Annotated in this window: 109 protein-coding genes, 1 pseudogene and 2 riboswitches (2 of these 112 running past the window's edge); of the genes and pseudogenes, 51 read left to right on the top strand and 59 right to left on the bottom strand. The window is 49.2% G+C overall.

Going from position 1 to position 115,343, the window contains the following annotated elements; all coding sequences use genetic code 11:
- Positions 1-385, top strand: partial view of a homoserine O-succinyltransferase MetA gene (gene metA / locus ACTNE6_RS03420; protein WP_442498602.1) — the 3' end only. Its footprint begins 680 nt before the window's first position; the window shows 385 of its 1,065 coding nt (coding positions 681-1,065); the start codon falls outside the window, past its left edge; the stop codon is at positions 383-385.
- Positions 386-853 (top strand): nucleoside deaminase, encoded by a 468-nt coding sequence (locus ACTNE6_RS03415; protein ID WP_442498601.1) that lies wholly within the window; start codon positions 386-388, stop codon positions 851-853.
- Between the two features lie 62 nt (positions 854-915).
- Here the strand turns inward: ACTNE6_RS03415 and ACTNE6_RS03410 are convergent, their stop codons facing one another.
- Entirely contained in the window at positions 916-1,323 is a 408-nt protein-coding gene (locus ACTNE6_RS03410) for a hypothetical protein (protein WP_194969790.1), read from the bottom strand.
- 283 nt (positions 1,324-1,606) lie between these two features.
- Here ACTNE6_RS03410 and purM point away from each other — a divergent pair, with 283 nt between their 5' ends.
- Positions 1,607-2,650, top strand: coding sequence for a phosphoribosylformylglycinamidine cyclo-ligase (gene purM, locus ACTNE6_RS03405; RefSeq protein WP_442498600.1), 1,044 nt, complete (start codon positions 1,607-1,609; stop codon positions 2,648-2,650).
- Between the two features lie 151 nt (positions 2,651-2,801).
- Here the strand turns inward: purM and ACTNE6_RS03400 are convergent, their stop codons facing one another.
- Positions 2,802-3,857 (bottom strand): AI-2E family transporter, encoded by a 1,056-nt coding sequence (locus ACTNE6_RS03400; protein ID WP_442498599.1) that lies wholly within the window; start codon positions 3,855-3,857, stop codon positions 2,802-2,804.
- Positions 3,858-4,278: 421 nt separating this feature from the next.
- Here ACTNE6_RS03400 and ACTNE6_RS03395 point away from each other — a divergent pair, with 421 nt between their 5' ends.
- Together ACTNE6_RS03395 and ACTNE6_RS03390 are read left to right on the top strand one after the other, a co-directional pair.
- Complete coding sequence (locus ACTNE6_RS03395) at positions 4,279-5,493, top strand: beta-galactosidase (protein WP_442498598.1); 1,215 nt, start codon at positions 4,279-4,281, stop codon at positions 5,491-5,493.
- Positions 5,494-5,501: 8 nt separating this feature from the next.
- Entirely contained in the window at positions 5,502-8,159 is a 2,658-nt protein-coding gene (locus ACTNE6_RS03390; RefSeq protein WP_442498597.1) for an FAD-dependent oxidoreductase, read from the top strand.
- A 166-nt stretch (positions 8,160-8,325) separates the two neighbouring features.
- Here the strand turns inward: ACTNE6_RS03390 and ACTNE6_RS03385 are convergent, their stop codons facing one another.
- Both ACTNE6_RS03385 and cobO read right to left on the bottom strand, forming a co-directional pair.
- Entirely contained in the window at positions 8,326-8,688 is a 363-nt protein-coding gene (locus ACTNE6_RS03385; RefSeq protein ID WP_442498596.1) for a hypothetical protein, read from the bottom strand.
- Positions 8,689-8,818: 130 nt separating this feature from the next.
- Entirely contained in the window at positions 8,819-9,355 is a 537-nt protein-coding gene (gene cobO / locus ACTNE6_RS03380) for a cob(I)yrinic acid a,c-diamide adenosyltransferase (RefSeq protein WP_442498595.1), read from the bottom strand.
- A 511-nt stretch (positions 9,356-9,866) separates the two neighbouring features.
- On the opposite strand from cobO, the gene ACTNE6_RS03375 reads away from it, so the two are divergent.
- The 5 genes from ACTNE6_RS03375 to ACTNE6_RS03355 all read left to right on the top strand — a co-directional run bounded on the left by ACTNE6_RS03375 (position 9,867) and on the right by ACTNE6_RS03355 (position 16,249).
- Complete coding sequence (locus ACTNE6_RS03375; RefSeq protein ID WP_442498594.1) at positions 9,867-11,603, top strand: glycoside hydrolase family 2 protein; 1,737 nt, start codon at positions 9,867-9,869, stop codon at positions 11,601-11,603.
- Positions 11,604-11,611: 8 nt separating this feature from the next.
- Entirely contained in the window at positions 11,612-12,706 is a 1,095-nt protein-coding gene (galT, locus tag ACTNE6_RS03370; protein ID WP_442498593.1) for a galactose-1-phosphate uridylyltransferase, read from the top strand.
- Positions 12,703-13,776 (top strand): galactokinase, encoded by a 1,074-nt coding sequence (gene galK, locus ACTNE6_RS03365; protein WP_442498592.1) that lies wholly within the window; start codon positions 12,703-12,705, stop codon positions 13,774-13,776. The genes galT and galK overlap by 4 nt, the downstream gene beginning before the upstream one ends.
- 4 nt (positions 13,777-13,780) lie before the next feature.
- A complete protein-coding gene (locus tag ACTNE6_RS03360; RefSeq protein WP_442498591.1) occupies positions 13,781-14,845 on the top strand; it encodes an aldose epimerase family protein in 1,065 nt (354 codons plus the stop codon).
- 384 nt (positions 14,846-15,229) lie between these two features.
- The gene (locus ACTNE6_RS03355; RefSeq protein ID WP_194969800.1) at positions 15,230-16,249 is read left to right on the top strand and encodes a sterol desaturase family protein; all 1,020 of its coding nucleotides are present in this window, start codon (positions 15,230-15,232) and stop codon (positions 16,247-16,249) included.
- 58 nt (positions 16,250-16,307) lie between these two features.
- Here the strand turns inward: ACTNE6_RS03355 and ACTNE6_RS03350 are convergent, their stop codons facing one another.
- From ACTNE6_RS03350 to ACTNE6_RS03270, 17 genes are all read right to left on the bottom strand, one after another.
- Positions 16,308-17,684, bottom strand: coding sequence for an O-antigen ligase family protein (locus ACTNE6_RS03350; RefSeq protein WP_442498590.1), 1,377 nt, complete (start codon positions 17,682-17,684; stop codon positions 16,308-16,310).
- 10 nt (positions 17,685-17,694) lie between these two features.
- Positions 17,695-19,443, bottom strand: coding sequence for a hypothetical protein (locus ACTNE6_RS03345; RefSeq protein ID WP_442498589.1), 1,749 nt, complete (start codon positions 19,441-19,443; stop codon positions 17,695-17,697).
- A gap of 350 nt (positions 19,444-19,793) precedes the next feature.
- Entirely contained in the window at positions 19,794-21,059 is a 1,266-nt protein-coding gene (locus tag ACTNE6_RS03340) for a glycosyltransferase family 4 protein (RefSeq protein WP_442498588.1), read from the bottom strand.
- Positions 21,060-21,917, bottom strand: a complete 858-nt coding sequence (locus ACTNE6_RS03335; protein WP_442498587.1) for a dTDP-4-dehydrorhamnose reductase family protein — start codon at positions 21,915-21,917, stop codon at positions 21,060-21,062.
- 1 nt (position 21,918) lies between these two features.
- Positions 21,919-23,046, bottom strand: coding sequence for a non-hydrolyzing UDP-N-acetylglucosamine 2-epimerase (gene wecB, locus ACTNE6_RS03330; protein ID WP_442498586.1), 1,128 nt, complete (start codon positions 23,044-23,046; stop codon positions 21,919-21,921).
- Positions 23,047-23,048: 2 nt separating this feature from the next.
- Entirely contained in the window at positions 23,049-24,068 is a 1,020-nt protein-coding gene (locus ACTNE6_RS03325) for a polysaccharide biosynthesis protein (protein WP_434482685.1), read from the bottom strand.
- 387 nt (positions 24,069-24,455) lie between these two features.
- Positions 24,456-24,893 carry a helix-turn-helix domain-containing protein gene (locus tag ACTNE6_RS03320; RefSeq protein ID WP_194969806.1) on the bottom strand — a complete coding sequence of 146 codons (438 nt, stop codon included), beginning with the start codon at positions 24,891-24,893 and terminating at the stop codon, positions 24,456-24,458.
- Between the two features lie 824 nt (positions 24,894-25,717).
- Positions 25,718-26,809, bottom strand: coding sequence for an acyltransferase family protein (locus tag ACTNE6_RS03315; RefSeq protein WP_442498585.1), 1,092 nt, complete (start codon positions 26,807-26,809; stop codon positions 25,718-25,720).
- A 493-nt stretch (positions 26,810-27,302) separates the two neighbouring features.
- Positions 27,303-28,469, bottom strand: a complete 1,167-nt coding sequence (locus ACTNE6_RS03310; protein WP_442498584.1) for a glycosyltransferase family 4 protein — start codon at positions 28,467-28,469, stop codon at positions 27,303-27,305.
- Positions 28,438-29,502: a glycosyltransferase family 4 protein gene (locus tag ACTNE6_RS03305; RefSeq protein ID WP_442498583.1), complete on the bottom strand. Its 1,065-nt coding sequence runs from the start codon at positions 29,500-29,502 to the stop codon at positions 28,438-28,440. The genes ACTNE6_RS03310 and ACTNE6_RS03305 overlap by 32 nt, the downstream gene beginning before the upstream one ends.
- Entirely contained in the window at positions 29,495-30,889 is a 1,395-nt protein-coding gene (wzy, locus tag ACTNE6_RS03300; protein WP_442498582.1) for an O-antigen polysaccharide polymerase Wzy, read from the bottom strand. Before wzy ends, ACTNE6_RS03305 begins: the two co-directional genes overlap by 8 nt.
- 513 nt (positions 30,890-31,402) lie before the next feature.
- Positions 31,403-31,921 (bottom strand): acyltransferase, encoded by a 519-nt coding sequence (locus ACTNE6_RS03295; RefSeq protein WP_442498581.1) that lies wholly within the window; start codon positions 31,919-31,921, stop codon positions 31,403-31,405.
- A 38-nt stretch (positions 31,922-31,959) separates the two neighbouring features.
- On the bottom strand, positions 31,960-33,246 hold the full coding sequence (locus tag ACTNE6_RS03290; RefSeq protein ID WP_442498580.1) for a hypothetical protein: 1,287 nt from the start codon (positions 33,244-33,246) through the stop codon (positions 31,960-31,962).
- 491 nt (positions 33,247-33,737) lie between these two features.
- Positions 33,738-34,754 carry an NAD-dependent epimerase gene (locus tag ACTNE6_RS03285; RefSeq protein ID WP_442498579.1) on the bottom strand — a complete coding sequence of 339 codons (1,017 nt, stop codon included), beginning with the start codon at positions 34,752-34,754 and terminating at the stop codon, positions 33,738-33,740.
- 3 nt (positions 34,755-34,757) lie between these two features.
- Positions 34,758-36,035 (bottom strand): Vi polysaccharide biosynthesis UDP-N-acetylglucosamine C-6 dehydrogenase TviB, encoded by a 1,278-nt coding sequence (gene tviB, locus ACTNE6_RS03280; RefSeq protein ID WP_442498578.1) that lies wholly within the window; start codon positions 36,033-36,035, stop codon positions 34,758-34,760.
- A 178-nt stretch (positions 36,036-36,213) separates the two neighbouring features.
- The gene (locus tag ACTNE6_RS03275) at positions 36,214-37,479 is read right to left on the bottom strand and encodes an outer membrane beta-barrel protein (RefSeq protein ID WP_442498577.1); all 1,266 of its coding nucleotides are present in this window, start codon (positions 37,477-37,479) and stop codon (positions 36,214-36,216) included.
- 173 nt (positions 37,480-37,652) lie between these two features.
- Positions 37,653-38,039, bottom strand: coding sequence for a hypothetical protein (locus ACTNE6_RS03270; RefSeq protein WP_442498576.1), 387 nt, complete (start codon positions 38,037-38,039; stop codon positions 37,653-37,655).
- A gap of 1,039 nt (positions 38,040-39,078) precedes the next feature.
- On the opposite strand from ACTNE6_RS03270, the gene ACTNE6_RS03265 reads away from it, so the two are divergent.
- The 12 genes from ACTNE6_RS03265 (at position 39,079) to ACTNE6_RS03210 (ending at position 53,131) form a co-directional block, all read left to right on the top strand.
- The gene (locus ACTNE6_RS03265; RefSeq protein ID WP_442498575.1) at positions 39,079-39,630 is read left to right on the top strand and encodes a polysaccharide biosynthesis/export family protein; all 552 of its coding nucleotides are present in this window, start codon (positions 39,079-39,081) and stop codon (positions 39,628-39,630) included.
- Between the two features lie 97 nt (positions 39,631-39,727).
- Positions 39,728-41,965 carry a GumC family protein gene (locus ACTNE6_RS03260; protein WP_442498574.1) on the top strand — a complete coding sequence of 746 codons (2,238 nt, stop codon included), beginning with the start codon at positions 39,728-39,730 and terminating at the stop codon, positions 41,963-41,965.
- A 125-nt stretch (positions 41,966-42,090) separates the two neighbouring features.
- Positions 42,091-42,777, top strand: a complete 687-nt coding sequence (locus ACTNE6_RS03255) for a hypothetical protein (protein WP_442498573.1) — start codon at positions 42,091-42,093, stop codon at positions 42,775-42,777.
- Complete coding sequence (locus ACTNE6_RS03250; RefSeq protein ID WP_442498572.1) at positions 42,761-43,561, top strand: metallophosphoesterase family protein; 801 nt, start codon at positions 42,761-42,763, stop codon at positions 43,559-43,561. Before ACTNE6_RS03255 ends, ACTNE6_RS03250 begins: the two co-directional genes overlap by 17 nt.
- 63 nt (positions 43,562-43,624) lie before the next feature.
- Complete coding sequence (locus ACTNE6_RS03245) at positions 43,625-45,913, top strand: Tex family protein (RefSeq protein ID WP_442498571.1); 2,289 nt, start codon at positions 43,625-43,627, stop codon at positions 45,911-45,913.
- A gap of 57 nt (positions 45,914-45,970) precedes the next feature.
- Complete coding sequence (locus tag ACTNE6_RS03240) at positions 45,971-46,564, top strand: exosortase system-associated protein, TIGR04073 family (protein ID WP_442498570.1); 594 nt, start codon at positions 45,971-45,973, stop codon at positions 46,562-46,564.
- A gap of 231 nt (positions 46,565-46,795) precedes the next feature.
- Positions 46,796-46,945 (top strand): hypothetical protein, encoded by a 150-nt coding sequence (locus ACTNE6_RS03235; RefSeq protein ID WP_331815114.1) that lies wholly within the window; start codon positions 46,796-46,798, stop codon positions 46,943-46,945.
- Positions 46,945-47,790 (top strand): 5-bromo-4-chloroindolyl phosphate hydrolysis family protein, encoded by an 846-nt coding sequence (locus tag ACTNE6_RS03230; protein WP_442498569.1) that lies wholly within the window; start codon positions 46,945-46,947, stop codon positions 47,788-47,790. Before ACTNE6_RS03235 ends, ACTNE6_RS03230 begins: the two co-directional genes overlap by 1 nt.
- A gap of 27 nt (positions 47,791-47,817) precedes the next feature.
- The gene (locus ACTNE6_RS03225) at positions 47,818-48,972 is read left to right on the top strand and encodes a toxic anion resistance protein (protein WP_442498568.1); all 1,155 of its coding nucleotides are present in this window, start codon (positions 47,818-47,820) and stop codon (positions 48,970-48,972) included.
- A gap of 171 nt (positions 48,973-49,143) precedes the next feature.
- Positions 49,144-50,235, top strand: coding sequence for an SPFH domain-containing protein (locus ACTNE6_RS03220; RefSeq protein ID WP_442498567.1), 1,092 nt, complete (start codon positions 49,144-49,146; stop codon positions 50,233-50,235).
- Between the two features lie 11 nt (positions 50,236-50,246).
- The gene (locus ACTNE6_RS03215; RefSeq protein ID WP_442498566.1) at positions 50,247-51,422 is read left to right on the top strand and encodes a primosomal protein N' (replication factor Y) - superfamily II helicase; all 1,176 of its coding nucleotides are present in this window, start codon (positions 50,247-50,249) and stop codon (positions 51,420-51,422) included.
- Between the two features lie 359 nt (positions 51,423-51,781).
- Positions 51,782-53,131, top strand: coding sequence for a cytochrome-c peroxidase (locus ACTNE6_RS03210; RefSeq protein ID WP_442498565.1), 1,350 nt, complete (start codon positions 51,782-51,784; stop codon positions 53,129-53,131).
- A 186-nt stretch (positions 53,132-53,317) separates the two neighbouring features.
- Here ACTNE6_RS03210 and ACTNE6_RS03205 read toward each other — a convergent pair whose 3' ends face one another.
- From ACTNE6_RS03205 to hslO, 8 genes are all read right to left on the bottom strand, one after another.
- Positions 53,318-53,680: a roadblock/LC7 domain-containing protein gene (locus tag ACTNE6_RS03205; protein WP_194971728.1), complete on the bottom strand. Its 363-nt coding sequence runs from the start codon at positions 53,678-53,680 to the stop codon at positions 53,318-53,320.
- A 9-nt stretch (positions 53,681-53,689) separates the two neighbouring features.
- Positions 53,690-54,253 carry a protoglobin domain-containing protein gene (locus ACTNE6_RS03200; RefSeq protein ID WP_442498564.1) on the bottom strand — a complete coding sequence of 188 codons (564 nt, stop codon included), beginning with the start codon at positions 54,251-54,253 and terminating at the stop codon, positions 53,690-53,692.
- A gap of 463 nt (positions 54,254-54,716) precedes the next feature.
- Positions 54,717-55,508, bottom strand: a complete 792-nt coding sequence (locus ACTNE6_RS03195) for a hypothetical protein (protein ID WP_442498563.1) — start codon at positions 55,506-55,508, stop codon at positions 54,717-54,719.
- Between the two features lie 25 nt (positions 55,509-55,533).
- Positions 55,534-56,868, bottom strand: coding sequence for a hypothetical protein (locus ACTNE6_RS03190; protein ID WP_442498562.1), 1,335 nt, complete (start codon positions 56,866-56,868; stop codon positions 55,534-55,536).
- A 556-nt stretch (positions 56,869-57,424) separates the two neighbouring features.
- A riboswitch (cyclic di-GMP riboswitch) is annotated at positions 57,425-57,502 on the bottom strand.
- Positions 57,503-58,033: 531 nt separating this feature from the next.
- Positions 58,034-58,630: a DedA family protein gene (locus tag ACTNE6_RS03185; protein ID WP_442498561.1), complete on the bottom strand. Its 597-nt coding sequence runs from the start codon at positions 58,628-58,630 to the stop codon at positions 58,034-58,036.
- A gap of 289 nt (positions 58,631-58,919) precedes the next feature.
- A protein-coding gene (locus ACTNE6_RS03180) for an IS3 family transposase (RefSeq protein ID WP_442498560.1) occupies positions 58,920-60,076 on the bottom strand; the annotation gives its coding sequence in 2 pieces (ribosomal slippage) (positions 58,920-59,845 and positions 59,845-60,076; 1,158 coding nt in all).
- Between the two features lie 510 nt (positions 60,077-60,586).
- A complete protein-coding gene (locus ACTNE6_RS03175) occupies positions 60,587-61,384 on the bottom strand; it encodes a hypothetical protein (RefSeq protein WP_442498559.1) in 798 nt (265 codons plus the stop codon).
- Positions 61,362-62,231: an Hsp33 family molecular chaperone HslO gene (gene hslO / locus ACTNE6_RS03170; protein WP_442498558.1), complete on the bottom strand. Its 870-nt coding sequence runs from the start codon at positions 62,229-62,231 to the stop codon at positions 61,362-61,364. The genes ACTNE6_RS03175 and hslO overlap by 23 nt, the downstream gene beginning before the upstream one ends.
- 95 nt (positions 62,232-62,326) lie before the next feature.
- On the opposite strand from hslO, the gene msrA reads away from it, so the two are divergent.
- The 6 genes from msrA to ACTNE6_RS03140 all read left to right on the top strand — a co-directional run bounded on the left by msrA (position 62,327) and on the right by ACTNE6_RS03140 (position 69,836).
- Positions 62,327-62,974 (top strand): peptide-methionine (S)-S-oxide reductase MsrA, encoded by a 648-nt coding sequence (gene msrA / locus ACTNE6_RS03165; RefSeq protein WP_442498557.1) that lies wholly within the window; start codon positions 62,327-62,329, stop codon positions 62,972-62,974.
- A gap of 176 nt (positions 62,975-63,150) precedes the next feature.
- The gene (gene pssA / locus ACTNE6_RS03160; RefSeq protein WP_194971540.1) at positions 63,151-63,894 is read left to right on the top strand and encodes a CDP-diacylglycerol--serine O-phosphatidyltransferase; all 744 of its coding nucleotides are present in this window, start codon (positions 63,151-63,153) and stop codon (positions 63,892-63,894) included.
- Positions 63,895-64,138: 244 nt separating this feature from the next.
- The gene (locus tag ACTNE6_RS03155; RefSeq protein WP_442498556.1) at positions 64,139-65,683 is read left to right on the top strand and encodes a 2-isopropylmalate synthase; all 1,545 of its coding nucleotides are present in this window, start codon (positions 64,139-64,141) and stop codon (positions 65,681-65,683) included.
- Between the two features lie 17 nt (positions 65,684-65,700).
- Complete coding sequence (locus ACTNE6_RS03150; protein WP_442498555.1) at positions 65,701-66,417, top strand: uracil-DNA glycosylase; 717 nt, start codon at positions 65,701-65,703, stop codon at positions 66,415-66,417.
- Positions 66,418-66,419: 2 nt separating this feature from the next.
- Complete coding sequence (gene rimI / locus ACTNE6_RS03145; RefSeq protein WP_194971537.1) at positions 66,420-66,959, top strand: ribosomal protein S18-alanine N-acetyltransferase; 540 nt, start codon at positions 66,420-66,422, stop codon at positions 66,957-66,959.
- A gap of 615 nt (positions 66,960-67,574) precedes the next feature.
- Positions 67,575-69,836 carry a TonB-dependent receptor domain-containing protein gene (locus tag ACTNE6_RS03140; RefSeq protein ID WP_442498554.1) on the top strand — a complete coding sequence of 754 codons (2,262 nt, stop codon included), beginning with the start codon at positions 67,575-67,577 and terminating at the stop codon, positions 69,834-69,836.
- 118 nt (positions 69,837-69,954) lie between these two features.
- Here ACTNE6_RS03140 and ACTNE6_RS03135 read toward each other — a convergent pair whose 3' ends face one another.
- On the bottom strand, positions 69,955-70,746 hold the full coding sequence (locus ACTNE6_RS03135; RefSeq protein ID WP_442498553.1) for an inositol monophosphatase family protein: 792 nt from the start codon (positions 70,744-70,746) through the stop codon (positions 69,955-69,957).
- A 92-nt stretch (positions 70,747-70,838) separates the two neighbouring features.
- Here ACTNE6_RS03135 and ACTNE6_RS03130 point away from each other — a divergent pair, with 92 nt between their 5' ends.
- The 5 genes from ACTNE6_RS03130 to ACTNE6_RS03110 all read left to right on the top strand — a co-directional run bounded on the left by ACTNE6_RS03130 (position 70,839) and on the right by ACTNE6_RS03110 (position 74,548).
- On the top strand, positions 70,839-71,567 hold the full coding sequence (locus ACTNE6_RS03130) for an RNA methyltransferase (protein ID WP_442498552.1): 729 nt from the start codon (positions 70,839-70,841) through the stop codon (positions 71,565-71,567).
- Position 71,568: 1 nt separating this feature from the next.
- The gene (cysE, locus tag ACTNE6_RS03125; protein ID WP_194971533.1) at positions 71,569-72,345 is read left to right on the top strand and encodes a serine O-acetyltransferase; all 777 of its coding nucleotides are present in this window, start codon (positions 71,569-71,571) and stop codon (positions 72,343-72,345) included.
- A 266-nt stretch (positions 72,346-72,611) separates the two neighbouring features.
- A complete protein-coding gene (locus ACTNE6_RS03120) occupies positions 72,612-73,094 on the top strand; it encodes an Rrf2 family transcriptional regulator (RefSeq protein WP_194971532.1) in 483 nt (160 codons plus the stop codon).
- Between the two features lie 5 nt (positions 73,095-73,099).
- Positions 73,100-74,200, top strand: a complete 1,101-nt coding sequence (locus ACTNE6_RS03115; RefSeq protein ID WP_442498551.1) for a cysteine desulfurase family protein — start codon at positions 73,100-73,102, stop codon at positions 74,198-74,200.
- 24 nt (positions 74,201-74,224) lie between these two features.
- Positions 74,225-74,548 (top strand): HesB/IscA family protein, encoded by a 324-nt coding sequence (locus ACTNE6_RS03110; RefSeq protein WP_442498550.1) that lies wholly within the window; start codon positions 74,225-74,227, stop codon positions 74,546-74,548.
- 97 nt (positions 74,549-74,645) lie between these two features.
- Here the strand turns inward: ACTNE6_RS03110 and ACTNE6_RS03105 are convergent, their stop codons facing one another.
- Both ACTNE6_RS03105 and ACTNE6_RS03100 read right to left on the bottom strand, forming a co-directional pair.
- Positions 74,646-77,723 (bottom strand): efflux RND transporter permease subunit, encoded by a 3,078-nt coding sequence (locus ACTNE6_RS03105; protein ID WP_442498549.1) that lies wholly within the window; start codon positions 77,721-77,723, stop codon positions 74,646-74,648.
- 83 nt (positions 77,724-77,806) lie between these two features.
- Positions 77,807-78,826, bottom strand: a complete 1,020-nt coding sequence (locus ACTNE6_RS03100; RefSeq protein WP_442498548.1) for an efflux RND transporter periplasmic adaptor subunit — start codon at positions 78,824-78,826, stop codon at positions 77,807-77,809.
- Positions 78,827-78,970: 144 nt separating this feature from the next.
- Here ACTNE6_RS03100 and gcvH point away from each other — a divergent pair, with 144 nt between their 5' ends.
- The 4 genes from gcvH to mazG all read left to right on the top strand — a co-directional run bounded on the left by gcvH (position 78,971) and on the right by mazG (position 81,666).
- Entirely contained in the window at positions 78,971-79,354 is a 384-nt protein-coding gene (gene gcvH, locus ACTNE6_RS03095; protein ID WP_194971529.1) for a glycine cleavage system protein GcvH, read from the top strand.
- 193 nt (positions 79,355-79,547) lie between these two features.
- On the top strand, positions 79,548-79,907 hold the full coding sequence (locus tag ACTNE6_RS03090) for a diacylglycerol kinase (protein ID WP_194971528.1): 360 nt from the start codon (positions 79,548-79,550) through the stop codon (positions 79,905-79,907).
- A gap of 10 nt (positions 79,908-79,917) precedes the next feature.
- Positions 79,918-80,850 carry a carbohydrate kinase family protein gene (locus tag ACTNE6_RS03085; RefSeq protein ID WP_442498547.1) on the top strand — a complete coding sequence of 311 codons (933 nt, stop codon included), beginning with the start codon at positions 79,918-79,920 and terminating at the stop codon, positions 80,848-80,850.
- 9 nt (positions 80,851-80,859) lie between these two features.
- On the top strand, positions 80,860-81,666 hold the full coding sequence (gene mazG, locus ACTNE6_RS03080; RefSeq protein ID WP_442498546.1) for a nucleoside triphosphate pyrophosphohydrolase: 807 nt from the start codon (positions 80,860-80,862) through the stop codon (positions 81,664-81,666).
- 2 nt (positions 81,667-81,668) lie between these two features.
- On the opposite strand, the gene ACTNE6_RS03075 is transcribed toward mazG, so the two are convergent.
- The 7 genes from ACTNE6_RS03075 to ACTNE6_RS03045 all read right to left on the bottom strand — a co-directional run bounded on the left by ACTNE6_RS03075 (position 81,669) and on the right by ACTNE6_RS03045 (position 85,857).
- Positions 81,669-82,217 carry a response regulator transcription factor gene (locus tag ACTNE6_RS03075; RefSeq protein WP_442498545.1) on the bottom strand — a complete coding sequence of 183 codons (549 nt, stop codon included), beginning with the start codon at positions 82,215-82,217 and terminating at the stop codon, positions 81,669-81,671.
- Positions 82,198-83,577, bottom strand: a complete 1,380-nt coding sequence (locus ACTNE6_RS03070) for an ATP-binding protein (protein ID WP_442499667.1) — start codon at positions 83,575-83,577, stop codon at positions 82,198-82,200. Before ACTNE6_RS03070 ends, ACTNE6_RS03075 begins: the two co-directional genes overlap by 20 nt.
- Before the next feature lie 431 nt (positions 83,578-84,008).
- The gene (locus tag ACTNE6_RS03065; RefSeq protein ID WP_442498544.1) at positions 84,009-84,242 is read right to left on the bottom strand and encodes a hypothetical protein; all 234 of its coding nucleotides are present in this window, start codon (positions 84,240-84,242) and stop codon (positions 84,009-84,011) included.
- Positions 84,239-84,676, bottom strand: a complete 438-nt coding sequence (locus ACTNE6_RS03060; RefSeq protein ID WP_442498543.1) for a hypothetical protein — start codon at positions 84,674-84,676, stop codon at positions 84,239-84,241. The genes ACTNE6_RS03065 and ACTNE6_RS03060 overlap by 4 nt, the downstream gene beginning before the upstream one ends.
- Positions 84,677-84,700: 24 nt before the next feature.
- Positions 84,701-84,841 (bottom strand): hypothetical protein, encoded by a 141-nt coding sequence (locus ACTNE6_RS03055; protein WP_442498542.1) that lies wholly within the window; start codon positions 84,839-84,841, stop codon positions 84,701-84,703.
- The gene (locus ACTNE6_RS03050; protein ID WP_442498541.1) at positions 84,828-84,962 is read right to left on the bottom strand and encodes a hypothetical protein; all 135 of its coding nucleotides are present in this window, start codon (positions 84,960-84,962) and stop codon (positions 84,828-84,830) included. Before ACTNE6_RS03050 ends, ACTNE6_RS03055 begins: the two co-directional genes overlap by 14 nt.
- A gap of 148 nt (positions 84,963-85,110) precedes the next feature.
- A complete protein-coding gene (locus ACTNE6_RS03045) occupies positions 85,111-85,857 on the bottom strand; it encodes a hypothetical protein (RefSeq protein WP_442498540.1) in 747 nt (248 codons plus the stop codon).
- Positions 85,858-86,139: 282 nt separating this feature from the next.
- Here ACTNE6_RS03045 and ACTNE6_RS03040 point away from each other — a divergent pair, with 282 nt between their 5' ends.
- Complete coding sequence (locus tag ACTNE6_RS03040; RefSeq protein ID WP_442499666.1) at positions 86,140-86,589, top strand: REP-associated tyrosine transposase; 450 nt, start codon at positions 86,140-86,142, stop codon at positions 86,587-86,589.
- Positions 86,590-86,675: 86 nt separating this feature from the next.
- Here ACTNE6_RS03040 and ACTNE6_RS03035 read toward each other — a convergent pair whose 3' ends face one another.
- Positions 86,676-87,158, bottom strand: a complete 483-nt coding sequence (locus ACTNE6_RS03035) for a DUF2924 domain-containing protein (RefSeq protein ID WP_442498539.1) — start codon at positions 87,156-87,158, stop codon at positions 86,676-86,678.
- A 287-nt stretch (positions 87,159-87,445) separates the two neighbouring features.
- Here ACTNE6_RS03035 and ACTNE6_RS03030 point away from each other — a divergent pair, with 287 nt between their 5' ends.
- Together ACTNE6_RS03030 and ACTNE6_RS03025 are read left to right on the top strand one after the other, a co-directional pair.
- Positions 87,446-87,679: a hypothetical protein gene (locus tag ACTNE6_RS03030; RefSeq protein WP_442499730.1), complete on the top strand. Its 234-nt coding sequence runs from the start codon at positions 87,446-87,448 to the stop codon at positions 87,677-87,679.
- A gap of 212 nt (positions 87,680-87,891) precedes the next feature.
- Positions 87,892-88,147 (top strand): annotated as a pseudogene (locus ACTNE6_RS03025) (RtcB family protein).
- 33 nt (positions 88,148-88,180) lie between these two features.
- On the opposite strand, the gene ilvC reads toward ACTNE6_RS03025, so the two are convergent.
- The 3 genes from ilvC to ACTNE6_RS03010 form a co-directional block, all read right to left on the bottom strand.
- The gene (gene ilvC / locus ACTNE6_RS03020) at positions 88,181-89,197 is read right to left on the bottom strand and encodes a ketol-acid reductoisomerase (RefSeq protein ID WP_442498538.1); all 1,017 of its coding nucleotides are present in this window, start codon (positions 89,195-89,197) and stop codon (positions 88,181-88,183) included.
- 76 nt (positions 89,198-89,273) lie between these two features.
- Positions 89,274-89,765 carry an acetolactate synthase small subunit gene (gene ilvN / locus ACTNE6_RS03015; protein ID WP_194969665.1) on the bottom strand — a complete coding sequence of 164 codons (492 nt, stop codon included), beginning with the start codon at positions 89,763-89,765 and terminating at the stop codon, positions 89,274-89,276.
- Positions 89,765-91,501: an acetolactate synthase 3 large subunit gene (locus tag ACTNE6_RS03010; RefSeq protein WP_442498537.1), complete on the bottom strand. Its 1,737-nt coding sequence runs from the start codon at positions 91,499-91,501 to the stop codon at positions 89,765-89,767. The genes ilvN and ACTNE6_RS03010 overlap by 1 nt, the downstream gene beginning before the upstream one ends.
- A gap of 454 nt (positions 91,502-91,955) precedes the next feature.
- Between ACTNE6_RS03010 and ACTNE6_RS03005 the strand changes: the two genes are divergently transcribed.
- Entirely contained in the window at positions 91,956-93,215 is a 1,260-nt protein-coding gene (locus ACTNE6_RS03005) for a 6-phosphofructokinase (RefSeq protein ID WP_331817275.1), read from the top strand.
- A gap of 338 nt (positions 93,216-93,553) precedes the next feature.
- Here the strand turns inward: ACTNE6_RS03005 and ACTNE6_RS03000 are convergent, their stop codons facing one another.
- Positions 93,554-94,372, bottom strand: a complete 819-nt coding sequence (locus ACTNE6_RS03000) for a DUF2797 domain-containing protein (RefSeq protein ID WP_442498536.1) — start codon at positions 94,370-94,372, stop codon at positions 93,554-93,556.
- A gap of 75 nt (positions 94,373-94,447) precedes the next feature.
- On the opposite strand from ACTNE6_RS03000, the gene ppa reads away from it, so the two are divergent.
- A complete protein-coding gene (ppa, locus tag ACTNE6_RS02995; protein ID WP_194969669.1) occupies positions 94,448-94,996 on the top strand; it encodes an inorganic diphosphatase in 549 nt (182 codons plus the stop codon).
- Positions 94,997-95,059: 63 nt separating this feature from the next.
- Here ppa and ACTNE6_RS02990 read toward each other — a convergent pair whose 3' ends face one another.
- Both ACTNE6_RS02990 and ACTNE6_RS02985 read right to left on the bottom strand, forming a co-directional pair.
- Entirely contained in the window at positions 95,060-95,509 is a 450-nt protein-coding gene (locus ACTNE6_RS02990) for a molybdenum cofactor biosynthesis protein MoaE (protein WP_442498535.1), read from the bottom strand.
- 2 nt (positions 95,510-95,511) lie between these two features.
- A complete protein-coding gene (locus ACTNE6_RS02985; RefSeq protein ID WP_442499665.1) occupies positions 95,512-95,745 on the bottom strand; it encodes a MoaD/ThiS family protein in 234 nt (77 codons plus the stop codon).
- A gap of 174 nt (positions 95,746-95,919) precedes the next feature.
- Here ACTNE6_RS02985 and moaC point away from each other — a divergent pair, with 174 nt between their 5' ends.
- Positions 95,920-96,396 carry a cyclic pyranopterin monophosphate synthase MoaC gene (gene moaC, locus ACTNE6_RS02980; protein WP_434483839.1) on the top strand — a complete coding sequence of 159 codons (477 nt, stop codon included), beginning with the start codon at positions 95,920-95,922 and terminating at the stop codon, positions 96,394-96,396.
- A gap of 281 nt (positions 96,397-96,677) precedes the next feature.
- On the opposite strand, the gene ACTNE6_RS02975 is transcribed toward moaC, so the two are convergent.
- Together ACTNE6_RS02975 and thiC are read right to left on the bottom strand one after the other, a co-directional pair.
- Complete coding sequence (locus ACTNE6_RS02975; protein ID WP_194969672.1) at positions 96,678-97,508, bottom strand: hypothetical protein; 831 nt, start codon at positions 97,506-97,508, stop codon at positions 96,678-96,680.
- A 90-nt stretch (positions 97,509-97,598) separates the two neighbouring features.
- Positions 97,599-99,464 (bottom strand): phosphomethylpyrimidine synthase ThiC, encoded by a 1,866-nt coding sequence (gene thiC, locus ACTNE6_RS02970; protein WP_194969673.1) that lies wholly within the window; start codon positions 99,462-99,464, stop codon positions 97,599-97,601.
- A gap of 30 nt (positions 99,465-99,494) precedes the next feature.
- Positions 99,495-99,596, bottom strand: a riboswitch (TPP riboswitch).
- Between the two features lie 451 nt (positions 99,597-100,047).
- On the opposite strand from thiC, the gene minC reads away from it, so the two are divergent.
- Genes minC through ACTNE6_RS02950 form a run of 4 tightly spaced genes read left to right on the top strand, consistent with a single transcriptional unit; the run spans position 100,048 to position 102,126 of the window.
- Entirely contained in the window at positions 100,048-100,785 is a 738-nt protein-coding gene (gene minC / locus ACTNE6_RS02965; RefSeq protein WP_442498534.1) for a septum site-determining protein MinC, read from the top strand.
- Positions 100,786-100,814: 29 nt separating this feature from the next.
- Positions 100,815-101,624, top strand: coding sequence for a septum site-determining protein MinD (gene minD, locus ACTNE6_RS02960; RefSeq protein WP_194969675.1), 810 nt, complete (start codon positions 100,815-100,817; stop codon positions 101,622-101,624).
- Complete coding sequence (minE, locus tag ACTNE6_RS02955) at positions 101,624-101,893, top strand: cell division topological specificity factor MinE (RefSeq protein WP_194969676.1); 270 nt, start codon at positions 101,624-101,626, stop codon at positions 101,891-101,893. The genes minD and minE overlap by 1 nt, the downstream gene beginning before the upstream one ends.
- Positions 101,894-101,928: 35 nt before the next feature.
- Positions 101,929-102,126 carry a winged helix-turn-helix domain-containing protein gene (locus ACTNE6_RS02950; protein ID WP_442498533.1) on the top strand — a complete coding sequence of 66 codons (198 nt, stop codon included), beginning with the start codon at positions 101,929-101,931 and terminating at the stop codon, positions 102,124-102,126.
- A gap of 55 nt (positions 102,127-102,181) precedes the next feature.
- On the opposite strand, the gene mgtE is transcribed toward ACTNE6_RS02950, so the two are convergent.
- The 11 genes from mgtE to ACTNE6_RS02895 all read right to left on the bottom strand — a co-directional run bounded on the left by mgtE (position 102,182) and on the right by ACTNE6_RS02895 (position 111,287).
- Complete coding sequence (mgtE, locus tag ACTNE6_RS02945; protein WP_442498532.1) at positions 102,182-103,540, bottom strand: magnesium transporter; 1,359 nt, start codon at positions 103,538-103,540, stop codon at positions 102,182-102,184.
- Between the two features lie 74 nt (positions 103,541-103,614).
- Complete coding sequence (gene rapZ, locus ACTNE6_RS02940; protein ID WP_194969679.1) at positions 103,615-104,472, bottom strand: RNase adapter RapZ; 858 nt, start codon at positions 104,470-104,472, stop codon at positions 103,615-103,617.
- A gap of 50 nt (positions 104,473-104,522) precedes the next feature.
- Positions 104,523-104,813, bottom strand: coding sequence for a ribosome hibernation-promoting factor, HPF/YfiA family (hpf, locus tag ACTNE6_RS02935; protein ID WP_194969680.1), 291 nt, complete (start codon positions 104,811-104,813; stop codon positions 104,523-104,525).
- Between the two features lie 51 nt (positions 104,814-104,864).
- Entirely contained in the window at positions 104,865-106,313 is a 1,449-nt protein-coding gene (locus ACTNE6_RS02930) for an RNA polymerase factor sigma-54 (protein ID WP_442498531.1), read from the bottom strand.
- Between the two features lie 30 nt (positions 106,314-106,343).
- Positions 106,344-107,069 (bottom strand): LPS export ABC transporter ATP-binding protein, encoded by a 726-nt coding sequence (lptB, locus tag ACTNE6_RS02925; protein ID WP_194969682.1) that lies wholly within the window; start codon positions 107,067-107,069, stop codon positions 106,344-106,346.
- A gap of 2 nt (positions 107,070-107,071) precedes the next feature.
- Positions 107,072-107,518, bottom strand: coding sequence for a lipopolysaccharide transport periplasmic protein LptA (gene lptA, locus ACTNE6_RS02920; protein WP_331817245.1), 447 nt, complete (start codon positions 107,516-107,518; stop codon positions 107,072-107,074).
- Between the two features lie 58 nt (positions 107,519-107,576).
- A complete protein-coding gene (gene lptC / locus ACTNE6_RS02915; protein ID WP_442498530.1) occupies positions 107,577-108,143 on the bottom strand; it encodes an LPS export ABC transporter periplasmic protein LptC in 567 nt (188 codons plus the stop codon).
- Entirely contained in the window at positions 108,140-108,682 is a 543-nt protein-coding gene (gene kdsC / locus ACTNE6_RS02910) for a 3-deoxy-manno-octulosonate-8-phosphatase KdsC (RefSeq protein ID WP_434483845.1), read from the bottom strand. The genes lptC and kdsC overlap by 4 nt, the downstream gene beginning before the upstream one ends.
- Positions 108,682-109,659: a KpsF/GutQ family sugar-phosphate isomerase gene (locus ACTNE6_RS02905; protein ID WP_442498529.1), complete on the bottom strand. Its 978-nt coding sequence runs from the start codon at positions 109,657-109,659 to the stop codon at positions 108,682-108,684. The genes kdsC and ACTNE6_RS02905 overlap by 1 nt, the downstream gene beginning before the upstream one ends.
- A 15-nt stretch (positions 109,660-109,674) precedes the next feature.
- A complete protein-coding gene (locus ACTNE6_RS02900) occupies positions 109,675-110,643 on the bottom strand; it encodes a calcium/sodium antiporter (protein ID WP_442498528.1) in 969 nt (322 codons plus the stop codon).
- Between the two features lie 506 nt (positions 110,644-111,149).
- Positions 111,150-111,287 carry a hypothetical protein gene (locus tag ACTNE6_RS02895; RefSeq protein WP_442498527.1) on the bottom strand — a complete coding sequence of 46 codons (138 nt, stop codon included), beginning with the start codon at positions 111,285-111,287 and terminating at the stop codon, positions 111,150-111,152.
- A 177-nt stretch (positions 111,288-111,464) separates the two neighbouring features.
- On the opposite strand from ACTNE6_RS02895, the gene ACTNE6_RS02890 reads away from it, so the two are divergent.
- The 4 genes from ACTNE6_RS02890 to mlaD all read left to right on the top strand — a co-directional run.
- Positions 111,465-112,730, top strand: coding sequence for a cobyrinate a,c-diamide synthase (locus ACTNE6_RS02890; protein WP_442498526.1), 1,266 nt, complete (start codon positions 111,465-111,467; stop codon positions 112,728-112,730).
- Between the two features lie 571 nt (positions 112,731-113,301).
- Positions 113,302-114,159: an ABC transporter ATP-binding protein gene (locus ACTNE6_RS02885; RefSeq protein WP_434483849.1), complete on the top strand. Its 858-nt coding sequence runs from the start codon at positions 113,302-113,304 to the stop codon at positions 114,157-114,159.
- 2 nt (positions 114,160-114,161) lie between these two features.
- Positions 114,162-114,941 carry a lipid asymmetry maintenance ABC transporter permease subunit MlaE gene (gene mlaE / locus ACTNE6_RS02880; RefSeq protein WP_194969690.1) on the top strand — a complete coding sequence of 260 codons (780 nt, stop codon included), beginning with the start codon at positions 114,162-114,164 and terminating at the stop codon, positions 114,939-114,941.
- A 5-nt stretch (positions 114,942-114,946) separates the two neighbouring features.
- On the top strand, positions 114,947-115,343 hold the 5' portion of the coding sequence (mlaD, locus tag ACTNE6_RS02875; RefSeq protein WP_442498525.1) for an outer membrane lipid asymmetry maintenance protein MlaD. It continues 83 nt past the right edge of the window; the window shows 397 of its 480 coding nt (coding positions 1-397); the start codon lies at positions 114,947-114,949; its stop codon lies beyond the right edge, outside the window.

Below are 115,343 nucleotides of genomic sequence, written 5' to 3'. Positions count from 1 at the left end.
CCCGGACGGCTTTCGCATCGTTTATTTTCAGGGCCATCCTGAATACGACGACATCAGCCTGCTGAAAGAATACAAGCGGGAAGTCATGCGTTTTTATCGGGCCGAAATCGATGAATACCCGCCTTTCCCCGAGAATTATTTCAATACTTATGTCCGGCAGGTATTTACCGACTACGAGCAACATGTCAGATCCGCCAGAAAAACCGGCCGATCGCTGGATGTCTTTCCCGAAGCGTTGGTTCTGGAACATATCGACAACACCTGGCGCGACACGGCCAAAGCCGTATTCAACAACTGGCTGGGAAAAGTTTATCAATTGACCAACCAGGATCGGCGCCTACCCTTTATGGACGGCATCGATCCTGAAAATCCTTTAGGGCTCTAAATGCACGAGGAATTTTTGCAGCAAGCCATTGATCTGGCCGTCAACAATGCAATTACCGGCGCAGGCGGTCCCTACGGCGCAGTCGTCGTAAAAGACGATCAGGTGATTGCGGCCAGCGCCAACGGCGTTACCCACACCTTGGACCCAACGGCGCACGCCGAGATCATGGCCATCCGCATGGCCTGCAAAAAATTGAATGACTTTCAGTTGCGCGGCTGCATTCTGTACACCAGTTGCGAGCCCTGCCCTATGTGTCTGGGCGCCATTTACTGGGCCAGGATGGAAAGAGTGTATTTCGGTTGCACGCGCCATGAGGCCGCTGCCGCCAATTTTGACGACAGCTTCATTTATGATGAGATTGCCGTGTCGCCGTCCGAGCGTAAAATCGCCATGCTGCATTTAGACCTGCCCAATGCCCGGCAACCGTTTGACATCTGGATGAAAAACAACCTCAAGGTGCCTTATTAAGCACTCTTGGACAAAGGCTTGGAAAGGACGACCGGCTCGGACGCCCTTATCTTTTACCTTAGCTATTTCTGAGCAACTTTTACCAGCCAGCCCATCTGATCATCACACCCCAGCACAGCCTTGACGCTGGCATTGATTCTGACAAAGCTGCCATTGAACGCCGCCGGGAGCTTGGCCTTTATACGGTGAAAACTGGAAGTGGTCTCCACAGTGAATGGCAATTTTTGATTCTTGGCGGTCAGTTTGAGCGTCTTTGGGTCCGACCATGGCGATATCATGAAAGTGAGTTCCGATTCAGGCGCGACTTCAGTCTTTTCAGGCGCCTTATATACCGGCAGACTAAAGTTCATGAACTTGGGTTTTTTGCAGATTTCTTCGGTTTCGCCCTCGCTGCTGTAAGCGAATGCCGCACCATTAGATAGAATCGCGGCTATCAATAACCCCGCTTTTAATACTTTTATTGTTCTCATATATCTTCCTCAACACGAATTTTTATTTTTAATTATCTTATATTTACCAGAATTCACTTTAATTATTTTTTTACTGAAATTCAACCGAGCTAAATGCTTAATTATCGTTACAGTAACAATTGATTTCCAGCCCATTTGCGCCTGTATCATCAGCGCGATGCGAATTTGATCCTGGTCAGCGATTTCAAATAATCGCGCTGTGCCGCCTCATATCCTTCGCACAAAACCGGCAATGTTTAGTACAATATTGCTCATCAATCATTACTTTAAAGAGAACATCACATTGAGCGAACAAAATCAAGACAGCTTGAATTATAAAAGTGCCGGCGTCGATATCGAAGCCGGGAATGCACTCGTTGAACGCATCAAGCCTATTGCAGCCCGAACACGTACTGCAGGCGTGCTGGCGGGACTGGGCGGTTTCGGCTCAATGTTCGAACTGCCGCTGGACCGTTATAAAAACCCGATCCTGGTTTCCGGTACCGATGGCGTCGGCACCAAACTGAAACTGGCTATTGAAGCCGGCATCCATGATACGGTCGGCATCGACCTGGTCGCCATGTGCGTCAACGACATCATCGTCCAGGGCGCCGAGCCATTGTTCTTCCTCGATTATTTCGCAACCGGCAAGCTCGACGTGGACACTGCCGCCGTGGTCATCGCCGGCATCGGCAAAGGCTGCGAACTGGCCGGCGCGGCGCTGGTCGGCGGCGAGACGGCCGAAATGCCCGGCATGTATGCCGACGGCGAATATGACCTAGCCGGTTTTTGCGTCGGCATCGTCGAGAAAAGCAAAGTGCTGGACGGCAGTAAAGTTAAAGTCGGCGATAAACTGATCGGCATTGCTTCGTCCGGACCGCATTCCAACGGTTACTCACTGATCCGCAAAATCATCGACCGCAGCCAGGCTTCATTGGCCGATGATTTCCAAGGCATACCGCTGGGCACGGCCCTGCTGGAACCGACCCGCATCTATGTCAAGTCCTTGCTGTCGCTGCTGGAAAAGATTGATGTCCATGCGCTTGCGCACATTACCGGCGGCGGCCTGACCGAAAATCTGCCGCGCGTGCTGCCGGAAGGGCTCGATGCGCGGATTGACCTGTCTGCCTGGCAATTCCCGGCCATCTTCCAATGGCTGCAAACACAGGGCAACGTCTCTCAAGCCGATATGCTGACAACCTTCAACTGCGGCATCGGCATGATTGTCTGCGTCGCACCGGAGGATGAAGACTCGGCGCTGGAAACGCTGACCAGCCTGGGCGAAACCGTTTTCGCCATCGGGGAACTGGTGGCATCCGAAGGCAAGCCGAAAGTCGCCTATATCTAAACCGCGGGACCATCCCGAAAAAACCATGACTCCTGCAGGGCCGGATTCATCCGGCCCGAAACCCCGCCCAGTCGATCATGACTTGCCTGACGATCGCTTCATCGTCTTTGCCTATAGACCACAACATGAGCAATGAGGTCCGTAATTCCCTTTACTGTTTGCTGTAAAAAACACTGTCTCTGTAGATATCATGCGCATGCCGCAACAGCACCATAATCACTGAGGCCACGGGCAAGGCCAGCAGTATTCCCAGAAAACCGAACAACTGTCCGCCAGCCAAGACCGCAAAAATAACAGCCACCGGATGCAGGCCGATTTTATCGCCGACCAGCAGCGGCGTCAGCACCATGCCTTCCAGAGCCTGCCCAACCATGAACACAATGGCGACCGGAATCAGATACACCGCATCCTGAAATTGCACTAAGGCGGCCAGACAGGCCATGACGATGCCGACAATAGCCCCCAGATAGGGCACAAAACTGACCAGTCCCGCCACCATGCCTATCAATAAAGCCAGATCCAGCCCTGTTATCCACAGCCCGATGCTGTAGATTCCGCCCAGAGCCAGCATGACATAAAACTGGCCGCGCACAAACGCAGCCAGCACTGAATTGACTTCGGTAGCCAGTTTAACTGCCGTCGGCGCAATGCGGCGCGGCAACAAATCATAGATATTGGCGACCAGCTTGTCCCAATCGCGCAGCAGATAAAATGTCACAACCGGAATCAACAGCAAATTCATGAGCCACGCCGCGATGACGGCGCCAGAATGCGTCAGCGAATTCATGACCGTAGCGGCAATACCGCCGGCTTTCTGCCAATGGCTTTTGAATACATCGATCAGCTCGTTGATCTCGATTGGCTTGATATCCAGACCAAGCTGCTGTTGAGCCCAAGGAATAACGGTCTGATTCAGCCAGGCTGCGTAAGCCGGCAGGTTGCTGATGAAGCGCGTGACCTGATATTCCAGTTGCGGGACCAATAGCAGCAAAATCAGAACCAATATCAGTGTCATGACTGAAAACACGACAATGACCGAGCTGGTTCTCGACAAGTGGTAGGTTTCGAGCCTATCAGCCAGCGGATCGCCAAGATAGGCCAGCATCGCGGCAAAGGCAAACGGCATCAATACCGGCGCCAGCAAATAAATCAGCCAGGCGCCAACCGCGATAAAAGCAAAAATCAGCCATTTTTGTGAATCAGTCATTAAGAACTCCATTTATATAATTATCAGCTTGCTGCGATTACTGGTCATCCGGCTGTGCTTAGAGTACGGATGAACATAAGCAAGCACAGGATTTCAGCCGCCGCACCAGACTCATGTTCAGGCTTTCCTATGTTCGATAGGGCACAGACTTTACTAGGAATAAAACTTAACGTTTAGGCATCTCCAGTAATCATATGAGGTGGCAATAGAGATCTATAAACACTCAAGTTTGCATCTTAAGAAGGACTCTGAACATGAATATTATAAAGAATAGTCTGGAATGCATGACTTCTTTTCCTCGCAGAGGAATCCTTATTGCGCGCTCCATATCAAGAACTTCAAAGGCCATTAGCGCGGCATCTATCCGCATCATGTCTTTCAAGCCCATGCTGAAAAATAGTTTGAGTGAGGCCGTAGTACCATGAATAAAAACGAAAACCTATTCTACAGCTTTTGGCAGGGAGGCTATGAAGGCGCGGATCATATCAACAGTTGCGCGCATCCGCTCGATATGAATGCCAGCAATCAGCACAGAACGCACGTGCGCGAGGATTATATGCTGCTGCAGCCTTTCGGCCTTCGCACCATACGTGAGAGCATCGGCTGGCGCCTGGCTGAGCCGACCCCCAATCACTACGATTTCAGCTTTCTGGAGCCCGTGATCGAAGCCGCTCAGGAGTTCGATCTACAGATTTTGTGGACGCTTTGCCATTATGGCTGGCCGCAGGACATAGACATTTTTTCTCCCGAATTTGTCGAACGTTATGCCCGTTACGCAGCCGCCGCCGCGGAATTTCTGGCACCGTTCAGTAAGGGTGAACCGATTTACACGCCGATCAACGAAATCTCGTTCCTAGCTTATGCCACTTGCGAAACGACGCTGATCTATCCTTACGGGACTCACTTGCGCGCGCGCAGCGTGGAATTCAAACGCCAGCTCGTACGTGCCGCGATTGCAGGCATGGAGGCCATCTGGAAAGTCGACCCGCGCGCCCGGTTTCTGCATGTGGACCCGCTCATTCATGTGATTGCGCCCCGGGGCCGCCCCGACCAGGTAGAGATAGCCGAAACCGTGCGTCTTTCACAGTATCAGGCTTGGGATATGCTGTCCGGCTCGATAGAACCGGAACTGGGCGGGGCATCCAAATACCTCGACATCATCGGCGTCAATTATTACCACAGCAATCAGTGGGAGTGGGAAACGTTCAACACTCTGTTCTGGCATTTGAAAGACCCGCGCCGTCGGCGATTCAAGGATATGCTCCTGGAAATCAATGAGCGCTACGGCCGCGGCCGGCCGCTGGTCATCGCCGAAACCAGCCACGTCGGATCGGGCCGCGGCGAATGGATTACCGATATTACCGAGGAAATCATACAGGCCGCGCATGAAGGCTTAGTCCTGCAGGGCATCTGCCTCTATCCGATACTGGACAGACACGGCTGGGAAAATCTTGATCACTGGCATCGAAGCGGTATGTGGGACGTGCATCCCGATGCCAAAGGCAACCTCGTGCGCGTTATGGACAAGCCCTATGCCAAAAGCCTGATCGAAGCCCAATGGAAACTCGCGAAAACGCCTTATTATCAAGCGTTTCAGCCTCATGATGATCAGTACATCTTCTGTCAAAATCTCTAGGAGGTAGCATGACGACAATTATTGTTTTTTCGCATCTACGCTGGGATTTCGTATTTCAGCGCCCGCAGCAGCTCATGAGCCGGCTGGCCAAAAAATATCAGATTGTGTTTCTGGAAGAACCTATCTTTCATAAAGGCAAAGCGCACTGTGTTCACTACGAAGCGGCACCGAACATCCTGGTCGTACAGCCGCATACGCCGATATCGTCGCCAGGTTTTCACGATGACCAGCTCGCCGCATTGACACCATTGGTACCTGAACTGATCTCTGAATTGAAAATCGAGGATTACATTGTCTGGTTGTATACGCCTATGGCGCTACCTTTGATTAATCAGTTGCAGCCCAAAGCCATAGCCTACGATTGCATGGATGAGCTGACCGGCTTCCTGAATGCGCCGCGGCAATTGGTACAGCGTGAGCATGCCTTGCTTAAAGCGGCCAATGTTGTGTTCACAGGCGGTATCAGCCTCTACAATGCGCGGCGCGACAAGCATCCGGCCATTCACTGTCTGCCGAGCAGCGTTGATGCAGAGCATTTCTCGCGCGCCATTGACCGCGACATTACCCATCCGGCGCAGCAACATCTCGGCGGTCCACGCCTGGGTTTTTTTGGTGTGATCGATGAGCGCCTCGATTTGAGCCTGATTGCCGCACTTGCCGATAGTCATCCCGAATGGCAGATTGCCATGGTTGGCCCCGTGGTCAAAATCCCCGAAAGTTCGCTGCCGCAGCGGCCTAATATTCATTATTTCGGGCAACAGGCCTATGCGCAACTGCCTCATTTCCTGGCCGGCTGGGATGTCTGCCTGTTGCCTTTCGCGCTGAACGATGCGACCCGTTATATCAGCCCGACCAAAACTCTGGAATACATGGCGGCTGAGCTGCCCATCGTCAGCACGCCGATCAAGGACGTCGAAGAACCTTACGGCCATCTGGTCCATATCGCTGCTGACGCTGAAGCCTTCATCGCCGCATGCGAGACAGCACTTAATGAAAGCCCTGATCGGCGACAGGAACGACTGGCCGGCTACCGTAAAGTGCTGAGCGAGACATCTTGGGATCGCACTGCTGATACGGTCGCTCGCCATCTCGAGGCAGCCTGTCGGCAGGGCCTGAATGAAACGGCGCGCCTGATGCTAACGCCGTCGACCAGCAAGCTCCAGCCCCAACACTTCGACAATGTCATTCTCGGCGCCGGACCGACCGGGCTCGCAGCCGCGTATTATCTGCCAGAGAATACGCTGCTGGTAGAAAAAAACGCGCATGTTGGCGGCTGCTGCCGTTCCATCAATGAAGCGGGATTCACGTTCGATCATGCCGGCCACATCATGTTCTCCAATGACAACACGGTGCTGGAACTCTATGACAAACTGCTTGGCGCTAACATGCACTGGCAGAACCGAGAAGCCTGGGTGTACAGCAAAAATGTCCATACCCGTTACCCGTTTCAGGGCGCACTTTACGGACTGCCCGTCGACGTAATCAAGGAATGCATCATCGGTGCCGTTGAAGCCCGGTTCGGCAAGCTCGATACCAGTGTGGCCGATACGCCTCCTAAACAAGCCTCATCGTGCAAGACGACGCAACTGAATGACTGCTGCGCGGACGGCATCCAGGAAGCGACAGCGCCGCTGGCCTTTGTGCCTACATTGAAATCAACGCAACCTGCCGCGCAAAATTTCGAGGACTTTATCTATCAGACCTGGGGCGCCGGTATCGCCAAGCATTTTGCCATTCCCTACAATCGCAAGCTCTGGGCGGTGCCGCTCAAGGAAATGGAAACCTCGTGGCTGGGCGGGCGAGTACCGCTGCCGAACCTGGAAGAGATGATCGAAGGCGCGCTGCAGCCGGTCGCCAAGCCCATGGGACCTAATGCGCGCTTCGGCTATCCGTTGCGTGGCGGCTTCCAGGCGCTCATGGAAGGTTTTCTGCCGCATCTCAAGGGAAAACTCCAGTTGAATACGCAGGTCACCGCAGTGTCGCCTTCGCGCAAGACCGTGACCTTTAACAATGGCCGTACCGTCGGCTATGATCAGCTCATCAGCACCATGCCACTGCCGGCGCTGGTCCGTGCCATAGGCGATGAAGCGCCCGACCCTATCAAAGCGGCCGCCAAACGGCTGCGCCATGTCTCGGTCCGTTGCGTCAACCTAGGGATAGGCCGCGAAGCACTGACTGAAAAGCACTGGATCTATTATCCCGAGGACACAGTATTCCATCGCATTTTCGTCCAGGGCAATGCCAGCCCGCATTGCAATCCCGAAGGCGGCTTCGGGCTTACTTGCGAGATCACCTATTCGCCCAGCAAGCCGTTGCCTTGCGATGGTGATGAGCTGATCAAACGCTGCATCGAAGACTGCATTGCCGTGGGCATGATCCAGCGTGATGACCCGGTCATCGTCGCCAATCAGGTGGATATTCCGTATGCCTATGTCGTCTATGACCATGCCCGGGCCGAAGCGGTGGCGACTATTCGGGAATGGCTGACGCCGTACGATATCTTGTTGGCGGGACGGTACAGTGAGTGGGAATACTACAATTCCGACCACGCCTTCCTGGCCGGCAAGCGTGCGGCAGAAGCGGTGCAGAGAAAACAGCTTGCCTCGGCAGCGTTAAAAAAGCGGGCGAAAGCCGGCGATTCAGTCATGCGTGAGCGGCACCTATGATGACTGGCACGTATGCGGCGTTACATTAAGGAAAGAGGGATTGATTAATTTTGTATAACCACGAAGAACACGCATTTCTTATTTTTTTGTTCGTGTTCTTCGTGCCTGTCAATCTGCTTAAGCTGAGCAGAGCATCTGTCAGCCAATGATGGCGCCTACAGGCGGCTTAGATTTTTTTCTTGATAATGACTTTATCGTCAATGATGAGTTCTGAGATGCCGCCCAGATTCAGGCTCAATGTGCAGGATGCTGTTTTAAACCCACCCTTGTTTTCGCCGACCCACTTCAGCGTAATATAGCTGTCTTTGTCGCTCTCGGTTTCGGAAGGGAAAAATACCTGTTCGCCGGTATGCTGTTTGATCGCCAGCGGGCACTTGGTATTTGCCATCGACTGCATAGCGGCATAGGTTCTGATCTGTGAGGCGGCCTCCATTTGCTCCGGAGACTGGCTTTTATTGGCGCCGACCATGATAAAGCCGATGACGAAGAAGCCCACTACGGCTGCTATTAATTTAGTTGTTTCACTCATTTGCGTTCTCTTGCTGTTTTAATAATGACGCGCCATTAATGGCGTTACTGGGTATTACCATACGGATTCTATGCGAATTGCCATTCCTCGGCAATGGAAAGAATAAACGCTGAAGGGATCTGTTTTCGCCTTAAAATTCAATCCCCTGCTCGGCCTTAATGCCTTGTTCATAGGCGTGTTTGATCTTGATCATTTCAGTAACCGTATCGGCACAGGCGATGACTTCAGGCGCGGCATTACGGCCGGTCAGGATCAAATGCATCCAGGCCGGCTTGTGCTGCCGGATGAAGTCGGCGATTTCCTGACCCGAAATCCAGCCATAGCCGCTGCAGTAATTGATCTCATCGAGCAAGACCACATCGTACTCGCCGGAAGCGATTTTCTGCTTGCTGAATTCCCATATCGATCGGCTGGTTTTGATGTCCTGCTCCGGGTTCTTGGTATCCCAAGTAAAGCCGTCCCCCAAGGCGTGCCATTCGATGTTGTCGAAGCGCTCGGCGGCCTTTTGCTCGCCCGTTTGCCATTGTCCTTTGATGTACTGGATCACGCAGACTTTCATGCCCCAGCCCGCGGCACGAAACACCATGCCCAGCGCACTGGATGACTTGCCCTTGCCTTCGCCAGTATTGACCACGACCAGCCCGTGCCGCCTGTCTCTTGCTTTCATAAAAACCATTCCATAATCTAATCACTAATTTTAAAAAACCATACACATACGAAGTCAGGAAGCCGCACATTTCTATAAGGCGCGCCGCTCACCCGATGCACAATCAAAACATTTTCTAAGAGCGTTATCCTGCTCGCGTCTGGGAAAATGAAACTCATGCCGTCGAACCCTCCGGTTACAGTTTTTTCTCAGCCGGAATGCATACCAACCAATATGCTGCTGTTTTTATGCATTTTTCCTGGTTAATAGTTTACTCCTTACCGAGTTGTCCTTGAAATTTGTAATTCAGACTCGGTTCGTCATATTCCTTGACAACTGTAATGATTGATCTTCTGGACTCTAAGTGAACTTACTGACCATTTAGGGCATCGATAAAAAACATTTCGCCGAACTGTGTTCTATACAGACGGTCTACAAGGTATATGCAAAGTTGATCAACTATTCTAATTTTAATAGGGAGATCGCTGTGACTTGCCCTTACCCCCGCCCTCAATTGGTACGTAAGCATTGGATGTCACTGAATGGTCCTTGGCGATTTATATTTGATGAAGAGCGCAAATTCCGGCAACCATCAGATATCTCCGAATGGCCACTGGAGATTCTGGTGCCGTTCCCGCCGGAATCGAAAACCAGCGGTATTGGTGATCGCGGTTTTCACCCCGCCTGTTGGTATCAACGTGATTTCCATATCAAAACCGAAGACGGCCGCGTTCTGCTACACTTCGGCGCTGTCGACTATTTCTCCAAGGTGTGGGTCAACGGATGCCTGGTCGTCAGCCATGAAGGTGGCCATACGCCTTTTTTTGCCGACATCACGTTTGCATTAAATGAATCCGGCGATCAGACAGTGACCGTCTTTGTAGATGATGATCCGCATGAGCTGGCTAAACCGCGCGGCAAGCAGGATTGGCAACTGGAGCCACATTCCATCTGGTATCCACGCACGACCGGCATCTGGCAGACCGTATGGCTAGAGCGCGTAGGCCGCAGTTATGTCAGCAAGATCCGCTGGACACCTCACATGGAAGAATTCTCGATCGGCTTCGAAGCGCGCGTCATAGGTGGCAATACGACTGGCCTGTCGGTAGAGGTCAAGTTACAGCATCAGGACCGCATACTGGCTTGGGATAGTTATCATGTCATAGATGGCGATGCGGATCGGCGTATTGTCCTGTCTGACCCCGGCATTGATGATTTTCGTAATGAGTTGCTGTGGAGTCCGGAGCGACCGACACTGCTCGATGCCGAAATCCGCCTGAAGCGTGGCAACGAGGTACTGGACGAATTTACCTCCTACACGGCATTGCGCTCAGTCAATATCCTGCGTGATCGCTTCATGTTGAACGGACGGCCATACTTTTTAAGGCTGGTGCTGGACCAAGGCTACTGGCCTGATACTTTGCTGACGGCACCTAATGACGATGCCTTACGGGCCGATATCGAATTGACCAAAGCAATGGGCTTCAATGGCGTGCGCAAACACCAGAAGATCGAAGACCCGCGCTATCTGTATTGGGCCGACAGGCTGGGCCTGCTGGTCTGGGAAGAAATGCCTTCGGCTTATCAATTCACGCGCACAGCCATCAAGCGTTTGGTCCAGGAATGGACTGAGGTTATCGAACGCGACTTCAGCCACCCCTGCGTCATCGTATGGGTCCCATTCAATGAATCCTGGGGCGTGCCGGAACTGACTACGCTACAGGAACATCGCAGTGCCGTCGTCGCGCTTTATCATCTGACCAAAACCTTGGATGTAACCCGACCGGTTATCGGTAATGACGGTTGGGAAAGCAGCGCGACCGATATTCTCGGCATTCACGATTATGATTTCCGTCCGGATCATCTCAGAGTGCGCTATGGTGTCGAAGCAAACCCCGAAATGCTGTTCGACCGCCGGCGTCCTGGCGGACGCATTCTGACACTGGACGGCTACCCGCATCGCGGTCAGCCGATTATGTTGACTGAATTTGGTGGTGTCGCCTATGCCAAATGTCCTCAACCCGGAGTGGAGCAGACCTGGGGCTACTCGGTCGCCCATAGCGACGAGGAGTTTATTCGAATGTATAAAGGTCTCATCGAAGTCATTACTGAGACATCATTGTTCAGCGGCTTCTGCTACACACAATTTACCGATACCTTTCAGGAAGCGAATGGTTTGCTGTGCGCGGATCGCACGCCTAAGCTGCCGCTGGAAACTATTGCTGATATCACACGGATGTCCAGCACACATGTTCATGGAGGCGTCTGATCATGTATATGCACGAACTAACTAAGCCGGATGGCCGGCATCTCTGGCTGTACAGCCAGCATCCGATGGATGAACCGCCTACAAGCGCTCCCAGCCCATTCCCGGAATCGCTGCAGGCTAATCCGCATCTGCGCTGGCACCCGCTGCGCGCCGAATGGGTGACTTATGCCGCCTATCGGCAAGGGCGCACGTTCTTGCCACCGCCTGAATATAACCCGCTGGCCGTCACTGTAACGGCCGATAACCCGACTGAACTGCCGCCAGGCAAATGGCAAATCGCCGTCTTTGATAATCGCTTTCCGTCCCTGAGTCTAGAAGCGCATTCAGCGCCTGACTTAGTCGTGCCGACACGCCCTGCAACCGGCAAATGTGAAGTCGTCGTGTTTACGCAAGACGCCCATTCCTCACTGGCTAAGCTGCCGCTCGCGCATATTGAGCTGTTGTTTCAGGTCTGGGCAGAGCGCACACAGCAATTGGGACAACATCCTGATACTGCTTACGTGCTGCCGTTCGAGAACAGAGGCGCCGAAGTCGGAGTCACGCTGCATCATCCACATGGACAAATCTATGCCTATCCGATCGTACCTCCCGTACCTGCTCGCATGCTGCATGAAGAGCTCAGCCACTACCGGCTGCATGGCCGCAGCCTATTGTTCTCGTTGATCCAACAGGAATTGCATGAAGCGAGACGCATCCTGTACCAAGGCGAGCACGCGGTCGCTTTCGTACCGGTTTGCGCGCGTTACCCATATGAAGTCTGGATTGCACCGATCGAGCCTGTGCCCAGTTTTGCCAAGCTGAGTGATGTCCAAGGTGCCGATCTCGCACGTGCATTGAAAACCGTACTGATGAAGTATGATGCCTTATGGCATCGGCCTTTTCCCTACATGATGGCCTGGTACCAAGCTCCGACCGATGATCAAGCCCACCCTGAAGCGCATCTGCACGCCGAGTTTTATCCCCCTTATCGCACGGCGGATAGATTGAAATACTTGGCCGGTACCGAATTGGCAGCCGGTCTGTTTGCCATGGATGTCCTGCCTGAAGATAAAGCGCGCGAACTTCAGAATATCGCCGTCGATATTGAGTGCGTGCAACCATGAAGACATTCGCCGCCATATTTGGCACACATCCTACGGCCAGCGCCGAAGCGCCGGGACGCGTCAATTTGCTCGGCGAACATACTGATTACAACGACGGTTATGTGCTGCCAACGGCGATCCCTCAATCCACGCACGTCCTACTGCGCCCTAACGAGGGCAATATTTTCAGGGTTTATGCGGCTAATTTGAACCAGTTTATAGAATTTAATATGGTTGCGATGCCGGAGGAGCATTTTGGCCATTACATTTACGGCTGTCTGCGCCAAATCGAAGAACTCGGGATCGATATACCGAAATTGGATATTTATATCTCATCCAATGTCCCTATCGGCCTGGGCCTGTCTTCTAGTGCGGCTCTCGAGGTGGCAATGCTACGAGCTCTACGCGTGCTGCTTTCACTTTCACTGGACGATGTTCAGATTGCCCAACTCGCTCAACGTGCCGAAATAGACTATGCGGGCGTCAATTGCGGTCTGATGGATCAGATGGCGTCCAGTCTGGCCAGCGTGGGTCACATGCTATTCCTCGATATCCGCACATTGGAGCGCCAAAAGCTGCCACTACCGGCTGGCGCGGAAATTCTGGTCCTCGATTCAGGCATCATACGCATGTTGGCGGGCAGCAAATACAACGAACGCCGCGCTGAATGCGAAGAGGCGGCAAGGTTATTGGGTGTACCCGCATTGCGCGACGTGCAGGACCCGAGCCTGACCGATCCCTTGCCAGAGCCGTTATGCCGACGGGCCCGCCATGTCATCAACGAGAACAACCGCGTGCTGCGTGCACGTGAAAACATCAGTGCCGAAAAATTTGGACAACTGATGAATGACTCACATGAAAGCTTGCGCGACGATTACGAAGTTTCGATACCCGAGCTCGACGAGCTGGTGTCGATTCTGCGGTCCCAGGATGGCGTATATGGCGCACGGCTCACGGGTGCCGGCTTCGGCGGCGCCTGTGTTGCTTTATGCGAGCAAGGCGCTGCGCTGCATATTGGACTGGAAACCCTGAGGCTTTACAACCAGGCCGGCCACAGCGGGCGAATGCTGGTTCCAAGACCGCCAACATAAACATATGCCCGCTACGAAACAGCGTATCGGTTCTACTCATGACGGCCACACTGTTGATTGCTACACGTTGACTAATGAGACCGGCATGACTGCAAAGATCATGACCTATGGCGGCATTCTGTTATCGCTGCACGTACCCGACCGGCAAGGCCGCCTCGAAGATGTTGTGCTAGGCTTCGATACACTGGAACCTTATCTGGGCGATCATCCTTATTTCGGCGCACTTATCGGCCGCTATGCCAACCGCATTGCACGGGGACATTTTCGCCTGAACAACGTGGACTATCAATTGGCCTGCAACAATGGCCTTAATCATTTACATGGTGGTCTGATGGGATTCGACCGGCGCATATGGCATGCGCGACTATCTGGGCCAGAGGCAGAACCGCAACTGGTATTGAGCTACCTGAGTACGGAAGGCGAAGAAGGCTATCCCGGCAATCTGCAGGTCGAAGTGACTTATATGCTGACTGTGAGCGATGAGTTGCGGCTCGACTACCGGGCCAAAACTGATATGCCCACCCTCATCAATCTGACCAATCACACTTACTTTAATCTGGCAGGATACGGTACGGTGCTGAACCATCAGCTGCGCCTGTTGGCTGATCGCTTTCTGCCGGTCGATGACACGCTGATTCCTACCGGCGAGCAGGCCTCTGTAGCCGGTACTGCAATGGATTTCCGGCAATTAACGCCCATAGGCTCGCGCCTGCAATCAGGCGATGAACAATTGCGTCGAGCAGAAGGCGGTTACGACCATAACTGGATAGTGGCGAGAGAATCTGAAGGCTGCGAACTTGCCGCTGAAGTTGTGGAACCGTTGAATGGCCGGCACATGAGTGTTTACACCACGCAGCCCGGTATTCAGTTTTACAGTGGCAATTTTCTTGATGGCCGACTGCGGGGCAAAGGCGGCCGGTTTTATGAAAAACATGCCGGCTTCTGTCTTGAAACCCAACATTTTCCTGACTCGCCCAATCATCCTGCATTTCCCTCGACACAGTTGCAGCCGGCCGATAACTACCATCACTCAACCATCTACCGGTTTGATGCCGGTCTGCGGCCATAGTGTTTTTCCGTCAACACGATGGCGCCTTATCAGCACGGGCCGGTTTCTATATTAACGGTGGATAAGCTCTAAAATAAGATCAAGCCTGGCGCTGACAGACCTTATTGGTGCAAGAACAGAGACATTGCGCCTTACTGATGCACTCTATTCGCTGCTGTCCATCCGCCCGAAAAAGGCATTTATACCTTTCTTATTGCTTGCGGGGACTTGCCTGACAAGACTTGGGGCAATTTTCATGACTATGATCCAGTTTATGGCATGCCTATTGCAGAGATATCAATGTCTAGACAAAAACTCGGAACCTACCGTCATTAAAGGTTAATAAATTTTATTTAAGCTGCTGGCTGTAGATTGTTATATCCCTTAAATCACAAGGTGAAGTCGATGTCACATTTAAACGCATTTTTTGAACCCATCATAACGCGGGCTGCGCTGACATCCGGAGAACTGGCTGTAACGGCGCTGCTTGTGTTTTTCGTCGTGCTGGCAACAGTTGAAGCACGCATTCCTAAAATCCAAAACCCTGCGTCAGGTAAACGCCGGTCTATTAAGGCCAATGTCAATTTGTTCTTTTTTAACAGCATCGCGCTTTCGCTGTTGCCGGTTTCGTCCCTGTTGCTGCTGGCCGAACAATACTCAGGCAATGGGCTGCTGAGCTATATTGCCGATCCCATATGGAAAGCCATCGTGTCATTTTTAGCGTTCGACCTGATGTATTATCTCTGGCATAAAGCCAGCCACAATTTTGATTGTCTGTGGATATTCCACAGAGTCCATCACAGCGACCCCTATTTAAATGTCTCGACGGCATTTCGCGTGCACTTTGTGGAACTATTGATCATTACGGCACTGAAAGCAGTTTACATCGTGATGCTGGGCGCGGACAAAACCATCGTGCTGATTAATGAGACTATCGCGGCGCTGTTCGTCATGTTCCATCATACGAATATTGCATTCCCGGGCGAAAAACTGCTGGGCCGAATTATTGTCGTGCCCTGCCTGCACCGGGTTCATCATTCAACCGAGCGCCATGAGCATGACCGCAACTACGGCTCAGTGCTGTCGGTGTGGGACCGCCTGTTCGGCACTTGTGCGGAATTGGAACCTGTCAAGGTCGGCATCAAAAACAGTGCGCCAGAAGACCTGCTGGGCCTTTTGAAGCTGGGCTTTACTGATGCCTCTGTCCCGGCAGCGCCTGTCCCTGAACATATCAAACCGATGATCGCCGAGGCAGCCTATTTCAAGGCCAAAAAACGCGGCTTTTCTCCCGGTCATGAGCTTCGTGACTGGCTGGAAGCGGAAAGAGAAATCATCAGGTTCATTTGTAAGGGCCGTCTTCAGAGAAAGGCGATGCCTAAACAGAAAATACTCAATCCCAGACTGATACTATCGCGCTATGTTTGAGCATCAGATTTGGCATAATTCTCTCCGGCCGGGCTTGCGGAAGCGTAGCGGACCCGGCCTACCTTCTGATCACGGTACGGGGCTGAGCGGAAGAACTAAAAGACTGCGCGCAAGCCACTCCCATTAATAATGCATAAACATAAGGAACGGCTGGAACTTGCATGCTGAAGTCAACCAATGAATGCACCCCAATCAAAACCGTGGCAGCAACACCGATTGCCGAATAAATCATATCTCTCTTTCTCATCAGAAAGCCTTTAAGGCAGAGCCACGTGATTTTTAAAAAACCATAAAACAACGCCAGCGCTGCCGGGAAACCGAGTTCGAAAACGGTTTCCAGATACGTGTTATGGGCATAGTCATGAATCAGCGGAGCCGCCTCGATCCCGCCGATATCCATGCTCTGGTACAATTGAAAAGCCTCCTCATAACTGCCCAATCCGAAACCCGCCCAGGGATTGCCGGTAATAGCATTCCAGGTCAAACCGTAAACAGTCGTTCTGATTTTACTTTCTTCATCCAGACGTCCGAAACGATCAAGCAAGGCATCGCTGCTGACGAAAAAAGCAAGCGCTCCCAACACGACCAGAGAACCAAAGATAATCAATGTGTTTTTATTACGGGTACGGGGATTGATATAAAACAGTATCAAAAAAACTGACAAGGCCAGACTGAAACTTAAGAAACCGCCACGCGAATGCGACAGGATTAATGCCGAACTGATGGTGAAAAAAGCCAGTAAAGGCAACCATGCCCGTGTAATCAGATCCTCAATAAAGCGCTGCCTGTCGAAATTACTGGCCAGATTATAGTCCGCCAATGTTTCCATACGTTCACTCAGTAAGGCCAGCGAGCAAAGCAGCGTTAACCCCGCAAAGGTCGCAAAATGGTTTCTATTGATAAAAGTCGAGGATACAGAATCGGCATAGGGCCTTTCGTGCCAGAGAACCACTTTGAAATCGCCCAACTGAACGATCAAGCCATATGCCGAGTAAACAAAACCGGCTGCCATCAAGCCATAAAAAGCGGATTTGGCCTTCTGTCGATCCTGGCCGTAGCATAATGCCAACCAAAACACTAACGCGTAGCTTAACAGGCGCATAACTGAAGTTATCGTATCAGCCGGATTCAAAGAAATGGCTCCGGAAGAAAAGTTCAACAGTTCATTTCGCACCTGCCATAGCGGATGAAGCCACTCACCGGTTGTTTGTATCCAAGCCCAGCATAGTGCGGCAAAAAACAATATTGCCGCATCGCCGACCGAACCCCAATGCTGAAAAAAAGGAGTTTGCCGCTTCCTGACAAAAAACTGTACAGCCCAGGCCATGGCCAACAGCGCTATCAACAGTGAGCATAAACTCCATGACCAGGGTCGATTGGCTCCGTAAGGCAGAGGAGACAAAAATACAACAGCCAGCAAACTATAAAAGATCATTGTTGCTCACCTAGTGAACACCGACGGTATAAGCGCGCCATTCCATCAATTTGATCTTATGCTGATCAGCAATTTGTTTTAATTTGGATAATTTATCGGTTGAGATAGGCGTCGTCAGTACGACTTCATCGATATTATGTTTTGAAACCAGTTCCTTGAAATCGTTTAACTCACCCAATACGGCTTTTCCGTAAATATATTTTTCCTTTAACAGGCTATTGTCATCGATAAAACCGATCACATTAACAGAGCCCAGCTCAACGCCATGATTTAAGTGACGCTCACGCATGTACAAGCCGCCATGCGTACCGGCGCCATAAACCAATACATTGCGTTTATCATGTTTATGGCTGGCAACACACCATTCCCTGATGATTTGATGGAGAGTCCGTATGCCGATCACGCCTAGCAAGGAAAACAAGCAAAACAACAACAGTTGATTAAATGTAGAAATGCTTGCATTGCTGGTCAGCAAACAAATCAATGACCAACTGATGCTGCAACCGACAACTATGGCCAGCATCAAGGTCAAATAATCCCTGAAGAAACTGTTCCGCCAAATCTTGATATAAGCCTTGGATATAAACAGCGATAAAAGAACGGGCAGCACCCATAAAGGCAAACGAAACGCCCACTCGCTTACGTTATGAAAAGGCTGCTGACCCGATAGCGCAATGACGCCTGCCAGCCAGGCGGAAAACGATATCCACGACAAATCGAACAACGGATAAAAAACCAGCATGAAGCGTGTGAGTTGAGGTTTGTCGTTGGATCGGGCCAATAATTTGCTCGTCTCCCATAACTCGATCTGCAGCACATATTTAACAAGCAGATAAGCAGCGGAGATAAAAACAATCAAAAACAATCCGCTGGCAACTTCTTGAGCGATGACATAGAACAACCCCAAACCGACGATCAGCATATTAACCGCGTATAAAACCAGCGCGACATGGTGCTGCTTAAGGCCGTAATCGAGCAGCCTGTGATGCAAATGCTCTTTATCGGGCTGCATGATCTTAACGCCAGGCTGGCCGTCTCGATCAGCCAGTATTTTACGGATTGAACGCCGCCAGATGGCCAGCAACGTATCGGTAATGGGAATGCCGGCAATAAAAAAAGGCACGGCTAAAATGACAAAGAAAGAGCCCTTGCCGCCCGCATGCAAACTGACACTGGCCAAAGCAAAGCCCAGGAACATGCTGCCGGTATCGCCCAGGAAAACCTTGGCCGGAAAAAAGTTGTAACGAAGAAATCCTACGCAGCCTCCAGCCAAAGCCAGGCAAATCATTGCATCCCCTGGCACTCCCCGGAACAGAAAAACAGCCGCCAGCCCTACGCTGGAAATCATCGCCAGACCTGAGCATAAGCCGTCTAATCCATCTATTAAATTAAATGCGTTGACTATGCCCAGCGTCCAGATCAAAACAAAAATCAAACCGCCCCAAAATCCAAAATCAAAGCCCAACAAGTTAAATTGGTAGCCCGATAATAGATAAAGTGAAACAGTCGCCAGCGCCTGTCCTGCCAGCTTGCTTACAGGCGACATGCCCTGGTAGTCATCGACCAAACCGACAACCAGTAAAATAGCCGAGGAGATAAAAAAAGCGTGCCACCAATTGATGCCCAGCCGGCCGGCAAAGTCCGGCCAGAGATAATGATACAGCGCGTAACAAGCAAGATTGAATCCAATAAATACTACAACCCCACCGCCTAAGGGTGTGACTTTTTTATGAATACAACGCTCATTGGGAACATCCATTAAGCCGACATGCGGAGCCAACTTTATAAAGAGCGGAGTCAGCAAGATGACAACTGCGGCAGATATACCAAATACTGCCCAATATTCGAACAAATAATCAGATAGCATTTATGTGTAATCCTTTAAGTCAAAAAGTACGATGAGTATATGAACACCAATATCTACATAAAAAGTCAGCCGGATCACCGATTGAGAATGGTTTCGCTTTTATCTTTTAAGGCAAGCCCTCTTCTTTGCATTTATCGAATTCAACTTAAATTTTTTGAGATTGAATGCCGTAGCGCTCTTCCCTGACTGTTGCGGTTTATTTGCAATGACATGAACTCAGGCAACTCATCCATTCTTAGCAATTAGTTAGAACGCAGCGCAATGGGCTCGAGTTTTTCTGATTCCGCTTCCCTATCGTTTATAGCGCTAATACCATGGCCGACAGCAAAGGCTATGATTTTGTCGACTGCAGATGCAACGGAGAATTGCTCATTCAGTAGCTTGTTCGCATTTTCTCCCATTTGAGTCCTCAATGTTTCATCATGCAGCAGCTCCAAGGCATTTTTTAACAGCCCTTCGTCATCGCCATTGCTAGTAATCAGCCCGGCACCCGCATCTTCTACAACAGGCTTTAGATCATTGTCCGAATTGATGCTCCCCAGTATGGGCATACGCTGAACCATATAGCCCAATAACTTGCCGGGAAAATTATGGGTCGTATGGTCGCGATGAAGCGTAAACAGCCCGATATCAAACTCGGCCAGCATTTTTTTGAATTCACCTTGAGAAACAGCGGGCAAGAGAGAGATATTTTTCAATCCTTCTGTTTCAATGCTGTTGCGAACAAGCCCAACCTCATCGCCCTCACCGACCAAAACAAAATGTGCCTTATTTTCTGCCTGCATATTTTTAGCCAAACGCACAATATTCATCATGTCCTGCGCATGACCAATATTGCCGCCATAAAAATAAACAACTTTATCTTTAAGCCCCAACGTCTCTCGATAATGGCCGCCATGTAAAGGAACGGGATCATTTGCTGCCCAGTTATAAAGCACATCCAAAGGCTTGCCGGTTCTCGCCGTCTTAGCAAACCATTCCCTGTTTTTAGGCGATTGAATTGCTATTGTGTCTGCTGCCTGGTAACTGAGCCATTCGAAAAGTCTGAAATATTTTGTGATTGGCGAGCGAGCCTTCAAAATACCGTTGTCAATGACCCACTGCGGGAAAAAATCCCGTAAAATGAGATAGCTTGGCGCTCCCCAAAGCTTTTTGAGCTTTCTGACCAATCCGCCCCAAAAAATCGACGGCGAATAATAAATAATCAGATCATGCTTGTTGTTTTTAAAATACTTTTTATGGTCCTTCCAGGCATTGTATGAAAGCAGCGTCTCATTAATGGCCCTTTTGACTTTTGAAACGTTTTTGATTTTGCCGGAACGAAAACGGCAGACTGTAACGCCATCCAAGGTCGCAATTTTGGGCCGGTTGGCAGTTCTGTGATCAGGGGTGATAACAGTGACCTGATTTCCGCGCGCTACAAACTCAACGGCCAGTTCATGCATCATCTTGGCTCCGACCTTGATGCTGGCCGGCAGATAATCATCAATAATTAACAGTACTTTCATTTATTTCAGCCGATAATGAGAGTAATAGTCAGCATGCGTATCCATCCACTCGCGAGCTTCAATCAGCATGGCTTCATAGTCCGGTTTTGGATAATTAAAGTCAGCTCTCGTGCTCACTAAGCTTTTATCAACCGCATAGTTTTCATAAGGCAATATGGAAACATCCTTTTCCCATACCTTGGCGATAAGTTTTAGCAGCTCGTATTTCGATATTTTTTCGCAGGGGCATAATTGGTAAAGCCCTGTAATGCCCTGTTTGATCATTTCATGGGCGGCTTTTGCCAGTTCCAATGTGGTCACGCCTGACCAGTAGGCTTTGGAATAGCCTTTGATCTCGCCACGCTGTTTAAAGAACCAATCCAGCAAGCCTGTGCCATTAAGTTTCAGCTCAGGGCCGATGATTGAAGTGCGGATGGTCAGATCACGATCGTTAATGACCTCACCCAGTGCTTTTGTTCTGGCATAGTTATCGTTGCCGTCCCTGAAGGCATCTTCATGGTACTGTCCGTCCTTGCCCGAGAACACGCAATCCGTGCTGATATGGACCAGCTTGAAGCCAAGCTGTTTACCCAGACGGGAAAGAAAATGCGGCAGATAACTGTTGATTTGTATAGCGGTGCACATATCATCGGCAGACTTGCCGACCAGTACACCGATGCAGTTGATCACCAAATCTGGATTAACTTCTTTGAGATAGCCTTGCAAGCCTGAAAAATCAAGCACATCCAGTTTTTTATCGACATAGCGGCCATCCTCGCGCGCTATGCCGAATACATGATAATCGCCAGTAGCATGCAGGTATTCAGTCATAATATGGCCTGCCATGCCGACACTGCCTAATACCACCACTTTTTTCATATCAATACCGCTTCCACACTGTTCTGTTAATGTAATCCATATAACTGACAATGATTCTGACGACCTTCTGGGACACATTGTCTACGTCATAATCTCTTACCAGATGAATGCCATTCGGATTTTCGCGCCACTGATCGGTGACGATATCAATCGCATTGATGATGTCTTCGGATCTAAGCCCCGACATGATCAATGTGCCTTCATCCATGCCTTCAGGCCGTTCATGGGCCTGGCGGACAGTAATGGCGGGAAATCCCAGTATGGAGGATTCCTCGGTAATAGTGCCGCTGTCGGAAATAGCGCAAAAAGCGTGCTTTTGCAGGCAGATGTAATCGAAGAAGCCGAGCGGCTTCATAAACTCGATCAGAGCGTTGAATTGTTTGCCCCGGAAGGATTCCAGTTTTTTTCGGGTGCGGGGATGCGTTGATACAATGATTCTTTTGCCGTATTTCTCGGCAATTGCGTTTAGCGAAGTCAGAAGATCATTAAAGTTTTCTTCTGAGTCGACATTTTCTTCCCTGTGAGCACTGACAACAAAGAAATCCCGTGACGCTAATCCAAGCCGTTCCAATACGTTCGATTTATCAATATCAGCCTGATAATGATTCAGTACTTCCAGCATTGAGGAGCCGGTTTTGATAATTGTTTCCGGATTAACCCCCTCGGACACCAGATAGCGTCTAGCATGTTCGGTCAGCGTCATATTGATGTCGCTGAGATGATCGACTATTTTCCGGTTAATTTCCTCAGGCACGCGCTGGTCGAAACAACGGTTGCCTGCTTCCATGTGAAAAACAGGTATCTTTCTGCGCTTGGCAGAAATTACGGACAGGCAACTATTAGTGTCGCCGTAAACCAAAAGTGCGTCAGGACGCACTTCAGCTAAAAGCTGGTCGGATTTTATGATGACATTACCGATGGTTTCAGCGGCATTATTGCCGGCCGCGTTCAAAAAATAATCGGGCTTTCTGATCCCCAATTCATTGAAGAAGACTTCATTGAGCTCAAAATCATAATTCTGGCCGGTATGAACCAATACATGTTCCGTATATTTTTCAAGTTGGGCAATCACGCGGCTCAGCTTGATAATCTCCGGGCGCGTGCCCACGATGGTCATAATTTTTTTCATGGCTATCTATAATCTGACTTGAGTTCGTCTTTGATATAGTCAAGCTTCATTAACAACTCGATCATACCTTCTACATCCAAACGTTCGGTATTCTCAGAGGTATAATCCTGTCCTTGAGATAAGACCTGCTCGCCTTCTTCAAAATACTTGGCATAGTTAAGATCCCTGGTATCCGCGGGAATTCTGAAATACCCGCCCAAGTCTTCGGCGTTCAGATACTCTTCCCTGCATAGCAATGCTTCATGCTTTTTCTCGCCGTGCCGCGTACCCAAAATACGAATTTCATTTTTTGCATTGAATATTTTCTTTAACGCTTTGGCTAACGTCAAAACTGTTGCCGCCGGTGCCTTTTGAACAAACGTATCCCCTTGCACGCCATGCTCAAAGGCAAATAAAACCAAGTTGACTGCATCAGGTAATGACATCATAAAACGTGTCATATCAGGGTCAGTAATGGTCAAAGGCATGCCCGATTTGATCTGCTCGATAAACAAAGGGATCACGGAACCGCGTGACGCCATGACATTGCCATAACGGGTGTTGCATATGACTGGTCCGTCATCAGGTACGCTACGGGATGTTGCAACAGACACCTTCTCCATCAAGGCTTTGCTCATCCCCATCGCGTTAATCGGATAAACGGCTTTATCGGTACTTAATACAATGGCATTTTTCACCTGATTTTTAATAGCGGCTTTCAAGGTATTTTCCGTGCCCAAGATATTCGTCTTAACAGCTTCGATGGGATAAAACTCGCAAGAAGGGACTTGTTTTAAAGCCGCCGCGCTAAAAACATAATCAACACCACGCATCGCCGCATCAATGCTATCGAATGAGCGGACATCGCCAATGTGGAACTTTATCTTGTCATTGTTATACTGAAGTCGCATGTCGTGCTGCTTTTTTTCATCACGGCTAAATATGCGAATTTCCTGAATGTCGGTATCGAGAAACCTATCCAGCACAGCGTTACCGAAAGAGCCAGTGCCACCCGTAATCAATAGCGTTTTATTAGCAAACATTATTTACCCGATATAATTATCGTTAAGAAAAAATCTACAGTTTTTAAGTGGTAATCTAGCGCAGCCAGATTGTGAAACTCGCTTGCAAGCTATCAGCCGTATTAATCAACCAGCCAGCAAAAAGCAGCGCATACTGTGAATGCTAAATTAGCCCTAATTTCATCAATGAATTTTTCTGCTCATCCGATGGCGGTTGACCAGATATTATTCAAAACAACTTTAACGGCTAAAAGGAGTCGATTTTAGTCATTACTTCCTCCCGCTTTATCACCCTGCAGAACGATCCGGCAGATATGAAAAAACCGGCCTCGTGAATATAGTCCAACTAGAATGCTCTATTCAGAGCCAGCTTGACCCAAACAGGAATCTCTATTTGGGCCAGCATCATCACGCTTTTTTTAAACTGTACCGCGTACGCCTCCAGACAAAACCCAGACGCTTCAGTTCTGTTCGCAAGGTAGTATTGCCGATCTGAACGCCGTATGTATTTTCCAATCTGCTCAATAATGCTCGAGCTGTTAACGGTTCTGCTTCAATCCAGCTTCGAAGCTGATCACGATGCTCATCCCTAAGCTTGTTTGGTGCACCGCTGCGAGGTTTATCCGGCAAACTCGCAAAGCCAGCCTTCAACCATTTCCTTCGTCGTTCGCGAATCGCTTCCCTGGTCAGCCCCTGCTTTTCGGCAGTTTCCTTGACTGTGTATCCTTCTGCTAGCATCAGGATCGTCTCCGCCCGCTCTCTCTCCCGCCAATCGCTGCCTTTTTTAATAAGATGCTGAAGCAGTTCCCGATCAGTTTCGAGCAATTCTATTGGTTTAACCCCCATTTTATATTTGATCCTTTATATCTAGAAAACGGGAACTTTAATATATATTAATTCTTTTAAAAATTAATATATATTAAAAGTTATTTTAATATATATTTACGCCTATAAAAACTATAATTTATAAAGTTTGTGACAACAATCACTTTTATTATTTACACCTATAAAACTAGCATCATTAATATAACAACCCTCCAAACCCATTGACAACCCTATATTAAAACTTATAACTATAACCATATTTTTTATACTATATTTCTTATAAAAAATAAGGTTAAAATACATACAAATTTATTGTTAATAAGCTCATATGCGATTTAGTTTGTTGACAGAGAGTTTATTATATTTTTACGTTATAAATCTGATAATTTATAAACTTTGTGATGAAAATCACCTTTATTTTGCAGCATGGTTATAATGCTTGCGAGTTTTCAGCCCTAGCAGAATATAGACAGGTATTTTTGGATTAAACTAATTTTTTATATGAATGATTTGATCGGAATATACGTTAATTTATTTTTTAATACTTGTTTACTTTAAGTAATTAATTTTTTTAATATTCATGATTTACAACTCACAAGTCCAAAATGGCATACAACCCAGAATTGTATGCTATCGGCTTGACTAAAGGATTGCGATTAAACATCCCTGCCGCTTAATTTAGACTCCAAACCCGAATTAACGGAAAAAGTCAGGCAACCAATACCGGAACCCAAGCGTCCTGCTTCTGCATTAATACCGAGCAAATACACAACTGCACACATAATGGCTCTATGCAACTTTGCTATACTTCCATTCCAATATACGCTGAAAACAAATACCGAGATCTATCGCTTCTGTAAACCACGCACGCCCTGCACTGCATTGATTGTCAAACAATGTATAGAATTGAGAGAGTTGTTAATAGCATTCTTAAGTGGCAATGAAAACTTCTTCTCAATAAAAATATGCACAGCATAAGCTGCTACGAGTGCACCCACTATAGTGCCCCAAAGAAGTAGATGTGGATTGATTGCAGGATAGCCAATGTTGAAAATCATATACCCGATATTCTGGTGAATAAGATAAAGCGGATAGGTAAGCGAACCAGCCATCAACCAGTTGTAGCGACCCATAAAACCTGTGCGTTTTAAAGAAACCAGAAGCATCACAAAAAAGAACATAGTAATAATTCCGGCAACTATGTTGCCACTCATTGCTGTATCGTAATGCTTCTCAAAAGTTGGCAGGCGGTTGATTGTCTGAAATACTGCAAGCCCCCACGACAAAATAATCATACCAACTCTTGTTAGAGAAACACCTTGGGACCAGATTAAAAAATAGGTTGCACCGGCAATAAAATAAGCCGAGAACTCAACTATCAGAAGCGATCGTAATGCGCTTATAGGCTTGACTTCGAGGGCCACCGAAAGGACTAGCCATAAAACTAGGAATAGCTGTGCCTGGTGAATTCTGCCAATTGCCAAGATAACGGCAACCAAGGCATAAAACTTCATTTCTACCAGTAAGGTTCCATAAACGCCATCAATAGAAGGCACACCGACAAAACCGTTCAGCATGGTCATATTAATAAGATATTGGCTTATCGATGCCGAAAAGCGAGATCCGCCAATGACCATAATCATTGCGAATGTAATAGTGCAACAAACCCAAAAAGCAGGATAGAGCCGAACGACCCTTGAAACAAAAAAGCGCCTCAAACTGCCACTGGCAGCAGTCATCAGTATGACAAATCCACTGATAATGAAGAATAGCTCGACGCCAAGATAACCATACTTAGAAAAAGGGGCCAACAATGGGTACGGCATGACCGACATCGTATCTGCAGCGTAACCTCTAAACGAGTAGTGAAAAAACACGACTGATAATGCCGCAAAGAATCTCAATAAATCGATCTCATTGACTCTGGTGTTTGTCATATACAATTACCGCCTGACTATAATTAAATGCTTCAAAAGGACACATTGCATTACATCTGCTTGAGCTTATTTAAAACATGAGATCACGTTTATTAAGTGAAAACGAGATGCTTCAGATATAACCCAATCCATTGATCAAAACTAACTCTGCCCATTCACAATGATTGGTATCCATTTTTATAGGATACGAAGCAATCCTTGATCAGTTACAAGTAATTTTTTCACTTAAACGTCTTATTCTTACGCCCTATTACATACTAATAATGAGAATTTGGCATATAAAAATTAACCAAATATATAAAATATACTTTTTAGTAAATTTATTATAAGCCTGATTTATTATAAGGTTTGTGACGAAAATCACCTTTATTTGCGGTATAGCTTACGACTGTGGATTTTAAGTATTAGCAAAATATTGATAGGTATATTTTAATCCTTTCATACAACTGACCGAATTGCCTACACTCTTAATATTAACATCCAATCATATGATTTAATTAATATTAACAAGAAAATCTATTGTTTTTTGTGCAGTATTGGTCCAGTCAAATTTTAAAGCCTGCTTATAAGCCTTATCACCCATCTCATTCATCACCGAAGAATGCATTTCCATATTCATGACTTTTTCGTATAAATCATCTGGCGCATAAGGATCAAAATAGACTGCCGCATCTCCACCAAACTCAGGCATTGGATCTATATTTGAACAAAGTACCAGTTTCCCTGCCGCGAGTTTTTCAAGCAGGATATTCGGACAACATTCGCAGGACGAAGCAAACAATAAGGCCCTAGCAGACTTATAAAGACTTGGTAATTTTTCATAATCGACTTTTCCCAAATAAATCACCTTATCCTGAAGCCCCAACTGATCAATCAATGCCATGACTTCTTCACCATACTGATTGTATTTCGGCCCAACCAAAACCAGTGGATATGCAAAATTACTATCCAGCAACTTTCTCCAGGCTTTTACAATTTCTTTTTGCGCCTTATAAACATCTAGTATCGAGACATACAGATAAAACTGATTTACCTTAAGAGTGTCCGGCAGATCATAAGAATCTTCTGCATTCAAAAACTGACTGTTAAGCCCATGAGGAATAACGACACCTTTACTCTTTATATTCGGCATGTATTGCTTAACAACCGCCATTGAATACTCGGATATAAACACGACCTTATCTGATTTTTGATAGGACTTCAAAAACACAAATCGCAACAGCCACAGCTTGAATCGAATAATTGAAATAAACGGAAAACGCTTCCGCTCCCTATCATCAAACGGCAGCATGTTTCTTAAGGCAGTAGCGCTGAGACATCCTTTGGGAGGAGTGGTAATCATGACACCGCCAGGCGCATAATAGATTGCCGCTTGCCATTCTTTTAACTTGTGAGGCAGAGCGATCCTTTCCCACAAAGTCCGGTGCAGAATGCTTTTTGATGCCCATATCGCTTCAAAGATCTCTACACGATCCGAGCCGTATTGTGAAAACAACTGCTTGTTTTTACTGTTTACCAAAAGCAAAACCTTAAAATCTCCTTTTGGCAAAGAATTCAGTAAATTAATCAGATAAGTCTGACCGCCGCCCCGAAGAGCGCTTAATGCATTAATTACAATAGTTTTCATTTTATTGCCCCATGCAGAACGCCAGATAGTCATCAGATATCTTTTCTACACCAAAGTCATTAACTATCTTGGCCGCTTCTTTGGATAGCCGCGTTCTGATTGCAGCGTTATTGATTAAGGTTTCTAATCGGCTCGCAAAAACCTCAACATCCCGCACAGGCACCAAGTAGCCATTTTTACCATCAATGATGATATCTCTTGGTCCAGCATCACAATCAAAACTGACACAGGGAAGCCCGGCAGCCATTGCCTCTACAAGAGCGTTGGGAAAACCTTCGGAAATGGATGGAAAAGCAAATACAGATGCTTTCGTTAGCCAGTGGTCTATTTCATTAACGACACCAGGCATTATTACTCGGTCACTTAAACCTAACTTTTCTGCCTGTTCTTTTAACTGATCATATAATGGCCCATCACCTAATATAGCTATTTTCCATTCTGTATCTTTTATTTTTGTGAGTGCCTCTAAAAGATATTTTTGGCCTTTTTCTTCAACCAAACGGCCTACATTCAATATAATTTTATCTTTCTCAATATTTTCACAAACAGAAACAGCCTTTAAGGGGTTTGGAATAACCACTATATTTCTATTGCCTGTATTTTCCTCAAGAACTGATTTAGCCAAGCTGGTTTGAGCGACAATTCCATGAGCAAATCTGTATGTGATTTTTCTTAGAAATGAGATAAGAAATGGCAACTGTTTTTTAGGGTTGCTTCGGTCTGATACAAATACTTTCAAATTCAGATTTGAAGCAGCGAGAATAGTCAATATATTGTACTTACTCATAAAGCTAAGTACAAAATCAGGATTTTGCTCTTTTAATATTTTTCTTAATTTAAAGAAAACTTTCAATTCATTAAAAATCTTATTCAATAGCTGCGAGTGACTAAATCCTAAATTATGAATAATTACATTGTCATTAATATAATAAAAGCTCTTGGATTTAGCTAATAGCACAAGATGTATTTCATGCTGTTGAGCACTCCAAGCATTTGCCAACTCTGACATGACACGCTCAGCTCCCCCTTGATGCATTGTAGGAATAACCAGAACCACTTTAGACACTCATTCTTCTCCGTTTGACAAAAAAATAAGATAATCCAAGACCCCAAACCATGTATCTGAAAGGCTCAAATAGACTGCCACGTCCTAAATAAAATGCCAGACTACCTAATAAAGCTGCTATTACTGTCCAATAATAGTTTTGCTGCAGCTTAAGCTCATTTTCTACTTTCTTGAAAAACATTCCCAAAAGAAATAAAAAAAACAATACGCCGACCAAACCAAAGTTAATGAATGTGTCAGCAATTAGAGAAGTGCCTTCGCCTGAGGTAGGATTTAGCCCAAACTTTAGATAAGTGATATATCCAGAAGAACTCATTTCATACGCGACATCTTCTGAGATTTGTAAATAAATATTTTGCGCAAAAGGGATAATACTCAATGTTTTATCAAGCCACAGCTTGCCATAGAAATAATCATGATATTCCGGCACAGCAGCTAATGTGGCATATAATGTTCTAATACTATTAGCCAATTCTAAGGTAATGTCATATCCTGATGTCATTTCAAAGCTATCTAATCCTGAAGATAATATATTACCGCCATCTAATGAACTTCTTCCCAATCCTATTAATGTTAGTATAATTGCGCCTATAATAGTCATTAAAATTAGCTCAATAAGTGTTATATCTCTAATTATGCTGCCAAACAAAATAAGGAAAGCAAAAACAACTTGAATACCAGAACCTCTATCACCAATAGATAAAAACAATAAAATATAGCTTAAAGTCATAAATAAATATTTTTTATCTAATTTCAATAACCAAAATATACTATTATGATTAAAGTTATTTTTATTATTTAATACAATAACAGCAGTTATAACCAATATCGCAATTGCAAGGAGTAATTGAAAATATGCCGCAATACCCTCACCGGCAGCCGATCCTCCTGAGCCTTTATACACACCACCCGTTAAATAGTCAGTTCCTGCTGTAGATAAAAATAAACCACTCAATACGATAATTAATCCAAATAACTTTTTATAGTCAAAAGAGTATTTCACTATATTTGGTACAGTTTTTATTGCCAGAAGAGAATGCCCAAAAAACCAAGAAACAATACCTACAACCGCGAGCCAGGTTCCGTAATTTACATAGAAGGAACTCATAGAAACCTTTGCAAACTTCTCTGGGTAGATTCCACTGATAGCAAACATAATTGGCCATTGAAAATGAACTATTCCATATCCAAGAAGAAACATAACATCCAAACGAAACCAGTTTTTGTTATCTCTTTTGCTTAATAAGTGAATAAAAGTCGCAGTAAAAAAGAAAGAAATATAAATTACTAGAAGTTCTGGATCAGTTACACTTTCAAACTCAGGCCTTACAAAAAATAGCGCAAACAATAAAAGAATAAAAGTTAATCTAATGTGTATTACATTCATTTTTATCAAGCTATAAATTTCTAACAGAAAATTAGCATCAATCCTGAGTCAATTTAACTAGTGAGTTTCAGCCATCTGTTCAATTGATTGGAAATAAATATTCTGAACGATAGCCATAATTATTTAGCATTAATTTTTTCAAACGAACTGGACCGTCGAATTACTAAATCGATTACCATGATTAATCCTGGCATACTGCTAGAGCTTTCATCAGCAATAAACCTGAGACAGCATTATGTCAAGATTGCATTTTTTCAACGCTGTGTACGTGCATAAGGTCTTTTTCAATCTTAACAAGACGATTCATCATCTGAGGAACGCTTTCAGCCCGTCCATACAGGCTAGCCTGATTCCCTGACTTTTAAATATGAGCCACACCATAATTTAATTCATAGATTCAGTTAGACTAGTTTTCAAACGCACTAACTGCAATTGTGAAACTTGCTTTTTTATACATCTTTATAATTTGAAAAATCTTTTCCTGAGCTTGATCTTGTGTTGGTTACAGAAGGCTTAAGGATTAGATTCGAGGAAAAACCCTCTTAGAATTTCTTCTTTTTTAACTGGCTCGATTGAAAATGTATTTAAGAAAAAACGACTATTTTTCTCTTTATAACTATCAATTGAACAAATATATTTAGCCGGGACTCCAGCATAAACACTATTTGACATTAATTCGCCTTTAACGACACTACCGGCGCCGACAATAACATTGTCCCCTATCTTAGTGCCTAATAATATAGTTACATTAAAGCCAATAAATACATTATTTCCAATAATAATCCTTTTAATTAAATCAGTTTTTTTAAGGTCTTTGTATAAATTTCTTAAAACACCCACACCACCATCATGATTGATGAAATAAACATTTGAAGATGTTTGAACATTATCTCCAACTTCTATCAGATAAGGCTCTGTGCCAAAGTATTTTGTCCGGAATTTGCAATTAGAGCCGAATTTCACCCCAATAAATTTGGCATAACTATTCGGACTAAGAAATTTATAAGCCAATAACTTCAATATTTTATTCATTATGTTTTTATATTTAATTATTTACAGCAGTAAGTATTTTACGAAGTAAACTTATCTAAACAAATATTTAACGCTTCCTTTCTTTTTAAAAAAAGCCTGTTTTTAATTGCATATAAAACCAAACTTATAAACTGTGCCAAAGAAAATAACAATAACATATCAATATAGTTTAATTTGTATACCCTAAAGATCAGATAAGATAAACAAATTAAACTAAAGAATATAAAATTTACAAACAAGTTGTAATTAAATAACTTAAATATAGATATGGCTCTGGAATAAGGATTGTTTATCGCTACCACGAAATAGAACACAGCCATATAGCTAAAAATATGCTGTATCTCTTTAATTTCTTCTAAAGAAAATTTGCCTTTAAAAAACAAGCCTAGAACATAAGGTAAAACAAAATATAATACTGTGAACCCTATCACGAGCAAGATCATTGTTTGAACTAAAACACCTCTCCTTAATCCTTTAACTTCATAAAATTTTTTATTTGCGACAACTTCATTGAGTTTAGCCACGTATATATTCACTATTGGGGCATTTGTTATCTGAAACAAAGCCACCGAAAATTTATTGGCATAATTAAATAACGAATAGATTCCATTGCCAAAGCTAGTGAAAACAGAAATCAAAATAATATCCTTGACTCCATATAACAACAAGCCAATATTCATTTTTATTGAATTTCTATAGATACCAGGCATTTCCTTTTGAGAAAGAGATAATTTATATTTATAATTTAATTTAAAAAACACAAGATAGAGTTGCCACATGACAGCCAATATAGCGGCAATGATAGTAGAGTACGCTATAATTATTATATTACCTTTTGAAAAGAACAATAAAACTATTAAATTAACGCTTGTTATAAAAATATCAACTAAGTAAAAAACAGCAAAGTGCTTCTCAAGATTTAATAAAGATTTATTAAACAAAATAACACTTTGAAGAACCAAATAGTAAATAAATATATCTAAAAACTCTTTTTTTTCTGGCGAAATCACACGAAATTTATTAGTAATCAAAAAATACAGCAGGATCTCTATAAAAGATATGATAATCACATTATTGAGCAATACCGAATATAATTTGGAAGCCAGATGTAAATTTTCTACCTTTAATTTTGAATAATAAGGGCTCATAGCCCCCCATACACATTGAGCCAGAATACCCAGATAACCCACTATTGCGATAGATACAAAGTAAACATCGGTATCAGAACCCGCGCCGAATTTGCGTCCCAAAAAAATAATAAAAACAAATGAAATAGCTATATTTATAAGTGACAATAAATTATATTGTAAACTTTTACTAAACATTACATTGCCAATTTGAAATTAAAAATTGCAGGTTTTATATATTATTTTTGCGCTTTATGCATGCTTACTGGGCATAAATCAAAAATAACTATTTGCATTGATATTCCATGAGATTGGATAGTCTTTCATCGTCCTTAATTGATTTTGATAATAATTTGATCAAAAAATTGTTTTTAAACTCTCGCCGCTAAACGGATATCACACCCTTTTGAATTTATATTGTCATGCGCCAGTTAGTGGAAATACAGATCTGCTATTGACTGACCTGTTGCTTTTTCAGGGGCATTTTTATACTTTCTCTTGAACAAAGATCAGAGGTAATGACACATCTCAGCAGCTCTAACGCACTGACTAAGGATATCGATTCCTCTTGATCTTTTTCATGTTGTAATCACATTACTTGAAACAAGCATTTTTCAGTATGCTCATTGCCAATAATGCCTGGGTATCCGCCCTTGCCGCAGCTTGCAAGAACTTCCAAAAAATAATGATTAATTGGCAGTTATGTTGTTGTACATCAGGTACCAGTCCACAAATTTTCCAATGCCTTTCTCAATGGGCGTATTCGGTTTATACCCCACATCTTCTACCAAGGCTTCCACATCGGCATAGGTATCCGGCACATCCCCGGGCTGCAATGGCAACAGCTGTTTTTCTGCTGTTTTGCCTAAGGCTTTTTCCAGGGTTTCTATGTAAGCCGATAACTCGACCGGGTTCTGGTTGCCGATATTGTAGACCCGCCACGGCGCTTTGCTGGAGCCCGGATCAGGCCGTTTGCCGGTCCAGTCCGGGTTGGGCTGGGCGGGATGGTCCAGGGTTCTGATGATGCCCTCGACGATGTCGTCAATATAGGTGAAATCCCGCCGATGCTTGCCGTAGTTGAACACCTGGATCGGCTCGCCGGCCAGAATGGCTTTGGTAAACAAAAACAGCGCCATGTCCGGCCTGCCCCACGGACCATAAACGGTAAAGAACCTTAATCCGGTAGTCGGCAGTTGATATAAGTTGCTGTAGGTATGCGCCATCAGTTCATTGGCTTTTTTAGAGGCCGCATACAGGCTGAGCGGATGATCGACATTGTCGTGCACGGAGAACGGCATGGTTTCATTGGCGCCATAAACCGAACTGCTGGAGGCATAAACCAGGTGCTCTATTTTGTGATGCCGGCAGCCTTCCAGGATATTGATAAAGCCAACGATATTGCTGTCGATATACGCATGCGGGTTCTCTATGGAATAGCGAACCCCGGCCTGTGCCGCCAGATTGACCACCCTTTGCGGCTGATGCTGTCTAAAAAGCCGCTCCATCGCTTCCCGGTCGGCGATATCGGCGCGTACGTCGGTGTAATGCTTATGATCGAGAATACGGGCCAGGCGGGCTTTTTTCAGGTTGACATCGTAGTAATCATTGAGATTATCCACGCCGATGACTTCATCGCCCCGTTCCAGTAATTTGATGGCTACGTGATTGCCGATAAAGCCCGCTGTGCCGGTGACTAATACTTTCATCGGTTAGAGCCTGTCATCAGTTTGGTTAGCTGGGAAAAGATATTTAAGATCATATATCACAGAATCCGGCTTGGTGTAACTTTTGATCTGCTCAATGGGCATTTGCCTGAATTGCTCATGTGCAACAGCCAGAATAACTGCGTCATATTTTTGGGCTTCAGGTTTTTCAATCACGGCGATGCCGTATTCATGCATGGCTTCTTCCGGGCTGACCCAAGGATCGTAGACATGGGTATTGACTTCATACTCCTGCAGTTCCTTGATGATATCCACCACTCGGGTATTGCGTAGATCGGGACAGTTTTCCTTAAACGTCAGCCCCATGATCAAAACTTCAGCCTGCTGAATATGGATGCGTTTTTTCAACAGGTTTTTGATGAGCTGTGATACCACATATTCGCCCATACGGTCATTGATGCGCCGTCCTGACAAGATAACTTCAGGATTATAGCCGACGGCCTGAGCTTTGTGAGTGAGGTAGTAAGGATCCACGCCAATGCAGTGCCCGCCTACCAATCCGGGCCTGAACGGCAGGAAATTCCACTTGGTTCCGGCAGCCAGCAAAACTTCTTCAGTATCAATATCCAGACGGTTGAACAGGAGGGCCAGTTCATTGATCAAGGCGATATTGACATCGCGCTGAGTGTTTTCGATGACCTTGGCCGCTTCGGCCACTTTAATGCTGCTGGCTTTATGCGTCCCGGCGGTAATGATGCTTTTATAGAGACAGTCCACATAGTTCGCGATTTGCTCGGTAGACCCTGAAGTCACTTTGAGGATATTGGTGACGCGGTGTTCTTTATCGCCCGGATTGATACGCTCCGGGCTGTAACCGGCATAAAATTGCTCGTTGAATTTCAGGCCTGAATGCTGCTCTAGAAGCGGCACACACACTTCTTCGGTAGCGCCGGGATAAACGGTTGATTCATAAACAACCACGTCACCGGGCTTAAGAATTGATCCAACAGCTTCACTGGCTTTAATCAACGGCGTCAAATCCGGCTGTTTGTGCTCATTGATGGGCGTAGGCACAGTAATAATGTAAACATTGCAGTTTTTAATGTCTTTTAATGAGGCGGTATAGCTTAAAAGCTCTGCCTGGCTGAGTTCTTCACTGCTGACTTCCAGCGTTAAATCCTGACCTGACTGCAATTCCTGTATGCGCTTTTGGTTTATATCAAATCCGATGGTCGGATACTTTTTGCCGAATTCTACAGCAAGCGGCAGTCCTACATAGCCTAATCCAACTATTGCTATTTTTGTTTGTTCTAGTGTTTTCAAAATATATCTCCTAAATATCATGAATAATGAATAAGCTAACCATCTGGCCTGGTTAAACAACACAAGCCGCCTTCCCAAACATTCCAATATGCCCTAGAAAGCTGATATTTTCTGTATCCGAAGGACCATTCTCGATTAAAAGCTACTGTTTTCTTCAGCCTTTTGATTTCAAACTGACTTACAACTGCGCGCCCAATGAAAAATATACGCTGTTAATATCGTAGTCAGCATTGCTCACGTTGACTGTTGATCTGGTTCTAAAGTTGTAGCCGCTTGTAAGGAAGAAATTGCGGTTGAGCAGATATTTTGCCGATACCCCGACATAGTAAGTATCTTCCTGGCGCTCTTGCCCGCCCTTGTAATCATTATAGATGTAACCGGCACTGGCATTTAGCAATACGTTGCGCAATAATTCATGATCGATACTTACCGTTGATGCAGTACTGAAAAAGCCGGATGAGAGCCCTTGAGTCGTCTCGTTAATGGTTCTATCAATCCGGGCTGAGATCGTGGTCAGCCCCGTCGGCATCCATTTCAGGCCAAAACCGCCTGTTATGTCACTGATTGTTTGTAATTGGGCATCATCATATTTTTGGGTTGCATACCCAATATAAGCATCGCCCACTAATTTTCCGGTAAGATCCAGGGCGATACCGACAACCGCTTCGTAGCCATCTGACGAACGCTGAAGGCCATAATCATCAAATTTTTGATCGTAATCAATAAAGTTATAACTGCCTCTGACAAACGCTTCGTAGCCCGGCATAATCTCGTAGCCAATACGCCCGGTCGACGTATTTTTCTGACGATCACGGTCATCATTATTAATAAAAGTGCTGTTGCGGCTTATGCTATTTTCGTAATCCAGATGTTGAGTATCATTTAGAACATTCAATCGAATGCGATTGATCTTATGCTCATAACCGATCGCCCCCCCAGTTGTATCGTACTGAACTGGTTCTAAAGCACTACTGGGCGAGTCGGGTGAACCTCTGTCTTCGTATTGATGGGCATGATAGAACTTTGCCGTAGCAAAGCTATCTTGCAGCACATCCAGCCTGCCATTCAAATCGAAAGTATAATTTTCTTTATCCTCGGTATTGTGCGAGGCATAAAGCTGCACATCCGTGCTGACATTGGCTTCTAATGCATGGCGATTCCAATTGCTTCTTGCATTGACGCCTGGCTGCAAGTGAAAAATAAAATCATCTCGCGTGTTATTTTGCTGAGAATAAATATTGTCCTTGTATTCATTCTGGTTTTCAAAAAAGGGATGAATCATGAAACTGCCGGCTCTGATTCCTACCGGACTATAATCTCTATTTGTCCGTTCCTTGACACCCACTCCTCTTTGCACGTCCGCGCCCCATACAGCTGTCGAGCAAATTAAAGCCAACGGCGAAATAACATGCTTAATAATTCTTATTTTTTGATTACTGATCATGCAAAAATCTAACAACAACACTAAGGCGCTTTCTGTGCCTTTGTAAAAAGGGCTTTAGTCACGGCAATCGCGACTAAAGCCCCATCAAAAGATACTCATCATTTTTAAGCCAAAAGACTCTTAATGATGCAATTATCTTTTTAATCACCTAATAAAAACGCCAACTGCTCAGATCAGCTAGGTGATACTGGGTTTTGACCGCCTTTGCTAAGCGCAATTTCAAGCCCGTTTAAAGCATTTGAACCTTCTAATCGAGTGATAAGACCTTTAAGTACAGCGTCCCGAACACTAGCTTTTAATTCCTTAACAGCCTGTGCAGTTTCGCTAGCTGGAACTTCGCCATAGTTATCGATAATGTCCTCAATGGCTTCCTCAATGGCTTCCGATGCTTCTTCCGATGCTTCTTCTGCTACCTCTTCCGCATCATCATCTTTAACATTATCCTGCTCTTTCTCATGGTCTTTTTTCACATGCTCTTTAGCATCATCTTTGCCTTTATCATCCGCATAACCTAAAGGAGCAAATGCAGCCAAAGCCAGCACCAATAATAATTTTTTCATTTAAATATACCTATATTCAGTAAAATCAATAAACAAAATAGCCTAGATAATATGAAATATAGAAAACCACCAATAACATTTAAGATATACTTTATATTAATAAAAATATTATTAATGATAATTTATTCACAATTTCATATATCTAATATGGCAAGTTAATATTAACTTGTTTTTCTGATGTAACCAGCCTTAATAAAATCATAATCATACTAAAAATACATACCTGATTTTACTAGAGACTTAAAACCTGCGAGCAGTATAACGGATGCCATAAAAATAAAGGTGACTCTCATCACAAAGTTTGTAAATTATGAGTTTAAATAAAAGAAAATATAATAAACTTAATTATGATTTCAATAACATGTTAAGTACATCACAAAAAATTGATATGCATTACGGTTCCCGTTTTAATAATATATAGGACAAATAAAAAATGGGGGTTAGCCAGTAGAATTGCTCGAAACTCATCAAGAATGGCTTCAGCGCCACGTTAAAGACCATACACTTCAAACAGGGCCGGACAGCAGTTATTGTCTTGATCTAACAAGCAGGAATTGACGGAGCTAAATATTCCATGCCGATAGAGCAAGCTTGAATCATAACCATCAAGCTGTCCCGCATAAATAAAAACGGAGCCATAGTTGAATGCTATCAGCACTAGATTGACGTTAGCTCAGCCATGCACGACAAGACATTGGCAGAGCGTAATTTGTTTGGGCTGCTTCAGTTTATTAAACATATTGATGAAGTAAAAATACAAAAACGTTTAATTGAGTAATGCTCATTCAGGCGATCAAAAGTACAACATAATTAAAGCCATTGATGAAACCGGCATTGTCTTTTCGGAAAAATAATACATGCTGACTTACTGCCAGGAATTCAGTATAGCCATTTATATATTATTGCAAGGCTATGGTTTTTTATGGCTTGTAGCCATCAAAAACAATGAATATTTATAATCTGATTTACCCGTATATAGCCGCCTCTCCCGGCATTACGAATCAAAGAATAAAATTAACTTAAATAAAAGGTATTTTAAGTGAAAAAAAATCTTATCTTCATGCATCTATTGAGCATAATTTCCCTTGTTTTTTTTGTTGTATTTAACCTACATGCTGAAGATCAAAAAGCTCAACAATATCGTTTGGGCAGCGGCGATAAATTGAAAATCACCGTCTTCAATCATGATGACTTAACCGGCGAATACACTGTTGATGGCGCCGGCAATGTTTCAGTACCGCTCATAGGCACCGTTACTGCAAAAGATCTCAGCCTCCAGGAATTTGAAGAGTTATTAAGATCCAAGCTGAGCCCTGACTATATCCTGAATCCTAAATTCAGCATTCAGATGCTCAATTACAGACCTTTCTATATTTTAGGCGAGGTGGAAAAACCTGACTCCTACCCTTACGTAAGCGGAATGACTTATTTAACGGCTGTCGCTATTGCCGGCGGATTTACCTACCGCGCCAAACAAGATCATGTTTTTGTGATCCATGCGAACGATGCAGCGCAAAAAGAAGTACAAGCCAATATGGATATGCCGGTTATGCCAGGCGACATCATCAGAATTGATGAACGGATGTTTTAATGCTCTGCTGAAAGTGTTCCGGCCGCAGTTTTGCAGCAAAGCCACTTCCTAATAAAGCTATTACCTTTAATTTTACAAGCTCTCAAGGACTTACCTCATGCAGCTAAGCAAACCTCCATTTGCGACAATGGACAATAACACTGCGTTTCAAGAAGAAAATCTATCAATAAGCCATATACTGCATGTTTTCTGGCTGCGCCGTCAGCTGTTCATAGCGGTTTTCGTGTCTGTTTTTATTGTCGGAGCCATTGTGTTGTTTCAAATAACTCCGAAATATACGGCCGAAGCCAAGATTCTGGTAGGCGCAGCAAAAGCTCAAGTGGTCGATGTCAAAGCCGTATTAAGCGGCGATATGAGCACTGATGATGCAGTAAAGAGTGAAGTAGAAATTTTAACGTCAAGAAGTCTGGCGAAAAAGGTTATCACTAAACTCAACTTGTTAGAGCGTGCCGAGTTTAATCCGGAACTTAAAGAAAAAAGCTTTTTATCAAATTTAAATCCTGTCAACTGGCTTCCTGATGACTTCAAAGAAGCGCTGGGCATGCATTCCGTGCCATTGACCGAAGAAGAAGCCGAAGAGCGACGCTTGGCGAAAGCGACGGATATTTATCTGGAAAAATTGACGGCGACACCGGTCAGAGGCTCTCAGGTTATTCTCATCACTTTTAAGTCTATCGATCCCAAATTGGCTGCAAAAATAGCCAATACCCATGCCGATATTTATATCGTCGACCAACTGGAAGCCAAATTTGAAGCCACCGAGAAAGCCACGGCCTGGCTTAACGATCAGTTAACTGAGCTACGTGTCAAAGTTGCCGACTCTGAAAAGGCGGTGGAAACTTATCGCAGCACTCATAATTTATCCAGAGGCGCCCAGGGAGAAGGACTGCTTCAAGGACAATTATCCGAGATAAACAGCCAATTGATCATCGCTAAAGCGGCGCGCGCTGAAGCCAGTGCCCGATTGAACCAGGTAGAAAACTTATTGAAAAACGGCGGGGACATTGAGACCGCTCATGAAGTGTTATCCTCTAACTTGATCCAAAGTTTGCGCCAACAGGAAGCCGAACTTAAACGAAAAGTGTCCGAGATGTCCGTTGAATTCGGCCCTAAACACCCGCAAATGATTCGAATTCAGGCCGAAATCGCGGATCTGCAGGCCAACATCCAGGCTGAGATAAAAAAAATAGCCGCCGGCCTTAGAAATGAGCTCAATATAGCCAGCAGCCGTGAGCAAAGCCTGCAGGGCAGTTTGAACTCGATTGAATTCAAATCCGGCAGCAGCCAAAAGGATGAAGTCGCACTAAGAGCTTTGGAACGCGAGGCCAACGCCAATCGGATATTATTTGAAACCTTTTTAAACCGCTTCAAAGAAACCTCCACTACGCAAGGCATGGCTGAAGCCGATGCGCGGGTTATTTCAGCAGCCGAAATCCCGCAACAAGCCTCTTCCCCGAAGAAACTCCTAATACTTATAGTCATCTTTGCCATGGCAGGCGTCATCAGCTCAGCCGTCATTTTCATGCTGGAAATGCTTAATCCGGGGCTAAGGTCTCCGGAAGAGGTCGAATCGCACTTGGGCATGCCCACCATTGGTTTAATCCCTATGATGACTGAACAGGATGCCATTGAGCATATTCTGACAAAACCGCATTCAAGCCTTGCGGAAGCCATCAATTCCTTGCGGGTATCCATAAAATTATCCTCTCCTGATAAAGAGGTTAAATCGGTGATGATCACATCCTCTATCCCCTCGGAAGGAAAAAGCACCTTGGCATTATGTCTTGCTCGAGGGGCAGCTCAATCAGGGCAGAGAGTCATCATTATCGATGCCGACTTAAGACGGCCGACAATCGAGCAAAAGCTCGGCTTGCTGACTAAATCCAGGGGGCTGACCGATTTGCTTGTATCTGACGGGAAAAATATAGTTGATTTTATGTTTAAAGACGAAAAATCGAATCTCTACATAATGCCCAAAGGTCATGCCGACTATGTCAATTCGACCGAACTTTTCAATTCGAACCGAATGAAAAAATTCATCAGCGTCATGGAGGAAAAATTCGATTTGGTTATTTTTGATATGCCTCCGGTTATGGCCGTTGCCGATGCGCGTATTCTGGCCTCGCTCATGGATAAAACCATCTACGTAGTCAACTGGGATAAGACGCCGCGCAAAGTCATTAAAGCCGGTTTGCAGCAGATGTTCAGCGCCAATGCCAATATTGCCGGCATTGCTTTACAGCAGGTGAACTTAAAACAATATGGCGGTTTTTCTTACAACAATTCCGGGCATTTTTATCATTACGGCAAGTATGGCCAATATTATTCCAACTGATGATCGATAACCCGGCTTTACAAGGATCGACGATAAATTTGAGACAGCTGAACCTGGCGCAGGATAGCTTAACCGCAACCCTATAAACCCCCTGCAAGCTTATTGATCATTTCCGGCAAATTTCCATGATAAGCTCCAAACATTTTCTTTCATTTTTCATTTTATGCCTCGGCATGGCTTTAGGTTCTGTTGCATGGCCCAGGGTTAAAGCGGCGCTCAACCATATACCGGTTGAAACCGGGATTGACAAGATTGCCCGGCATCGCCCTCTGCCCGAAGCCGAAGCATCCCGACTAATCGAAACGGCAAAGAAAAGCATTGCGCTGTTTGACCATCCTGACTATTGGCAGGACTTAAGTGAACTTTTTCACTATCAGGCCCAAAAACAAGGCTTTTACAGTGACGCCGGCCAGGCCTTACTGAAACAGTCGGCTGACAGCGCCCGCCAATCCTTGCATCGCTCGCCTGCCAATTCAAAGTTATGGTATAAACTGGCAGCTATTGATGTTTTATTGCACGAGCAACCTGATACAATTCAAAAGAAATTATTGATGTCCATCAGGACCGGCCCGCATGAGACGGCTGTTTTGACCCCGCGTCTCCGGCTTTGCTTATCGGTACTGCCTGCATTTGCACAGGATGATAGGGATGTGTTAAGCAGCCAACTGGTGGATGCCTGGAATCTGTCTCATAAACGATTCATAAAAGCCTTTGACAGTGCGCTATACATGGATACCATTAGCGCTCTGTTAACCAATAGTCATCCACTTGTTCTTAAAGAGATGGTCGCAGAATTTGAAACAACTCATTAATCGATTCTTAAAAACAAAACCCTACCCGACGCCTGCTTTACCCGACAATACCCGCGTTTACTGTATCGGCGATATTCATGGCCGCCATGACCTGCTGGTTAAACTGCTGAGTCAAATCAAACGGGATGCAGCCGGTTTTTCCGGCCGCGTGCTCATGATTTACTTGGGCGACTATATCGACAGAGGCATGCAATCCCGGGAAGTCATCGAGGAATTGTTGCAGAATGTGCAGCCGGGTATTGAATATGTCTATTTGCGCGGCAATCACGAACAGACTATGCTCGATTTCCTGCGTGAAGAATCCGTAGGCCGTTCGTGGTTTACTTATGGCGGCCAAACGACATTAGCAAGTTATAATGCCTGTGACGCTAAAATACCGACCAAACGAGAAGACTTCATAACCATTCAACAGCGGTTGCTAAAAAATCTGCCGCGCTCGCATTTTCAGTTCCTGAATAACACTTTGTTTTCTTATTCATTGGGCTCTTATTTTTTTGTGCATGCCGGTATCAATCCTGACCTTTCATTATCCCGGCAAAAGCCGGAGAACATGCTATGGATACGCAATGAATTTGTCAGTGAAAAGAAACCCTATGAAAAAATTATTGTTCATGGCCATACCATAACTGATGAGCCTGAGCTGCTGCCTAATCGTATAGGCATCGACACCGGGGCTTATGCATCGGGCATCCTGACATGTCTGGTATTGCAGGGAGACCAGCAAAGAATCATCCAGACCCAATCTGCAAACAGCCCGCCTCGTTCACTCGCTGCCAAGGCTTAAAATACTTGCAGTGCCACATACTGCTACAATCCTTCTTTTTTAAACCGAACAAAATTTTAAAAAATGGACGTAATCCAACGTATAGCCGAAGAATTATCCGTCAACAGCCGACAAGTCAGCGCTGCCGTAGCATTACTGGATGAAGGCGCGACCGTGCCGTTTATCGCCCGGTACCGTAAGGAAGCGACCGGCGGCCTCGATGACAGCCAGCTAAGATTGCTGGAAGAACGTTTAACTTATCTGCGCGAGCTGAACGAACGTCGCAAAAGCATACTGGAAAGCATCAGCTCCCAGGGCAAGCTGACGCCGGAACTGGAAAAAGCCATTCGTGAGGCCGATACCAAAACCCTGCTCGAAGATTTGTACCTGCCCTATAAGCCCAAACGACGCACGAAAGCGCAGATTGCGCGTGAAGCGGGGCTCGAACCTTTGGCCGATGCTTTGCTTGATAACCGCAGCCTGATTCCGGAACAGATCGCGGCCGGCTATATCGATGCCGACAAAGGCGTACCGGACATCGCCGCCGCGCTCGAAGGCGCACGCCAGATCATCATGGAACGCATTTCCGAAGATGCCGAGCTGCTGGCCGAACTGCGCGAACGCACCTGGCAAAAAGGCATCCTGCATGCCACCGTCGTCAAAGATAAAGAACAGGAAGCGGCCAAATTCCAGGACTATTTCGATTACCAGGAAGCTATCAACAAGATCCCTTCGCATCGCGCGCTGGCATTGTTCCGCGGCCGCAATGAAGACCTGCTGAACATTGCGCTCAAACCCGGCTTGGAGGAAAAAGAAGAACATGACCTGTGCGCGCAGCTGGTGGCGCGCCATCTGCATATTACCAACGCCGCCAGGCCGGCGGATGCTTGGCTGGCCGAAACGGCCCGTCTGGCCTGGAAGGTCAAACTGTTCACGCGCATCGACCTGGATTTGAAACTGCGGCTGCGCGAAGCGGCCGAACTCGAAGCCATCCGCGTCTTCGCGAGCAATTTAAGAGACTTGCTGCTGGCCGCACCGGCAGGCCCCAAGGCTACGATGGGGCTGGACCCGGGCATCCGCACCGGCGTCAAGGTCGCCATCGTCGACCCGACCGGCAAACTGCTGGTAACCGACACGATCTATCCCCACGCGCCGCGCAATCAATGGGATGCCTCGATAGCAACGCTGGCCCGGCTGATTGCACAGTACCAAGTCGATCTGGTCAGCATCGGCAACGGCACCGGCTCGCGCGAAACCGACCAGCTCGTCGCCGACGTGATCAAACGGCACAGTGAGCTTAAATTCACCAAACTGACCGTATCGGAAGCCGGCGCCTCGGTTTACTCGGCCTCGGAGCTGGCCGCCAGAGAATTCCCCGAACTCGACGTATCCCTGCGCGGTGCCGTATCGATTGCCCGGCGTCTGCAGGACCCGCTGGCCGAACTGGTCAAAATCGACCCGAAATCGATCGGCGTCGGCCAGTACCAGCATGACGTCAATCAGGTGCAACTGGCCCGCAGTCTCGATGCCGTCGTCGAGGATTGCGTGAACGCGGTCGGTGTCGACGTCAACACCGCGTCGGTGGCCTTGCTGAAGCAGGTCTCGGGGCTGTCGGCCAGCGTCAGCGAAAATATCGTCGCGTTCCGCAATGAGCACGGCCCGTTCCGCAACCGCGAGCAACTCAAAAAAGTGCCGCGGCTCGGCGACAAGGCTTATGAACAGGCGGCGGGCTTTTTGCGCGTCATGAACGGCGACAATCCGCTCGATGCCTCGGCGGTGCACCCCGAAGCCTATCCGGTCGTCGAAGCGATTATCGAAAGCACCGGCAAATCGATACGCGACCTGATCGGCCAGAGCAGTTTCCTGCGCACACTGAACCCGGCCAATTACACCGATGAACACTTCGGTCTGCCTACCGTGACCGATATCCTGCAGGAACTCGAAAAGCCGGGTCGCGACCCGCGCCCTGAATTCAAAAGCGTACAGTTCAAAGAGGGCGTCGAGAAAATCACCGACCTCAAACCGGGCATGACGCTGGACGGCGTGGTCACCAATGTCGCCAACTTCGGCGCGTTCGTCGACATCGGCGTGCATCAGGATGGTCTGGTGCATATTTCGCATTTGTCGGACACATTTATCAAAGACCCTCGGGACGCGGTAAAAACCGGCGATATGGTCAAAGTCAAAGTGCTGGAAGTCGATGTCGAGCGCAAGCGCATATCGCTGACCATGAAAAAAGAATCGACGGAAGCCACGCCCAGGCCCGAACGATCTTCTGCAAAAACAGATAAAAAGCCCAAGCAGAAAGGCCCTGATCCTCAAAAGACCCAAGGCTCGATGGCTAATGCTTTTGCGAAGGCGTTCAAAAAATAATTTAAAAAAGCTCTGCTATACTTGAGTAAGTTATTAAACCAATGCGCAGGACTTGACATGACTAGAATCGACCGCTTTTTTGCCCCACTATTATTAACAGGTCTGCTGACGGCCTATACCCCTCTAACCCAGGCCGACATGCAGCAACAAGGTTATGGTGATACGTCTTATACAGCCGCTCCGCTGATTGACAAATCGCAACAGCCGACGACCTACGGTGGCAAAGTCGGCAGAAAAGCGTCGTCCGCGTTTGCCAACCTGACGACGGGCTGGCTGGAAATTCCCAAGAATATGATCAATACGACCAATCAGAGCAATGTCTTCTATGGCATAGTCGGCGGACTCTTCAAAGGCGTGGTCAACATGGCCGGGCGTCTGGGCGTCGGCGTTGCCGATCTGATCACGATTCCAATTCCTACCAAACCGATCGCTTATCCGGTCTATATCTGGGAAGATTTTGATGTCGATACCAGTTACGGCGACGTGTTCCGTCTGGATACGACTGAAGCGCCTCCTGCTAAGCCCGTAGCGGTTGCAGAGCCAGCAGCGCCGGTTGTCGCACCGCCCAGCGCACCGGCTCCTGCTTATGAATACAACAAAGAGACCAACAAAACATTGGACAACTATTTCAAAAAGGAAATGATGAAATAATCCGTATTTCTTCAATCCCATTAAATGAGCCCGGTCGGACCATCCTGCCGGGCTTTTTCATTTAAGCAGGTGCGTCGCGCTCAACATTGAAAATCTGGAAATCGGCCCCAGTATAGTTGGAAACTCAGGGTGCTTAACCCTGTCACAGAAACAGTCCATACGCTGTTTTACAGATGTCATGACTGTAGTGGATAATGAAGATCAAATTAACATTAATGGGAGTTGAGGTCGATGCCCATCGTATTACGCAGATTGCTCGGTTTTATCGTATTGGTTGCCACGATTGGCCTGGCAACCTGCCAGTCTCTGGTAAAGGCCGAGCCTTTAACTTCCAGCGCTCCTGTTGAAGCTTCTTTGACCAGCCGCACTCAGGCCCGGTAATGGATCAATTCAGAAAACCCAAACGATTTGTCGCCGACACGCTGCACCGTTATTCCCCGCGCGGATTGCTGCTCTATTTTCTGCCGATGGCGCTGATTCCGGCGACATTCATCGCGCTGGGTAAAGGCCATCTGCTGGGCGTTATTGTCAACGCTGTCGGTTTTGCGCTTTATATGCTGGCCGCCTGGTACTTGCGCAAGGGCCTGCAGGCCGAGCATGTTTATGAAAAAAGCCGCATCGCCCGCCCGCCCAAGCCGCTAAAAATGACAGCGGCGATCATAGCGGCACTGACCACCGGCATGATTGCCTGGCTCGGTGCAGGACGCCCGCTGCCGATAGCGCTCCTGTTTGCCGGCGGCGCCTTTCTGGGCATGTATCTGAGCTACGGCTTCGACCCGCGCAAAGAGAAGAACATAGTCGCCGCGCATGGCTATTCCCGGGATGAAATCCTGCAGACGCTCGAAGATTCGTCGCGCATCATCCGCGGCATAGAACAGGCCAACGACCGCATTCGCAATGCCGAACTCAACCGGCGCATCGAACGCATCTGCGAAATTGCCGACAGCATCCTGGCCGAAATCGAGGCCGATCCGCGCGATATCCGCCGCGCGCGCAAATTCCTCAATGTCTATCTGGACGGCGCCCGACAAGTGACGGAAGGCTATGCCAAAACCCATCAGCAAACCCAATCGGAGGAACTGGAACAGAACTTCCGCAATGTGCTGGAAACGATCGAATCGGCATTTCAGGAGCAGCATCAAAAGTTATTGGAAGAGGATGTTTTTGATCTGGATGTAAAAATTGAAGTTTTGGCCACACAGCTCAAACGAGAAGGCATCCTTTAACGCCATCACACCCTAGAGGATTTAATCATGACTGAACAGCAGGCATCCACGACAACTCAAGCAGCGACCGACACGGCCGACAGCTCCGCAGCCAAGGAGATTGTCCCTGGCGTAAAAGCTGAAATGGTCCCGCTTGCCGAGGCGCCGGTGGAGAAGCAGCAACAGATCCAGAAGCTGCTGAGCGAAATCGATATCAGCAATACCCAATCAATCATTTTTTTCGGCAGCAAGGCGCAAGAACAGCTGACCACGATTTCCGACCGCATGCTGGACGGTGTCAAGAACAAGGAAATAGGGCCTGCCGGCAATGACCTGAACGAAATGGTGGCGACGATACGCGGTTTCGAGGTCGATGATCTCGACCCGAACAAGAAGCAGGGTTTCTTCGACCGGTTGATGGGCAAGGCCAAGCCGGTCGTCAAATTCCTGCAGCAATACGAAGAAGTGCGCAAGCAGATCGATAGCATCACCGATAAGCTGGAGCGGCACAAGACCAATCTGCTGACCGACATCATTTCACTGGACAAGCTCTATCAGGCCAACCTCGACTATTTTCATACGCTTGAAGACTATATCGCCGCCGGCGAAGAGAAGCTGCGCCAACTGGACGAAGTCATCATTCCGGAGCAGGCCAAGAAAGCCGAAACCACGGCCGAAGTCCTCGCCGCACAAAACCTGCGCGACCTGCGCGCGGCCCGCGATGATCTGGAGCGGCGCGTGCACGACCTGCGCCTGACCCGGCAGGTCTCGATGCAAAGCTTGCCCAGCATCCGTCTCGTACAGGAAAACGACAAAGGCTTGGTCAACAAGATCAATTCGACCATCGTCAACACCGTGCCGCTGTGGCGTCAGCAACTGGCGACGGCCGTGACCGTTTACCGTTCCTCACAGGCGGCCGAGACGGTCAAGGCTGCGACCGATCTGACCAACGAACTGCTGGCCGCAAACGCCGAAGCCCTGAAACAGGCCAATGCCGAAACCCGCAAGCAACTGGAGCGCGGCGTGTTCGACATCGAAACGGTCAAGAAAGCCAACGAAACCCTGATCGCAACGATAGAGGAAAGCCTGCAGATCGCCGACCAAGGCAAGAAGATGCGCAGCGAAGCGGTCGTGCAACTGGAGCAATGCGAAACCGAACTGCGCAAAACATTGGCGTCGGCGCATGCCAGGGCGGCCGGTTAATTAGAGGTTTTACCACGAAGAGCATGAAGATTTATGTCGTTTCCTGTAGGCTGGGTTGGTAAACCCAGCATAGGCGGCTTCGAAATGCTGGGTTTACCAACCCAGCCTACCTCTCTTCATATCTTCGCGGTTCTTATATAAATTCATTTTTTCTAAAACAGGAGCAACGCAGTGGGCATTCTGGATAAGCTATTCGGCGAGTTTGTCGATGTCATTGAATGGACGGACGATTCCAGCGACACGATGGTCTACCGGTTCGAGCGCTACGGCCACGAAATCAAATACGGCGCCATGCTGACGGTCCGTGAATCGCAGACGGCGGTGCTGGTCAGCGAAGGCCGCGTGGCCGATTTTTACGAGCCGGGGCTCTATCAGCTCGAAACGCGCAACATGCCGATCCTGACTACGCTGGAAAGCTGGCCGCACGGTTTCTCCAGCCCGTTCAAGGCGGAAGTGTATTTCTTCAATATGCGCCGCTTTACCGACCTGAAGTGGGGCACCAAGAATCCGGTCATGCTGCGCGACAAAGAATTCGGGCCGCTGCGGCTTCGGGCTTTTGGCACCTATTCTGTCAGAATCAAGGAGCCGCTCACGTTCATCAAAGAAATCGTCGGCACCGGCGGGCATTTCCAGACCGCCGGCATCAGCGATCAGCTGCGCAACCTGATCGTCTCGCGCTTTGCCAGCATTATCGGCGAATCGGGCATCCCGATTCTGGACCTGGCCGCCAATTACGACGAATTAGGCAATTACATTACCCAAATGATCAGCCCAGAATTCTCCGCCTACGGGCTGGAAGTCCTGCAGCTGCTGGTCGAAAACATCTCGCTGCCGCCGGAAGTGGAAGCGGCCATGGACAAACGCACCAGCATGGGCATTATCGGCGACCTGAGCCGCTACACGCATTATCAGGCCGCCGAAGCGATGACTGCGGCGGCCCAGAATCCGTCCGGCTCAGCCAACGAAGGCATCGGCATGGGCATGGGGTTTGCCGTGGTCAATCAAATGAACAAGGCCTTCTCGCAGCAGTCGCCGGCAACCCCGCCGCCCTTGCCTGGCTCGGTCGTTTATTACGCCGCTATAGACGGGCATCAACAGGGACCTTTCGAGCGCTCTGTGCTTGAGCAGAAAATCAACAGCGGCGAGATCAACCGTTCCACCCTGATCTGGCATGCCGGCCTCGCGGAATGGACGCCGGCCGAGCAGGTACCTGAGCTGGCCGGCGCCTTTGCAATGGTGCCGCCGCCACTGCCTAAATCATAATCAGTTCATCAGTGCTAAAAACTAAACCCTCATCCCGACAAACCCTGGGGCGCTTTCCGTGCGCGCAATGCGGAGCCGTGCTCAAATACGCCCCTGGCACGACGCATTTGGTCTGCGATTACTGCGGCTTTGAAAATCATATTGAATACCGCGCCGGCGTCATTGAGGAGTACGACCTGCAGGAAGCCCTAAGACGGCTGTCGGAACCTCGCACGGAGGCGGCCAAGCCGCAGGTTCATTGTAATGAATGCGGCGCCAGTTTCCAGTTTGAGTCCAACATTCACGCCGGCGAATGCCCTTTCTGCGGCTCGCCGATCGTTACCGCCACCACACAAAGCAAGCCCATACAGCCGAAATCGCTGCTGCCTTTCCGCATTGACGAATCCGAAGCGCGCCAGCGATTCCGGCGCTGGATCGACGGCTTGTGGTTTGCACCCAACGCCGTCAAGAAATATGCGCGCAGCGAGTCAAAACTAACCGGCGTCTACCTGCCTTACTGGACGTTTGACAGTGATACGGAGACGGATTACGTCGGCGAACGCGGCGATGTCTATTATGTTGAAGAGCAGGTTCAAGTAACGCGCAATAACGAAGTCGTTACGGAAACCAGGCGCGTGCCGAAAATTCACTGGACGCCGGTCAGCGGCCATGTGAGCCGGTTTTTCGATGACGTGCTGATCGGCGCCAGCAAGTCAATGCCGCGCAAGATTCTGGACGCCTTGCAACCCTGGGACCTGGAGCAATTGATCCCTTATGACGAAAACTATCTGAGCGGTTTCCGCAGCGAGTTTTATCAGGTCGATCTGAACGAGGGCTTCGACCATGCCAAGCAGGTCATAGACAATGTTATCTACCGCGACATCGCCTATGACATCGGCGGCGACCATCAACGGATTCATCAGATCCGAACGCGTCACAGCGCCACGACCTACAAGCATTGCCTGCTGCCAGTCTGGTCCGCCGCGTTCCGTTACCGGAACAAATCCTACCGGTTCGTCATCAATGGCCGCACCGGCGAAGTTCAGGGCGAGCGCCCCTACAGCTGGTGGAAAATCGGCTTTGCGGTACTGACCGCATTATTGCTGGCAACCGGAGCTTACTATTATCTGGAAAGCACGGGCGCTTTAAAGCACAGCCAGAGCGGCACTTATTACAGCGCGCCTTATTACCACAGCGACCATTATTAAATACACGTGCAACAGCTTATAGTTTTGGCGGTATAAGGTTATTAATCAATAAATCTGACCCTGTTTAAAAGCTCCATTCATTTCTAAAGCCAGGCTATAGATTAGAAAATCCAACGAAAAAAACAGTGAAATCCCCTATTATGGATAAGGCATTTAACCTGTTTTATTAATATTTTCCCCGCATATTTCAATATTGCATTTGTTTTATATCGTTTTATTTATTATGGTATAGAGTTTGCTTAATCTAGTAATGCGAATTATGCATTACTAAACTAATCAAATTCATCAGTCTATTCGGTTATGTAATGTATCCCTCGCGCATTCATGGCAGTTCTACTAACAATAACGGATAGATTACGATGATACATTTTGCTTTATCTTCCCGATTAAAACTGAAGACCATGGTTTCCGCCGTTTCGCTCGTGCTATCGGCCTTGACTCCGTCTTTAACTTTTGCCGTCCCCGCCAATGACGCCGGCTTTCCGGCCAGGAACGCGGCCAAAGAGCAATTGGGCAAATTTCTGTTTTACGACAAGATTTTGTCAGGCAACAAAAATACCTCGTGCGCCACATGCCATCATCCCCTGGCCGCTACCGGAGACGGTCTGTCGTTAGGCGTGGGCGAAGGCGGCAAAGGGTTGGGCATCATGCGTGACACAGGAACCGGCAGTGACGCCATACACGAACGCGTGCCCCGCAATGCACCATTCGTGTTTAACCTGGGCGCGAGTGAATTTGTCCGCGTATTCCATGACGGGCGCGTTGAACAAGACAGCACTGCGCCAAGCGGCTTCAGAACGCCGGCAGGCGATGCATTCTTGCTGGGCGTGGACAATGCGCTTTCTGCGCAGGCGGCTTTTCCTCCTACCTCCAATACGGAAATGGCCGGACAAGCCGGTGAAAATGAAGTGGCCGATGCGGCCGCGGCCGGCAATTTGCCTCTAGTGTGGCATCTTTTGACTCAGCGGATCATGGCCATTGAGGAGTACCGCACTCTTTTTGCCCAGGCTTATCCTGGCCTGAAAGTCCCTGAGCAGGTGACCTATTCTCATATTACCAATGCCATCGGCGCTTTCGAAGCCGCCGCGTACAGAGCCGATAACAGCCCTTACGACTACTATATGATGGGGCAAACTACTGCAATGAGCAAAAACGCTGTGGAAGGCATGAAAATTTTCAATAAGGCGGGATGCGCCAGCTGTCATTCAGGAAAATTCCAAACGGATCATGCCTTTCATGCACTGGGCATGCCGCAAATTGGTCCAGGAAAAGGCGATGGCTTTGAAGGGCATGATGATTACGGCAGGGAGCAGGTTACAGGCGATGCCAATGACCGGTATAAATTCAGAACCCCTAGCCTTCGCAACGTAGCGCTGACCGGCCCATGGGGGCATGACGGGGCTTACAATACTCTGGAAGCCGTGGTCAGACACCATCTGAATCCGGAGCAAAGTCTTGAGGACTATGACGTCTCCCAAGCCGTTCTGCCGTCCCGCTCGGATCTGGATGAACAGGACTTTATTGTTCATAACGACGCAACAAGCCGCTTCAACCTGGCGAACAGTATAGAAATCAATCCGGTTGCGCTTACAGATGCACAAGTCAAGCTGCTGCTGGATTATTTACATGCCCTGACCGACCCTAGCAGCCTGGATCTCAGATCTACCGCGCCTAAAAAAGTGCCTAGCGGCCTTTCTCTGGCAGACTAAACCGCTGCTTCAATCAGCGCTTCGGTTTCTTTTCAAGGCTAATCCCTATCAAAGCGCCGTAGAATGGATTTTCGCATCAATCCAATCTACGGCTTCCGATACATTGAATCCGTGCCTCTACATTACAGACCCGGCTATTTCTTATGCTTATAGCAGGTGTTGGATTTTTGGGTTACTTAAAGGCAATCAGAGCAATTCAGCGATACTGCCGGCGGCTCTTTTGACATCCAGGAAAATCAATCCCAGCTTGGCATTGGGCTTGGCCATTACGGTCAGCACCGCTTCCTTGCCGGCATAAGTCATCAACACATAACCGGAATCGCCTTTGATCAGCACCTGCTCCAATTCTCCACGGACCAGTTCCTGTGCGGTACGGTCGCCCAACGACAGCATCGCGGCGCTCATGGCGCCGACCCGGTCTTCATCCATTGAATTCGGCAGTACCGAAGCCATCATCAGACCGTCGGTCGAAATGACGCCTGCCGCCTCAATATCCGCAGAAGTGCCGCTCAAATCCGACAATACCGAAACTAACATATCTGAACGCATTGAAATCTCCTATTTATCTTTGTAAGCGTTAGCCAGGTTGGTAAACAATACACGGCTCATTCCGGAAATCTTGAGAAATTTTTCCAGTTCCTCGGCCAGACTGGCGGCCTGATACGACTGCTGCATCACCAAAAGCGACATGCCGGTCACGGCATTGATCGCAACCAGTATCTGAGCGCAGTATTCCTTATCATGACCGTAGGTTTCCACAATCAGGCCGATCAGGCGTTGATTGATCAAGGTCATGGCGCCCGCCATAAACTCAACCGGCAAATTAACTCTGACATGCACATCGCCCACTTTGTACATGTGTTCGGTATAGGTTTTATCGAAAGGCCCGCTAAATAATCCCTCCATCCAGAGAGTATGGGTTTTCTTCAATGATTCAACCCGCCCTCCGAGAAAAGTCGCTGCTTGCGGAATGGTGAGCAGGTGTTGATAAAAATCTTCGGTAATTCCGGCCAGTTTGGGTTTGATCTGTTCGCCCACCTTGATCAACAAGGCTTCTCGTTCAGGCGTTAATTCGCTGAATGATTTGGCATAGTGCGTTAATTTGTCAAAATCATGTGACATGTTACCTACCTAATATGAACTTCTAATTTTTATAATTTTTAGCCATTCAACGTCATACTAAACAGCTATTGAAACAAGGGCATTTCTCGTTAACCCTTGTTATGGAGTATATACCAAGTATTTTAGTCGGAATAAGAATGGGCTGTTATTTATCGTTTTTGTGAACTGAATCACAAAAATAACCGATACGGTTTTTAGGGATGTAGAAATCTGAACCTGGCCTGGCAGGTTCTGAAATAAGGTTAAATTTGAACTTGAATCGTGAAGAATAAGACTGATTGTCTTGGTTGTGCCATTACCTGTCTCTCAAGAAAGTATGGATAATGGCCGGTAATCGCTACATTTTTGTCATTCGAAAAGACAGCGATAAAAAAACATTAGACACATCGTTTCGAAATGTCTAATCATGAAAAGCTCTCGCTGAGCAGCCAAGTAACCGCTATTGTGCATACGAGAACTTAGATCATCGCGGCGGCAATGGATCGGATTCCAACGGGGCACATGCACCCTGTACGTATTCCATGCCAGGCAAAGGAATCCGGTATCTGTTGTTTTGGAAATCCCATGTCCATAGCGGAGAGCTTGACATTATCCCGCCATTGTCGCCGGTGCAACTGCCATTGGTTCCCAGAAACGGTGTGATCCGTGCGTTCTCTACCCGGCACTGACAGCTCAAGAGCTTATCTGGATCGGATGGATTCTGGTTTTCCGTGCACGGAGCGCCGTCGCAGACGGCCCAATATAGATCCCCGGTGTAGCCCGCTGCACTCGGGTCACAGGCTTTTGGCTTAACCTGCAAGAGACTGCACCATCCACGATAAGAAAAAGTTGACACCCAATCATACGTGACATTATCAACTTCATACTGTCCGTAAGTGATGGCCTTACAAACTGGAGCTTGATCTGCATTGCACGGATGTCTAGTAGTGCATTGGGCCTGCGTCAGGTGTTTGACCGCTGTATCCTGGATTGAAGCTGTTTCAACAATATGGGGTTCGTTAACCCTCAAGCAGTCGCAGTCAGCCTTGTCGCCATTCATTTTGCAGTCATAGGATGCAGAACAAAGGGCGTGCCATCCAGTACACACGACAAATTCCTGAGGTGCATTAGGAAAGTTATGGGGGCTATTATTCGTTTTTTCACCGAATTGTGCCACTGGTTGCGGCGTGTTCTGAGCCTGTGCGATGACGAAATAGAGATTGGCTATCGCCAGGAAGACGAGCGATTTGATTACGAGACTTTCAACTCTTTTCATTTTCCACCTCCCGGGAGAGTCGCTGTTATCGCCCTTTCAGGCAGGCTTGCCAGCCGCCATGTACGAATGTCGATTTATCGCACCAGACGGCGTCCGGGTAATAATCACCCATCACTTCCTTGGCGCATGGCCCCTTTTCGTCCAGAGCCGTTCGATCTGGAACGTTCGGGAACGAGAGATCAAACGTGCAGTAGTGGTCGGGGGGAGCCGCCCAGACATTTTGGATAGCATAGGGGAAATCGGGCGCAGGCAGCATGTTGCGGATAACCACAAACTTGGGATACTGCTCATCCCCATACGGCAGCCAGTTGACATTAGGCCGTAACCAGTCCGGGCGCTGCCGATCGTCCGTTATGACGATCGTATAATAGCCGCCTTCAAGACGAGTTGTCAGATCGGTTACGCAACCAACCAGCGAAAGCGGCGGCGCAAAGTCCTGTTCGCACACGGCCCAATACCGCATGTCGACGGTCCGGAAGCCCCGCGCCGGCCTCCAAATCGGAGAACCCTCGAATGTGCCGGGGAAACCCGGAGCTTTGCCGTGTATGACAATGATCCGCCCGGGTTGGTATTTGTTCCCCGGCCACATCATCATGTATTTACCATCCGGATTAGGCCATAGAATCGACGGCGGATCTAAAGGTGACGCAAACCAGAGCCGATCGGAGGAGGGCATGCCTTCATCGATGCTCAAATCGACCGCGGGTGGGAAGAGAAATTGGGCAAAGGCACTCGCATCCAACCATTTGTTGATCGGGAAGCAGGCCTCCAACTGCTTGCTGGCACCAGCTTGGTCCGTCACTGTTATGGTGGGGAGCGGCACCCCGCCCATCAGACTTTGACCGCTCTGGGACGGATCGGCGTCCGCTACATACATGCGCAGGACTACCCAAGTAAGGTCTGAGGAAACCCCGATTGTATTCCCCGAACTCGTGCTGTTACGCGAGATTGTGACAGTATAGTTGCCGTTGCGACCGCCCGGTGGGACGAACGGGTTGGTGCTGCCCGGATCGGGGGTGATCTGGGCATCGTACAGATGATGTTCTGCGAGGTGGAATCCCTTATTTGTATTATTTAGAGGGTCGTAATCTATCGTTTCGTAAGCGGCAAAAGAAAAAAACCGGATATTGGGATAGGTGCCCTTGATTGTCATTGTTTCGTACTGCGTATCAAAGGGCATGGCCCAATATCGGGCTGCACCGTCAGGGCCCTGCACGTTACCAGATCCTTCGGGCGAGAGTTCGATCGGCCACGCACAGCCTCGATAATTAAAATTCTGGGCGCGAACGACATCGGGATTGATCAGGAACGAGAGTGTCATGAGGCAGCCGAAAATACCGATCCAGGTAGATACTTTCATTGTTTCCTCCTTTCTTCAGTTATAAAGATAATGTGGCATGCGCCGCTGCCGGACACTCACCGAGCAAACATAAAGAATCCCGGCTTGTCGCCCACGACAGTAATGTGACCCTTGCAGGGAGGGGGCTTCTACCCGAAACACCTCACCAAACCGGAACCGTTGTAGTCGGGCAGCGAGATCGAGGATCCCGGAGGAGTTTCCTGGGCCCCCGCAAAGGATGCGACCAGCGCCAGGACCACTATCACAACCAAGGGCACAGACATAGATCGTATCGAATATCGCTTTTCATAGTTCTTCCTCCTCGTCGTTGGTTTTGTGAGGTGGTCAAGTGAAATCCACCAATCCAGTAGCCAGTTAAGCGATTTTTGTAATGTAACCACTTCTGGCTCATACTGATTGGGGCTTTTATAGCCCAAGTACGAATGGCGACGCTGCGGGTTATAAAACCAAGCGCGTCGCCATTTTTTGCTGCTACAGGTGGGACTCATTCGTACAAAATAAATTCGCGCAAAATAAAAAAGCCGACCTGTCTTGCGAAACCCTTACGATGGTCTCACTCGTCAGCTCGGCTTTTCTAGATACAGGATCCCAAACTTTCTGTCCCTACCTTACAATAGGTTTAGCTTTTAAATTTGAAAGAATAAAAGCACAAACAAAAAAATATTTCTACTGAGGATTTTAATAGGAATACAGTCTGGTGTAGTTTGAATGACTTAAGAGAACGATAACCTGACGTTCAAAGGAAACTGGCGAATTTCCGCTTGGGGTCGAACTCAGACTTTCAATGTCAGATTTTGTTGAGACCCGTTAGATCAGGTCCAGATTTTTACGCGTGCATCGTAAACAGCCGCTCTTTCTAAAACCTGACCAGGGTAAATAAACCGTACTACGGCTAACGCCATGGCACGTCCTAGCCTGCTGGGCCAGAACGGGTAGAGACAGGAAAAAAGCACAACAATTGAGCGGAAACCATGACCTATTTTCGCCAATTAACTTCGTCGCCAGTGCTTACAAAATTATGAAAATTTTAGATACAGAATGATCGCGAAAATCACGAACGGCATGCACAGATAGAGAATGATCCGGTCATTTGCCCATGCAGTGATTCGTGAGCTTGGTAATGAAAAATGTTTTAGCGGGATTCAAAAATTCTTTATCCGTCTCGCTATGAATTCGAGAAACGGTTCTGGCGCTTTTGCAATAAATGCTGCTCCAGTTTGTGGAAATAGGTATAAACCGCGTAAAGAAAAGCGCCTGCTACGGGCAGCGCGAAATACCAATGCTGCTTGGCTACGGCCAGTATGTTCAATATTTCCGCGCCGAAAAAATAGGCCGGGGTTATCGTAATCGCCGCCCATACCCAAGCGCTGAGCAGATTGATCAACGCAAACTGCTTTGCCGAGTATTTGGTGATACCTATCGACATGGGAATGACGGTACGCAAACCATACATATAGCGCTGCATGAAAATAATGGGCCAGCCGTATTTTTTCAGCAGCAAATGCGCAATCGCAAATTTGCGTCGCTGGTTATGCAGTCTGCGCTGAATAAAGCCTTTGTTAAAACGGCCGATATAAAAATAAATTTGATCACCGGCGAAACCGCCAAGGCCGGCCACGAAAACCGCCATGAAGTACTGCATATCGCCAGTATGAGACATGATTCCGGCCATGATCAGGCCGATTTCACCTTCTAATATGGACCACAAGAACAGGATAATGTAACCGTATTCCTTGAGCCAACCGATAAATAACTCTTCCATTAAACCTTAAACTTCAGTGAGATACCGCTCCAACTGCAACCATGATCATGTACACACAGAGCTTCATCTATTATGCAATCACCCATCGAGGCATACAGCCCGATTGGACATAAACAGAAGACTATAGGGTAATAGAGCGATCAAAGCAACCGACTAAAGAAAACTTTGGCTGAACGTTCATAATCGCGCTCCGGTTTCAAAAGCGCTATGAACATTTCAAAGAACAAAATGTGCCGGGCCTGATGGCTGTATCTAATCCTGATGTGTCAACACTTTTCCGGACACATTGTTACACAGCTTTTTGCTGTATTTCATAGTCTACCGGTGACAAATAGTCATTGGCAGAATGCAGGCGTTCTCGATTATAAAAGACCTCAATATATTCAAAAATCGCCTGCTTAGCTTCCTCACGAGTCCTAAATTGACAGTGATGCGTCAATTCCGTTTTCAAGGTATGAAAAAAGCTTTCAGAGACGCTATTATCCCAGCAATTTCCTTTACGACTCATGGATTGAATGACGTGATGCGCCTTTAAAATAGCGCGATGACTATCGGAAGCATATTGACTGCCGCGATCGGTATGCCATATCAACCCTTTATCTGGCTTACGCTGCCAGATAGCCATCAACAGAGCCTCATTGACCAGTTGTGCTTTCATCCGGCTGTCCATTGACCAGCCGACGACCTTTCTGGAAAACAAGTCAATCACCACAGCCAAATATAACCAGCCTTCCTGAGTGGCAATGTAGGTCATGTCGCCGACATAATAGCGATCAGGCTGTGAGACTGTAAATTGTCTGTTCAGTAAATTAGGGGCAGTCGGCTGGGTATGCTTGGAGTCTGTTGTCGCTTTAAATTTTTTCCTGGTTTTGCAGGCCACTCCCGCCCGATTCATAAGCCGGCCAATCCGTCGCCGACTCACCACGATACCTTGCTCAGCGAATTTCTTTTTAAGATGCCGTGTGCCATAGGTTCCTCGGCCTTTTTGAAACAACGTTTTCAGTATTACAAGCAATTGCTCATTTTCCTTGGCCCGCTCTGTTTTTGGCGAATTGAGCCATTCATAATAACGACTCCGTGAAATGCTCATGAACCGACATAGCACAGCGACGGGGAAGTCTTCGGAATGCTTGGCTATCCAGGCGCACTTCACTGCATTTCCTTCGCAAAGTACGCGGTAGCCTTTTTTAACAAATCCCGCTCCTGAGTGACTCAGGCTAATTCTTTCTTCAGCCGTTTAACTTCATCATAAATATGTTCATCCGTTCTTTCGATGGCCGTTTTCGGTTTTGAATACTTACTGATCCAAGTATGTAATGTATTGGGATTCAATCCTAAATCTCTCGCTGTCTGGGCGATTGGCTGATCTGATTCAACAGCCAACTTAACAGCCGATTCTTTAAATTCTGAGGCATAGCTATTGGGTTTTTTAGTTTGATCGCTCATTTTTAGACACACTATCTTTTTCAGGTTATTTTAAGTTGTGTGTCCGGGTTAGTGTAGCCGCATCACTCCTCGTGAGGCGGCTATGCAAATGGCTACCGACCGCCTTAAAAAAGCCATGTCCTTAAGACGCTGGTCGCTTTTTTCATCAGCGCCGCATTTCAATTAGAAATCGAACCGGTCATTGACCAAACAACATTTCTTAAAAAATGATGTTACGCAAGGAAGATTTTATCCCGTTTGCCACGCCAAACATCGCAGCTTTTAGCGACGGCAGGCTGGATTGCTAACCCAGCATTTCTGCCGTCCATGCTGGGCTTGGCAACCCAGCCCACACGCTAATTGCTCATTCTGAATGCCCATAAATCCCTTTCATTCACCTGTCGATACGGCTTAATGAGTGCGCATCTTCTGTTGCGATTCGAATCGCATTGATGGGGATGGTGCCGACTGAAAGCAGGCGCTCGCCAAGGCTTTTAAAAATTGACGAGCGATAGGCGCAGATACGCCGGTTTATGAAGCTTTTGCCGATTCACTAGCATTATCAAGAAACTTCCGGTAATTGATCGATACCTTAAGGCCCGCGAAACGCCCGGCCATTCTGACCAGTTCCTGAGTCGATTTATCGAAAGTCAGTTTTACCTCGCTTAAGGCGCGGTCTTCATAGCCCTCTTCTATGCCATGGGTTTCCAGCAGAAAATGATAGACATACACTTCGTTTTCTTTTTCCACCTGCACTTCCAGCGGCGCCCCCAAATGCGCGATGACGGCCGGTTTCCTGGGCAGATCGGCGGAAATCTTTTCTAGCAGGTCAGTATTGGCCCGGAGCTGCTGTTTTTCCTTATCGATCTCGGCACCGCCAATCGAACGCAGCGACACTTCCAGAAACTTCGGCGGCGCGATTTGCAGGAACAAAGGCGAGAAAGACCAGGAGGTGATGCGGTCTTCCTTGTTGAAAGTCAATTCGGAATAAAACTTGATCTCAGGCTTAATCACCTGGTTGTGGCTATCGACCTTGCGAAACCAGTACCGGAAGCGCCGCCCTTCCGGAGTTGCATCATTCTCGCTGGGATACAGCTTGGCCAGTGATACAAAATCCTGGCTGTACATGATCGGCTTTTTAAATTCCAGCGTGAAATCATCGGCCGCCACCACGCTAAAGTAGCGGTCGAATTCGCCCATTTGCAGATAAGTCTGATAGGCTCGCAGCCAGTAAATGCAGCCGGTCAATGAGACGGCCAGCGCCAGCAGGCCGATTAGGCGGAGTCCTCGCTTCATGACGACGCTATTAATGCCGCGTTTCGGGCCCATTCGCTGTCTTCTCTTGGGACAGAATGCCTTCCACGTCAACCTTGTCAAAACGATAATGTGCACCGCAGAATTCGCAGCCTACTTCAATGACATCCCGCTCTGTCAGAATGCTTTCCAGCTCCGCCCGCCCGAGCGCCAACAGGGTCCGTTCCAGTCTTTCGCGGGAACAGGCGCATTTGAATTCAACCGGCTCGGAATCGAACAGTCTGACTTTTTCCTCATGAAACAGACGATGCAGCATCTGTCCGCAATCGAGCGTCATCAGCTCCTGCTCAGTCACGGTGTTTGCCAGCATCTCGATGTGGTCCCAATCAGACCGGTAACTCTGCTGAGCCGGCAGCTCCTGCAACAGCAAACCGACCGCCTGCATATCGTTGGCGAACAGCCACAGCCGGGTGCGCAACTGCTCCGACTGCGTAAAATAAGTTTCCAGGGCATTTGCAAGACCTGCGCCCTGCAGCGGCACGATGCCTTGATAAGGCTCGGCATTTTCAGGCTCTATGGTCAGCACCAGGCGCCCGTGTCCGAACATCTGCTCCAGCGTACTGCCTGACACCCTGTCGGCGCTTCTTACCAGCCCTCTGATTTTTCGATCATGCGTGCACTGCGCCACCAGCGTTTTCAGGTCGCCGTCGCCCTGCGCCTGCATAATCATCGAACCTCTGAATTTGACGGTCGCGGACAACATCGTGACCGCCGCCAGCGCCTGCCCCAACTGCTGCATCACGTTTTGCGGGCCTTGCTGATGCGCCTTCGCCGCTTGCCAGCTGTCCCTCAGCTTGACCCATTCACCACGCACGCCCATGTCTTCGAATAAAAAGCGGCGCAAAACATCTTGCTCTATCATGATTCTCCAGTTAATTGTATGTGCTTTATTCTCATATCAGATCAGAGTAACCTGTGTTCAAACAGTTCCTAATCCACCTACGAAGGGCTATAGCTATGATTATCTCATCAAAAAAGCTCGTACTGCCAGACCCGGCGAACGCATTGCCCGGCCGTGATACACCGATGCCCGTCATCAATCATCACTTCGTTACCGGCAATCCAATCCTGCCGCCATTCCCGCCCGGCATGGAACAGGCCTTGTTTGGCCTGGGCTGCTTCTGGGGCGCGGAGCAGAAATTCTGGGAGCATCCGCACATATACAGCACGGCTGTCGGCTACAGCGGCGGCTATACGCCCAACCCGACTTACGAGGAAGTCTGCACGGGACTGACCGGCCATGCCGAAGTCGTAAAGGTCATTTACGATTCGGCTTTGACCTCGTATAGCGAACTGCTGAAGCTGTTCTGGGAAGCCCACGATCCAACCCTAGGCATGCGGCAAGGCCCTGACATCGGTACGCAATATCGCTCAGGCATATACACTTACACTCGTGCGCAATTCGAGGAGGCGCTTGAGTCAAGAGACCATTACCAGCAGCGCCTCACAGAGGCAGGACGCGGAGAAATAACAACCGAAATTCGGCCGGCCGGAGAATTCTATTACGCCGAGGACTATCATCAGCAATACCTGGCCAAGAGGCCCATGGGTTATTCCTGTGTGATACCGATTGAGCTCAGCGGACGTCCCCGATACGAGGATTAAAACAATACCCGATGTTCTGACATGAAGCGGTCATAGTACTAATCGATACTGCCTGTATGGAAGTGTCGGATCATTACCCGGCGCCGGTTATTAATTTATGCCCGTCCGGTGGGCTCATTGTATAATTCCGTACACTGTTTTTTATTTATAGACAAAGCAAGGACCGATTGACCTTTATGACCTCTGAAAAGCGCCCTAATCGCCGCCGCCGTGGCATTTATCTGTTACCTAACCTGTTCACTACGGGAGCCATGTTTGCCGGCTTCTATGCCATTACCTCGGCGATGGGCGGACGATACGAAACCGCGGCCATTTCGATTTTCGTTGCGATGGTGCTGGACGGGCTCGATGGCCGCGTGGCGCGCCTGACCAATACGCAGAGCGAATTCGGCGTGCAATACGACAGTCTGTCGGACATGATTTCGTTCGGCGCGGCGCCGGCTCTGGTCATGTATATGTGGGCTTTTTCCAGCCTCGGCAAGCTGGGCCTGTTCGCGGCCTTCGTCCATATGGCCGGCGGCGCCTTAAGACTGGCGCGTTTTAACACCCAGGTCGAATCTGCCGACAAGCGCTATTTTCAGGGGTTGCCCAGCCCGGCTGCGGCCGCCATTCCGGCCGGGTTTATCTGGATCTGCCTGGAATATGGCTATGACATTGAAATGCTTAAATATGTCGCCATCGTGTTGATGATTAGCACGGGATTGCTGATGGTCAGCAACTTTCGCTATTCCAGCTTCAAGGAAATCGATTTGAAAGGCAAAGTGCCATTTGTTGTGGCCACTGCCGTTATGCTGGGCATCGCTTTCGTGATGGCGCAGCCTCAGATCATGCTGTTTGCATTATTTTTGGCGTACGCGATTTCAGGACCGGTCATTACGCTGGTCATGCGCAAGCGCCGGCTGCAGGGGCGCAAACCGTAAAAAATCTGCTTGAGAGCCCCGTGTCATTCGCGTATAGTCATGATCATGTCCATCCAGCCCGTTATGCCTTTTAACAACGTTTTTACTGTCACCCTGCCTGACGGGCCAGGGCCGCGCGCATTGCTGTGTCTATCTTTAAGATTCCTGCCCTGACGGGCGCATTCTTCTCTCTTACTTTGTTTAAACCCTCTTTACTAATCGCTATCAGCGGAACCGCTGATAGTTCTCCATGCATGGAGCCCCTATGAAAGACAAGTTAATTATATTCGATACTACCTTGCGCGATGGCGAACAAAGCCCCGGCGCTTCCATGACGCGTGATGAAAAAGTCAGGATTGGCAAGGCGCTGGAGCGTTTGAGAGTGGATGTTATCGAGGCTGGCTTCCCTATCGCCAGCATCGGCGACTTCGAAGCCGTTCAGGCCGTGGCCAAAGCCGTTAAAGACAGTACCGTATGCGGTTTGGCCAGAGCGCTGGACAAGGATATCGATCGCGCCGGCGAGGCGCTCAAAGGCGCCAACCGTTCGCGCATCCATACGTTTATCGCGACATCGCCGATTCATATGCAGATGAAACTGCAGATGCAGCCGGAGCAAGTGATCGAGTATGCGGTCAGAGCCGTAAAACGCGCGCGGCAGTATACCGATGACGTCGAATTTTCAGCCGAAGACGCCGGACGTTCGGAAGAGGACTTTCTGTGCCGCATTTTGGAAGCCGTCATCGATGCCGGTGCCACGACACTGAATATCCCCGATACGGTCGGCTACAGCATCCCGCAGCAGTTCGGCGAGACGATCGCCAACCTGATCAGACGCATCCCGAATTCGGACAAGGCCATTTTCTCGGTCCATTGCCATAATGACCTGGGACTGGCCGTTGCCAACTCCCTGTCGGCGGTCATGAACGGCGCACGCCAGATCGAATGCACGATCAACGGCCTGGGTGAGCGCGCCGGCAATGCCTCGCTGGAAGAAGTCGTCATGGCGGTCCGCACCCGTCAGGATGTGTTTGCTTGCCAGACAGGCATTGATACGCGCGAGATCGTCACCTGTTCAAAACTGGTTTCGTCGATTACCGGCTTCCCTGTGCAGCCCAACAAGGCCATCGTCGGCGCCAATGCCTTCGCGCACGAATCCGGCATTCACCAGGACGGCGTGCTGAAAAGCCGCGAAACTTATGAAATCATGCGAGCCGAGGATGTAGGCTGGACCGCCAACCGCATGGTCATGGGCAAACACTCCGGCCGCAACGCCTTCAAGAGCCGCATGACCGAACTGGGCTTTGAATTCTCTTCCGAAGAAGAGTTGAACGATGCCTTTTTCCGCTTCAAGCAACTGGCCGACAAAAAGCACGATATTTTCGACGAAGACCTGCAGGCGCTGATATCGGAAGTCGGCTTTGAAGCCGAAGACGAACATGTCAAATTGATTTCGCTGAAGGTCTGCTCCGAAACCGGAGAAATCCCTAACGCGACGGTCGCCCTGCGCATCGACAATCAGGAAATCATGGGCAAGGCCAGCGGCAGCGGCGCTGTCGATGCCAGCCTTAAAGCCATCGAAGAGGTCGTGCAATCCGGAGCCGCACTGGAGCTTTATTCAGTCAACAACATTACCAACGGCACCGACGCCCAGGGCGAAGTCACGGTACGCATTGAAAAAGCAGGCCGCATCGTCAATGGCCTGGGCGCCGATACCGACATCGTGATTGCTTCGGCGAAAGCCTATGTCAACGCCATCAATAAGCTGCAGACGCCGAATCAGCGCCGGCATCCGCAGAAAGGTGATGTTTAGCCTTATAGTGAACTGTCATGGATAACGCGCTGCGCTTGCAATATCTGGAGGCGATGGGCATCGATGTCTGGGTTCCCAGAGCCGCGCCTGCGCCCGACAGGGATGAGCAGCTGCTCATTGATAATGCAGCGCCGGAGGCTGCCGCACTAGCGCCGACTGATCATGAGCCGGCGCAACCCGGACCGGATAACTGGGAGTCTCTGCAAGCCGAAGTAGCGGCGTGCCGGAAATGCGCCTTGTGCGAGACGCGCACCCAGACCGTTTTCGGCACCGGCAACAAACAGGCCGACTGGATGGTGATCGGCGAAGCGCCCGGACAAAGTGAGGATCTGCAAGGCCAGCCATTTGTCGGCAAGGCCGGACAGCTGCTGACGGAAATGTTGCGCGCGCTGGGACTGGCCCGGGAGGATGTCTTCATCGCCAATATTTTGAAATGCCGGCCGCCCGGCAATCGCGACCCCAAACCGGACGAGATTGACGCCTGCCATGCGTATCTGCAACGGCAGCGGGCGCTTGTTCAGCCCAGGATCATCCTGGCTGTAGGGCGTATTGCCGCCCAGGCCTTGTTAAAAACCGAGGCCCCGCTGGCCAGGCTCAGAGGCAAAGTGCATACTTTAGATGAAACGCCGGTCGTTGTGGTTTATCATCCCGCCTATTTATTACGGTCACTGCCGGACAAGCGCAAAGCCTGGATGGATTTACAGTTGGCGATGAAGACGTACACAGAAGGTTGATTATGCGGGCAATGTTAGACAAGATAAAAAATTGGCTGGTTTATGATGCGGACAGGGAATTCTATGCCAAGGTATTTCCCGGCTCTGTAAATAGAAAGGATTTAATGCGTATTAGGAGAATGGCTGTATCCGATCTGCCCAGCGTGGCAGCCATCGAAAAAAGAGGCTATCCATTCCCATGGGGCGAAGACATTTTCAAGGATTGCCTGAAAGCGCGCTATGACTGCTGGGTTTGCGAAGAGCAGGATAAAGTGCTGGGATATTGTATCGCTTCCATCGCCGTCGGTGAGGCGCATGTTCTGAACCTCTGCGTAGACCCTGCCGAGCAAGGCCAGGGCATTGGCCGGAAGCTGTTGGAGCATCTGATTGAGACGGCAAGGGAACGAGCCGAAACCGTTTTCCTGGAAGTGCGGCCTTCCAACAAAAACGCTATCGCCCTGTATGAAAACATGGGCTTCAACGAAATAGGCATCAGGAAAGGCTATTATCCAGCTGAAAATGGTCGCGAAGATGCGTTGATGATGGCATTGGAGCTTTTTTAACAGCCTGTATCGCAAGGACGCTTTTGTTATTTACCGGTTTAGATACCGGGCTGATCCGTTAGTTACAGATGTGTCTCAGCCTTGCTGCCGATTTTCATCCCCTGCCTCGGCCAATAATCCGGACCAACATGGACGCTGCCGATCATCTTCATGACCAGGCCGTCGTAGGTGCGAATTCACTTGTGCCCTTTAGGGTATTCGCACTTAATGACCTCTTTTAAAAATAGCAGCGTTTCGGATCGAATGGCCCTACAGGGTACAAGTAAATCTGCCCCTGCAACGCCATAACACCTGTAAAAATTCTATTCCGTCCCGCCCAAATCATTAAAGCCTCTTGCTGAGGCCTATCAAGCTGCGCTTTTACGTCCGGTGAAACACGGCCCCTCTATCCATACGATTTATTGAAAATAATTAAACTATGTTATTTAACACATGAAAATATGTCATTTGCCACAAATGTAAACTTAATATTACATGCGCATAAGCGTTCACTTACATTTTAATCTAGATATCTTCCTAATTATATAAGTGAATACTAAAATTGATGACCTACTGAATATAATGGTATGAAAGTTGCTTATTATTAGAAAGTTATTAACTAATAAATAAGTAAAAATGAAGAAGTACGTACTATTATTGGGAGCGAGTTATTTAGGAAGCGGGATTGCTGCCGAACCTGTAACTGCGGATAAAGCCGACGTCAACGCCAGCCAGAACAAAGAACAGACTACAAGCGCGGACGACGCCATGGTTCTGGATACGATGATCATCAAAGGCCAGGCATCGAATATCGATATCCCTTTCGGTTCTTATCTCGACCATTCCAAGATAGCGCTATCCAGGACGGCTATCAGCGATACGGCCAAAATGTTCAGCGACGTGCCCGGCATGAGCCTGTCCGGCGGTGGCGGCATTTCAAGCCGGCCCATTCTGCATGGCATGGCAGACGACCGGTTACGGGTGCAAGTAGACGGCATGAATTTGATTTCGGCCTGCGCCAATCATATGAATCCGGCGCTCTCTTATGTGGCGCCGTCCAGCGTCCTCAGCGCCCAGATACTGGCCGGCATCACGCCGGTGAGCCTCGGCGGCGACAGCATCGGCGGGACCATTCGCGTTAATTCGGCCGACCCCGAATTTGCCGAGGCCGGCGAAGCACCTTTGGTCAGAGGTCAGATGTCAGGCTTCTACCGCAGCAACGGCGACGCCTACGGCGGCAATATTTCCGCTTCGATAGCCAACGAGAACGCGTCGCTGACTTACACGGGCTCCTCGGTACAATCGCGCAATTACAAAGCCGGCGGCGATTTCACCGGCGTCAATAGAATCAACGGCAAGGACGTCGTCGGCTCTTCGGCCTATCGCTCCGAAAACCAGTCTCTGTCATTGGCCTTGCGCAACGACAAGCACCTCGCCGTCATCAAGGTAGGCCAGCAAAACATTCCTTACCAGGGCTTCCCCAATGTGCGCATGGATATGACCGGCGATGACAGCTGGTTCGCCAATATCTCCACCAAGAGCCAGTTCGACTGGGGTAATCTGGAAACGCGCGCCTACCATGAAGACGCCCGGCACAAGATGAACTTCCTGAAGGACAAAGGCGGCGAATCAGGCCGGACCATGCCCATGGATACGCACGGCATCAACCAAGGCCTGATGGTCAAAGCCAACATCGATGTGACCGACAAGCATCTGCTGACCGTCGGCAGCGAATATCAGCGCTATCGCCTGAACGACTGGTGGGATCCGATCGGCACCGATTCGATGAAAATGATGCAGGGCCCCGGCCCCTTCTGGAACATCTTCGAAGGCAAGCGCGACCGGCTGGATGTGTTTACCGAATGGGAAGCCCGCTGGAACTCTCAATGGCTGACCCAGATCGGCATCCGCGTCGGCGGCGTGGAAATGGATACCGGCGATGTCATGGACTACGGCAAGCTGACGCCGGACGCCGTCGCCTTCAACAATACCAAGCACAAACGCACCGACGTCAATATCGACTGGACGGCTCTGGCGCGTTACACCTTCAATGACATGCAGACTTATGAATTCGGCGTCGCCAGGAAAACGCGCTCGCCGAGCCTGTATGAGCGCTATGCCTGGTCGCGCGGCACCCGCATGGGCGCAATGGTCATGCCGATGAATATGTTCATGAACAACTGGGTCGGCGACGGCAATGGGTACGTGGGCAATATCAACCTGCAACCCGAAGTTGCTCATACCATCAGCGCGACCGCCGACTGGCATGACGTGAATCAGGAAGACTGGCAGGTCAAGGTCACGCCTTTTTACACCAACGTCGACAATTATATCGATGCCGAGCTGTGTCAGCCGGCCAACGGCCTGACTTGCGCCAGCCCGTCGCACGGCGGCTTTAATCTGCTGCAGTTGGATAACTTTGAAGCCCATCTGTTCGGCGTCGATGTATCAGGCAGTAAACTGTTGCTGGAAACCAGCCAATACGGCAGCCTGACCGGCAGGACGGTAATGAGTTATGTCAGGGGACAGAATAACGATACAGGCGACAACCTGTACCAACAGATGCCGTTCAATGCGCTGGTCGCACTAGACCACCGACTGGGCGGCTGGACCAATACGGTCGAAACCCAGCTTGTCGATGCCAAAGACGATATACAGGATGTGCGCCTGGAGCCGAAAACTGCGGGCTTTGTGCTGCTGAATCTGCGAAGCAGTTACAACTGGAAACACATGCGCGTCGATGCCGGCATAGACAATTTGCTGGATAAGAACTATGCGCTACCGTTGGGCGGCACTTACATAGGCGAAAGACATCCCGTTACAGGACAGTATATAGCCGGAACTGCCGTACCCGGCATGGGCCGCTCGTTCAACGTCGGGCTGACGCTGACCTACTAAAGCCTTTCTCCGGCCGTCTGACAAGAAGCCAGACAACCGGAAACACCCTGCCATCAACCACGAAGGTCACGAAGAAAATCAAAAGAAACTTCGTGTTCTTCGTGGTTTATCCGGATTGTTATTTCAAAGCCGGCGTCACATGCGGCTCAATCGCCTGATACATGATTTGATGCATTTTAGGATTGCCGGCAATCACGTTGCCCGACTCCATGTATTTATCATTGAAGGAAAAATCGGTGACGACGCCGCCGGCTTCCTTGATCAGCAGGATGCCTGCCGCCATATCCCATTCGTGCAAACCGATTTCCCAAAAGCCATCGAGACGCCCGGCGGCCACGTAAGCCAGATCCAGTGCGGCAGCGCCGGCGCGGCGGATACCGGCCGAATCCGACATGGCGCGGAACATGCCCAGATAAGCATCAAGATGCTGCAGATTCTTAAAGGGAAAGCCTGTGCCGATCAGTGCGCCCGCCAGGCCGGCCTGGGCTGTTACCCTGATGCGTCGGTTGTTTAGCATTGCGCCACTGCCGCGTTTGGCAGTGAATAATTCATCGCGCAGCGGATCGTAGACGACACCGACTTCGATTTTGCCTTTATGCACCAAGGCAATGGAAACGGCGTATTGGGGAAAACCGTGCAGAAAATTCGTCGTGCCGTCCAGCGGGTCGATCACCCAGACAAAATCATTGCCTTTGTGCGCGCCGCTTTCTTCAGCCAGGATAGCATGATCGGGATAAGCAGTTCTGATGATATTGATGATTTCCCGTTCGGCCAATTGGTCGACCTCACTGGCAAAGTCATTCCTGCTTTTTTGGTTGATGCGCAAACGCCCGACATTGTCGGATGAGCGTACGATAAGGTCGCCGGCGCTTCTTGCAGCGCGGACGGCAATATTAAGCATTGGTTGCATAGGCTGAATTTATAATGAGCAAGTAGAAAACCTCCATAGCATACCAAATCTTTTGCTAAAATTGGCTCTTTTTTCCACGAAGAGACAACACGTTGCTGTCTAATATCAAAATCGTTCTGGTCGAAACTTCGCACCCAGGCAATATAGGCGCCGTTGCCCGGGCCATGAAGAATATGAAGATGACTAATCTGTCGCTGGTTGCGCCCAAGATTTTTCCGAGCGCTGACGCAACCTCGCGGGCATCCGGCGCCGATGACATACTTGCGCGGGCAACGGTCTGCCAAAGCCTGGAGGAAGCCATTGCCGATTGCCAACTGGTCATCGGCGCCAGCGCCCGCTGCCGGACCATCAGCTGGCCGGAATTGACGCCCCGGCAATGCGCCGAAAAGCTCGCTGCCGAGGCGCAGGCGGCTAAAGCGGCCATTATCTTTGGCCGTGAAAACTCCGGCCTGAAAAACCATGAACTGGACCTGTGCCGCTACCTGCTGCGCATCCCCTGCAATAACGAATACAGCTCACTGAATCTTGCCGCGGCCGTGCAGGTGATCTGCTATGAATTATTCGTCGCCTCAGGCCAATCGCACGAGATCATGATCGGCGACAAGGGCGAGGATCCTCTGGCCACGACGGCGCAGATGGAGATGTTCTATGACCATCTCTACGAGGCTTTGACCGATATCGGCTTTATGCATCCTGACAAATCAAAGTCGATCATGCGGCGCCTGCGCAGGCTTTTTAATCGTGCACAGCTCGATACTAAAGAGGTGGACATCCTTAGAGGTATCTTGAGAATGTCTCAGGGCCATAAAAGGAATCAGTAATATGTTCAGCAGATTGAAAGAAGACATTCTGTGCGTTTTCGAACGGGATCCGGCGGCGCAATCCGTCTTTGAGGTCATTACGGCTTATCCCGGCATACACGCCATCTTGATTCACCGCCTCAGCCATTATTGCTGGAACGCCGGCTTCAAATGGCTGGCGCGCTTTATTTCCCATATCAGCCGCTGGCTGACAGGCATCGAAATCCATCCCGGCGCCAGAATAGGCCGGCGCTTCTTTATCGATCACGGCATGGGCGTCGTGATCGGCGAGACCGCCGTGATCGGGGATGACTGCACGCTGTATCACGGCGTCACGCTGGGCGGCACGACCTGGCAGAAAGGCAAGCGCCATCCGACGCTGCACAACGGCGTGGTTATAGGCGCCGGCGCAAAGGTTTTAGGGCCTATCGAAATAGGGCAAGGCGCCCGCATCGGCTCGAATTCGGTCGTACTGAAATCCGTACCGTCCGGCGTAACAATAGTCGGCATTCCTGGCCATATCGTCGATTCAAAGGCCAAAAAATCAACACCAGGGCGCGATGCAATCGCCAGCAAGATGGGCTTCGATGCCTATGGCGCGACGGCAGACATGCCGGACCCTATCGCTAACGCGATCAACCGCATGCTCGATCATATTCATGTGCTGGATGAGCAGATAGAAACCATGAAAAAAGCGCTGAATGATGCCGGCATCGCCTACTCGCAACCCCCGGTGCCCGATCTGGAAGGCTGCGAAATCGAAGACAGCTACGTGAAAGACAAGAAAGAAGAAATTTAATAAATGATTTATGCCTCCGGATTGACGATATATCCGAAGGCATAAATGTACTTATCCTGTCATCAATTCGTACGAACCGCCATTCTTTTCATGGCTGGGTGATTCTTTCTTAAGAAAAAATTAAGTATATGATTATAATAGCTTAATACTTCAATAGCGGTCCCGATTTGACCACAAAAATATTAACCTTTTAAAAGTTGACTATTTTGCTGGGTTAAGTATAGTTATAGCAATGAGAACTTATTGTATTTATAAAGGATGGTCTTATGCGCTTAACCACTAAAGGTCGCTATGCCGTGACCGCTATGCTGGATTTGGCTTTTCACAGCCAAAAAAAGCCGGTTACCCTAACTGAAATTGCTACTCGCCAAACTATTTCCCTGTCTTATCTGGAACAATTATTCGCGCGTCTGCGCCGTGCCGGCATGGTAAAAGGCGTGCGCGGGCCGGGCGGCGGCTATAAACTCAGCCGCAAAGCCAGCGAGATTAATATTGCCGATATTATTGCCGCTGTGGACGAACCGCTCGATTCAACCAAATGCGGCGGTGAAGGCAACTGCCAGAATAACCAGGCCTGTTTAACCCATGACCTATGGATGGGCCTGAGCGAGCAGATTCGCCATTATCTGACAGACATCAGCCTGGGCGTGCTTCTGGAAAGACATCAGATTCAAGAAGTTGCCAGAAGGCAGGAACAGGAGGCTCAGCACGTCATTGTCGTTCATCGTCAAAATGGAGTCAGCGCTTAAATTAAATGATCTACCTTGATCATAACGCGACAACACCGATAGATGAACGGGTGTTGGACGCCATGCTGCCTTTCCTGACCACCTTCTACGGCAATCCTTCCAGCCTGTATCGTCAAGGCCGAGTTGCCCGAAGCGCCATAGAGACGGCCCGCGAGCAGGTTGCTTCACTGGTTGGCGCACAGCCTGCGCAAGTCATTTTTACCAGCGGCGGCACCGAAGCCAACAATCTGGCCCTGGCGGCAGGCGGATCCGATGCCGGACTTGCCATTTCAGCCATCGAGCACCCGTCCATTGCTGAACCAGCCCAGCGCTTGAAAAAACAGGGACGAGAACTTGCCATTATTGGCGTCGATAGCGACGGGCTGATTACGCAAGAAGCCATTGATCATGTTATCAGGCGCAAGCCCGGCCTAGCCTCATTCATGCTGGCAAACAATGAAACCGGCGTTATCCAGGATATTGCTAAATACGCGCGGCAATTAAGGGAGCATCGGGTCCTCGTTCACACGGATGCAGTGCAAGCGCTGGGAAAAATACCGGTAGACTTCAATGAGCTTGGCGTGCACTTGATGTCTCTGTCCAGCCATAAAATTTACGGGACGAAAGGCTGCGGCGCCCTGGTGTTCGAAAAAGACGTCCCCATCAACCCGCTATTTCTGGGCGGCGGCCAGGAGCAGGATCTGCGAGCCGGAACCGAAAATGTCGCGGCCATTATCGGCTTTGGCAAGGCAGCGGAGCTTGCGAGAGTGGAACTTGCCGAACGCAGCCAACATCTGCTGGCTTTAAGGGAACAGCTCGAAGACGGCTTGATGGCTATCCCCGGCTTAACGATTTTTGCCCATCAGGCTCAGCGGCTGCCCAATACCGTCCAGTTCGGCATTGACGGGCTCGACGGCGAATTGCTGCTCATGAAGCTGGACCAGAAAAATGTCGCCGTCTCCAGCGGCTCGGCCTGCGCCAGCGGCGCAAGAGAGCCCAGCGCCGTGCTGACGGCCATGGGCGTTGAGCCCGAACTGGCCAAAAGCGCCATCCGCGTCAGCCTGGGACAAGCCAATACGGCTGATGACGTGAGCAAATTCATTGAATTATTGAAATCCTTGATATAAAGGATAAAGTACCAAGAGGTCATTATGTCTGTTTCATTAACAGAAAACGCAGCGAATCAAATCAGAAAACAACTCGAAAAACGCGGCAAAGGCATCGGCTTAAAGCTCGGCGTCAAAAAATCGGGCTGCTCCGGTTACGCTTATGCGTTGGATTATGCCGACGCTCTGGCTGAAAATGACGTCGTCTTTGAAAACTTCGGCGTTAAAATCATCGTTCAGCAAGCCGACCTGCCTGTGATTGACGGCATCGAGGTCGATTATCGCCGTGAAGGCATCAATGCGGCGTTTCAGTTCAACAATCCCAATGTCAAAGGCACCTGCGGCTGCGGCGAAAGTTTTTCCGTTTAATACCGCTGTCGTAGGATACGCATTGCGTACCTTTCCAGAATCGCAATAAGCCGGCGAGTTTGGCAAAGGTGTGCGGTGCATACCCTACAGAAATACACTAATCCTTAAATTTCCCGAACCTAAGCAATACCCCAGGCAACAGCAGCAAATTCAACAGCGTGGAAGACGCTAGCCCGCCGATAATAATCGCCGCCATCGGCCCCATGATCTCGCGTCCCGGATTGTCGCTGTTGAAGGCAATCGGGAACATGGCCAAGCCGGTCACTAGCGCCGTCATCAGAATGGACGGCAAGCGCTCCTGGGCGCCCTGCATGACCGTCTCCAGATTCCAGTTTTTCCCTTCGACTTCGACCAGATAGCGGTAGTGCGACAGCAGCATGATGCTGTTGCGCGCGGTGATGCCAAACAGGGTTATGAAACCGACAACCGAGCCGACCGACAGCGTCGCGCCGGTCAATACAACCGCAGCAACGCCGCCGATCAGGGCAAACGGCAGGTTGGCCAACGTCAGCAGGACGTGGCGGACGCTGCCTATGGCGATATAAATAAAGATCAGCACGCCGGCACCGGCCAGCAACGCATGCAGAATCAATTCGTTACGGGCCTGGGCCTGCTCGGTTGCCGCGCCTGTGAATTCGGGGTAAACATCGGCCGAAAATGGAATCTCTTTCAGTACGCGCGCTTTAAGCTCCCGCATGAAATCATTCAGGTCCCGGTCAATGATATTGCAGGTAACAGTCTGCCGGCGCTGCGCGCCCTGATGCAGGATGTTATAGCGGCTGGCCGCGTGTCTGATCTCTGCGACCTGCGACAACATGATCAGGCTGCCATCCTGAGTCCTGATCGGCAATTGGGCAATCGATTCGGGCTGCTTTCTTAACTCCGGCGCCAGGGCCACGGCGATATTGAAGATTTTATTGCCCTGGGCGAGCTTGCCGACGACATGCGTTTCATAGGCGGCCTGCAGGGTATTGATGACCTGCGACGGCAATATGCCCCAGAAACCCAACTGGTCCAGATCCAGGTCGATTTGCACTAGCGGCGTGCCGGGCGGCGAGCGCAACTGCACGTCGGCGGCGCCAGGAATACTGCGCATGATCTCGGCCAGCGCCTGAGCCTTGTCATCAAGAACCGTCAGGTCATTGCCGTAAATATTGACGACGACCGGCGAGGTATAACCGGAGATGGTTTCGTCCACCCGTTCCGTCAAAAAGGTGTTAGCTTCGAACAAAATGCCGGGAAAATCACTCAGAATGGCTCTGAGCCTGTCCAATATCCGCTGCTGCTCCGAGCCCGACATGGGCTTGAGGCGAACCTCGTACTCGCTGTAATGGCTGCCGTACGTGTCGGCGCCGCGCTCGGCCCGGCCGGCCCATTGCGATACCGACTCAACGCCTTCAATCTTCATAAATTGCTCGGTCAGCTTGCTGCCGATTCTCAGCGATTCCTGTAGGGACGTGCCGGGCATGCTGGTCGTATGGACAATGTAATGACCCTCGCGCAATTCCGGCAGGAACTTGCTGTCGAGGGCGAAAAACGCCAGCAGGCCAACGAAGCACACAGTCATGCTGACGGCCATGACTGTCTTGAAATGCCCGATCACAAAATTCAACGCGGCGCCATAGCGCGGCTTGATGCGTCTGATCAGCGGCGGCTCATTATCGCCGGCATGGGGGCCAAGCAGCACGTAGCACAAGGCCGGCGTCAAGGTCAACGCCACCAGCAGCGACATCAGAATGGCCAGAATGTAGGAATAACCCAGCGGCGCAAACAAGCGCCCTGCCACGCCGTTCAAGGTCAACAGCGGCACAAACACCAGTGCGACGATAAAGCTCGCGTAGACGACCGAACTGCGCACTTCCAGCGAGGCCCGGTAAACGACATCGGTCACAGGCAGAGGCCGGTCCGACAAGCGGTTCTCGCGCAAGCGCCGGAAAATATTCTCGGTGTCGATGATGGCGTCATCGACGACCTCGCCCAAGGCAATCGCCAGGCCGCCGAGCACCATGATATTGAGATTGACCCCGGCTTCCAGCAGGACGATGACGGCGCTGACCAGCGACAATGGAATGGCCAGTGCCGAAATAAACGCCGTGCGGAAATTGAACAGAAACAGGTACAGAATAATGAGCACGAACAAACCGCCGATCAGCAAATGCCCCGACAGATTGGACAGCGACGTTTCGATATAATCGGCAGGCCGGAACAGGTGCGAATGGAACGTAATGGCCTGCTTGCTGAAAATAGGCTCGAACTCTTTCAGCGCCTGCTCCACCTGCCTGGACACGGACAAGGTGTTGGCGCCGTATTGGCCGATCACCATCATGACAATGCCGGGCTTGCCCATGATCTGTGCCGCGCCAATGGGCGGCTCCGGCGCGTAGGAGATCCTGGCCACTTCGCCCAGCGCAATATTGCGTCCCTGGTCGCGTTTGACGAGGATTTTGGCGAATTGCTCGGGCGTGACGGGTTGTCCGGTCACCTGTAATGTAAAACGCTGACTGTCGTTTTCGACGAAACCGCCACCCTGAATGTTGCCCGCTTGTGAAGCCGCCTGAATAATGTCGTCGATCGCCAGATTGAAGCGGTGCAGTTGCACGGGATCGACCTGAATCTGCAATTGCGCGACCTCGCCGCCGAACACATTGACATCGGCAACCCCGGGCACAGACAGGAGGCGCGGCACAAGCGTCCAGTCGACTAGGCTGCGCAAGGTCATCAGATCCTTGCTATCGGAGCTTAAGCCGATCGTCAGCACTGTAGCTGACGACGAAGACAGCGGAATCGCCACGGGCGTGCCTATGCCCTGCGGCAGCCGTCCCGACAAGCTGGCCAGCCTCTCGCCAACCAATTGCCGGTTGCGGTAAATATCGCTGTCTTCGTTGAAGATCGCCGTCACAATCGACAGCCCTTGAATCGATTCGGAGCGCACCGATTCCATGCCGATCAGACCGCTGATCGCCAGTTCAATCTGCTGCGTCACCAGCACTTCAACCTGCTCGGAAGACAGCCCCGGCGATTCGGTTTGAATAATGACCTGTTTGGGCGAAAAGGCCGGAAAAATATCGAGTCCCGCCGTGGAAAAGCGATAACCGCCATACAGCAGGATCAAGACAGCAAGGGTGATGACGATGCCATGGAAGCGGATGGAAAAACGGACGAGAGCGGCCAGCATGATTTTTTTAATATTCCCTATTACACGATTTTCAGTCGGATCGACTGTCAGGCTTTCTGAATGAACAGCAGGGTTATAACGGACTAATCATCATCCTCATCGGGAATCTGCCCGCGCATTTCTTCCGACAACAGCATTTGCGCGCCCGTAGTCACCAGTTCCTCGCCGGGGCCGATGCCGCCGCCGATGAAATAACCGTCGGCTGTGGCCGAGAAATGTGTGACAGGACGGCGGCTGAACCGGTCCTTATCGGTTTTGATATAGACAAACGCCTGATCCAGATGCCAGATCAATGCCGATTTGGGAATCATCACGCCGGCCCGATCATCATCCTGTTGCGTAATCCAAGCCGCGACGCGCATGCCGGGCCTGATGCGGCCGCTATCGGCCTGAAAGAAATAGCTTTCGCCCTGAACCGCACCGTCGATTTGCGGCGCGGCCGATATGAGCGTGGCTTTAATGGCCTTGCTGCGAATGCCTGACGGTTCAATGTGAATTTCTTTGACGCCATCGGTTAAATGGCTGTTGGCCGGCAGCGTGATTAAAAGCAGGCTTTGCCGGCCCGATAAAAAAGGCGCCAGCTTGCCCGCATCGGGAGACAAAACCCAATCGGTCAATGCCTTGCCCCAGTTGATCAGGGCTTCATCGTAAATCGCCTTGATGCGGAACTGCGAGGCATCCAACAGGGCCTTGTCGGTTTGCCATTGCGATTGCTGATTTTGCAGGCTGCGTTTTGAGGCGATGTCATTATTGTATAAGTCCTGCTGACGCTTGATGCTCTGCTCGGCCAGCTTGAATTTTGCCGCCGCGCTTTTCTGTTCGGCTAACGCGACCAGATACTGGCTGCGCAACGCCAGCAACGGCTGGATGGCGACAGCCTTCCCGTATGCGGCGAATTCAGGCCGGTAATTCGAAGCGGCCAGCGTTACGGACTCCAGGCCGGACAATTTCTGCACTTCATCGCTGAGAAGCACGGCCGACTGCCCTGCTGTAGCCTGTGCGGGCTGAATCCGGTTATCGTCATCGTCGGCAAAGACGGGAAAAACACCGATAGCAAAAAAAACGGCTATTAAATGTGCGTTGAATCTGGCAGGGAAAAGCATGGAATTGATGGGTCTTGTAGAGATTGTCCGAATTATAAGGCCAGCGTATCGGATAAATGAATTTTTTTGTTGTTTTTAAAAAATAGCGCGTTATCCTTGAAATCAACAATACAAGCTACGTAAACACTACTTTGAGAGATGAACATGAGTGATTTGCCGGAAAACCTGAAATATGCCAAAACCCATGAATGGGCGCTGCTGGAAAACGACAATGTAGTGCGTGTCGGCATAACGGATTTTGCCCAGGGAGAATTGGGCGATCTGGTTTATATCGAGTTGCCTGAATTGGGGCGCAAAGTAGCCGCCCAGGAGCAGTGTGCAGTCGTGGAGTCGGTCAAAACCGCATCGGATATATTCAGTCCGGTTGCCGGCGAAATTGTCGCCGTCAATGCCGCCCTGACTGATGAACCTGAACAGGTTAATGACGATGCTTATCAGGCCTGGCTTTTTTGCGTTAAAGCGGATGATCCGTCCGATCTGGATCGATTAATGGATGCCGAGGCTTATCGTCAGTCGATTGAAGAGTAAGCCAGCCCGCCAGTTATGCACAAAATCTGTGGATAAGTTTGCGAATAACGCGTTTATATGAACTGCAAGCTTTTGACTTTCCGTGGGTTTTCTTAAATCGTACAGAGTTTGAGCGGTTTATTACGCTGTTTGTAACCAAACTCCCCCACAGATTGTGTATCATTGGCGGTTTTTGATCACTTAACGAAACATAATGGCGAATCAAAATGCAAAAGGCCTTCAACGGCTGATAAACGCATGCTTCTTTTCTGCTGCCGGCTTTAAAGCGACCTGGATACATGAAGAAGCCTTCAGACAGGAAGTGATCCTGTTTGTCATCACTACACCGATGGCGGTCTGGCTGGGAGAAACCACTGTCGAAAAACTGCTGCTGATCGGCAGTATCGTGCTGGTCATGCTGGTTGAACTGTTGAATTCAGCGGTAGAGGCCGTCGTCGACCGGGTCGGGCTCGAACATCACGAATTATCCGGCAGAGCCAAGGATATTGGCTCTGCAGCGGTTATGCTGTCGCTAGTTTGGGCAGCAGTCACCTGGACTTTAATTTTAATATAAGAGGAACACAATGAGCGCACTGATATGCGGATCAATGGCTTACGATACCATCATGGTTTTTCATGATAAGTTTAAAAACCATATTCTGCCGGAAAAAGTCCATATTCTTAACGTATCGTTTCTGGTTCCTGTGATGCGTCGTGAATTCGGCGGTTGCGCCGGCAACATTGCCTATAATCTGAAACTGCTGGGCGAAGAGCCTTTGGCGATGGCGACGGTCGGCCATGATTTCGAACCGTATGCGCAATGGATGTGCCAGAACGGCCTGTCCAGCGAATTCATCCAGATCCTGGATGGCCATTATACCGGCCAAGCCTATATCACGACCGACGAAGACGACAATCAGATCACGGCCTTCCATCCGGGCGCAATGAACTTCTCGCATCTGAACTCCGTGCCTGTGGACCGCGACATCTGCATCGGCATCGTGGCGCCGGACGGCAAAGAAGGCATGCAGTTGCACGCCGCGCAGTTCGCCGAACTGGACATCCCGTTTATCTTCGATCCGGGCCAGGGCATGCCGATGTTTAACGGCGAGGAATTGACCAGATTTCTGGATCTGGCCACCTGGGTCACACTGAACGATTATGAATCCGAATTGATGCAGCAGCGTACCGGCCTGTCGCTGGAGCAAATTGCTGAACGTGTCGAAGCGCTGATTGTCACCTTGGGCGCCAATGGCTCCAAGATTTATACCGGCGGCGAATGCATTAACATTCCTGCCGCAAAACCCAAAGCCGTGCTTGACCCTACTGGCTGCGGCGATGCCTATCGCGCAGGACTTCTATACGGCTTGATGAACGAGATGGACTGGGAAATGACCGGCCGTATCGCCTCGTTAATGGGCGCGATTAAAATCGAACATCACGGCACCCAGAATCATGCCTTTGACATGGATGTGTTCAGGGAAAAATATCGCGAGAATTTCGGTTCCTCACTTTAATTACGCCTCATGCTGAAAAATACGCAAAACCTGTTGGACATCATGTCCCGCCTGCGCCACCCGGAGCACGGCTGCGAGTGGGACGTCAAACAGGATTTTTACAGTTTGATCCCTTATACGATCGAAGAAGCCTATGAAGTCGCCGATGCGATAGAGCGCAATGATCTGGATGATCTGCGCTCGGAACTGGGCGATCTGCTGCTGCAAGTGGTTTTCCATTCCCGCATCGCCGAGGAACGCGGCCTGTTCGATTTCGAGCAGGTCGCGGCGGCGATCTGCGAGAAACTGGTGCGCCGGCATCCCCATGTTTTTTCGGATGCGGTGTTTACCAGCGATGAGGAACGCAAACAGGCCTGGGAGCAGGCGAAAGCCCTGGAACGACAGCAGAAAAACAAGGCCGTGGAACAGGACAGCGTTCTATCAGGCGTGGCGGTCAATCTGCCGGCCCTGGTGCAGTGCGAGAAAATCCAGAACCGCGCCGCCAGCCACGGCTTCGACTGGCCCGAGGTGCTGCCGGTTTTCGATAAAGTCATGGAAGAGCTGGATGAAGTCAAGGATGCCTGGCGCTCCGGCGATCAGGCGCATATCCAGGAGGAAGTCGGCGACTTGCTGCTGGTGGCAGTGAATCTGGCGCGGCATTTAAAGGTCAATCCCGAAATCGCGCTCAAGGAGAGCACGAAAAAATTCTCCAGGCGCTTTCAATATATAGAGCAACAGGTCCAGGCGTCAGGCCGCGATCTGAGAGACTGCGATCTGGCCGAACTGGATGCTTTCTGGAATGAGGCGAAAGCGGCCTTGAAAAAAGACGACCGATAAAGCTATTCCCGCACCGGCCGCTTCTCCAGTTTCCTTTGCAATGTACGTCTGTGCATGTGCAGGGCTCTGGCCGCGGCCGATATATTGCCGTCATGCTGCATCAGGACTTTCTGCAGGTGTTCCCACTCCAGGCGCTTTACCGACAAAGGCGTTTCGCTGATCGATACCGATGAATCGCCTTCGTTTTTATGCAAGGCGCCCACGATTTCATCGGCATTGGCCGGCTTGGTCAAATAATGGACAGCACCGAGCTTTATAGCCTCAACGGCCGTAGCAATGCTGGCAAAACCGGTCAGCATCACGATCTGCGTATTGTCGTCCAAAGAAATCAGTTTCTTGACCAGCTCCAGACCGGACTCATGACCGATGCGCAAATCAATCACGGCATATTCCGGCAGATTTTGTTCGGCCAGCATGATGCCGCTTTTTACATTATTGGCCACCAGCACTTCATAATTTCTTTTTTGCAAAGCGCTCTTGAGTACATTGCAAAAGGTCTCGTCATCATCAACGAGCAGCAGGCGCGGTTTATCAATATCCTGGGTTGGCATCGTTATCCTCTCTATTCAAAAGGGGCAGTGTGATTTCTACGCAGGCACCGCCTGATTCGACATTATAAAAATTAATTTTACCGCCTAGGCGATTGATAGTGGAATAAGTCAAAAATAACCCGACCCCCAGTCCTCGCGTCTTGCTGATGACGGGCTGCTTGCCTGCCAGTTCTATCAGTTCCGGCGGTAGGCCGGGGCCATAATCGCGAATCCTGATATGGGCATGATGCCTGTCCCAGGCTGCATGAAATTCAACGCCCAGTTCAGCAGGAGACGCCTCGGCCGCATTGTTCAGGATGTTGATGATCGAATGCGTCAGCGTGCGCTCGGCAATGATTTCAGCGTCCACGGCAACATGGGGATCGATAAAAAAATTCAATTTCGCACCGGGCTTATGCGTGCGCCACTGGTTGAGCACATTATCGATATAGTCGGTCAGCAGCATAACCCTACCCGATTCGGCGCGCATCTCGCCGGCCGAGGCCGACATGACCGACAGCGCCTCTTTGCAACGCTCAATCTGTTGCTTCATGATCAGCACTTTCTCGTGCAAATCAGGAAAACGATGGATCGGATACTCCTGTTCCAGCTCGTGAGCGACGATGGCAATCGTGCCCAATGGCGTGCCCATATCGTGGGCCGCGCTGGCTGCCAGCGTACCCAATGACACGACGCGCTCGTCCCTTAATGCGTTTTCGCGCGCTTCAGCCAGATACCGCTCCTGATTTCTCATTGTTTTAGCCAGTTCGACGACAAAGAACGCGACCAGGCCGGCACTGAATACAAAACCAAACCACATCCCGAACATATGCAGATTGAAGTAATGCTTGTCGCTCATGGCATGCATTTTCTGCAGTGTGTCGTAATGCGCCATCTCTGGAGGCATCAGGTCCGGATTGGGCATGTGCGGCTCTATCGAAGGCAAGGGAATATTGTAGCCAATCAATATCGTGTACATGGAAGTGGTCAAAATCACCATATACCAGGCATAGGACTGCGGCAGCATGATCGCGGTAATAATCAGCGGCAGCAGAAACATCCAGATGATCGGGTTCGATGCGCCGCCGGTCAGATACAGCAAGGATGCAATCCCGAAGACATCGATAGCCAGCTGTGAGAAAATTTCCAGTTCGGTAACCGGGTCATCCGTCTTCAAGCGCATCCAGGTATAGAGATTGACGGCCGCAATCGAGAGTATCACCAGCCATAACTGCTCCTGCGGCAGGCGGATATTAAGTCCGTAGATGGATAAAAAAACAAGCCCCCCCTCACTGACGATCATCAGATTCCTGAGGATGAAGATCCACTTCAGATTTTGTCGGGCAGAAATTTCCGATTTGGGCGAAACGTGCGAGAGCATTGACATTAAAAATGTGCGCTAGGTAATTATATTTTGGTTAGTAAATTTACCGGTCTTACGGCTTAAAATCTACCTCTAATTCATCTGCGACAATATGTCACATTTTTATTTGCCATATCCGCTGCTATTATTAACCTAACTTTTAAGGCTCTGTTAGAGCCTGGTAGCTGAAAGTTGCGTTATATCTTCCTAATGTATTTTTTCTGAGGCGGTTTTTTTAACCGCCTTTTTTTTGCCTGCCGAAAACTCGCTTGTTTGAAGACTGACTTTCTTTAATTAAAGTTTCCTCAATAAAGTTGCCGGGAACTTGCCTTTTAATAGCACGTAGGTGCGGTGAGGTCCGAACCGCATCCTATTTTTTATTAAACGTCACCAATGGAAAATCAGAGCGAAAGAGGCGGTTTCCCATCGGTGCGTGGCTTGGTTAGCAATTACAGCGACTCTCTGCTGAAATTCTTCACCCCGCTACCGAAGACGTCGACTGCTTGGGCTTCTGTAGTTTTGAGCAATAGCCGAAGCTCGATCAAATCATTCCCGTATTCAGCAACTTCGTCTTCATCATCGGAAGCTTCACAGATAGCCGCCCACTTTGCTTCCAGCTCGTGAAGCGCCTCAAGAATAAGTCGAACATCCGACTCTACCAAATTAAGTTGCAGCGATTTCATGCAATTTGACCTTCTTTCTTAAATACACGTTTTGCCTTGAGTGCCAGCTCCTCGAGCAGTCCTTTGTATTTGTCTATGGGCATATTCTGAGAGGGAGCTATACAGTAATGGTGCGGCTTATCTTGAACAAGCTTGAGCCCAAGAGGAAACGTTGTATTAGGCGCAAATCGCCACACCCATCCGTTCATCGGCGACTGCATAATCCCTTCTTTATCAAAGACGCTGATACCCTTTCCGTTCGCGATCACCATCAAGATTCCATTGATTGTGGTGGTATCTACGTCTCTTGAACGGACATTGGAAAGCTTAGGGTCGTTGGAATTGCCCAAGCGGAAGATTTCCTCAGGAACCAAGTAGAATTCCCTTTGTATCATTTCATTTTCTCCTTTGCTAACGGTTGTTACTGACGTTTTGGCACGTAGGATGTGGTTCATGCTCCACTCACCGTATCCTACACGCTATTTTTTATTTCTTAACTTGGCTTTCTCTTGCACAGCAAATTCCCTCGCCTTTGCGGCAGCATCTTGAGGAGAAATCTCACCAGGCAATGGCTTCGTTTGCTTTTCTTCTTCCGTTAAAGGGCGGTTATTTTTGTTCATCGTCATCCTCTCCACGAATTATTTTGTCCATATCTCCAGACACCAAATCGGCAGGTTCATTTTTTGAGATCTTCTTGAATTCTTCCAGCTCTTTTTCAGCATTTTTCTTTATCTCTTCCATTGTCCAGCCAGACTTTTCGCGTTTTTTCTGTCGAGCTTTATTTATGTCTGAAACCTTCTTAACGCGTAAGTCGCGGTGAGGTACGAACCGTGTCCCACGCACTTATTGCCCTGCCCTCCAAGATTACCGAATCACACCAATAAACAAATTATCGCATAATGCTGCCGCGTCGCTTCAGCTCCATTAGTCCCAGCAAGCCAGAGCTAAACAACCAGAGAGCGGCGGGTACTGGCACAGCGGATGCCGACCCGGCAACATCACCGTCACGAACGGCCCAAGCATAAAATTGTTTAGTCTTATCAGAGTAGATTTGATCACCATTAGCATTATTGAAGGCCCATACGTAAGCCGAATTGGGTACATTTGTACCTGACCAGTAATAATAAGCTTGTAAATTTTTCACTAGACCTACATCGTTCTGACCGAAACTGATTATATTGGTACCGTTATAAGTACCATTCCCGAATATGCCATAGTCTTCTTGCGAAGTTGCACTGGTACTGAAGGAACTCTTTAGATCCAGATTGGCATAATACATGTAGGCCAGCTCGGAATAGGGACTTGTGATGTTGTAGCCCCTGTCGCTGCTACCGTCATATTTGAGAGTGTAATTAAAACTACTGCCATTAATAGGTGTGTTGCTAGCCAGGCGCCAATCGCTGTAACCGCCATAAACCAGATTGTCTGCCCAGGCTGTAGCCCTGCTCCATTCCATCTTGCCGTCTACATCATAGCCGCTGGTTTTGGCGTAGTTGGCATCTTGTAGCCAGGTAATATCGAGCATATCATCGTACAACAGGCCGTTGCCGCGATCAATTAGCGCCGCGTGGCCGGTGAAGGGGGTAACGCTTAGCAGCAACCCAGCCGCCAGCAGGGGTTTGATAGAACAACTCATTCCTTTTTTCCATGTTGATTGAAGCGTTTAGGTGATTTTGCGCGCAGCCATGCGCTTCGTTTCTAGCACTGGTCTTTTAACCGAACTTTCCTCTATGCGCTAGTGAATAGAGTTAGCTGCGACACAAAGTATGCGATTTAAGTCTATCAAAAAAACATGATGGAGTTCAAAAATACCATGCCCGTTGGCATTTGGTATTTCTATGAGCCTGTTCAATATCTCCGCAACGCGGTAAGGTGCAACCCATAGGGCGCAATAGCGCTAGCGTATTGCGCCGCATGACTGATCCGCGATATTGATACCCTTCGGCTCGTCGTTAAGGAAACCCGCAAACGCTGGCCTTTCTATATTGACGCTTGGGTTGTATTGCCCGAACACCTACACTGCGTTTGGACATTACCGCTAAGTGATAATGACAACGCCAACCGTTGGCGGGTTATCAAGCAAGGTTTTTCCAAAGCCTTGCCGGTTACGGAGCGGCGTTCCGCTGCCCGTATGGCTCGTGGCGAAAGGGGTATTTGGCAATGTCGTTTTTGGGAGCATGTGGTTCGGGACGATGAAGACTATGCTGCTCATGTCGATTACTGCCATATCAATCCGCTAAAACACTGCCTGGTTGAACAGGTGGCCGATTGGCCTTATTCAACTTTTCACCGTTATGTAGTTATGCGACGCAATACGCTAGCGCTATTGCGCACTACGGATTACGCCTTATCGAGTTTGGACCGTTAGGTATAGCGGCCTAAAAAAAATCGCAGAACTTGCAAACATCCGCTTTTCCCTATTAATTTTTCAGAGCATAGGCAAGCTTGCGCCAACTAGAACAAATCAGAAGATTGTTGTTTTGTTCTAGTTATGGAAATAGGTTCCCAATATGTTTTGCTAGGGAAACGGCATTCCCAAAATATCCATCCGTTAACAGAGGTGTTTGTGATAGATGTTGCTGCAGCGGATGGCGAATCAAAACGTTTACCGTTTAAAACAAGGGCACCATTGTCTACTTTTGCTGAATATCTAGTTCCTTTGTACTTAGTACGAAATTCCGTTCCATGGGGAAAGACAACACCACTTGTTTTCCAATCTTCACCTCCTTTATCCGAGGTATTTGCTTTAGCAGAGGGTTCTATAAATACTGCGGTTTTTTTTGAAGATGATGTAGGAGATTCAGGCGGTTTGGGCGTCTCATTAGTTGGTTTATCTAGTTCTAAAATCTCTCGTAAAACATCGTTATACGATACCGATTCGTTGGCACGTTTTGCGGTAAGAGCTTTAAAAACGTCAAAATCAATTTCAATATTCATTATCATAGTTCTCCAAGATTTATAGTTACCTATAGAACTTTAAAGTTCTATAGGTAACTATATTACTATTTTCTTTCTTGAGTGTAAATCTTGAAATTTATTTTTTCGACGAGAGCTGGGGTGACATGCGTTTTCAAATCAGGGTGAACCGCCCCGGTTTTCTCAGAGGCTCCAACTTATGAGAAAATGGAGCTATGAAAGAGAAAAAACACCAATCATTATTCATTGATGGTTCGGGAACGAGCCGTTCGTATGGTGCGTAAACATCAGGGCGATTACGCTTCGGAATGGTCCGCCATTCAGTCGATTGCCACCAAGATCGGTTGCTCGACCGAGACGTCGACCCGCTGGATCAGGCAATCGCAAAAAGTGAGCATAGACCCAAAAGAACCGAGCGTCAGCGAGTCGGAATGGATCAAATGGAATGCGAAGCACGCGAGTTACGACAGGCCAGCGAGATTCTGCGTAAGGCGTCGGCTTATTTTGCCCCGGCGGAGTTCGACCGCCGGTTCAAGCCATGAAAGCCCAGTAGGATACGTATAGCGCACCTTTTCGATGCCGAAATAACTCGCTGAGGAAAGGTATTCTAACGGAGTACAAAATTATGGCAGGACTGTCACAAAATCTATGCCCGCGTCGCATTTGAGTATGGGTTAAGGTACGCGATGAGTACCCTACCTGGCTGGGCAACGAGGAAAGTTTTTGCAGCTACAGCCACGGCGCTGGACGAATCATGTCGAGAACGGCGGCGAAAAAGCAGGGATCGATTGAAGAGCATATCGTCGCGATCGAGGACGTGGGAATGCCGTAAAGATCAGTCGGTGATCGATACCCCCTCGGCAGCCTGCAAACCAATCGAACAGGTGATGCAGGCGCAAAGCGATCTAGTGGAGATCATGCACACATTAAAGCAGGTGTGTTTGCATCAAAGGCTAGCAATATCTTTCATACAACTCAAACTTGAAAGCAAAAAAAAGCCCGCTTTGTAGCGGGCTTTTTTAAAACGGTTAAACTGAATTCAATCAGTTTTTGGTTTTATCAACGATCTGGTTGGCTTTGATCCAAGGCATCATGCTGCGCAGTTTCCCACCGACAACTTCGATCGGATGCTCTGCATTCAGGCGGCGTTTGGCTGTCATTTCGGGATAGCCGGTCATGCCTTCCAGGATGAATTTCTTGGCGTACTCGCCGTTTCTGATGTTTTTCAGCGCTTCGCGCATCGCCCAGCGGCTTTCTTCGTTGATGACTTGCGGGCCTGTCACATACTCGCCATACTCGGCATTGTTGGAGATCGAGTAGTTCATGTTGGCGATGCCGCCTTCGTACATCAGGTCGACGATCAGCTTCAATTCGTGCAGGCACTCAAAGTAAGCCATTTCAGGCGCGTAGCCGGCTTCAACCAGCGTTTCAAAACCGGCTTTGACCAGTTCAACGGCGCCGCCGCACAATACCGCCTGTTCGCCGAACAGGTCGGTTTCGGTTTCGTCGCGGAAGGTTGTTTCGATGATGCCTGAACGGCCGCCGCCGATGGCCGATGCGTATGACAGACAGATGTCTTTGGCTTTGCCTGATGCGTTCTGATGCACAGCGATCAGGTCAGGGATGCCGCCGCCGCGGACAAATTCCGAACGCACGGTATGGCCCGGCGCTTTAGGCGCGATCATGATCACGTCCAGATCGGCGCGTGGTGCAATCTGGTTGTAAAGAATCGCAAAGCCGTGTGCGAATGCCAATGCTGCGCCCTGCTTGATGTTCGGCTCAATCTCGGCTTTGTACAGTTGAGACTGGAACTCGTCAGGCGTCAGGATCATGACCACGTCAGCGCCGGCAACGGCTTCAGGCACGTCTTTAACGGTCAATCCGGCATTCTGCGCTTTCGCAACCGAGGCAGAGCCTGCACGCAAGCCTACGACAACTTCAACGCCGGAATCTTTTAAGTTGTTGGCATGGGCATGACCTTGTGAACCGTAACCGATGATGGCTACTTTTTTACTTCTGATGATTGAAAGATCAGCATCTTTGTCGTAATAAACTTGCATAAGTTTTCCTATGTTTTAAGTTTTTAAAATTTCAAACCAGAACCGGCTGACCGGATTCTGAATAACCAAAGCAGAACTACAGGTGCAGTCCTTTCTCGCCGCGCGAAATGCCGGTCGGACCGGAGCGCACGACTTCAATAATATTGCCTGAGTCAATCGCCGCAATGAATGCATCCAGTTTATCCGACGTACCGGTCATTTCAACCACATAGGATGTCGGCGTCACGTCGATGATCCGGCCGCGGAAGATATCGGTCAGGTTTATGATTTCTCCGCGCGTCTGGTCCGTGGTTTTGACTTTCACCATCATCAGTTCGCGTTCAATGTGCGAGGACTCAGCCAGATCGATCAGCTTGACCACATCGATCAACTTATTGAGCTGTTTGGTGATCTGCTCGATGATGTCATCACTGCCGCGCGTGACCAATGTCATTCTGGACAGGCTGGGTTCTTCCGTCGGCGCTACGGTCAGCGACTCAATGTTATAGCCGCGCGCTGAAAACAGGCCGGCAACGCGCGATAATGCACCGGCCTCATTTTCCATCAGTATAGAAATAATATGTCTCATTATGCCAGTTCCCTGTCGGTCGGTGTTCCCGGTGCTACTCTCAATTTCATGTCATGATGGCCTTTGCCGGCTTCGATCATCGGATAAACGTTCTCGGTCCGGTCGGTTATGATGTCCAGGAACACCGTGCGGTCTTTCATCGCAAAGGCTTGCTCCAGCGCCGGCCGCACTTCTTCCGGCTTGTCGATGCGCATGCCGACATGGCCATAGGCGTCGGCCAGTTTCACGAAATCGGGAATCGTGTCCATATAGGAATGTGAATAGCGGCTTTCATACGTGAACTCCTGCCATTGGCGTACCATGCCCATGTAGCGGTTGTTCAGGTTGACAATTTTGACCGGCGTATTGTACTGCAGCGCCGTCGATAATTCCTGAATGCACATCTGGATGCTGGCTTCGCCCGTAACGCAGGCCACATCGGCTTCGGGAAAGGCCAGTTTGACGCCGATCGCGGCCGGCAAACCGAATCCCATCGTGCCCAGACCGCCGGAGTTGATCCAGCGGCGCGGCTTGTCGAAATGATAATACTGAGCCGCATACATTTGATGCTGCCCTACATCCGAGGTGATGTATGCATCGCCTTTGGTCACTTCATAAAGCTGCTCGATCACATACTGGGGCTTGATGATGGCGCTGTCTCTGTCGTATTCCAGGCACTTGACGGCTCGCCATTTCTCGATCTGATTCCACCAGTTTTCCAGTTTCTTCTTGTCCGGCTTCTTGTCGCTTTCCTTGATCATTTCCAGCATTTGTTCCAGCACCGGCTTAACATCGCCGACGATGGGCACATCGACTTTAACGGTCTTGGAAATAGACGCCGGATCGATATCGATATGGATAATCTTCGCGTACGGGCAGAACTGGTCAAGCTTGCCGGTGACACGGTCATCGAAGCGCGCGCCGATTGCGATGATCACATCGCTCTCGTGCATGGCCATATTGGCCTCATAGGTGCCATGCATGCCCAGCATGCCGACGAACTGCTTGTCTGTCGCAGGAAACGCGCCCAGCCCCATCAAGGTATTAGTGACCGGATAGCCCAGTAGGTGGGCCAGTTTCGTCAGTTCCTTGCTGGCCTCGCCCAGCACGACGCCTCCGCCTGAATAAATCATCGGTTTTTCTGCGTCCAGCAACAGATCCACGGCCTTTTTGATCTGGCCTTTGTGCCCAGCTACGGCCGGATTGTAGGAACGCATCGTGACTTTTTTAGGATATTTGTAAGGAACCTTGATTTTGGGATCGGTGATATCCTTAGGGATGTCAATGACGACCGGCCCGGGGCGTCCTGTGGTCGCTACGTAAAACGCCTTTTTGATGGTCTCGGCCAGTTTGGTCACGTCCTTGACCAGGAAATTATGCTTTACGCACGGCCGGGTAATACCGACCATGTCGACTTCCTGGAAGGCGTCGCTGCCAATCACCGGCGAGGATACCTGACCGGAAATGACGACCAGCGGAATCGAATCCAGATAAGCAGTGGCAATACCGGTTACGGCGTTAGTCGCGCCTGGTCCCGAAGTCACCAGCACCACGCCAGGCTTTCCGGTTGCACGGGCATAGCCGTCGGCAGCATGGGTTGCCGCCTGTTCATGCCGGACCAGAATGTGTTTGACGTCGTCCTGCTGGAAAATGGCATCATATAAATGCAATACCGCTCCGCCAGGATAGCCAAAAATATATTCCACGCCTTCGTCTTTGAGACTCTGAATTACGATTTGTGCGCCATTTAGCTCCACGCTAATTTCCTCAATAAACTTAATAGGACTTTCGATTCAAGCCGATTATATTCGTTTTTCAAAATTCAGGCCCGATGTCGCCGGTATTATTTTGAAAAAAGTTGCATAAACTACTGATATTGTCTTATTCCGTCAAGATAATCTGGACTATTTTACTCGGTTCTTAATCAAATTGTAATTTTGACCTGATGTTAAATTACGGATCGTTTTTTTATGCCGTTTAACATCCGAACACTATAACTCTTTGACCGCCTCAACTAAAGTGCGTATAGATGCGTATATGCTTGTGTTTAATAAACGCCTGCGGTCGAATATCCTATAGGGCGCAGGTAAATTCGACTCTATAATTGCGCAATATCAATTTTGATATTGACTGTACGGTTTAATGCTTGTCTAGCCTATGACAATCCATTATTGTTCTAAAAATCACGCACTCACATAAGGAATCGATAAAATGTCAATAAAAAATGCTTTCTATGCCCAGTCAGGGGGAGTTACGTCTGTCATTAACGCCAGCGCATGCGGAGTTATAGAAACCGCTCGGCAGCATCCCGACAAGATAGGTACGGTCTATGCCGGCTACAATGGCATTATCGGCGCTTTAAAGGAAGAGTTGATCGATACCAGCCTTGAATCGGACGCCGCCATTGCCGCATTAAGACACACGCCGGCCGGCGGCTTCGGTTCCTGCCGCTACAAACTGAAGAGCCTGGAACAAAACAAGGCCGAATACGAGCGTCTGATCGAAGTCTTTAAAGCGCACAATATCGGTTACTTCTTCTATAACGGAGGCGGTGATTCTCAGGATACCGCCTATAAAGTTTCTCAGTTGGGCGACCAGCTGGGTTACCCAATCACTTGTGTCGGCGTGCCCAAAACCGTGGACAATGACTTGCCCATTACTGATACCTGTCCGGGTTTCGGCTCTGTCGCCAAGTACATCGCCGTTTCAATGCGCGAAGCCAGCTTCGACGTAGCCTCCATGTGCTCCACATCCACAAAGGTTTTCGTCCTGGAAGTCATGGGGCGCCATGCCGGCTGGATCGCCGCGGCAGGCGGACTGGCAGCCGATGCCGACAACGACATCCCGCTGGTTATCCTGTTTCCCGAAGTGAAGTTTGATCAGGCCAAGTTTCTGGCCAAGGTCGATGAAAAAGTCAAAGCGCATGGCTACTGTTCTGTCGTTGTCTCGGAAGGCGTGAAAGGCGCTGACGGCAAGTTTCTGGCCGAGGCCGGCGGCACCGACGCGTTCGGCCATGCCCAATTGGGCGGCGCGGCGCCGGTAGTCGCCAATATTGTCAAAGAGGCATTGGGCTATAAGTATCACTGGGCGGTTGCCGATTATTTGCAAAGAGCCGCTCGCCATATCGCTTCGAAAACCGATGTGGATCAGGCTTATGCCATGGGCAAAGCCGCAGTGGAACTGGCTATCTCCGGCAAGTCGGCGGTCATGCCCACTATCGTCAGGACATCGGACTCGCCTTATCAATGGCATGTAGGCCATGCCGAGCTCAAGGATGTCGCCAACGTTGAGAAAATGATGCCGGCCGAGTTTATTTCGGACGACGGGTTCGGCATTACCGAAGCGTGCCGCCGTTATCTGCAGCCCTTGATCATGGGTGAAGATTATCCGCCTTATAAAAACGGCCTGCCGGATTATGTGACCATGAAAAAACAGATGATCGCTAAAAAGCTGGCTGACTTTTCCATCTAGCTTGTCCTGGCCTTTCTTGAAGGGCAAGGAAGCAAGTACATACCGATAACCACGGAAACCGGGCTTTCCGTGGTTATTTGGTAAGGACAGGCTCTGCTGAACACTATTTCGCTTAACCTGTCGCTCGCACAATGGTGCGTTCTCTTTGCCCTGCTCGCGTCTCTCGGCGCTATTTTATACGGCCTGCGGTTTCGCCTTGGGTGCATCGTGCTCAGCACCGGCTGGTTTACGGGTATAAATATTTCGGTTCGCGCCAATGCCTGCACGGCTCAAGCCGCCCGTACGGGCACGTCCCATGCATTTCTGATCGCCATCCGGGGCGACTCCATTACCGGGACTTATTCTGCAGTAAATTCGACCTCGTAACCGGAAAATTTCCGAATATTAATGACGCCTGTGTCCAGTATCAGATACTGGCCTTTAATGCCATGCAGAACGCCTGCAACTTCGGATTGCGAATCAAGATTGAAGGATTTGACCTTTACCGGATAATTGTCGACTGGATAATGAATATCGACCGCTTGCTCATGCGCCAGAAATTCAATCGCCTGTGAGCCGAAGCGCTCGCTTATATCCGCCAGTTCCGTTTTACACACGCCGATCAGTTCATCGCGTTTAGCGGCCAGATCGACCGGCTGGGCATGATTTTTCAACATCTGCTGCCAGCTGGTCTTGTCGCTGACATGCTTGGCGATGGCTATCTCAACCAGGCCGGAAATATAGCGCGACTGCGCTTTAAGAATCGGCAAGGCCTGTACGGCACCCTGATCGATCCAACGCGTCGGGATCTGACTCTGACGCGTAATGCCCACTTTGATGCCGGAGGAGTTGGCCAGGTAAACGATATGCGGCTGAAAACAAAATTCGGCCGCCCATGCCGGCTCCCTGCAGGTGCCTGCCTCAAAATGGCAGGTTTCCGGCTTCACAATACACATATCGCATTGCGCCAGCGTAGAAAAACAGGGATAACAATAACCTTGGCTGAAACTTTTCTTGGTCTGCCTGCCGCAATGCACGCAAAAAATCCTGCTGGTATAGTTAAGTTTGATCGGCTTGCCGATCAGCGGATTCAATGGAATCAACCGATCCGTTAACGGCAATTCATACCAAACCGGATTGTCCAGTTGGGTATGCATTTTTCTTAATTGTCCCTGCATGCAGGTATTCCTCTAAAAAAGCTGGTAACAACTGATATAATGTCATGATTTGATAATCTACTAAAGAGGACAAGCATGTCACTAATGAGCGTTTCGTCTGGAAAAGATCTTCCGAACGATATTAATGTTGTCATTGAAATACCTGCCTACAGCGACCCGGTCAAGTATGAAGTCGATAAAGAGACCGGCGCACTGATGGTAGACCGCTTCATGGGCACGTCGATGCAGTACCCGACCAACTACGGTTATGTGCCGCATAGCCTTTCAGATGACGGTGACCCGGTTGATGTTCTGGTGATTACGCCTGCACCGTTGTTGAGCGGTTGCGTGGTGCGCTGCCGTCCTATCGGCGTCCTGAAAATGACTGATGAAGCCGGAGCAGATGCCAAGGTGCTGGCCGTGCCGGTGGAAAAGCTGACGCCGTACTATAACCGTGTGAAGACTTACGAAGACATTCCCGAAAGTAAATTAGCCAAAATCGCGCATTTCTTTGAGCACTACAAAGATCTGGAATCGGGCAAATGGGTCAAAGTTGAAGGCTGGTTTGGCCTGGAAGAAGCTCGGGAAGAAATCATGTCAAGCATAGAACGTTATAAAGCAGCCAAGAAGAAACCGCACTTCTAAACGTTGTTATCAGCTATACAGAGGGGGCGGTAGCAGCGCCCCCACAAACTATTCGGTCACCTTTCAGCGCTTATAACCGTCGGTATTCTTCTCGACCCAGCGCTGATCCTCCGACTTTAAAACTTCCTTTTTCCAGAAAGGCGCTTTCAACTTTAGCGCTTCCATAATATACCGGTTCGCATCGAACGCATCGCCGCGATGCGACGTCCAGACCGCTACCAGCACGATGGGCTCATTAGGCAGAATATCCCCCACGCGATGCACAACCAGCGCATCGATAATCGGCCACTGCTGCTGCGCTTCGGCAACGATTTTTTCGAGCTGCTTTTCGGTCATGCCCGGATAATGCTCGAGATTCATGGCTTTGACATCATCGCCTTCATTGAAATCGCGCATTGTGCCGATAAAGAGGCTGGTCGCGCCGAATTTGCCGGCCATATGCTGCGCCGCGTTTTGATAGGCCTGAACTTCATGCCAGGGGTCAAAACCTTCCGCACAAATTTTTACTGTCATTATCAGCCTCCGGTTACCGGCGGAAAAAAAGCCACCTCGTCGCCGTCTTTGACAACACTGTTCCAGTCCACATATTCCATATTGACAGCCGCCAACAGATTATCCGGCAGCGGCTTGCCGGCGTTGGCGCGGCGCCATACATCGCTGACAGTGGCAATGCCCTCAAACTCAAGATCGTCTTCCGAGCGCCCCAGGCTTTCTTTCAAACTGGCGAAATAACGCACTTTAATTGACATAGTCATTCACGCGGCCATAAAAAAAATAGATAATAATACTTTGAACCTCGCCTCTGCAAAACGGCTCAGATAATGACAAGCATGGTTACATATATCTCGCCTTCCTGCACTTTCATAACACGACTTAGCAGTTGCCAGGCCCTTTCATTCCTTTAACGATAATTCTACTGATTTGTGACTCAACTAACCCATTTTAATCAAGCCGGCGAAGCCCATATGGTCGATGTTGGCGACAAAGCGATCACTCAGCGCACGGCCGTCACCGAAGGCTATATTGAAATGCAACCGGAAACGCTCAAGCTGATCATCGAAGGCGGACATAAAAAAGGTGATGTGTTGGCTATCGCTAGAATTGCCGGCATCATGGCCAGTAAGAAAACGGCCGATTTGATTCCGCTCTGCCATCCTCTGCCCATCACGCATGTAGACATCAACCTGACCGCGGAAACCGATAAAAACCGCGTACGCTGCCAGACCACGGTAAAAACCAACGGCCAGACCGGCGTAGAGATGGAAGCGCTTACCGCCACGCAGATCGCTTTGCTGACTATTTACGACATGTGCAAGGCCGTGGACCGGGGCATGGTCATTCAATCCGTCCAACTATTGGAAAAAGACGGCGGCAAATCGGGGCACTGGCAACGCCAATAAACCCTCTGCCATAAATCTTCTCCCGGATACATTCTCTGCCGCGGCCAGTCTTATTTTCCAGCTTGGCCCAAAGGTTTATGAGATAGCCAAGCCTTCATAAAAATCTCGCTGATGGCCCTGCCGGCGGTCATGATAGGTTTTTTGATTTTTTACAGCCCTCTCATCCTTAGTGGGACTTGGAGGGAATTCGGTTCGCCGCACAGCAGACTACTGGCTATTGATCATACTCAGAGCATGGGGCGGACCGCCTAGGAACTCACATGAATAGCGATAGGAATTGGCTACGACTTGTTTTTTCTTAAGCCGGCTAATGCCTTAAACAGTTTCCCGGCTTTGCCATTGTCAGGCTTTTGCTGAGCAAATAATTCATCACGGCGGACCAGGTTCAGCCATTTTTCATATTCTCTTTGCGTTTCTTCCAGTTTGCTGCGAATTATTTTTTTATGTTCACTGGTAATCTCAAGCCGAATGAAATCGCTGTCTATCCTGAGCATGAACCGGGCAACTTCATCCAACAGATCATCATCGACTTCTTCAGGGGCAAAGCTTTTTTTATAGACGCCAAAATTCTCGTGATTATTGATGAGTATTTTTATATTTGAGGCGGCATAATCCACTTCAAACTTAAATCTTACCGGAACTTTCCGCATCACCGTAAAACTGGCATTTTGTACCGTACCGACGCCCTGGAAATACTTCCATTCAAAAGGCACCTTGTGCGCGCTTAAAAAGGCAACCTCCTGCTCAATCAGACTTCTTCCTTGCAGATGATAAGTAAATGTACCTTCGTTCTGACAGAAGAAATTGACATTGACCTGCATAAGTTTATCGGGATCGGCATATCCCATAATGCCGTCGGTGTTTATTCTGTATCCGGTCTGGATCAGTCGGCCGAACTGGGGGTATCTGGAACTATAATCATCAATGAAAACGGCCTGTTCAAGATAAGTTAAATGCTCCACCATTTCTTTCATGAACACAAAAATGCTTTGCATTTTGGGCAGGATCGATTTCTTATAGCGCGCAGCCAATTCTTGCTCAATAGTTTGTTGATCCAGCGCATCATCTTGCTTTCGATTTACCTGATCCCTTAATTGTTCAAGAACCCCCATAGTCACTCCTTTAGCTTTTATTACAGATTACTGCAATAAGTGTAGCGCAGATTTCATAATAAATATGGGATCTGCGCTACTTTAGCGCCTCTAAATTTTATGATAGATGGCTGCGCCTTCCTCAACAAACTGCTTGGATTTCTCATCCATGCCTTTTTCCAGGGCTTCTTCTTCGGCGATGCCTTTTTCAGCCGCGTAATCGCGTACATCCTGGCTGATTTTCATTGAGCAGAAATGCGGACCGCACATGGAGCAGAAATGCGCGATTTTGGCCGATTCCTTGGGCAGGGTTTCGTCATGGAACTCGCGCGCCCGTTCCGGATCCAGGCCGATGTTGAACTGGTCTTCCCAGCGGAATTCAAAACGTGCTTTGGACATGGCATTGTCGCGCGCCTGCGCGCCGGGATGGCCTTTGGCAAGATCGGCGGCATGCGCGGCAATTTTGTAAGTCACGATGCCTTCGCGTACGTCTTGCTTATTAGGCAGGCCCAAATGCTCTTTCTGGGTCACATAGCAGAGCATCGCGCAGCCGTACCAGCCGATATTGGCGGCGCCGATCGCCGAAGTGATATGGTCGTAACCGGGCGCGATATCGGTCGTCAAAGGTCCCAAGGTATAAAAAGGCGCTTCGCCGCATTCTTCGAGCTGCTTGTCCATGTTGACCTTAATCATGTGCAGAGGCACATGTCCCGGACCTTCGATCATGGTTTGCACGTCATGTTTCCAGGCGATTTTCGTCAGTTCGCCCAGGGTTTCCAGTTCGCCGAACTGCGCGGCATCGTTGGCGTCGTAAATTGAACCCGGCCGCAACCCGTCCCCTAATGAGAAAGACACGTCATAGGCTTTCATGATTTCGCAGATCTCTTCGAAATGCGTGTACAGGAAACTTTCCGTGTGATGTGCCAGACACCATTTCGCCATAATGGAGCCGCCACGCGACACGATGCCGGTCATTCTCTTGGCGGTCAGAGGCACATGATGCAGGCGTACGCCGGCATGAATCGTGAAGTAGTCGACGCCCTGTTCGGCTTGTTCGATCAACGTGTCGCGGAAGATTTCCCAAGTCAGCTCTTCGGCCTTGCCGTTGACTTTTTCCAGTGCTTGATAGATAGGCACCGTGCCGATAGGTACAGGCGAGTTGCGCAAAATCCATTCGCGCGTTTCATGAATGTTCTTGCCGGTCGACAAATCCATGATCGTATCGCCGCCCCAGCGGATGCCCCAAAGCATTTTTTCGACTTCTTCCTCAATGGACGACGTAACTGCCGAATTGCCGAGATTGCCGTTGATTTTCACGAGGAAGTTGCGGCCGATAATCATTGGCTCCAGCTCGGGGTGATTGATATTGGCCGGAATAATGGCCCGGCCGCGCGCGACTTCGGAGCGCACAAACTCGGGGGTAATGACCGATGGAATCGACGCGCCGAAAGAATCGCCCGGATGCTGGTCTTTCCATAACTCGCGCATTTCTTCCATTTTCTGGTTTTCGCGGATCGCAATGAATTCCATTTCCGGCGTAATAATGCCCTGTCTGGCATAATGCATTTGCGTGACATTGGCTCCGGCCTTGGCGCGGCGCGGCTTGCGGATATGCTCAAAGCGCAGATCGGCGGTCGCCGGATCTTCCAGGCGCTGACGACCGAATTCCGAGCTTGGGCCAGACAGCTCTTCGGTATCGTTACGCTCGGCAATCCAGGCCGCACGGATGGCGCTCAGGCCTTTTTTTAAATCGACTTCAACCGCCGGATCGGTGTAAACGCCTGAGGTATCATAGACATACAGCGGCGGGTTTTTTTCCGCGCCAAACTGGGCCGGCGTATCGGACAGGGTAATCTTGCGCATCGGAACGCGTATGTCAGGCCGGCTGCCTTGAACATAGATTTTTTCCGATGCCGGATAGGAATCAATTTTGACACTGCTGGTAGCAGACGTAAGATCTTTAAGGACAGCGCTCATGCTTATCTCCGAAATTCAATAAAACAAGACGCAGGGAAGTGTGGGCTTTCCTACGCCGGTATTAACCGGGGTCAGGTTCAAAGGGTTTCTCTCAGCCTCAAGACGTATCTCGAAGCACCCCTAGCCTTTACGGATAAAGGCGCTAAGTTAAAGGAAAATGACCTGTTTTGCAAGCCAGCGCCGCATTGTGGCATTTATAAAAACCTTATAAATCAAAAGCTTTTATTTAAAGACTAACTTAAAATTATCCTTTCGATTCAAATTAAAGCACTACTGCCCTTAGGCATTGAGATAAAATACTATGATGTGCCATCTTGAAGGAGGCGCGGACTGAACCAGATATCGGCCAGAATCGAGTCTGCGGCCCATCGTTATCTGCCAATTACAGTTGCCATTATTTCGGCTATATTGCTTAAACATAGGCGCAAACGGTATCGCCAATTGGGTGGATAGAAAAACTTATTGCCTCTGTCTGCCCGGAAATGTCCCGCTGTTTCCTGTACAAAATTGTCGCGTTAGAAAAATGATTTTTTCCAACAGCAGTGTTAGAATCTCCCAACTAGTGACTAACCAGATTTAACGGATGTCGACAGACCCTCAACAAACGCCTCATCTCCCGCCCGCCCTGGAATTTAAGAGCAGTACATTTTCTGTACCTGTCTTGGTTTTATTCGATAACGATACGGCAGTGATCGAACAGCAACTCCAGGAAAAAGTTCGTCTGGCGCCTGAGTTTTTCAAAAACTCACCGCTGGTGTTTGACCTGCAGGAACTGAATAGGCAGGAGCGCGAGATTGATATTGACGTACTGACGAAAATCATCCGCAAACTTAATTTACTGCCGATTGGTATACGCGGCGGCAACCCGCAGCAGAACCAGCAGGCCATAGCGCAGGGCATTCCGGTCCATTCAATTCATAGCAGCAGCGCCTCCGCGCCTGTAGAAGCTGTGAAACAGAAAAAAACCGCTCCGGAACCCGCCCCAAAAGCAGAGCCTGTAATGAGCACGCTTATTACGCATCCCATCCGTTCCGGCCAGCGCCTCTATGCCGAGGGAGACTTGATCATTCTGGCTCAGGTCAGTGCGGGCGCCGAAATCATGGCCGAAGGCAATATTCATGTTTATGGAACATTAAGAGGCCGAGCACTGGCCGGTGTGCAGGGCAATCCGGAAGCGCGCATTTTCTGTTCCGATTTGCAGGCTGAGCTTATTTCGATTGCCGGCACCTACAAAATCAGTGAAGACCTGAACGAATCCGTCAGCAACAAGCCCGTTCAGATCTATTTGCAAAACGAAAATTTGATCATTAAAGATCTTTAATTAATACCGCTAACTTGGAGGAACAACCCTTGGCAAGAATCATCGTCGTAACATCCGGAAAAGGGGGTGTTGGCAAAACAACAACGAGTGCGGCCATCTCCATGGGGCTTGCAAAAAAAGGCTTTAAAACAGCCGTCATTGATTTCGACGTAGGCTTACGCAACCTGGATTTGATCATGGGCTGTGAACGCCGTGTCGTTTATGACTTTATCAATGTCATGAATGGCGAAGCCAACCTGAACCAGGCATTGATTCGCGATAAACATTGCGACCAGCTTTACATTCTGCCCGCTTCCCAGACGCGCGACAAAGATGCGTTAAGCATCGAAGGCGTAGGCAAGGTATTGGAAGAATTATCCAAAGATTTTCAGTATATTGTCTGCGATTCCCCGGCCGGCATCGAGAAAGGCGCTCACTTGGCCATGTACTTCGCCGACGATGCCTTCATCGTGACCAACCCGGAGGTTTCCTCGGTTAGAGACTCAGATCGCATGCTAGGGCTTTTGGCGAGCAAATCGCGCCGGGCCGAGCGAAACGAGGAGCCGATTAAAGAATACCTGCTGTTGTCCCGCTACTCGCCGGATCGCGTAAAACTAGGGGAAATGCTCAGCGTGAAAGACGTGCAGGAAATTTTATCCCTGCATTTACTGGGTGTAATTCCGGAGTCGAAATCGGTATTGAATGCGTCAAACTCAGGCGTTCCTGTTATTCTGGATGAAAAAAGCGATGCCGGCCAGGCCTATGCCGATATCGTTGCCCGCTATTTAGGCGAGGAGAAACCCCATCGTTTTATTGATGAGAAAAAAGGTCTTTTCGGGAAGCTTTTCGGGGGTAAATAATGAGTTTACTCGACTATTTTAGAAGCAATAAGGCCAGCTCGGCATCGGTGGCGAAAGAAAGGCTGCAAATTCTGGTGGCTCATGAGCGATCCTCCAGAAACCAGCCCTCCTACCTTCCTCAGTTGCAGAAAGAGCTGCTGGAAGTTGTAAGAAAATACATTAACGTAGGGCAGGATGCCATTTCAGTTAATTTTGAACAGGATGATGATCAGGAAATACTCGAATTAAATATCGTATTGCCTGATCATCACACTAATAAGAAGTCTTAATTTTTTAACCAACCCTATACATCAAGGTGATCAATATGTCTTATACAATCGGCGAGGCTGCGGGTAAAATCTGGCGTTATCTGGATGAGAATGGTCCCGCCAGCGTATCTAAAGTGACTTCTGAAACAGGGATCAGCAAAAATGATATTCAACGCGCAATTGGCTGGCTGGCTAAAGAAGACAAGCTATCCATTGAAATGAAAGGCCGCGCTGAAACCCTATCATTGAAATAAAGCATAGATCAAGGGCTAAAGTTAAAAACCCCAGCACTTTAGCCTTGCAGTTGCCCTACACCAGAAACAGGGTTGCCAGACCCAGGAAAGCCATAAAGCCGATCACATCGGTAACCGTAGTCAATAGCACACCACCTGCCAAGGCAGGATCTACGCCTATCTTTTGCAGTGCCAGCGGAATGCTCGCACCGGCCAATGCGGCGCAAACCAGATTGATCAGCATGGCGCTGCCCAGCAATAATCCGATACTGCTGCTTTGAAACCAAATCCCTGCAATGCAGGCAACGATAACTGCCCATAAAGCGCCGTTCACAACACCGACAGCGATTTCCTTTCGAAACAGCCTTATGGCATTGATGCTGCTGATCTGCCGCAACGCCAATCCGCGTATCACCAGGGTCAGCGTCTGACTTCCGGCAACACCGCCCATACTGGCGACAATAGGCATCAATACCGCCAACGCGACAATCCGGTCTAAAGTTGCCTCAAACAAACCGATAACCCAGGATGCCAGAAAAGCCGTCAGCAGGTTAATGCCCAACCAGATTGCACGCCGCTTGGCGCTCGTCATCACAGGAGAAAATATGTCCTGTTCTTCATCCAGGCCCGCCATGCTCATCAGTGAATGATCCGCTTCCTCGCGAATAACATCGACGATGTCGTCGACCGTGATTCTTCCCAGCACCTTACCGTCTTCCGCGACAACAGGCGCGGAAATCATATCGCGCTGCTCAAATAATAAAGCGACTTCCCCGGCCGGCATCTGATAAGGGATGCCGCTCATACTGAAATCCATCACTTCCGACACCATGGCATGAGGATTTTTGGTCAGCAATACGGCTAAAGGCAAAACGCCCTGAAAATGATCGTTTCGGTCAACAACGACCAAGTTGTCCGTCGCTCTGGGCATGGACCCGCGCTTTCTTAAATAGCGCAGCACAACATCCAGCGACACGTCGGCGCGCACGGTCAATACATCAAGGCTCATTAAACCGCCCGCGGTATTATCATCGTACGATAAAGCCGATTCCAGGCGACGCTTTTCCTGTATGCCGATCGATTCCGTCACTTTGGAAAGCAGCGGCTCGGGAAGCGTATGCAGCAGATCGATCAGATCATCCGACTCCAGACTTTCCACTGCAGTAGTCAGATCTTGCCAGTCAGTAATTTCTATGAGCCCGTTCGCCACCTCGACATGCAGATCGACCAGAATCTCTCCAACAGTATTCAGCGGAATCAGTTTCCAGATTTTTTTTCGGTCTTCAGGCGCCAGCGATTCGATTAAAAGCGCTATTTCCGCGGGATATAATTCTTGAATAAACTGCCTGACTTCATTCTCTGAGCCTGAACCCAGCAGTTCTGTCATGCGTTTGAGGAGAAGCTCGTTATTGTCCTGTTTTGCAGTAGCTGACATAGAAGAAATATCCGTAAAAACCGGCACAACAGACCCATGCTGTATCAGTTCCAGTTGATCAATGCAGAAAAAGACTAATGCAATTCTCTATGGCGAACAATTACGTTCAGAGAACAATTCTTAAAATGCTGGGCTAATGAATCAACCAGATAAACCGATCGGTGCTGCCCGCCTGTGCATCCGATTGCAACGGTTAAGTAACTCCGGCCTTCTGCTTCAAACCGAGGTATCCAGCGTTGAAGAAAATCGGTAATATCTTGAAAAAACTCAGCGACTAAGGACTCGCCTTTAAGAAAATCCGCTACCGGCTTATCCTTTCCGGTCAAACCGCGCAATTCCGGGATCCAGTGAGGGTTTGGCAGAGAACGGGCATCAAATACAAAATCGGCATCCAGCGGCACGCCATGCTTAAAACCAAACGACTGAAACTGTAAGGCAATATGCTGGGCATTCCTTTCGCCGATCTGCTCTTTGATCAGCTCCCGCAACTGATGGTAATGCGTTCGACTGGTATCGATGACGACATTGGCATGCCGGGCAATCGGGGTCAGCATTTCCCTTTCGATTTTCAGCGCTTCTTTTAACGGTATATTAAAGTCCGTCAGCGGATGGCGTCGGCGGGTTTCACTGTAACGCTTCAATAATGTCGATTCTTCAGCCTGCATGAATATGATTTCGCAATCTATCCCTTTGCTGCGAATCAGGTTCAGGCAATCCGAGAAACTGAGCAGGCTTTCGCTCTGGTTTCTGGCATCAATGCCGATCGCGGTTTTTTTATAAGTTTTTTTATCGGCCAGCATGACGTGGTTGATAAAGTCTTCCAGCAATGTGACCGGAAGATTATCGATACAGAAATAACCACAATCCTCTAGCGTTTCTAGCGCGATACTTTTACCGGAACCGGAGAGGCCGCTGACGATTAACAGTTTCATAATAATTAGCTGCAAGGTTAAAAGCTTATTTTAACCTTGCAGCTTACACCTTATCTATGGCTTCCGATTTTTTCTTTATGCTTGATAATCTGGCGATCCAATTTATCAACCATACTATCGATGGCTGAGTACATGTCTTCCTGCTCATCTTCAGCAAACAATTTTGCACCGCTCAGCTGCAAGGTGGCTTCGGCTTTCTGGACTAATTTTTCAACACTCAAAATAACATGGACATCAGTCACATGGTCAAAATGACGCGCCAGCGTTTCAAATTTATTTTCTACGTGCGCTTTCAACGCATCGGTTATTTCAAGATGATGGCCTGTTATATTAACTTGCATGGAATAAACTCCTAAGGGTGAAAGATTGGTTTTTATTGTTATCAGCCAGCGCTATAAAATGCGCTTTCTCTGACTGGACGGCGAAATCAACATCGCTTCACGATACTTCGCAACGGTCCTTCTCGCGACATTGATGCCTTTTTCTTTTAATAAGTCCGCTATTTTACTATCGCTTAACGGTCTTGCCGGATTTTCACTTCCGATTAATTCTTTAATAAATGCCCTGATAGCCGTAGCTGAACATTCTCCGCCGCTTTCCGTCGACACATGACTGGAAAAGAAGTATTTGAATTCGACGATGCCGTTCGGCGTATGCATGTATTTCTGCGTCGTCACGCGGGATATGGTTGACTCGTGCAATTCCAGTTCCTCGGCAATATCTCTGAGCACCATGGGCTTCATCGCTATAGGGCCATGCTCAAGAAACGCCGGCTGCTTTTCCACGATACAGCGCGCCACACGCAGCAAAGTATCATTACGGCTGTGCAGGCTCTTGATAAACCATCTGGCCTCCTGCAAGTGATCCTTCATGGCTGCATTGTCTTTGCTGTTGTCAGATCTTTTGATCAGCGACGAATAAAAGGGATTTATGCGCAGCTTGGGCGCAATGTCCGGATTAAGATGCACTTGCCATGTACCGTTCTGTTTGGTCACATAGACGTCAGGGATCACATATTCGGACTCGGCCTCCTGTACGCGCGCGCCGGGCTTGGGATCCAGCGTCCTGATCAACGCGATGATCGCCTCCAGCTGGCGCTCTGTGACGCCTAATCGGCGCATCAGCTTTGACTGGTCGTGCGAAGCCAACAAATCCAGATGCCGCGAAACGAGAACCAGCGCCTCTTCCTTGAAAGGCGTAGAGTCCGGCAACTGCTGCAGTTGTATTCTCAGGCAATCGCTTAAATCAACTGCCGCGACGCCTGCCGGATCAAAATTCTGCACGCGGTGCAATACCGCCTTAACTTCGTCAAAATCAAGATCTTCCAACTGCACCTGCAGGCCCTGAAAGATGTCATCCGGACCGGCTCTCAGATAGCCGTCCTCATCCACCGCATCGATAATAGCCATGGCGATGGCGTGATCGCGCTCGGAAAAACGGGTCAACTCCAATTGCCATAATAAATGATCCAATAGTGTTGAAGACTTGCTGCGCTGCGGTTCAAATTCGCCGGCATCATCGGAAGAACCGGCCCCCGCAGCCATCACGCTGTCATAAACGTCCTCCCAGGAATATTCCAGCGGCAATTCCTCCGGAATATCGGTTTGCGAGCCTTCGCTGGTCTGCAGGTCGGAATTGTCAATTTTCTTTTCGGATGCCGGCTCAGCCTCCGGCGACACGCTTTCTTCTTCATTGATCTCCAGCATTATATTGGATTCCAGCGCCTGTTGTATTTCCTGCTGCAGATCCAGAGTCGACAATTGCAGCAATCTGATCGCCTGCTGCAATTGCGGCGTCATAGTCAGTTGCTGGCCCAGCCGAAGATGTAAGGATTGTTTCATCGGAATAAGATCTTTTCTAACTATTTTAACTTAAAGACTAAAGTTATCGCCTAAATAAACTTTTCGTACTTCCTGATTGGCAACGATGGCTGCTGCTCCGCCTTCTGCGATCACCCTGCCATCGGCAAGTATATACGCTCGATCACAAATACTTAATGTTTCTCTGACATTATGCTCGGTAATCAATACACCGATGCCCCGATATTTTAAATGCTCAATGATCTTTCTGATATCCTCTACCGAAATCGGATCAACACCGGCGAAAGGTTCATCAAGCAAGATGAATTGCGGATTGGTGGCCAATGCCCTGGCAATTTCAACGCGCCGGCGCTCTCCGCCGGACAACCCCACGGCAATCTGGTCGCGCAGATGCAGGATATGAAACTCCTGCAGCAACTCTTCTATTACCAGTTCAGCCTGCCCCTTGGTTAAATCGGAACGAATCTGCAGTACGGCGCGCAAATTATCCGCCACACTCAGCTTGCGGAACACCGAAGGCTCCTGCGGCAAATAACCGATGCCCAATTGCGCCCTTAAATGCATAGGATGATGGGTCAAATCGTGCGAGTCCAGCATAATCTGGCCTTCATCGGCCTTAATCAAACCCACCATCATATAAAAACTGGTCGTTTTACCGGCCCCGTTAGGTCCCAGCAAGCCGACGACTTCGCCGGTATTGACATGCAATGACACACCGTTGACTACATTGCGCTTGTTGTAATTTTTAATCAGCTGTTTTGCTGCTAATTTAGCCATTGTTACTTAGCTTCTTTGGGTTTCGGTTTCAGTATGACGCGCACGCGCTTTGAGTCGGAAGACTTTTCGCCGGCTCTGACGACCGAATTTTTACTGTCGTATTCGATTAATTTGCTGGAATAAGTGGCATTGCCCTGCCAGACTGTCGCATCATCGATCAGGATCAGCAGGTTCTTTTTAGGATAATACTCGCCGATCATGGCTTCACCGGTGATATCTTCCTCACCCTCGTTGGGCTTTTGCCTGAATTTTGCCTTGTTGCCTGTAAACACCAGTTTTTCGGCGTCGCCGTCGACAAAATAAACCACCAACTTATCGGAATTGACTTTAATACTGCCCTGAATGGAAACCACGTTGCCGGTATAAGTACTTATGGCTTTGCTGTCGTCATAAGTCGCCGTGTTGGAATCTATCGTGATAGGCTGTTCGGAGTCACTTTCCAGCGCCATGGAGGCAGAGCCATATAAACCTAAGAATAAGGCAAAGCAGCAAAAAATTGCCGATTTTTTATTTCGTTTCATACTTTCCTCGCACATTAGCGAGCAATTTAATATTAATCGGGTTGGAAAAAACGAGTTTCATGCCGGTACCCGTAGTCACATTGGGAGGACTGATCAGTTCCGCCCATTCATCTGTTTCCGCATAACTGGTTTCCGGCTTAACTCTGACATTGGAAGTGTTGATGATAAGCTGGTTGACGCCTTCGCCCTTGGCTCTCTCAACGTGGACCTTTCCCGTCAGCAGCAAATCCTTGCCATCGGCGGATAAAATGCCGGTTTCAGATTTAACGACCCAAGGCGGCGTTTTCTCCTTGTGGAAAGACATCACGGGCTTTTCCAGATGCGTTGTGCCGTCATCGCTGTAGTGCGTCATTTTATCGGCAAGCAATTTATTTTTTAATTTGCCTGCTTCATTCATTTCCCACTTCGTATAGCCTGTACTGAAATAATCAGGACTGTGAGGCGGAGCCGGAGCCCGCAGCTCATCCAGTCCGGTCAATTTAACCAGCCACCAGCTCATTACTGCAATAATGATAGTGTACAGGTAAATATATTTGCCGCTTAGATTGATCATTTCAGATAAGCATTCACAACGTCTTCAAAGCGTCCCTGGGCCTGCATGATCAAATCGCAGACTTCCCTGACCGCGCCGTGTCCGCCGGGCAAAGTCGTGCACCAGTCGGCGTGCTGTTTGACGGCAAAATTCGCATCATCAACCGCAATGGCAAGACCGACTCGGGTCATGATCGGCAGGTCCAGCAAGTCATCGCCGACATGGGCCGCCTGGTCCGGCGTAATCCGCAACTTGTCGATGATTTCATCAAACGCGGCAATTTTGTTTTCATGGCCTTGGTAGACATATTCGATGCCCAGATTCTTCATGCGCAGCGCTACCGAGTTCGATTTGCGCCCTGAAATAACGGCGACTTCCACGCCGGTCTGCCGCAACAGCTTGATGCCGTGCCCGTCGCGCGCATGAAAGGCCTTGTATTCATTGCCTTCATTGTCAAAAAAAAGCTTGCCGTCAGTTAAAACGCCATCCACATCCAGAATCAGGAGTTTCAGCTTTTTGGCCTTTTCCAGCACGGCCTGCATTTGTCCTGTTTCTGTCATTACACTATTCCCGCATGAATCAAGTCATGCATATTTAAAGCCCCTATCGCGCATCGATGCCCGTCGACGACTATCAGCGCGTTGATTTTTTTCTGCTCCATGATGCGCATGGCTTCGGCGGCGAGCATATCGGCCGCAATAACGGTGCAATGCGGCGTCATGACTTCGGTAATGGCGGTACGATGAATGTCCAGATTCCGCCCCAGCATGCGCCGCAAGTCGCCGTCGGTAAAAATCCCCACCACCCGGTTATCGGCATCGACGACCGCAGTCATGCCCAGCTTTTTTTCGGTCATTTCCAGCAGCGCCTCGCTGATCAATGCCGTCTCCGGAACGGACGGCACTTTACTGCCGGCATGCATGATATCGCTCACCATCAATAATAGCCGCTTTCCCAAACTGCCGCCGGGATGCGACAAGGCAAAATCATCGCGCGTAAATCCGCGTGCTTCGAGCAATGAAACAGCCAAGGCATCGCCCATTACCAGCGCCGCGGTTGTACTGGAAGTCGGCGCCAGTCCCAACGGACAGGCTTCCTGCTCAACACCGACATGAATGTGGACCGTTGCAAATTTAGCCATCGTGGAAGCGGGGTTTCCGGTCATCGCGATTAAAGGCACGCCCAGACGCTTGATAATCGGCAGGATAGTCAAAACTTCGCCGGTTTCGCCGGAATTTGACAGCGCCAGCACCACGTCCTGACGCGTAATCATACCCAGATCACCATGACTGGCTTCGCCCGGATGCACAAAAAAAGCCGGCGTTCCCGTACTCGCCAGCGTCGCGGCAATCTTGCCGGCGATATGCCCTGACTTGCCCATACCCGTAACGACAACGCGGCCGGTACAATTGAACATCAACTTGCAGGCGGCAACAAAATCATCATTGATCTGCTCGGCCAATGCGGCAATCGCGCGATTTTCCACCTGGATAACAGCCAGCGCCAGTTCACGGAGCTTTTGATCATGTATCTTCATGTTCTGCCGGCAATATCAAACGGCAACCGCGCTTTGATAAAGAAACCATCCATAGACAGTATAAACCGACACTAAGCCGAACCCTTCCATGCGACTGATATGCCCGGCTTTTGAAATGCCATAACCCAAAATAAACAATGCGCCGGTAAAAGCCAGCATGACCGGAAAATCGCGTGTCAGCACACTCTCGGCAACCGGCCCCGGCGCCAGCACGCCCGGCACTGAATAAACAGCCAGTAGATTATAGATATTCGAACCAACGACGTTTCCGACCGCCAAATCATCCTCACCTTTCAAAACACTGCCGATTGATGCGGCCAGTTCTGGCAGGCTCGTGCCTACAGCAACGATCGTCAGACCAATCACTACATCACTGACGCCAAAAAACTGAGCGATATTGACCGCTGACATCACCAATACGCGAGAGCTCAGCAATAACCCAACCAATCCAAACCCGAAATACAGCCATGCTTCCTTATTAGGCAAATTCTCGGACAGTTCGGCTTCCATCTCCTCCCCCAAAGGATCGCGTTGTTTTTCATTAGATGCTGTACGGATCAACCATCCTGTAAAGGTGACCAACCCTACCAGCATCAAAGCGCCGTCGAAAAAATCCCAGCCATCCAGGGACAGCAGGTAAGCGCCGATACTGAGAGCCATCAATACCGGCAATTCTCTTTTTAAAATGCCGGAATGAAACGCCAAAGGTGCCACCAGCGCCGTAGAGCCCAGGATCAAACCGATATTGGCTATATTGGAACCCAATGCGTTGCCTATGGCCAGACCGGCATTTCCCTGCCATGAAGCAATGGTTGATACCAGGATTTCCGGCGCAGATGTGCCCACGCTGACTATCGTCAAACCGATGAGCAATGGAGAAACGCCGAGATTTCTGGCAATGGAGGCCGTTCCCGTAACGAATTTATCCGCTGAATAGACTAAAACAGCCAATCCTGCTAGCAGAGCAATAAAGTTGATGACCATGGAGTTGCAGCTCAAAAATTGCGTATTATGCCATGTTTATCTCATTCATGTACTATGCATGATAAGCCCTCTACCATGACTCCATGCATGTCGAGATTTATCGATGCAGCGCTATAAAAACAAATACACATCCTTAAATTAATACATCCGCCTATTTGCCCAACACATTGATCATTGGAGAGACAAGATTCACCCATTGCCGAATAGATTCTGTTTTAAAGATTACTGCAAACAGCGGGCGAAATTGAAATTCGGCTAGAAATTTGGGCAATTCTGCAGCGGCAAGGGCTTGCCAACATAAATGCGGAGATAAGACTGGAGCAGTAACAGCGACACTGTGAAGAAATTTATCACATACCGGCTTTGGGGTTATCTTCTGTACTATTTATTTCAATTAGCCAAATGCGGGATCGGCAATCATGCAAACGTATTTTCCCGACAACAGTAATTCCTCCTTCAAAATTTCCTATAACCTTTGACGCCCTTGCACTGGCCCGACTCTAGTCTTAGACGCCGATTTCCTGCAGGAAGTCGGCAATTATCTGTATCATCAATAAAAATCTCCGGCAGTTCTTGAGCTTGTTTTTCGGCAAAAACCATTGGCCATAAATCAGCATCGCCATTATGCTATTAGCTTCGCACATAGTCAGTGTCCGCAATCCGATATCGCCCAGGCGATGACTGCCAAGCCTCCAGTGAACACTATGAAGATTTGCTTCAATAAGGCCCTGTTCTGGCGGGCTTGTTATCAGGCTGCGCTCTTACCCAAATTCAGACTTTAATTCATGGCATCTTCATCCTTACCTCAACATTGCCCCGCTATGCTAATCAGCGCGCCTGCTTCCGGCCAGGGAAAAACCACCATTACCGCCGCGCTGGCTTACTATCACCGCCAACAAAACCGCAAAGTTCGGGTATTCAAGACCGGCCCCGATTTCATCGATCCGCAAATCCTGGCCCATGCCTCGGGACAACCGGTGTATCAGCTCGATTTGTGGATGATGGGTGAAGCGCATTGCCGCGAACTGCTGCATCGCGCCGCCGACGACGCCGACCTCATCCTGATTGAAGGCGTGATGGGCTTGTACGATGGCGACACCAGCAGCGCCGATCTGGCGCAGGCCTTGTCTGTGCCTGTCGCGGCAGTGATAGATGCCCAAGGCATGGCGCAAACCTTTTCCGCCGTCGCGTACGGCCTGGCCAATTATCGGCCGCAACTGCCGTTTGCCGGCGTAATCGCCAACAAGGTCGGCAGTCCAGGCCACGCCAGGCTGCTGAAAGAAGCACTGCCGGATGCGATGCCGTTGCTGGCGACAATGGCAAAAGACGAAACGGTCGGCTTGCCGTCGAGGCATCTCGGTTTGCTGCAGGCCGATGAAATCGGCGATCTCGACCTGCGACTGGCGCGCGCCGCCGAATTGCTGAGCAGTCTCGCGCCCTGCCGTTTACCAAACAGCGTGGCTTTTGAGCCTGTCGAAGCCATGCCGCTGCCGCGCCTGCTGGCAGGCAAGCGCATCGCCGTCGCCCGCGATGCGGCGTTTTCGTTCATTTATCAGGCCAATCTCGATTGTCTTCAGGCCATGGGTGCGGAACTGCGGTTTTTCTCGCCATTGGCCGACAGCGGCCTGCCGGACGCCGACAGCCTGTATTTGCCCGGCGGCTATCCGGAACTACATTTGCAGACCCTGGCCAATAATCTGGCGATGAAACAGGCCCTGCAGGCCCATCATCGGGCCAGCAAACCAATCTATGCCGAATGCGGCGGTTTTTTGTATTTATTGAATAGTCTGGCAGATCGAGACGGCAACCGCGCAGAAATGGCCGGCCTGCTGCCCGGCAGCGCCCGGATGCAGAGCCGGCTGGTCAATCTCGGCATGCACAGCTTGCAACTGGAGCAAGGCGAGATCCGCGGCCACAGCTTTCATCATTCACAACTGGAAACGACTATGGAGCCGTTGACCCTGTCCGTACCGCAACGCAGCTTCGGCCACGGCGAAGGTTTTTTTCGTTCCGGACGCCTGCAAGCCTCTTACCTGCACAACTATTTTCCATTTAATCCCCAGCTTGCCGCGGGGTTCTTTTCATGACCGACCAGCCTTCGGCAACTGCTCCTGCGTTGCTCTATCTCCTGCATAAGCCACACGGATGTGGTGAACACAGATATTGCAGGAGCAAATATCTGCCCCTGCAGTCGTCGGCAACTGCTCCTGCGTTGCCTAAAGCGCCTACTGCTGGTACTCTACTACACGCCATCCATGGCGTTATGCAATCTCTGCATTCCCCCCAACCGCATGGTTTACACGGGAGGCAGAGGGCGCCTGGAACATCAATATAAAGCACTAGGAAAATCAAGGCATGCCATCTTACGGCAACTTCATGAATTTATCCGGGAACATTGGCAAGCATTTGAATTTCAAAGCCTTCGCGTCCTTCATTGTGAAATATTCAGGCTAAATCAGGCAAAAGATTTCTTACCCTCTGACCTCTCTTTAGCGGCTCACCCTTATAGTATCTCCGAAGCTCACGCTTCCCATCCCATGTGCTGAACCGATGCAGAGAAGTGCTACTTTTTCTTTCTCAAACAACCGTATATTGACTTGACAGGGATTAGTCATAGAAAATAGCGGGTTTAGATTCTGAAATATATCCTGACCACGCATGGATAACAGCGTTTCCTCTCAAAACAGCTTAGTTTCTGTTCACAATTTGTCATTTTCCCGGGGCAATAAGAAAATATTTGACGATATTTCGCTGGAATTCGAACGCGGCAAGATTACCGCCATCATGGGCCCCAGCGGCACGGGCAAAACCACGCTGTTGAAACTGATCGGCGGCCAATTGTTTCCCGACCAGGGCTCTGTGACGGTAGACGGGCAGAATGTCCACCGCTTGCGTCGGTCGGAATTGTACAATTTGCGCAAACGCATGGGCATGCTTTTTCAAAGCGGCGCCTTATTAACGGATATGAACGTATACGATAATGTGGCTTTTCCGTTGCGCGAGCACACCCATCTGCCCGAATCCATGATCCGCACGCTGGTGTTGATGAAACTCCAGGCCGTAGGACTGAGAGGCGCACGCGATCTGATGCCTAATGAGTTGTCCGGCGGCATGGCCAGGCGCATCGCCCTGGCCCGCGCAATCGCACTGGACCCGATGATGATCATGTATGATGAACCGTTTACAGGTCAGGACCCGATCTCCATGGGCGCACTGGTGCACCTTATCAAATCGTTGAATAACACCTTGGGCCTGACCAGCATTATCGTCTCGCACGATGTCCATGAAACGGCGGCGATCTCCGATTATATTTACGTATTATCGGAAGGCAAAGTCGTCGGCCAGGGCACGCCGAAAGAAATTCAACAGTCGGAATCTGAATGGGTTCAACAATTCATGACCGGAGCGGCAGACGGCCCGGTGCATTTTCATTACCCTGCAACAGACTATGTTGACGACCTGCTGTCATCCAAAAAACGTTCTGGCCGGGTATCAAAGCGTTACGGGCAGCTATAAACATGACTCAATTTCTACAATTTTTAGGCAGAACGACACGCACCGGTTTTACCAAGCTGGGACGCGGCACATTCTTCCTGCTGCATACGCTTGGCGGCATCGGCAGCATTTTGCCGCGGCCCAGGCTAATCCTTAATCAGATGTATGCGGTCGGCGTCCTGTCCTTTCTGATTATCACCATTTCTGGGCTGTTTGTCGGCATGGTGCTGGGGCTGCAGGGCTTTTACATCCTGTCCGATTTCGGCGCCGAAGAGACGCTGGGCCTCATGGTCGCGGCATCGCTGGTCAGGGAATTGGGCCCGGTTGTGACAGCCTTGTTGTTCGCCGGCCGGGCCGGTTCCGCTTTAACGGCGGAAATCGGCCTGATGAAAGCGACTGAGCAGCTTTCCGGCATGGAAATGATGGCCGTCGACCCGATCAAGCGCATTATTTCGCCGCGCTTTCTGGCCGGCTTGCTATCCATGCCCTTGCTGGCGGCTTTATTCAGCATGATCGGCATCCTGGGCGGACACATGGTCGGCGTCGGCCTGCTGGGCGTGGACGAAGGCTCTTACTGGTCACAGATGCAGGCCGGCATCGATTTCCAGGATGATATCGTCAACGGCGTCATCAAGAGCATCGTTTTCGGTTTTGTCGCCACCTGGATAGCGCTGTTTGAAGGTTATGACACCATCCCGACTTCCGAAGGGGTCAGCCGCGCCACTACACGTACCGTCGTCAATTCAGCTTTTAGTATTTTAGGTCTCGATTTCATCCTGACCGCACTCATGTTCGGAGATTAATTTAAATGCAGCACACCAGTACCCAGGACACGCTTGTCGGGCTTTTTGTCGCCGCAGGCATCGTCGGCCTGCTCTTTCTTGCCCTGCAAGTCAGTAATTTGAGCACTTTTATTGAGGAAGACACCTACACTGTGGCTGCACGCTTTGAGAATTCCGGCGGACTGAAGGTTAAGTCGCCGGTTTCCGTAGCCGGCGTTAAAATAGGCCAGGTCAAAGCCATCAGCTTCGACCCGACCACTTATGAATCCGTCGTTGAAATGCATATCAACGCGAAGTACAACACCATCCCGGATGATACCAGCGCCAGCATTTTTACCGCCGGCCTGCTAGGCGAACAATACGTCAACCTGGTGCCGGGCGGCTCGGAAGAATATCTGAAAGAAGGCAGCACGATTGAAATCA

This window comes from Methylobacter sp. sgz302048, assembly GCF_052162025.1.
Taxonomy (GTDB): Bacteria; Pseudomonadota; Gammaproteobacteria; order Methylococcales; family Methylomonadaceae; genus Methylobacter.
This window is presented reverse-complemented; position numbering and strand designations above follow the sequence as displayed.

Excerpts from the sequence above, each read along its gene's own strand:
- ACTNE6_RS03390 (WP_442498597.1), top strand. The coding sequence starts at position 5,502 with ATGACGACAATTATTGTTTTTTCGCATCTACGCTGGGATTTCGTATTT.
- ACTNE6_RS02950 (WP_442498533.1), top strand. The coding sequence starts at position 101,929 with ATGTCTTATACAATCGGCGAGGCTGCGGGTAAAATCTGGCGTTATCTG.
- cysE (WP_194971533.1), top strand. The coding sequence starts at position 71,569 with ATGTTCAGCAGATTGAAAGAAGACATTCTGTGCGTTTTCGAACGGGAT.
- mgtE (WP_442498532.1), bottom strand. The coding sequence starts at position 103,540 with ATGTCAGCTACTGCAAAACAGGACAATAACGAGCTTCTCCTCAAACGC.
- rapZ (WP_194969679.1), bottom strand. The coding sequence starts at position 104,472 with ATGAAACTGTTAATCGTCAGCGGCCTCTCCGGTTCCGGTAAAAGTATC.
- ACTNE6_RS03310 (WP_442498584.1), bottom strand. The coding sequence starts at position 28,469 with ATGACTATCTGGCGTTCTGCATGGGGCAATAAAATGAAAACTATTGTA.
- ACTNE6_RS03140 (WP_442498554.1), top strand. The coding sequence starts at position 67,575 with ATGAAGAAGTACGTACTATTATTGGGAGCGAGTTATTTAGGAAGCGGG.
- ACTNE6_RS03400 (WP_442498599.1), bottom strand. The coding sequence starts at position 3,857 with ATGACTGATTCACAAAAATGGCTGATTTTTGCTTTTATCGCGGTTGGC.
- ACTNE6_RS03410 (WP_194969790.1), bottom strand. The coding sequence starts at position 1,323 with ATGAGAACAATAAAAGTATTAAAAGCGGGGTTATTGATAGCCGCGATT.
- pssA (WP_194971540.1), top strand. The coding sequence starts at position 63,151 with ATGACCTCTGAAAAGCGCCCTAATCGCCGCCGCCGTGGCATTTATCTG.
- ACTNE6_RS03050 (WP_442498541.1), bottom strand. The coding sequence starts at position 84,962 with ATGGAAGAGATAAAGAAAAATGCTGAAAAAGAGCTGGAAGAATTCAAG.
- ACTNE6_RS03415 (WP_442498601.1), top strand. The coding sequence starts at position 386 with ATGCACGAGGAATTTTTGCAGCAAGCCATTGATCTGGCCGTCAACAAT.
- ACTNE6_RS03115 (WP_442498551.1), top strand. The coding sequence starts at position 73,100 with ATGATCTACCTTGATCATAACGCGACAACACCGATAGATGAACGGGTG.
- ACTNE6_RS03260 (WP_442498574.1), top strand. The coding sequence starts at position 39,728 with ATGCAGCTAAGCAAACCTCCATTTGCGACAATGGACAATAACACTGCG.
- ACTNE6_RS03230 (WP_442498569.1), top strand. The coding sequence starts at position 46,945 with ATGGATCAATTCAGAAAACCCAAACGATTTGTCGCCGACACGCTGCAC.
- ACTNE6_RS03225 (WP_442498568.1), top strand. The coding sequence starts at position 47,818 with ATGACTGAACAGCAGGCATCCACGACAACTCAAGCAGCGACCGACACG.
- msrA (WP_442498557.1), top strand. The coding sequence starts at position 62,327 with ATGATTATCTCATCAAAAAAGCTCGTACTGCCAGACCCGGCGAACGCA.
- ACTNE6_RS03345 (WP_442498589.1), bottom strand. The coding sequence starts at position 19,443 with ATGGATGTTCCCAATGAGCGTTGTATTCATAAAAAAGTCACACCCTTA.
- ACTNE6_RS03245 (WP_442498571.1), top strand. The coding sequence starts at position 43,625 with ATGGACGTAATCCAACGTATAGCCGAAGAATTATCCGTCAACAGCCGA.
- ACTNE6_RS03240 (WP_442498570.1), top strand. The coding sequence starts at position 45,971 with ATGACTAGAATCGACCGCTTTTTTGCCCCACTATTATTAACAGGTCTG.
- ACTNE6_RS03110 (WP_442498550.1), top strand. The coding sequence starts at position 74,225 with ATGTCTGTTTCATTAACAGAAAACGCAGCGAATCAAATCAGAAAACAA.
- ACTNE6_RS03060 (WP_442498543.1), bottom strand. The coding sequence starts at position 84,676 with ATGAACCACATCCTACGTGCCAAAACGTCAGTAACAACCGTTAGCAAA.
- ACTNE6_RS03120 (WP_194971532.1), top strand. The coding sequence starts at position 72,612 with ATGCGCTTAACCACTAAAGGTCGCTATGCCGTGACCGCTATGCTGGAT.
- ACTNE6_RS03360 (WP_442498591.1), top strand. The coding sequence starts at position 13,781 with ATGCCCGCTACGAAACAGCGTATCGGTTCTACTCATGACGGCCACACT.
- minC (WP_442498534.1), top strand. The coding sequence starts at position 100,048 with ATGTCGACAGACCCTCAACAAACGCCTCATCTCCCGCCCGCCCTGGAA.
- ACTNE6_RS03175 (WP_442498559.1), bottom strand. The coding sequence starts at position 61,384 with ATGGGCCCGAAACGCGGCATTAATAGCGTCGTCATGAAGCGAGGACTC.
- ACTNE6_RS03235 (WP_331815114.1), top strand. The coding sequence starts at position 46,796 with ATGCCCATCGTATTACGCAGATTGCTCGGTTTTATCGTATTGGTTGCC.
- ACTNE6_RS03000 (WP_442498536.1), bottom strand. The coding sequence starts at position 94,372 with ATGCAGGGACAATTAAGAAAAATGCATACCCAACTGGACAATCCGGTT.
- kdsC (WP_434483845.1), bottom strand. The coding sequence starts at position 108,682 with ATGACAGAAACAGGACAAATGCAGGCCGTGCTGGAAAAGGCCAAAAAG.
- ACTNE6_RS03105 (WP_442498549.1), bottom strand. The coding sequence starts at position 77,723 with ATGCTGGCCGCTCTCGTCCGTTTTTCCATCCGCTTCCATGGCATCGTC.
- ACTNE6_RS03150 (WP_442498555.1), top strand. The coding sequence starts at position 65,701 with ATGGATAACGCGCTGCGCTTGCAATATCTGGAGGCGATGGGCATCGAT.
- ACTNE6_RS02900 (WP_442498528.1), bottom strand. The coding sequence starts at position 110,643 with ATGGTCATCAACTTTATTGCTCTGCTAGCAGGATTGGCTGTTTTAGTC.
- cobO (WP_442498595.1), bottom strand. The coding sequence starts at position 9,355 with ATGAAAGCAAGAGACAGGCGGCACGGGCTGGTCGTGGTCAATACTGGC.
- ACTNE6_RS03355 (WP_194969800.1), top strand. The coding sequence starts at position 15,230 with ATGTCACATTTAAACGCATTTTTTGAACCCATCATAACGCGGGCTGCG.
- ACTNE6_RS03195 (WP_442498563.1), bottom strand. The coding sequence starts at position 55,508 with ATGAAAAGAGTTGAAAGTCTCGTAATCAAATCGCTCGTCTTCCTGGCG.
- ACTNE6_RS03035 (WP_442498539.1), bottom strand. The coding sequence starts at position 87,158 with ATGAATATTGAAATTGATTTTGACGTTTTTAAAGCTCTTACCGCAAAA.
- wecB (WP_442498586.1), bottom strand. The coding sequence starts at position 23,046 with ATGAAAAAAATTATGACCATCGTGGGCACGCGCCCGGAGATTATCAAG.
- lptA (WP_331817245.1), bottom strand. The coding sequence starts at position 107,518 with ATGGCGCTGGAAAGTGACTCCGAACAGCCTATCACGATAGATTCCAAC.
- ACTNE6_RS03315 (WP_442498585.1), bottom strand. The coding sequence starts at position 26,809 with ATGACAAACACCAGAGTCAATGAGATCGATTTATTGAGATTCTTTGCG.
- ACTNE6_RS03395 (WP_442498598.1), top strand. The coding sequence starts at position 4,279 with ATGAATAAAAACGAAAACCTATTCTACAGCTTTTGGCAGGGAGGCTAT.
- hpf (WP_194969680.1), bottom strand. The coding sequence starts at position 104,813 with ATGCAAGTTAATATAACAGGCCATCATCTTGAAATAACCGATGCGTTG.
- mazG (WP_442498546.1), top strand. The coding sequence starts at position 80,860 with ATGCTGAAAAATACGCAAAACCTGTTGGACATCATGTCCCGCCTGCGC.
- hslO (WP_442498558.1), bottom strand. The coding sequence starts at position 62,231 with ATGATAGAGCAAGATGTTTTGCGCCGCTTTTTATTCGAAGACATGGGC.
- ACTNE6_RS03135 (WP_442498553.1), bottom strand. The coding sequence starts at position 70,746 with ATGCAACCAATGCTTAATATTGCCGTCCGCGCTGCAAGAAGCGCCGGC.
- ACTNE6_RS03270 (WP_442498576.1), bottom strand. The coding sequence starts at position 38,039 with ATGAAAAAATTATTATTGGTGCTGGCTTTGGCTGCATTTGCTCCTTTA.
- lptC (WP_442498530.1), bottom strand. The coding sequence starts at position 108,143 with ATGATCAATCTAAGCGGCAAATATATTTACCTGTACACTATCATTATT.
- ACTNE6_RS03205 (WP_194971728.1), bottom strand. The coding sequence starts at position 53,680 with ATGCGTTCAGATATGTTAGTTTCGGTATTGTCGGATTTGAGCGGCACT.
- ACTNE6_RS03090 (WP_194971528.1), top strand. The coding sequence starts at position 79,548 with ATGGCGAATCAAAATGCAAAAGGCCTTCAACGGCTGATAAACGCATGC.
- ACTNE6_RS03335 (WP_442498587.1), bottom strand. The coding sequence starts at position 21,917 with ATGAAAAAAGTGGTGGTATTAGGCAGTGTCGGCATGGCAGGCCATATT.
- gcvH (WP_194971529.1), top strand. The coding sequence starts at position 78,971 with ATGAGTGATTTGCCGGAAAACCTGAAATATGCCAAAACCCATGAATGG.
- ACTNE6_RS02975 (WP_194969672.1), bottom strand. The coding sequence starts at position 97,508 with ATGGGGGTTCTTGAACAATTAAGGGATCAGGTAAATCGAAAGCAAGAT.
- rimI (WP_194971537.1), top strand. The coding sequence starts at position 66,420 with ATGCGGGCAATGTTAGACAAGATAAAAAATTGGCTGGTTTATGATGCG.
- ACTNE6_RS02895 (WP_442498527.1), bottom strand. The coding sequence starts at position 111,287 with ATGTGCGAAGCTAATAGCATAATGGCGATGCTGATTTATGGCCAATGG.
- ACTNE6_RS03285 (WP_442498579.1), bottom strand. The coding sequence starts at position 34,754 with ATGAAAGTATTAGTCACCGGCACAGCGGGCTTTATCGGCAATCACGTA.
- galT (WP_442498593.1), top strand. The coding sequence starts at position 11,612 with ATGCACGAACTAACTAAGCCGGATGGCCGGCATCTCTGGCTGTACAGC.
- ACTNE6_RS03030 (WP_442499730.1), top strand. The coding sequence starts at position 87,446 with ATGGTCCGCCATTCAGTCGATTGCCACCAAGATCGGTTGCTCGACCGA.
- ACTNE6_RS02985 (WP_442499665.1), bottom strand. The coding sequence starts at position 95,745 with ATGTCAATTAAAGTGCGTTATTTCGCCAGTTTGAAAGAAAGCCTGGGG.
- wzy (WP_442498582.1), bottom strand. The coding sequence starts at position 30,889 with ATGAATGTAATACACATTAGATTAACTTTTATTCTTTTATTGTTTGCG.
- ACTNE6_RS03325 (WP_434482685.1), bottom strand. The coding sequence starts at position 24,068 with ATGTTTGCTAATAAAACGCTATTGATTACGGGTGGCACTGGCTCTTTC.
- ACTNE6_RS03340 (WP_442498588.1), bottom strand. The coding sequence starts at position 21,059 with ATGAAAGTACTGTTAATTATTGATGATTATCTGCCGGCCAGCATCAAG.
- ACTNE6_RS03295 (WP_442498581.1), bottom strand. The coding sequence starts at position 31,921 with ATGAATAAAATATTGAAGTTATTGGCTTATAAATTTCTTAGTCCGAAT.
- minE (WP_194969676.1), top strand. The coding sequence starts at position 101,624 with ATGAGTTTACTCGACTATTTTAGAAGCAATAAGGCCAGCTCGGCATCG.
- ACTNE6_RS03385 (WP_442498596.1), bottom strand. The coding sequence starts at position 8,688 with ATGAGTGAAACAACTAAATTAATAGCAGCCGTAGTGGGCTTCTTCGTC.
- ACTNE6_RS03070 (WP_442499667.1), bottom strand. The coding sequence starts at position 83,577 with ATGCTCTCGCACGTTTCGCCCAAATCGGAAATTTCTGCCCGACAAAAT.
- ACTNE6_RS03075 (WP_442498545.1), bottom strand. The coding sequence starts at position 82,217 with ATGCCAACCCAGGATATTGATAAACCGCGCCTGCTGCTCGTTGATGAT.
- ACTNE6_RS03085 (WP_442498547.1), top strand. The coding sequence starts at position 79,918 with ATGAGCGCACTGATATGCGGATCAATGGCTTACGATACCATCATGGTT.
- ACTNE6_RS02990 (WP_442498535.1), bottom strand. The coding sequence starts at position 95,509 with ATGACAGTAAAAATTTGTGCGGAAGGTTTTGACCCCTGGCATGAAGTT.
- ACTNE6_RS03320 (WP_194969806.1), bottom strand. The coding sequence starts at position 24,893 with ATGGGGGTTAAACCAATAGAATTGCTCGAAACTGATCGGGAACTGCTT.
- ACTNE6_RS03375 (WP_442498594.1), top strand. The coding sequence starts at position 9,867 with ATGTCACTGAATGGTCCTTGGCGATTTATATTTGATGAAGAGCGCAAA.
- ACTNE6_RS03350 (WP_442498590.1), bottom strand. The coding sequence starts at position 17,684 with ATGATCTTTTATAGTTTGCTGGCTGTTGTATTTTTGTCTCCTCTGCCT.
- ACTNE6_RS02890 (WP_442498526.1), top strand. The coding sequence starts at position 111,465 with ATGCTAATCAGCGCGCCTGCTTCCGGCCAGGGAAAAACCACCATTACC.
- ACTNE6_RS03005 (WP_331817275.1), top strand. The coding sequence starts at position 91,956 with ATGTCAATAAAAAATGCTTTCTATGCCCAGTCAGGGGGAGTTACGTCT.
- ACTNE6_RS03290 (WP_442498580.1), bottom strand. The coding sequence starts at position 33,246 with ATGTTTAGTAAAAGTTTACAATATAATTTATTGTCACTTATAAATATA.
- ACTNE6_RS02905 (WP_442498529.1), bottom strand. The coding sequence starts at position 109,659 with ATGAAGATACATGATCAAAAGCTCCGTGAACTGGCGCTGGCTGTTATC.
- ACTNE6_RS03185 (WP_442498561.1), bottom strand. The coding sequence starts at position 58,630 with ATGGAAGAGTTATTTATCGGTTGGCTCAAGGAATACGGTTACATTATC.
- galK (WP_442498592.1), top strand. The coding sequence starts at position 12,703 with ATGAAGACATTCGCCGCCATATTTGGCACACATCCTACGGCCAGCGCC.
- ACTNE6_RS03100 (WP_442498548.1), bottom strand. The coding sequence starts at position 78,826 with ATGCTTTTCCCTGCCAGATTCAACGCACATTTAATAGCCGTTTTTTTT.
- lptB (WP_194969682.1), bottom strand. The coding sequence starts at position 107,069 with ATGGCTAAATTAGCAGCAAAACAGCTGATTAAAAATTACAACAAGCGC.
- ACTNE6_RS03190 (WP_442498562.1), bottom strand. The coding sequence starts at position 56,868 with ATGAAAGTATCTACCTGGATCGGTATTTTCGGCTGCCTCATGACACTC.
- ppa (WP_194969669.1), top strand. The coding sequence starts at position 94,448 with ATGTCACTAATGAGCGTTTCGTCTGGAAAAGATCTTCCGAACGATATT.
- ilvC (WP_442498538.1), bottom strand. The coding sequence starts at position 89,197 with ATGCAAGTTTATTACGACAAAGATGCTGATCTTTCAATCATCAGAAGT.
- ilvN (WP_194969665.1), bottom strand. The coding sequence starts at position 89,765 with ATGAGACATATTATTTCTATACTGATGGAAAATGAGGCCGGTGCATTA.
- ACTNE6_RS02885 (WP_434483849.1), top strand. The coding sequence starts at position 113,302 with ATGGATAACAGCGTTTCCTCTCAAAACAGCTTAGTTTCTGTTCACAAT.
- ACTNE6_RS03065 (WP_442498544.1), bottom strand. The coding sequence starts at position 84,242 with ATGAAATCGCTGCAACTTAATTTGGTAGAGTCGGATGTTCGACTTATT.
- ACTNE6_RS03200 (WP_442498564.1), bottom strand. The coding sequence starts at position 54,253 with ATGTCACATGATTTTGACAAATTAACGCACTATGCCAAATCATTCAGC.
- ACTNE6_RS03155 (WP_442498556.1), top strand. The coding sequence starts at position 64,139 with ATGAAAGACAAGTTAATTATATTCGATACTACCTTGCGCGATGGCGAA.
- mlaE (WP_194969690.1), top strand. The coding sequence starts at position 114,162 with ATGACTCAATTTCTACAATTTTTAGGCAGAACGACACGCACCGGTTTT.
- ACTNE6_RS03255 (WP_442498573.1), top strand. The coding sequence starts at position 42,091 with ATGATAAGCTCCAAACATTTTCTTTCATTTTTCATTTTATGCCTCGGC.
- ACTNE6_RS02930 (WP_442498531.1), bottom strand. The coding sequence starts at position 106,313 with ATGAAACAATCCTTACATCTTCGGCTGGGCCAGCAACTGACTATGACG.
- ACTNE6_RS03210 (WP_442498565.1), top strand. The coding sequence starts at position 51,782 with ATGATACATTTTGCTTTATCTTCCCGATTAAAACTGAAGACCATGGTT.
- ACTNE6_RS03275 (WP_442498577.1), bottom strand. The coding sequence starts at position 37,479 with ATGATCAGTAATCAAAAAATAAGAATTATTAAGCATGTTATTTCGCCG.
- ACTNE6_RS03045 (WP_442498540.1), bottom strand. The coding sequence starts at position 85,857 with ATGAGTTGTTCTATCAAACCCCTGCTGGCGGCTGGGTTGCTGCTAAGC.
- thiC (WP_194969673.1), bottom strand. The coding sequence starts at position 99,464 with ATGAGCGCTGTCCTTAAAGATCTTACGTCTGCTACCAGCAGTGTCAAA.
- ACTNE6_RS03055 (WP_442498542.1), bottom strand. The coding sequence starts at position 84,841 with ATGAACAAAAATAACCGCCCTTTAACGGAAGAAGAAAAGCAAACGAAG.